The sequence below is a fragment of the Pristimantibacillus sp. Z349TD_6 genome (assembly GCF_056173205.1).
On the sequence record NZ_CM149662.1, the window covers coordinates 195,001 to 310,343 of the forward strand.

Annotated in this window: 98 protein-coding genes, 7 tRNA genes, 1 rRNA gene and 1 other RNA gene (2 of these 107 only partly in view); 85 read left to right on the forward strand and 22 right to left on the reverse strand. The window is 44.7% G+C overall.

The features are described 5' to 3' along the window. The 7 genes from AC0VYE_RS00945 to AC0VYE_RS00975 form a co-directional block, all read left to right on the forward strand. A 23S ribosomal RNA gene (locus AC0VYE_RS00945) occupies positions 1-2,313 on the forward strand (it extends 620 nt beyond the left edge of the window). A 152-nt stretch (positions 2,314-2,465) separates the two neighbouring features. Next, positions 2,466-2,542, forward strand: a tRNA-Met gene (locus AC0VYE_RS00950). A gap of 23 nt (positions 2,543-2,565) precedes the next feature. Continuing rightward, positions 2,566-2,641: transfer RNA gene (locus AC0VYE_RS00955), tRNA-Val, on the forward strand. Positions 2,642-2,676: 35 nt separating this feature from the next. Then, positions 2,677-2,753 (forward strand) — tRNA-Asp (locus AC0VYE_RS00960). Between the two features lie 16 nt (positions 2,754-2,769). Continuing rightward, positions 2,770-2,845 (forward strand) — tRNA-Phe (locus tag AC0VYE_RS00965). A gap of 38 nt (positions 2,846-2,883) precedes the next feature. Beyond that, positions 2,884-2,968, forward strand: a tRNA-Tyr gene (locus AC0VYE_RS00970). 15 nt (positions 2,969-2,983) lie between these two features. Next, positions 2,984-3,059, forward strand: a tRNA-Lys gene (locus tag AC0VYE_RS00975). A gap of 148 nt (positions 3,060-3,207) precedes the next feature. On the opposite strand, the gene ssuE is transcribed toward AC0VYE_RS00975, so the two are convergent. Further along, on the reverse strand, positions 3,208-3,762 hold the full coding sequence (gene ssuE, locus AC0VYE_RS00980; protein WP_076270767.1) for an NADPH-dependent FMN reductase: 555 nt from the start codon (positions 3,760-3,762) through the stop codon (positions 3,208-3,210). A gap of 189 nt (positions 3,763-3,951) precedes the next feature. On the opposite strand from ssuE, the gene AC0VYE_RS00985 reads away from it, so the two are divergent. The 25 genes from AC0VYE_RS00985 (at position 3,952) to AC0VYE_RS01105 (ending at position 28,849) form a co-directional block, all read left to right on the forward strand. Further along, positions 3,952-4,899 carry a glycosyltransferase family 4 protein gene (locus AC0VYE_RS00985; protein WP_475445464.1) on the forward strand — a complete coding sequence of 316 codons (948 nt, stop codon included), beginning with the start codon at positions 3,952-3,954 and terminating at the stop codon, positions 4,897-4,899. Between the two features lie 174 nt (positions 4,900-5,073). Continuing rightward, positions 5,074-6,216, forward strand: coding sequence for a PucR family transcriptional regulator (locus AC0VYE_RS00990; protein ID WP_076270774.1), 1,143 nt, complete (start codon positions 5,074-5,076; stop codon positions 6,214-6,216). 89 nt (positions 6,217-6,305) lie between these two features. Continuing rightward, entirely contained in the window at positions 6,306-7,427 is a 1,122-nt protein-coding gene (locus AC0VYE_RS00995; protein WP_076270765.1) for an ABC transporter ATP-binding protein, read from the forward strand. A gap of 202 nt (positions 7,428-7,629) precedes the next feature. Next, on the forward strand, positions 7,630-8,223 hold the full coding sequence (locus tag AC0VYE_RS01000) for a sigma-70 family RNA polymerase sigma factor (protein ID WP_475445467.1): 594 nt from the start codon (positions 7,630-7,632) through the stop codon (positions 8,221-8,223). Beyond that, positions 8,168-9,532 carry a DUF4179 domain-containing protein gene (locus AC0VYE_RS01005; RefSeq protein WP_475445469.1) on the forward strand — a complete coding sequence of 455 codons (1,365 nt, stop codon included), beginning with the start codon at positions 8,168-8,170 and terminating at the stop codon, positions 9,530-9,532. The genes AC0VYE_RS01000 and AC0VYE_RS01005 overlap by 56 nt, the downstream gene beginning before the upstream one ends. Before the next feature lie 121 nt (positions 9,533-9,653). After that, a complete protein-coding gene (gene hprK, locus AC0VYE_RS01010) occupies positions 9,654-10,592 on the forward strand; it encodes an HPr(Ser) kinase/phosphatase (protein WP_076270762.1) in 939 nt (312 codons plus the stop codon). Positions 10,593-10,613: 21 nt separating this feature from the next. Further along, positions 10,614-11,612 (forward strand): prolipoprotein diacylglyceryl transferase, encoded by a 999-nt coding sequence (lgt, locus tag AC0VYE_RS01015; protein WP_475445471.1) that lies wholly within the window; start codon positions 10,614-10,616, stop codon positions 11,610-11,612. Positions 11,613-11,635: 23 nt separating this feature from the next. Next, entirely contained in the window at positions 11,636-12,301 is a 666-nt protein-coding gene (gene ppaX, locus AC0VYE_RS01020; RefSeq protein WP_076270761.1) for a pyrophosphatase PpaX, read from the forward strand. Beyond that, a complete protein-coding gene (locus AC0VYE_RS01025) occupies positions 12,294-12,827 on the forward strand; it encodes an acyltransferase (protein WP_179089910.1) in 534 nt (177 codons plus the stop codon). The genes ppaX and AC0VYE_RS01025 overlap by 8 nt, the downstream gene beginning before the upstream one ends. Before the next feature lie 195 nt (positions 12,828-13,022). Continuing rightward, positions 13,023-14,255, forward strand: a complete 1,233-nt coding sequence (locus tag AC0VYE_RS01030; protein ID WP_475445474.1) for an ATP phosphoribosyltransferase regulatory subunit — start codon at positions 13,023-13,025, stop codon at positions 14,253-14,255. Beyond that, positions 14,252-14,896: an ATP phosphoribosyltransferase gene (gene hisG, locus AC0VYE_RS01035; RefSeq protein ID WP_076270758.1), complete on the forward strand. Its 645-nt coding sequence runs from the start codon at positions 14,252-14,254 to the stop codon at positions 14,894-14,896. The genes AC0VYE_RS01030 and hisG overlap by 4 nt, the downstream gene beginning before the upstream one ends. Before the next feature lie 238 nt (positions 14,897-15,134). Beyond that, positions 15,135-16,421 carry a histidinol dehydrogenase gene (gene hisD, locus AC0VYE_RS01040; protein WP_076270757.1) on the forward strand — a complete coding sequence of 429 codons (1,287 nt, stop codon included), beginning with the start codon at positions 15,135-15,137 and terminating at the stop codon, positions 16,419-16,421. Between the two features lie 165 nt (positions 16,422-16,586). Further along, positions 16,587-17,192, forward strand: a complete 606-nt coding sequence (gene hisB / locus AC0VYE_RS01045) for an imidazoleglycerol-phosphate dehydratase HisB (protein WP_076270756.1) — start codon at positions 16,587-16,589, stop codon at positions 17,190-17,192. 1 nt (position 17,193) lies between these two features. Next, positions 17,194-17,802, forward strand: coding sequence for an imidazole glycerol phosphate synthase subunit HisH (hisH, locus tag AC0VYE_RS01050; protein ID WP_475445477.1), 609 nt, complete (start codon positions 17,194-17,196; stop codon positions 17,800-17,802). 201 nt (positions 17,803-18,003) lie between these two features. Further along, the gene (gene hisF / locus AC0VYE_RS01055; RefSeq protein ID WP_475445479.1) at positions 18,004-18,762 is read left to right on the forward strand and encodes an imidazole glycerol phosphate synthase subunit HisF; all 759 of its coding nucleotides are present in this window, start codon (positions 18,004-18,006) and stop codon (positions 18,760-18,762) included. Further along, the gene (gene hisIE / locus AC0VYE_RS01060; RefSeq protein ID WP_076270753.1) at positions 18,759-19,451 is read left to right on the forward strand and encodes a bifunctional phosphoribosyl-AMP cyclohydrolase/phosphoribosyl-ATP diphosphatase HisIE; all 693 of its coding nucleotides are present in this window, start codon (positions 18,759-18,761) and stop codon (positions 19,449-19,451) included. Before hisF ends, hisIE begins: the two co-directional genes overlap by 4 nt. Before the next feature lie 43 nt (positions 19,452-19,494). Continuing rightward, positions 19,495-20,301 (forward strand): histidinol-phosphatase HisJ, encoded by an 807-nt coding sequence (gene hisJ / locus AC0VYE_RS01065; protein ID WP_475445482.1) that lies wholly within the window; start codon positions 19,495-19,497, stop codon positions 20,299-20,301. A gap of 115 nt (positions 20,302-20,416) precedes the next feature. After that, on the forward strand, positions 20,417-21,367 hold the full coding sequence (locus AC0VYE_RS01070; RefSeq protein WP_076270752.1) for a ribose-phosphate diphosphokinase: 951 nt from the start codon (positions 20,417-20,419) through the stop codon (positions 21,365-21,367). 165 nt (positions 21,368-21,532) lie between these two features. Further along, positions 21,533-23,284: a tetratricopeptide repeat protein gene (locus AC0VYE_RS01075; protein ID WP_076270751.1), complete on the forward strand. Its 1,752-nt coding sequence runs from the start codon at positions 21,533-21,535 to the stop codon at positions 23,282-23,284. Between the two features lie 20 nt (positions 23,285-23,304). After that, positions 23,305-24,252 (forward strand): thioredoxin-disulfide reductase, encoded by a 948-nt coding sequence (trxB, locus tag AC0VYE_RS01080; protein WP_076270750.1) that lies wholly within the window; start codon positions 23,305-23,307, stop codon positions 24,250-24,252. A 208-nt stretch (positions 24,253-24,460) separates the two neighbouring features. Beyond that, positions 24,461-25,411, forward strand: coding sequence for an ROK family glucokinase (locus AC0VYE_RS01085; RefSeq protein ID WP_076270749.1), 951 nt, complete (start codon positions 24,461-24,463; stop codon positions 25,409-25,411). Between the two features lie 140 nt (positions 25,412-25,551). Then, positions 25,552-26,439 carry an RNase adapter RapZ gene (gene rapZ, locus AC0VYE_RS01090; protein WP_076270748.1) on the forward strand — a complete coding sequence of 296 codons (888 nt, stop codon included), beginning with the start codon at positions 25,552-25,554 and terminating at the stop codon, positions 26,437-26,439. A gap of 33 nt (positions 26,440-26,472) precedes the next feature. Beyond that, positions 26,473-27,438, forward strand: a complete 966-nt coding sequence (locus AC0VYE_RS01095; RefSeq protein WP_339206022.1) for a gluconeogenesis factor YvcK family protein — start codon at positions 26,473-26,475, stop codon at positions 27,436-27,438. Positions 27,439-27,444: 6 nt separating this feature from the next. After that, entirely contained in the window at positions 27,445-28,374 is a 930-nt protein-coding gene (whiA, locus tag AC0VYE_RS01100; RefSeq protein ID WP_076270746.1) for a DNA-binding protein WhiA, read from the forward strand. 205 nt (positions 28,375-28,579) lie between these two features. Beyond that, the gene (locus tag AC0VYE_RS01105) at positions 28,580-28,849 is read left to right on the forward strand and encodes an HPr family phosphocarrier protein (protein ID WP_028609180.1); all 270 of its coding nucleotides are present in this window, start codon (positions 28,580-28,582) and stop codon (positions 28,847-28,849) included. A gap of 177 nt (positions 28,850-29,026) precedes the next feature. Here AC0VYE_RS01105 and clpP read toward each other — a convergent pair whose 3' ends face one another. Next, the gene (clpP, locus tag AC0VYE_RS01110) at positions 29,027-29,611 is read right to left on the reverse strand and encodes an ATP-dependent Clp endopeptidase proteolytic subunit ClpP (protein ID WP_169091151.1); all 585 of its coding nucleotides are present in this window, start codon (positions 29,609-29,611) and stop codon (positions 29,027-29,029) included. A 316-nt stretch (positions 29,612-29,927) separates the two neighbouring features. Beyond that, a tRNA-Arg gene (locus tag AC0VYE_RS01115) sits at positions 29,928-30,002 on the reverse strand. Positions 30,003-30,275: 273 nt separating this feature from the next. On the opposite strand from AC0VYE_RS01115, the gene AC0VYE_RS01120 reads away from it, so the two are divergent. From AC0VYE_RS01120 to AC0VYE_RS01165, 10 genes are all read left to right on the forward strand, one after another. Continuing rightward, the gene (locus AC0VYE_RS01120; protein ID WP_076270745.1) at positions 30,276-31,340 is read left to right on the forward strand and encodes a sugar-binding transcriptional regulator; all 1,065 of its coding nucleotides are present in this window, start codon (positions 30,276-30,278) and stop codon (positions 31,338-31,340) included. Between the two features lie 88 nt (positions 31,341-31,428). After that, a complete protein-coding gene (gene gap, locus AC0VYE_RS01125) occupies positions 31,429-32,433 on the forward strand; it encodes a type I glyceraldehyde-3-phosphate dehydrogenase (RefSeq protein WP_076270744.1) in 1,005 nt (334 codons plus the stop codon). A 175-nt stretch (positions 32,434-32,608) separates the two neighbouring features. After that, the gene (locus AC0VYE_RS01130) at positions 32,609-33,793 is read left to right on the forward strand and encodes a phosphoglycerate kinase (protein ID WP_076270743.1); all 1,185 of its coding nucleotides are present in this window, start codon (positions 32,609-32,611) and stop codon (positions 33,791-33,793) included. A gap of 39 nt (positions 33,794-33,832) precedes the next feature. Then, positions 33,833-34,591 carry a triose-phosphate isomerase gene (tpiA, locus tag AC0VYE_RS01135; RefSeq protein WP_076270742.1) on the forward strand — a complete coding sequence of 253 codons (759 nt, stop codon included), beginning with the start codon at positions 33,833-33,835 and terminating at the stop codon, positions 34,589-34,591. A gap of 1 nt (position 34,592) precedes the next feature. Next, positions 34,593-36,134 carry a 2,3-bisphosphoglycerate-independent phosphoglycerate mutase gene (gene gpmI / locus AC0VYE_RS01140; protein ID WP_475445489.1) on the forward strand — a complete coding sequence of 514 codons (1,542 nt, stop codon included), beginning with the start codon at positions 34,593-34,595 and terminating at the stop codon, positions 36,132-36,134. Between the two features lie 25 nt (positions 36,135-36,159). After that, the gene (gene eno, locus AC0VYE_RS01145) at positions 36,160-37,452 is read left to right on the forward strand and encodes a phosphopyruvate hydratase (RefSeq protein WP_076270740.1); all 1,293 of its coding nucleotides are present in this window, start codon (positions 36,160-36,162) and stop codon (positions 37,450-37,452) included. A gap of 117 nt (positions 37,453-37,569) precedes the next feature. Next, on the forward strand, positions 37,570-38,337 hold the full coding sequence (locus AC0VYE_RS01150) for a sugar phosphate isomerase/epimerase family protein (protein WP_475445491.1): 768 nt from the start codon (positions 37,570-37,572) through the stop codon (positions 38,335-38,337). A gap of 98 nt (positions 38,338-38,435) precedes the next feature. Further along, positions 38,436-38,672 (forward strand): preprotein translocase subunit SecG, encoded by a 237-nt coding sequence (gene secG / locus AC0VYE_RS01155; RefSeq protein ID WP_054025946.1) that lies wholly within the window; start codon positions 38,436-38,438, stop codon positions 38,670-38,672. Between the two features lie 170 nt (positions 38,673-38,842). Continuing rightward, positions 38,843-41,842 (forward strand): ribonuclease R, encoded by a 3,000-nt coding sequence (rnr, locus tag AC0VYE_RS01160; RefSeq protein WP_475445494.1) that lies wholly within the window; start codon positions 38,843-38,845, stop codon positions 41,840-41,842. 256 nt (positions 41,843-42,098) lie between these two features. Next, the gene (locus tag AC0VYE_RS01165) at positions 42,099-42,299 is read left to right on the forward strand and encodes a cold-shock protein (RefSeq protein WP_028609190.1); all 201 of its coding nucleotides are present in this window, start codon (positions 42,099-42,101) and stop codon (positions 42,297-42,299) included. Positions 42,300-42,387: 88 nt separating this feature from the next. On the opposite strand, the gene AC0VYE_RS01170 is transcribed toward AC0VYE_RS01165, so the two are convergent. Continuing rightward, positions 42,388-43,116, reverse strand: coding sequence for a copper homeostasis protein CutC (locus AC0VYE_RS01170; protein ID WP_475445496.1), 729 nt, complete (start codon positions 43,114-43,116; stop codon positions 42,388-42,390). Between the two features lie 137 nt (positions 43,117-43,253). On the opposite strand from AC0VYE_RS01170, the gene smpB reads away from it, so the two are divergent. Both smpB and ssrA read left to right on the forward strand, forming a co-directional pair. Next, entirely contained in the window at positions 43,254-43,733 is a 480-nt protein-coding gene (gene smpB, locus AC0VYE_RS01175) for an SsrA-binding protein SmpB (protein WP_076270736.1), read from the forward strand. 257 nt (positions 43,734-43,990) lie between these two features. Beyond that, positions 43,991-44,356: a transfer-messenger RNA gene (gene ssrA / locus AC0VYE_RS01180) on the forward strand. Positions 44,357-44,505: 149 nt separating this feature from the next. On the opposite strand, the gene AC0VYE_RS01185 is transcribed toward ssrA, so the two are convergent. After that, the gene (locus AC0VYE_RS01185; protein ID WP_076270772.1) at positions 44,506-44,901 is read right to left on the reverse strand and encodes a VOC family protein; all 396 of its coding nucleotides are present in this window, start codon (positions 44,899-44,901) and stop codon (positions 44,506-44,508) included. A gap of 222 nt (positions 44,902-45,123) precedes the next feature. Then, on the reverse strand, positions 45,124-45,348 hold the full coding sequence (locus AC0VYE_RS01190; protein WP_076270735.1) for an HTH-like domain-containing protein: 225 nt from the start codon (positions 45,346-45,348) through the stop codon (positions 45,124-45,126). Between the two features lie 200 nt (positions 45,349-45,548). On the opposite strand from AC0VYE_RS01190, the gene AC0VYE_RS01195 reads away from it, so the two are divergent. Together AC0VYE_RS01195 and AC0VYE_RS01200 are read left to right on the forward strand one after the other, a co-directional pair. Continuing rightward, positions 45,549-46,466, forward strand: a complete 918-nt coding sequence (locus AC0VYE_RS01195) for a DUF5655 domain-containing protein (protein ID WP_475445499.1) — start codon at positions 45,549-45,551, stop codon at positions 46,464-46,466. A gap of 231 nt (positions 46,467-46,697) precedes the next feature. After that, positions 46,698-47,654 carry a 5'-nucleotidase gene (locus AC0VYE_RS01200; RefSeq protein ID WP_475445501.1) on the forward strand — a complete coding sequence of 319 codons (957 nt, stop codon included), beginning with the start codon at positions 46,698-46,700 and terminating at the stop codon, positions 47,652-47,654. A 441-nt stretch (positions 47,655-48,095) separates the two neighbouring features. On the opposite strand, the gene map is transcribed toward AC0VYE_RS01200, so the two are convergent. Together map and AC0VYE_RS01210 are read right to left on the reverse strand one after the other, a co-directional pair. Then, complete coding sequence (gene map, locus AC0VYE_RS01205; RefSeq protein WP_076270732.1) at positions 48,096-48,842, reverse strand: type I methionyl aminopeptidase; 747 nt, start codon at positions 48,840-48,842, stop codon at positions 48,096-48,098. 7 nt (positions 48,843-48,849) lie between these two features. Then, complete coding sequence (locus AC0VYE_RS01210) at positions 48,850-49,434, reverse strand: TetR/AcrR family transcriptional regulator (protein WP_475445504.1); 585 nt, start codon at positions 49,432-49,434, stop codon at positions 48,850-48,852. A gap of 486 nt (positions 49,435-49,920) precedes the next feature. On the opposite strand from AC0VYE_RS01210, the gene AC0VYE_RS01215 reads away from it, so the two are divergent. Beyond that, entirely contained in the window at positions 49,921-50,544 is a 624-nt protein-coding gene (locus AC0VYE_RS01215; RefSeq protein WP_475445506.1) for a hypothetical protein, read from the forward strand. Between the two features lie 89 nt (positions 50,545-50,633). Then, the gene (gene catA / locus AC0VYE_RS01220) at positions 50,634-51,305 is read left to right on the forward strand and encodes a type A chloramphenicol O-acetyltransferase (protein WP_475445508.1); all 672 of its coding nucleotides are present in this window, start codon (positions 50,634-50,636) and stop codon (positions 51,303-51,305) included. Positions 51,306-51,479: 174 nt separating this feature from the next. Here the strand turns inward: catA and AC0VYE_RS01225 are convergent, their stop codons facing one another. After that, the gene (locus tag AC0VYE_RS01225) at positions 51,480-52,310 is read right to left on the reverse strand and encodes a DNA-primase RepB domain-containing protein (RefSeq protein ID WP_475445510.1); all 831 of its coding nucleotides are present in this window, start codon (positions 52,308-52,310) and stop codon (positions 51,480-51,482) included. 614 nt (positions 52,311-52,924) lie between these two features. Here AC0VYE_RS01225 and AC0VYE_RS01230 point away from each other — a divergent pair. The 4 genes from AC0VYE_RS01230 (at position 52,925) to AC0VYE_RS01245 (ending at position 59,343) form a co-directional block, all read left to right on the forward strand. After that, positions 52,925-53,284 (forward strand): DUF1304 domain-containing protein, encoded by a 360-nt coding sequence (locus AC0VYE_RS01230; protein ID WP_076270727.1) that lies wholly within the window; start codon positions 52,925-52,927, stop codon positions 53,282-53,284. Between the two features lie 220 nt (positions 53,285-53,504). Beyond that, on the forward strand, positions 53,505-55,301 hold the full coding sequence (locus AC0VYE_RS01235; protein WP_076270726.1) for a sensor histidine kinase: 1,797 nt from the start codon (positions 53,505-53,507) through the stop codon (positions 55,299-55,301). Beyond that, positions 55,298-56,437, forward strand: coding sequence for a response regulator (locus tag AC0VYE_RS01240; protein WP_076270725.1), 1,140 nt, complete (start codon positions 55,298-55,300; stop codon positions 56,435-56,437). The genes AC0VYE_RS01235 and AC0VYE_RS01240 overlap by 4 nt, the downstream gene beginning before the upstream one ends. Positions 56,438-56,565: 128 nt before the next feature. After that, positions 56,566-59,343, forward strand: coding sequence for an Ig-like domain-containing protein (locus AC0VYE_RS01245; protein WP_076270724.1), 2,778 nt, complete (start codon positions 56,566-56,568; stop codon positions 59,341-59,343). A 176-nt stretch (positions 59,344-59,519) separates the two neighbouring features. Here the strand turns inward: AC0VYE_RS01245 and AC0VYE_RS01250 are convergent, their stop codons facing one another. Continuing rightward, a complete protein-coding gene (locus AC0VYE_RS01250; protein WP_475445513.1) occupies positions 59,520-59,783 on the reverse strand; it encodes a DUF3626 domain-containing protein in 264 nt (87 codons plus the stop codon). Between AC0VYE_RS01250 and AC0VYE_RS01255 the strand changes: the two genes are divergently transcribed. From AC0VYE_RS01255 to AC0VYE_RS01285, 7 genes are all read left to right on the forward strand, one after another. Continuing rightward, on the forward strand, positions 59,716-59,928 hold the full coding sequence (locus tag AC0VYE_RS01255; RefSeq protein WP_076270723.1) for a TM2 domain-containing protein: 213 nt from the start codon (positions 59,716-59,718) through the stop codon (positions 59,926-59,928). The genes AC0VYE_RS01250 and AC0VYE_RS01255 overlap by 68 nt on opposite strands. A gap of 414 nt (positions 59,929-60,342) precedes the next feature. Beyond that, the gene (locus tag AC0VYE_RS01260) at positions 60,343-61,563 is read left to right on the forward strand and encodes an amidohydrolase (RefSeq protein ID WP_475445515.1); all 1,221 of its coding nucleotides are present in this window, start codon (positions 60,343-60,345) and stop codon (positions 61,561-61,563) included. Positions 61,564-61,769: 206 nt separating this feature from the next. After that, the gene (locus AC0VYE_RS01265; protein WP_475445517.1) at positions 61,770-63,554 is read left to right on the forward strand and encodes a sensor histidine kinase; all 1,785 of its coding nucleotides are present in this window, start codon (positions 61,770-61,772) and stop codon (positions 63,552-63,554) included. Beyond that, positions 63,551-64,615, forward strand: a complete 1,065-nt coding sequence (locus tag AC0VYE_RS01270) for a response regulator transcription factor (protein WP_475445519.1) — start codon at positions 63,551-63,553, stop codon at positions 64,613-64,615. The genes AC0VYE_RS01265 and AC0VYE_RS01270 overlap by 4 nt, the downstream gene beginning before the upstream one ends. A gap of 167 nt (positions 64,616-64,782) precedes the next feature. Beyond that, positions 64,783-66,501, forward strand: coding sequence for an extracellular solute-binding protein (locus AC0VYE_RS01275; RefSeq protein WP_475445521.1), 1,719 nt, complete (start codon positions 64,783-64,785; stop codon positions 66,499-66,501). A gap of 89 nt (positions 66,502-66,590) precedes the next feature. After that, on the forward strand, positions 66,591-67,481 hold the full coding sequence (locus AC0VYE_RS01280) for an ABC transporter permease (protein WP_076270718.1): 891 nt from the start codon (positions 66,591-66,593) through the stop codon (positions 67,479-67,481). Between the two features lie 14 nt (positions 67,482-67,495). Next, positions 67,496-68,383 (forward strand): carbohydrate ABC transporter permease, encoded by an 888-nt coding sequence (locus AC0VYE_RS01285; RefSeq protein ID WP_076270717.1) that lies wholly within the window; start codon positions 67,496-67,498, stop codon positions 68,381-68,383. Between the two features lie 182 nt (positions 68,384-68,565). Here the strand turns inward: AC0VYE_RS01285 and AC0VYE_RS01290 are convergent, their stop codons facing one another. From AC0VYE_RS01290 to AC0VYE_RS01300, 3 genes are all read right to left on the reverse strand, one after another. Further along, on the reverse strand, positions 68,566-69,264 hold the full coding sequence (locus tag AC0VYE_RS01290) for a DUF998 domain-containing protein (RefSeq protein WP_083682543.1): 699 nt from the start codon (positions 69,262-69,264) through the stop codon (positions 68,566-68,568). Continuing rightward, complete coding sequence (locus AC0VYE_RS01295) at positions 69,261-70,577, reverse strand: alpha/beta fold hydrolase (RefSeq protein WP_475445524.1); 1,317 nt, start codon at positions 70,575-70,577, stop codon at positions 69,261-69,263. The genes AC0VYE_RS01290 and AC0VYE_RS01295 overlap by 4 nt, the downstream gene beginning before the upstream one ends. Positions 70,578-70,685: 108 nt before the next feature. Further along, positions 70,686-71,018 (reverse strand): ArsR/SmtB family transcription factor, encoded by a 333-nt coding sequence (locus AC0VYE_RS01300; RefSeq protein WP_441957741.1) that lies wholly within the window; start codon positions 71,016-71,018, stop codon positions 70,686-70,688. A gap of 369 nt (positions 71,019-71,387) precedes the next feature. Between AC0VYE_RS01300 and AC0VYE_RS01305 the strand changes: the two genes are divergently transcribed. The 8 genes from AC0VYE_RS01305 (at position 71,388) to AC0VYE_RS01340 (ending at position 78,951) form a co-directional block, all read left to right on the forward strand. Further along, positions 71,388-71,648 carry a hypothetical protein gene (locus AC0VYE_RS01305; RefSeq protein ID WP_475445526.1) on the forward strand — a complete coding sequence of 87 codons (261 nt, stop codon included), beginning with the start codon at positions 71,388-71,390 and terminating at the stop codon, positions 71,646-71,648. A 73-nt stretch (positions 71,649-71,721) separates the two neighbouring features. Then, a complete protein-coding gene (locus tag AC0VYE_RS01310; protein ID WP_076270715.1) occupies positions 71,722-72,105 on the forward strand; it encodes a DUF3888 domain-containing protein in 384 nt (127 codons plus the stop codon). A 150-nt stretch (positions 72,106-72,255) separates the two neighbouring features. Then, on the forward strand, positions 72,256-72,615 hold the full coding sequence (locus AC0VYE_RS01315) for a hypothetical protein (protein WP_076270714.1): 360 nt from the start codon (positions 72,256-72,258) through the stop codon (positions 72,613-72,615). Between the two features lie 508 nt (positions 72,616-73,123). Continuing rightward, positions 73,124-74,062, forward strand: coding sequence for a GNAT family N-acetyltransferase (locus AC0VYE_RS01320; protein ID WP_475445528.1), 939 nt, complete (start codon positions 73,124-73,126; stop codon positions 74,060-74,062). Between the two features lie 110 nt (positions 74,063-74,172). After that, positions 74,173-74,820, forward strand: coding sequence for a 2OG-Fe(II) oxygenase (locus tag AC0VYE_RS01325; RefSeq protein ID WP_076270712.1), 648 nt, complete (start codon positions 74,173-74,175; stop codon positions 74,818-74,820). A gap of 520 nt (positions 74,821-75,340) precedes the next feature. Next, a complete protein-coding gene (locus AC0VYE_RS01330; protein WP_475445530.1) occupies positions 75,341-76,108 on the forward strand; it encodes a hypothetical protein in 768 nt (255 codons plus the stop codon). After that, positions 76,098-77,786, forward strand: coding sequence for a vWA domain-containing protein (locus AC0VYE_RS01335; protein WP_475445532.1), 1,689 nt, complete (start codon positions 76,098-76,100; stop codon positions 77,784-77,786). Before AC0VYE_RS01330 ends, AC0VYE_RS01335 begins: the two co-directional genes overlap by 11 nt. Positions 77,787-77,811: 25 nt before the next feature. Beyond that, complete coding sequence (locus tag AC0VYE_RS01340) at positions 77,812-78,951, forward strand: toxic anion resistance protein (RefSeq protein WP_076270709.1); 1,140 nt, start codon at positions 77,812-77,814, stop codon at positions 78,949-78,951. A gap of 128 nt (positions 78,952-79,079) precedes the next feature. On the opposite strand, the gene AC0VYE_RS01345 is transcribed toward AC0VYE_RS01340, so the two are convergent. The 5 genes from AC0VYE_RS01345 to AC0VYE_RS01365 all read right to left on the reverse strand — a co-directional run bounded on the left by AC0VYE_RS01345 (position 79,080) and on the right by AC0VYE_RS01365 (position 83,854). Then, positions 79,080-79,778 (reverse strand): MgtC/SapB family protein, encoded by a 699-nt coding sequence (locus tag AC0VYE_RS01345; protein ID WP_475445534.1) that lies wholly within the window; start codon positions 79,776-79,778, stop codon positions 79,080-79,082. Between the two features lie 5 nt (positions 79,779-79,783). Then, positions 79,784-80,581 (reverse strand): histidinol-phosphatase, encoded by a 798-nt coding sequence (locus tag AC0VYE_RS01350; RefSeq protein ID WP_475445536.1) that lies wholly within the window; start codon positions 80,579-80,581, stop codon positions 79,784-79,786. 40 nt (positions 80,582-80,621) lie between these two features. Then, positions 80,622-81,479, reverse strand: a complete 858-nt coding sequence (locus AC0VYE_RS01355) for a carbohydrate ABC transporter permease (RefSeq protein WP_076270706.1) — start codon at positions 81,477-81,479, stop codon at positions 80,622-80,624. A 16-nt stretch (positions 81,480-81,495) separates the two neighbouring features. Further along, positions 81,496-82,395 carry a carbohydrate ABC transporter permease gene (locus tag AC0VYE_RS01360; protein WP_076270705.1) on the reverse strand — a complete coding sequence of 300 codons (900 nt, stop codon included), beginning with the start codon at positions 82,393-82,395 and terminating at the stop codon, positions 81,496-81,498. Between the two features lie 79 nt (positions 82,396-82,474). After that, complete coding sequence (locus AC0VYE_RS01365) at positions 82,475-83,854, reverse strand: ABC transporter substrate-binding protein (protein WP_076270704.1); 1,380 nt, start codon at positions 83,852-83,854, stop codon at positions 82,475-82,477. A 248-nt stretch (positions 83,855-84,102) separates the two neighbouring features. On the opposite strand from AC0VYE_RS01365, the gene AC0VYE_RS01370 reads away from it, so the two are divergent. Then, positions 84,103-84,951: a helix-turn-helix transcriptional regulator gene (locus AC0VYE_RS01370; protein ID WP_076270768.1), complete on the forward strand. Its 849-nt coding sequence runs from the start codon at positions 84,103-84,105 to the stop codon at positions 84,949-84,951. A 78-nt stretch (positions 84,952-85,029) separates the two neighbouring features. On the opposite strand, the gene AC0VYE_RS01375 is transcribed toward AC0VYE_RS01370, so the two are convergent. Beyond that, entirely contained in the window at positions 85,030-86,958 is a 1,929-nt protein-coding gene (locus AC0VYE_RS01375; RefSeq protein ID WP_475445540.1) for an ABC transporter substrate-binding protein, read from the reverse strand. Between the two features lie 118 nt (positions 86,959-87,076). Between AC0VYE_RS01375 and AC0VYE_RS01380 the strand changes: the two genes are divergently transcribed. The 3 genes from AC0VYE_RS01380 (at position 87,077) to AC0VYE_RS01390 (ending at position 90,982) form a co-directional block, all read left to right on the forward strand. Continuing rightward, positions 87,077-88,996, forward strand: coding sequence for an AraC family transcriptional regulator (locus tag AC0VYE_RS01380; protein WP_475445542.1), 1,920 nt, complete (start codon positions 87,077-87,079; stop codon positions 88,994-88,996). A gap of 249 nt (positions 88,997-89,245) precedes the next feature. Continuing rightward, positions 89,246-89,764 carry a TetR/AcrR family transcriptional regulator gene (locus tag AC0VYE_RS01385; protein WP_475445543.1) on the forward strand — a complete coding sequence of 173 codons (519 nt, stop codon included), beginning with the start codon at positions 89,246-89,248 and terminating at the stop codon, positions 89,762-89,764. Positions 89,765-89,995: 231 nt separating this feature from the next. Next, complete coding sequence (locus tag AC0VYE_RS01390; RefSeq protein WP_475445545.1) at positions 89,996-90,982, forward strand: NAD(P)H-binding protein; 987 nt, start codon at positions 89,996-89,998, stop codon at positions 90,980-90,982. A 221-nt stretch (positions 90,983-91,203) separates the two neighbouring features. Here the strand turns inward: AC0VYE_RS01390 and AC0VYE_RS01395 are convergent, their stop codons facing one another. Then, entirely contained in the window at positions 91,204-91,833 is a 630-nt protein-coding gene (locus AC0VYE_RS01395; protein WP_475445547.1) for a YfbR-like 5'-deoxynucleotidase, read from the reverse strand. Positions 91,834-92,090: 257 nt separating this feature from the next. Here AC0VYE_RS01395 and AC0VYE_RS01400 point away from each other — a divergent pair, with 257 nt between their 5' ends. The 6 genes from AC0VYE_RS01400 to AC0VYE_RS01425 all read left to right on the forward strand — a co-directional run bounded on the left by AC0VYE_RS01400 (position 92,091) and on the right by AC0VYE_RS01425 (position 100,567). Further along, positions 92,091-93,305 (forward strand): MFS transporter, encoded by a 1,215-nt coding sequence (locus tag AC0VYE_RS01400; protein WP_475445549.1) that lies wholly within the window; start codon positions 92,091-92,093, stop codon positions 93,303-93,305. 252 nt (positions 93,306-93,557) lie between these two features. Beyond that, on the forward strand, positions 93,558-95,297 hold the full coding sequence (locus AC0VYE_RS01405; protein ID WP_475445551.1) for a sensor histidine kinase: 1,740 nt from the start codon (positions 93,558-93,560) through the stop codon (positions 95,295-95,297). Positions 95,298-95,325: 28 nt separating this feature from the next. Then, positions 95,326-96,900, forward strand: a complete 1,575-nt coding sequence (locus tag AC0VYE_RS01410; RefSeq protein WP_475445553.1) for a response regulator — start codon at positions 95,326-95,328, stop codon at positions 96,898-96,900. A 165-nt stretch (positions 96,901-97,065) separates the two neighbouring features. Continuing rightward, positions 97,066-97,986, forward strand: coding sequence for an ABC transporter permease (locus AC0VYE_RS01415; RefSeq protein ID WP_339206112.1), 921 nt, complete (start codon positions 97,066-97,068; stop codon positions 97,984-97,986). 14 nt (positions 97,987-98,000) lie between these two features. Next, positions 98,001-98,933, forward strand: a complete 933-nt coding sequence (locus AC0VYE_RS01420) for a carbohydrate ABC transporter permease (RefSeq protein ID WP_076270694.1) — start codon at positions 98,001-98,003, stop codon at positions 98,931-98,933. 47 nt (positions 98,934-98,980) lie between these two features. Beyond that, the gene (locus tag AC0VYE_RS01425; RefSeq protein ID WP_475445556.1) at positions 98,981-100,567 is read left to right on the forward strand and encodes an ABC transporter substrate-binding protein; all 1,587 of its coding nucleotides are present in this window, start codon (positions 98,981-98,983) and stop codon (positions 100,565-100,567) included. A 119-nt stretch (positions 100,568-100,686) separates the two neighbouring features. On the opposite strand, the gene AC0VYE_RS01430 is transcribed toward AC0VYE_RS01425, so the two are convergent. Further along, entirely contained in the window at positions 100,687-101,967 is a 1,281-nt protein-coding gene (locus AC0VYE_RS01430) for an MFS transporter (protein WP_475445558.1), read from the reverse strand. A 193-nt stretch (positions 101,968-102,160) separates the two neighbouring features. On the opposite strand from AC0VYE_RS01430, the gene AC0VYE_RS01435 reads away from it, so the two are divergent. Continuing rightward, positions 102,161-102,523 (forward strand): DUF423 domain-containing protein, encoded by a 363-nt coding sequence (locus AC0VYE_RS01435; RefSeq protein WP_475445560.1) that lies wholly within the window; start codon positions 102,161-102,163, stop codon positions 102,521-102,523. Between the two features lie 73 nt (positions 102,524-102,596). On the opposite strand, the gene AC0VYE_RS01440 is transcribed toward AC0VYE_RS01435, so the two are convergent. Then, positions 102,597-103,247 carry a GDSL-type esterase/lipase family protein gene (locus tag AC0VYE_RS01440; RefSeq protein WP_475445562.1) on the reverse strand — a complete coding sequence of 217 codons (651 nt, stop codon included), beginning with the start codon at positions 103,245-103,247 and terminating at the stop codon, positions 102,597-102,599. Between the two features lie 263 nt (positions 103,248-103,510). Between AC0VYE_RS01440 and AC0VYE_RS01445 the strand changes: the two genes are divergently transcribed. The 7 genes from AC0VYE_RS01445 to AC0VYE_RS01475 form a co-directional block, all read left to right on the forward strand. After that, positions 103,511-105,820 carry a PDC sensor domain-containing protein gene (locus AC0VYE_RS01445; RefSeq protein ID WP_475445564.1) on the forward strand — a complete coding sequence of 770 codons (2,310 nt, stop codon included), beginning with the start codon at positions 103,511-103,513 and terminating at the stop codon, positions 105,818-105,820. Between the two features lie 319 nt (positions 105,821-106,139). Beyond that, positions 106,140-107,129, forward strand: a complete 990-nt coding sequence (locus AC0VYE_RS01450) for an ABC transporter permease (protein WP_076270688.1) — start codon at positions 106,140-106,142, stop codon at positions 107,127-107,129. Continuing rightward, positions 107,129-108,010, forward strand: a complete 882-nt coding sequence (locus AC0VYE_RS01455; RefSeq protein ID WP_076270687.1) for a carbohydrate ABC transporter permease — start codon at positions 107,129-107,131, stop codon at positions 108,008-108,010. Before AC0VYE_RS01450 ends, AC0VYE_RS01455 begins: the two co-directional genes overlap by 1 nt. A 54-nt stretch (positions 108,011-108,064) precedes the next feature. Beyond that, entirely contained in the window at positions 108,065-109,579 is a 1,515-nt protein-coding gene (locus tag AC0VYE_RS01460; RefSeq protein WP_076270686.1) for an extracellular solute-binding protein, read from the forward strand. An 84-nt stretch (positions 109,580-109,663) separates the two neighbouring features. Further along, positions 109,664-111,334 carry a DUF4091 domain-containing protein gene (locus tag AC0VYE_RS01465; RefSeq protein ID WP_475445567.1) on the forward strand — a complete coding sequence of 557 codons (1,671 nt, stop codon included), beginning with the start codon at positions 109,664-109,666 and terminating at the stop codon, positions 111,332-111,334. A gap of 48 nt (positions 111,335-111,382) precedes the next feature. Further along, a complete protein-coding gene (locus AC0VYE_RS01470) occupies positions 111,383-113,146 on the forward strand; it encodes a glycoside hydrolase family 35 protein (RefSeq protein ID WP_475445569.1) in 1,764 nt (587 codons plus the stop codon). 56 nt (positions 113,147-113,202) lie between these two features. Then, positions 113,203-115,343, forward strand: the 5' portion of a protein-coding gene (locus tag AC0VYE_RS01475; RefSeq protein ID WP_475445571.1) for a polysaccharide lyase family 8 super-sandwich domain-containing protein. 3,148 nt of this gene lie beyond the right edge of the window; the window shows 2,141 of its 5,289 coding nt (coding positions 1-2,141); the start codon lies at positions 113,203-113,205; its stop codon lies beyond the right edge, outside the window.

The following is a 115,343-nucleotide window of genomic DNA, read 5'->3' on the forward strand; positions in this document are numbered from 1 at the left end:
ATGAACCGGCGAGTTACGATCACGTGCAAGGTTAAGTCGGGAAGACGGAGCCGTAGCGAAAGCGAGTCTGAATAGGGCGAATAAGTACGTGGTCGTAGACCCGAAACCGTGTGATCTACCCCTGTCCAGGGTGAAGGTGCGGTAACACGCACTGGAGGCCCGAACCCACGCATGTTGAAAAATGCGGGGATGAGGTGGGGGTAGCGGAGAAATTCCAATCGAACTCGGAGATAGCTGGTTCTCCCCGAAATAGCTTTAGGGCTAGCCTCGAGGAATGAGCGTCGTGGAGGTAGAGCACTGATTGGGTGCGGGGCCCGCCAAGGGTTACCAAGTCCAGTCAAACTCCGAATGCCATAGACGTGCTACTCGGGAGTCAGACAGTGAGTGCTAAGATCCATTGTCAAGAGGGAAACAGCCCAGATCATCAGCTAAGGTCCCCAAGTGTGTGTTAAGTGGGAAAGGATGTGGAGTTGCAAAGACAACCAGGATGTTGGCTTAGAAGCAGCCATCATTTAAAGAGTGCGTAATAGCTCACTGGTCGAGTGACTCTGCGCCGAAAATGTAACGGGGCTAAACACACCACCGAAGCTATGACATGTACCGTATGGTACTTGGGTAGGGGAGCGTTGAATACGGATTGAAGTTGGACCGTGAGGACTGGTGGACTGTATTCAAGTGAGAATGCCGGTATGAGTAACGAAAAGACAAGTGAGAATCTTGTCCGCCGAAAGCCTAAGGGTTCCTGAGGAAGGCTCGTCCTCTCAGGGTAAGTCGGGACCTAACGCGAGGCCGAAAGGCGTAGTGGATGGACAACAGGTTGAAATTCCTGTACCACCGAAGATCGTTTGAGCAATGGGGTGACACAGAAGGGCAGTGACGCGGACTGATGGAATAGTCCGTCCAAGCAGTGAGGCTGATCGATAGGCAAATCCGTCGATCATGAAGGCTGGGCTGTGATGGGGAGCGAAAATTGCAGTAGCGAAGGTCATGTACTCCGGCTGTCAAGAAAAGCCTCTAGTGAGATCTAGGTGCCCGTACCGCAAACCGACACAGGTAGGCGAGCAGAGCATGCTAAGGCGCGCGGAAGAACTCTCGTTAAGGAACTCGGCAAAATGACCCCGTAACTTCGGGAGAAGGGGTGCCTCGGTAGGGTGAATAGCCCGAGGGGGCCGCAGTGAAAAGGCCCAAGCGACTGTTTAGCAAAAACACAGGTCTGTGCGAAGCCGTAAGGCGAAGTATACGGGCTGACGCCTGCCCGGTGCTGGAAGGTTAAGGGGAGCGGTTAGGGGTAACCCGAAGCTGTGAACCGAAGCCCCAGTAAACGGCGGCCGTAACTATAACGGTCCTAAGGTAGCGAAATTCCTTGTCAGGTAAATTCTGACCCGCACGAATGGCGTAACGACTTGGGCGCTGTCTCAACGAGAGATCCGGTGAAATTTTAATACCTGTGAAGATGCAGGTTACCCGCGACAAGACGGAAAGACCCCATGGAGCTTTACTGTAACTTGATATTGAACTTTGGTACGATCTGTACAGGATAGGTGGGAGCCTTTGAAGCATGAGCGCCAGCTTGTGTGGAGGCAACGTTGGGATACCACCCTGATCGTATCGGAGTTCTAACCTAGAACCGTGAAACCGGTTCGGGGACCGTGTCAGGTGGACAGTTTGACTGGGGCGGTCGCCTCCTAAAATGTAACGGAGGCGCCCAAAGGTTCCCTCAGAATGGTTGGAAATCATTCGAAGAGTGCAAAGGCATAAGGGAGCTTGACTGCGAGACCTACAAGTCGAGCAGGTACGAAAGTAGGGCTTAGTGATCCGGTGGTACCGAATGGAAGGGCCATCGCTCAACGGATAAAAGCTACCCTGGGGATAACAGGCTTATCTCCCCCAAGAGTCCACATCGACGGGGAGGTTTGGCACCTCGATGTCGGCTCATCGCATCCTGGGGCTGAAGTAGGTCCCAAGGGTTGGGCTGTTCGCCCATTAAAGCGGTACGCGAGCTGGGTTCAGAACGTCGTGAGACAGTTCGGTCCCTATCTGTCGCGGGCGCAGGAAATTTGAGAGGAGCTGTCCTTAGTACGAGAGGACCGGGATGGACGTACCGCTGGTGTACCAGTTGTTCCGCCAGGAGCACCGCTGGGTAGCCAAGTACGGACGGGATAAGCGCTGAAAGCATCTAAGCGTGAAGCCCCCCTCAAGATGAGATTTCCCAGTATGTAAGACCCCTTGAAGACGACGAGGTTGATAGGTTCGGGGTGGAAGCACAGCAATGTGTGTAGCTGACGAATACTAATCGGTCGAGGGCTTATCCTAAACACGTTTACTGTGACCCATACATCCAGTAGACAGCAGCTAAAAAGGCTTCAGCAAGCCTAATCTTTCGTATCCAGTTTTCAGGGCGTAATGTTCTGACTTTGCAAGCGTCCCCGAACGCTGCAATCGACAACTATTCGGGGGACAAGCGTGGCGGTGTAGCTCAGCTGGCTAGAGCGTACGGTTCATACCCGTGAGGTCGGGGGTTCGATCCCCTTCGCCGCTACCATTACCTTTTTTATCGTAACATTTGGAGGATTAGCTCAGCTGGGAGAGCATCTGCCTTACAAGCAGAGGGTCGGCGGTTCGATCCCGTCATCCTCCACCATATGTACTTATTCGGTTTTATGACCGGATCCACTTGGAGCTGTGGTGTAGTGGCCCAACATGCCTGCCTGTCACGCAGGAGACCGCGGGTTCGAATCCCGTCAGCTCCGCCATTTTTCTTTAAAGTAAGGCTCGGTAGCTCAGTCGGTAGAGCAGAGGACTGAAAATCCTCGTGTCGGCGGTTCGATTCCGTCCCGAGCCACCACTTTATTTTTCGTTACGACGAGAAATAAGTAATAGTATGGAGGATTAGTGAAGTGGCTAAACACGGCAGACTGTAAATCTGCTCTCTCTGAGTTCGGTGGTTCGAATCCATCATCCTCCACCATTTCTTTTACAGCAAGAGCCATTAGCTCAGTTGGTAGAGCACCTGACTTTTAATCAGGGTGTCGTAGGTTCGAATCCTACATGGCTCACCATTTTTTCTAAACACACCTATACAACCGTAGATCTTAGGATCTACGGTTTTTTTGTTTGATTATAATTGAAGTGAAAAAGAGTTTGCTCATCTTAATGATGGGCAAACTCTTTTTTTTGTATAGTTAAAACCAGAATAATGAATGAATCTTAGTTTTTACTCCGTAGATTCAATTCATAAGCAAGCTCGTTTACGGTTTCGTTTAGTCGAAGTTTAAGTTCTTCATTTAATTCAAATACTGGAGCTTCATTTGGCTCTTGTGAACGCTCGATTTGGGAATCAACGGCGTACACTCCGCTTACATATAATTTCGCACCCATGGATGCGAGTACCGGCTTGAGGGAATAGTCAATAGAGAGTAGATGAGCGATGGTGCCGCCGATAAACAGAGGAGCAATGATTTTACCATCAAGTCCTTTTTGCGGCAGCAGATCTAGAAACGTTTTTAGAACGCCAGTATAAGATGCTTTGTAAACTGGGCTTGCAATAATAACAGCATCCGCATTCTCAACAAGCTGATTGGCTTCTATAATAGCAGGGCTGCCAAAACGAGCGTGAATTAGATCTTCGGCTGGCAAAGAAACCACGGTTATCGTATTAACCGAAAGACTTTTTGTTATCAATTGCTGCTCTACGTACTGTGTTATGCCGTTTAAACGAGATGATGCATTTGGACTGCCTGAAATAATTACAATCTTGGACATGGGTGCACTCCTCTTTTTCAAATAAATAGTATGAAATAAAATTACATTAATCCGATAAGTAAACTTTGAATAGATAGTACCATGGCAGATGTTATTTGGTCAAACAGGTTTGATTTGTTTCTTGTATTTTATCGATATAAGGGAACAATGTATACATATAGGAATGAAATAGAAAAAGGGGTAGTTGCAATGGTATACGGATTAGCGGTTTTAATTAGCTTCGCGATCGTATTTGCAAGCGTACCACCGCTTCGTGTATTTGCGCTGCGACTTGGTTTTGTCGATCGTCCTAATCAAAGAAAAATACATAACAAGCCGATCCCTCTCATGGGTGGCGCGGCTATTTTTGTTGGCTGCATCGTTACGATGTTTATTTATATCGGATTCACTCCGCTCACTTGGACCATAGTTACGGGTGGAACAGTGCTCGTAATTATTGGACTTCTTGATGATGCGTCAAAGGCAAAAGGGAAAGACTTTCCGATATGGCCGCGTGTCATTCTCTATATGGGAGCTGCGTCAATCCCAAGCTTATTTCACATCAAAATTGCGGGTATTACCAATCCGTTTACACATTTGTTTATTTCATTTCCCGATTGGGTGTCGTGGCTGACAACGATGCTATGGGTTTTCGCGCTAATCAATATGATCAACTTTATTGATGGCGTAGATGGGCTGGCTTCAGGGGTATGTACGCTTTCAGCACTTACGCTATTGACGGTGGCGCTCGTCAAAGGACAGCCAAGCACCGCTATTCTTGCCATTATTGTAGCCGGAGCATGCTTTGGTTTTTTGGTTCATAATTTCTATCCAGCTAGAATTTTTATGGGTGATGCAGGAGCGACCTTCCTAGGCTTTACGCTTGCTGTAATTGCTGTTGATGGAGCGTTTAAGAAAGCGACATTCATTACCTTGCTAGTTCCATTACTGGCGCTTGGATTGCCTATATTTGACACGGCTTATGTCATGCTGCGCAGGCTTATAAGCGGTAAAGGCTTGCATCATGCGGACAAGCTGCATACGCATCATCTTTTGATGAAATGGGGACTGAGTCAAGTTCAAACGGTTTCGTTTCTATATTTAATTGCTGCGTTATTCGCGCTCTTGTCAATCATTCTTTTACTGGTAATAGGCTGAATTAAGCAAGCTCTTGTGGTACAATGACGGGAAAAAGCGTTATTCCACATAAAGGTGCGAATAAACTTTTTTTACTTATTAATCCGCTTATATGGAGCTGCTAATCGCAATAGGTGTCCTCCCATAGGAGGAAGCACGCAGCCGCAAATGCTTGTGGAGATTGGAGATAGAGAAATGAGCACGACAGACTGGTTGAAGCCGCTGAAGCACATTTTGAACTGTCCGGTACATGCTGTTTCGAAATCTATAGCGGAGTGGAACGATTTAATTAGCAATGCTGATGTGGTGTGGTTAGGCGATCATATAGGATCTTCTCCTATAGAGGGCCAACGCGTAGAAAAAGACGAAAAAACGTGGATTGTCATTTCATCTGCGGAATATGAAGTGGATTTATTAGAAATCGATTGTCCATCGCTTCAGGCAACAGAGAAGGAACTGATAAGCTGGACATTGCAGCTTAATCGCGGACATTTAATGGAGAAAAAAAATGCGGCGCTCTCTGAATCAGAGAGGCAAGCGCTTAAGCTTGGTGATTGGATTCAGAAGCAGTTGGAATCGGATGAGCCCGCATATTCCTTACCTGATCATTTAACCGTTGGCAGTCGTTTATTTAATGAAATGATACCTTTCTTACTCGTTACAGAGCAGTCTGGCACGAAGCATGCAACCTATTCTGAATTAGAAAAACTTCTGCGTTCATTTATGTCCGACGATGTCTTGCTTATTCCGCTCAAGAGCCAGGAATGGCTCATATGGGGTTCGATGTCCTTGCTGAGAGATGAGGATTCCGATGCTTTCGATGAGCAGGAGGAAGAGACGATTGAGGATAGTCTAGCTTCGATTGGGCTTGGATTGCATGAGATGCTTGCCAGTGAGTGGATTGGTGAATGCCACATCGCAGTCGCTCATCCTTCATCACCAGCAAAAGGTATGATTGAGACGACAATGCTGCTGCGGGAGACGATTAATCTCGGCCGAAAATTCCATGTAGGAACGAATATTTATTTGCCGTGGATGCTTCAGTTGGAACGTTTGTTGAATGCAATTCCGGAGGTTCATCGTGCGAGATATTTGGAACAGTCGTTAAAAAGAGCGGATCTATTCGTTGAATCAGAAATGCTGAGTACATTGGAAACTTTTTTTACGCTTGATTGCAATGTTAGTGAGACAGCGAAGAAATTATACATTCATAGAAATACATTATTATATCGTTTGGACAAGCTTAAACAAGAGACTGGTTTAGATGTTCGTCAATTTAGGGATGCCGTACTAGTCAAAATTATATTACTATTGTACAAAGTTACGAAAAGAAATTAGTTTTTTTGTAAAGTATGTGCATAGTCACAAGCTCCATAGTGGGATAAGATATAGGCATAACGAAATTTCTTTCTAGGGGGAAAATTATCATGGCAGGCGTACGTTTAGAAGGCATTTACAAAAAATACCCGGGTACTGACAAAGCATCGGTTACTGACGTTAACTTAGATATTAAAGACAAAGAGTTTCTCGTATTGGTCGGACCATCTGGTTGCGGTAAATCGACAACTCTTCGTATGATTGCAGGCCTTGAAGAAATTTCCGAAGGCAAATTGTTCATCGGCGACCGCCTTGTGAACGATGTTGCTCCTAAAGACCGCGACATCGCGATGGTATTCCAATCCTACGCGTTGTACCCGCACATGAACGTTTACCAAAACATGGCTTTCGGCCTTAAACTTCGTAAATTCAAAAAAGCAGACATCGACAAACGCGTTCGTGAAGCTGCTAAAATTCTAGATATCGAGCATTTGCTTGACCGTAAACCAAAAGCACTTTCCGGTGGTCAACGTCAACGTGTCGCTCTAGGACGCGCAATCGTTCGTGAGCCACAAGTATTCTTGATGGATGAGCCGCTTTCCAACTTGGACGCGAAACTTCGTGGACAAATGCGCGCTGAAATCAGCAAGCTTACAAAACGTCTTGAAACAACAACTATCTATGTAACGCATGACCAAATCGAGGCAATGACAATGGGTGACCGTATCGTTGTTATGAAAGACGGTTTCATTCAACAAACAGCTTCACCAGAAGAACTGTATAACCACCCGGTTAACATCTTCGTAGCTGGCTTTATCGGCGCTCCATCGATGAACTTTATCAGCGGTTCGCTTACAGAGCAAGGCGGCGCGCTTCGCTTCAAAGCAAGCGGCGTTGATGTAGTAGTTCCTGAAGGCAAAGCAGCATCGCTTCGCTCGAAAGGTTACATCGGCAAAGAAGTGATTCTTGGCATTCGTCCAGAGGATCTTCACGAAGAGCCAGTATTCTTGGAAGCATCCCCACAAACAATCGTGAACGCAAATGTTGAGGTTGCTGAGAACCTTGGTCACGAGATGTACTTGTACCTGAACGGTATCGGCACTGACACAGTTATCGCTCGTGTTGACGGCCGCTCTGGTCTACGTGATGGCACAACTGTTAAGCTTGCGCTTGACATGAACAAAGTACACTTGTTCGACAAAACGACAGAACTTAACATTTTCGAAGCTTAATAAATAGTATGGAAGAAGAACGGTCGGATTATCCGATCGTTCTTTTTTTTATTTTAAACTAGAGGGCGTTTTTGTCGAAATGGCTGTTGCGATTAAATAAATAGAGTCAAACAAAACCGTTTCCATGCTTCGGCTGTCTAATACAAAACAAAAATAATAATGTATAAGAAATGAGAGGCAGCCTGGGCAGGAGGGAAGAGGCATGAATAAGGATGAGTGGGCTGAAGCGGCTATACGGGGCGATGAAACGGCGCTGCTGCAGCGTATTGATCTAGATAAGCATCAAATGTATGGGATTGCTTATTCATATATGCGAAATGAGTCGGACGCATTGGAGGCTATACAAGAAACGGTTTGCCGGATATGGACGAAAAAGCACACTTTAAGGGAGCCGAAATTTTTTACAACGTGGGCCATTCGTATTTTGATCCGTGTGTGTATGGATGCTAAGAAGAAGCAAACGAGGGAGCGTCCTACGGATTCGATAGCCGAGCAATATGATTTGAGGGAAAAGACAGTTGAGTACGATGAGACAGCAGCACGTCTTGATATGGCTGCGCAGATTCAACTGCTTCCGGTTAACTATCGTATGGTAATAACACTTAAATATTATCGAGATATGACGATTACTGAAATTGCCGTGCTATTGGAGAAGCCTGATGGGACCATTAGAACGTGGCTGAACAAAGCATTAAAAGGACTAAGAGCAGATATGGCATATATGAAGGAGGAGATACGAAATGAGCGAGGCCAAGGAGACGCCGTTCAGGCAAGCCAATCAGGCGCTGCGAAGTGACATAGACCATGTGAATCAGGAGCTTGTTGTGATGCCGGAGCTGGCGCTGGATGCAGCAATACGAAGTGGGATAGAGCAGGGGCGGAAGCGATCCATACGTAGAAACAGAAAAAGATGGAGTGTGAGCATGATTGCTGCAGGGCTAAGTGTAATCCTGCTTCTAACCGCGTTCGTTCGCGTATCTCCTGTGTTTGCTTCTATTGTGAAGGAAATTCCGGGTTTCAGCGGGTTTGTTGAGTTGATTCAGGGAGATAAGTCCTTGATTACAGCAATGGAAAATGATTTCATACAGCCTATAAAGCTCTCGGACGAGAAAAACGGCTATATCTTTACGGTTGATGGTATTATAGCCGATGATCAGCGTATGGCTATTCTGTATACGGTAGAGGGACCAGGAATTAACGGCAATACAGGATTTCTGGATTATAAATTAAAAACGAGTGATGGTAAGGATTTGGTCGCTTCCATTGGTTCATCGCATTATCCGAATGACGATGCCGAGGGTTCAAGCGTTCCTGTCCATCAATATTTAGATATACTAATGGGCGAAGGTTCTAAAATGCCGGAAAGCCTGCAATTCAGCTTATTGCTTGGCGGTCAGTGGCTAATGGTTGATTTTCCGATTGAGCATAAAAGATTCGAGGGAATGCGCGAAGAAATCTCGATCGAGCAGAAGGTTGAGGCCGGCGGACAACGCTTTACGGTGAAAAATGCTGTTATCACACCCCTTCAAATAGCTGTGACAATCGAAGCAGATGCAACTAATGACAAACACGCAAATGGTTTTATAAATATAGCGCTTGTCGATGAGAAAGGCAGGCGATATGAGTCGAATTCTGCGTTTGGCGATTCTAATACATCAATTACCCGTCACTTTAAGAGCAGCTATTTCGTTAAGCCCAAAAAGTTAACTTTAATTGCGGACGGCTTGTATATGTCGGAAAACAACTTAAGCATCACGGTGGATACGGATAAAATAGAAACTTTATCATCACCGCATAATAGGCTTCTATTAGCAAGCAAAGAGCTGCTAAATGGTGAGTATGAAGTGAAGTTTGATTTGCTAAATCAGGATGAAATCGATAAGAAGCCGGGGTATACATTATTTCCGCACGGCGGCACCTTCAAAGACGGTGCTGGTGCATCCTACCCTATTTCAGATAGCCGCGGGGTGCAGTGGAATTCGAATGAAGATAAAGTGACCTATGTTTATCGAATTCCAGCAGCAGATTACAAGCAGCCGTTAACATTCAGTATTGAGCAGTACCCTGGTTATGTATTAAAACCGATAAGTATACCGATTAAATAAGTCGAAGGCGCTGAGCAGCGGAGGAAACGTTGCGTTCAGCGCCTTTTTCCTTTACGATGAAGACATTGGAAAATATCATACATATACACAATAGCAGTTGTCATATGAGGGAGGCCCTACGATGCCGAAAAAAGTGAAAGTATCTGAGCTCGTTAAACAATTTCAGCTTGAGATTATTGCGGGCGAGGATGGAATGAAGCGTGCCATTACAGTAGATGATTTGTATCGGCCTGGACTCGAAATGGCTGGATATTTCCACTACCATCCAAGTGAGCGCGTACAGCTGCTTGGAAGAACGGAAATCTCGTTCCTAAATATGCTGGACGGTGAAGAGCGCAAGGATCGTATGGTTCGTTTATGCAACGAGGATACACCATGCATTATTTTGACAAGAGGGCTGGAAGCGCCTCAAGAGCTTGTAGATCAATGTAATGAGAAACAAATTCCGCTGCTCAGAAGCAATGTGGCTACAACCATTTTGTCCAGCAGAATTACGGACTTTTTGGAGAGAAAGCTAGCTCCGACAGCAACGATTCATGGCGTTCTTGTTGACGTATACGGCGTTGGAATGCTTATTACTGGAGGAAGCGGCATCGGTAAAAGCGAGACGGCGCTAGAGCTTGTCAAACGCGGACACCGGCTTGTTGCTGATGATGCAGTAGAAATTATGCAAACCTCCGATGCGCAGCTGCACGGCAGTGCTCCAGAGCTTATTCGTCACCTGCTCGAGATTAGAGGGCTGGGTATTATTAATGTCATGACACTTTTTGGCGCAGGGGCAGTTCGGACGCAGAAGCGTATCGGTCTTGTCATTAAGCTGGAAAACTGGCAGCAGGACAAGCAGTATGATCGCCTTGGATTGGATGAAGAAACGACCCGTATTATCGAGACGGACATTCCGCTCGTAACTGTGCCAGTAAGACCCGGTCGTAACTTAGCGGTCATCATCGAGGTGGCAGCAATGAATTTCCGCTTGAAACGAATGGGTTACAATGCGGCGCTGCAGTTTACGAATAAGCTTACGGAAACGATCGCTGACGATATGGACGAATACGATTGAACCTAAAGGGGATATAACTAAATGAAGACATTGATATTAAACCCAATTGCCTTCACATTAGGCTCTATTGAAGTGCATTGGTATGGCATTATTTTGGGAACGGCGGCATTAGTGGGGCTGCTTCTCGCAGTGCAGGAAGGAAAACGATTCGGCATTAAGCCGGATTTTTTCATGGATTTGCTGCTGCTCGGCGTCCCTTCCGCCATTATTGGAGCGCGAATTTATTATGTAGCGTTCAAATGGGAAGATTATAAAGGCAACTTTGTAGATGTGTTCAAAATATGGAATGGCGGTATCGCGATATATGGTGCGATAATCGGAGCTTTTATTTGCGGGTTCTTCTATTTCCGCTATAAAGGTTATAACTTCTGGCGTTTGGTAGACATTTGTGTACCTGGACTTCTTGCAGGTCAAATGATTGGCCGTTGGGGAAATTTCATGAACCAAGAGGCGTATGGCGGCGTGGTTAGCGAGTCTTTCCTTCGCAATACACTTCATTTACCATCGTTTATCGTGGATCAAATGCTTATTCAAGGTGAGTACCGTCACCCGGCTTTCTTGTATGAATCCGTATGGAGCTTGGTCGGTATTGCGATATTGTTCATCCTTCGCCGCCAGAAGTTTTTGCGCGCAGGCGAGCTGATGGCCAGCTACTTTATCTGGTATTCAATCGGCCGTTTCTTTATTGAAGCGCTTCGTACGGACAGTCTTGCATTTAGAGGACCATCGTGGCTGGCATCGTTTATTAATGGCCTCTGGACTCCAATGGAGGTATTGTTCAAACAAGGCTACTTAGATCCTGCGTACGGCAACATAAGGATTTCACAAGTACTGGCGCTGCTTTTAATCGTTGGTGCGGTTGTACTTATTATCGTGCGACGTAAAACGGGACTTGCATCCGCTCATTACCTTGATCCAATTACGACTAGCAAGCCAGAGCGTAATGTGGGATCGGATGAGAAAAAGGGCAAAGACCAACCTGCAGGTTCTAAAAAAGATGATGAGATTGGCAAGCGTTAAATGCAATTTAGGGAGGTTTATCGATGACGGGCAATATCAAAACGATGCTGTTCGATTTGGACGGCACGATTATCGACACCAATGAGCTTATCATTCGCTCGTTCATAGAGTCTTTACAAGGCGTAGCACCAGAAGGATTCGGAAGAGAGCATATTATTCCAAGCATGGGACAGCCGCTTACGGATCAAATGAAGCTATTCTCGGGATTGGATGAAGTAACACATCTTGTGGCAGCGTATCGCGAAGTGAATCTGCGTTTGCATGATGAATATGTAAAACCATTCGATTACGTCATAGAAGTTATTGAGCGAATGCATAAGCAAGGTATCCAAATTGGCGTCGTTACGACAAAAATGCGTCTGACAACGGAACGCGGCTTGAAATACGTTGGGCTGTTCGACTTCGTGGATACCATTGTAACGATTGATGATGTTGTTCATGCTAAGCCGCATCCAGAACCAGTGAGCAAAGCAATCGGACTGCTCGGCGCAGATCCGGCAACGACCATTATGGTTGGAGACAGCACAGTGGATATCGAGTCGGCGATTGCGGCAGGTGCGATAGCAGTTGGTGTCGCTTGGTCGCTAAAAGGCGAGCAAATCCTTAAGGATGCCGGAGCCCATCATGTCATTCACGACATGCGCGATCTCTATTCCTTTGTCGGAATGGAGCGGGAAACATTTGCGTAAAGTTGAACGATATCCGGTGGAAGGGCCAAACGCGCTGTGGCAAGTATATTCAACGGTCAGCCGATTCAAATCGGTTCGTAATTTCATTTGCATCCAGCTAGCGCGCTATTGTCCGATTCTTCCGTTAAAAAATTGGATTTACCGCCGTTTGCTCGGCATGAAGGTCGGAGAACATACCGCTTTTGCACTTATGGTGATGGTCGATGTCTTTTTTCCCGAGCGTATAACGGTAGGCAATAATACAATTATCGGATATAATACAACCATTCTAACTCATGAATATTTGATCAAGGAGTATCGTCTCGGCGACGTCGTGATAGGCTCTCATGTTATGATAGGAGCAAATACGACGATATTGCCAGGTGTAACAATCGGCGATCATGCCATTGTAGCTGCTGGATCAGTTGTCCATAAGGATGTGCCTGCTTATGCATTTGTAGGAGGCAATCCGATGCGGGAAATTAGACGAAGCGAAATGGTCGTGCCAAGCGAATTTGATGAGAATGTGCGCAACATTTTAAACTAATGGGCTATGGAAAGCTTCGTCCGTGCGAGTTCGTCTCGCAGCCGGTCGAGGCTTTCTTTTTTGACGTAAAACGGATCGATTTCAACTTGACGAAAATAAGCTTTTCATGCTAATATTACGACTAAACTCTTTAATTTGTTAGCATGGTAACATGGTATCGCTTTAAACCACTAAAGTAAACGAAGGTGATATTGGATGTCTAAACCAAAAGTATTTGAGAAGCCGATAGGCGTTAAAGATTATTTGCCAAGTGCAGTGGCTAAGCTGCGTCATATTGAACGTCAGGTTCTTGCCTGCATGCAGGGCTGGGGCTACGAACAAATTATAACTCCAACTATGGAATATTACGATACAGTAGGTGTAGCCAGCTCTACATCCGATCAGAAGTTATTCAAGCTGCTTAACAATCGTGGAACAACGCTGGTGCTGCGCTCTGATATGACGTCGCCAATCGCTCGTGTGGTGTCATCCTTATTGAAGCAAGCGGATTTTCCACAGCGTCTGTCGTATCACTCTAATGTGTTTCGGGCGATAGAGGAAGAGGCGGGCCGCGAGGCAGAATTTTTCCAAACGGGCGTAGAGCTAGTTGGTGATTCTTCAGCAGAAGCGGATGCAGAGGTTGTTGCTCTTGCAATCGCGTCGCTTAAAGCTGCCGGAGTAGAACGATTCAAGATCGCTATAGGGCATGTTGGGTTCCTAAACGGCTTGCTGGAGCAATCCTTGCCAGGTCGTGCAGAAGCGCAGGAGCAGTTGAAGAGCTGCTTGTTAGGCCGTGATTTTGTAGGTTACCGCGAGCAGCTTCGTGGATTATCCGTGGATGAATCCGTTCAGCAAGAGCTGGAAGGTGTTTTGCGTCTACGCGGCGGGCAAGAGATTTGTGATCAAGCGCTGCAGCTTAATGTGGACGATAAAGCACGGGCGTCCATTCAACATTTGTGCGAAATATGGGATGTGCTGAAGGCGTACGGGGTTTGTGAGCATGTGCTTATCGATCTGACGATGATTGGTGACTTCTCTTATTACACAGGGATGACTTTCGAGGGTTATGCAGCTGATCTAGGCTTCCCGGTTGTAAGTGGAGGCCGTTATGACAACCTGCTGGCCCAGTTCGGCAGACCGGCTCCTGCAACGGGATTTGCACTCAAGACGACGCGTATTCTGGAGCTGCTTGGCGATGGCGCTGAGAGTGAAACGGAACGCACACTGGTTATCTATGATACAACTGGACGCAATGAAGCGCTTGTTAAAGCACAGGAACTGCGCGGGCAGGGTGCGAGCGTTGTAACAGAGCGGGTAGATGCGAATAGCGTACTTCTTGATGAGATTAAAAATAAGGCACAGCAGCAATCGTTTACTTATAAAGGCGTAGCCTACACAGCATTGCTGACATTTGACGGAAGCGGAATTAAAGGAGGCAGCGCCACATGAGCGGAGCGACAAAAGATATATTGAAAGTGGCGATGCCGAAGGGCCGCATTTATAAGGTAGCTTCCAAGCTGTTCCGTGAAGCGGGGCTTCCGATTCCTAGCGACTTTGATGATACGCGCAAGCTGATCATTGAGCTTCCAGAGGTAGGGATGGAGTTCATTATGGCGAAGCCTGTTGACGTACCGACTTATGTGGAATACGGCGTAGCGGACATCGGGATCGTAGGCAAAGACGTGCTCATGGAGGAAAATAAAGATGTTTACGAGCTGCTAGATCTTGGCATTGCCAAATGCCGGATGTCTGTTATTGGCATGCCGGATTGGAAGCCGACTATGAATCCGCGTGTAGCGACCAAGTACCCGAATGTGGCTTCGGCGTATTTCCGTGAGCTCGGGCAGCAGGTAGAGGTTATTAAGCTGAACGGCTCCATCGAGCTTGCGCCAATGATCGGGTTAGCTGACCGTATCGTTGATATGGTGGAAACCGGCCAAACTCTTCGTGAGAATGGGCTTGTGGAGATGGAATCGATCTTTGGTATTACGAGCCGCTTGATCGCGAATCGAGTAAGCTACCGGATGAAGAATGAAGCGATTCAAGGACTGTGTGATCGCTTGCAGGAAGCGTTGGCTAAGCGGGGGTAGAAGAGAGATCAGAAATAGGTAAGTAAGAAGAGAGATCAGAGTTAGGTGAGTAAGAAGAGAGCATGAGCGGATAAAGCGAGTCCAGAAAGAGCGGAAAATGCATGGCGATTGTCACCGAAGCGGAACAAACGCAGTGCAGGGCTTGCGGCATTTCATGTATAGACGAGGCATGACAAGTGAATTACATGCTGGACTGAACGGATAGATAGCCTTGTGAGTATTGGAAGGAGTGGATGATATGCGTATTATGCGAGCGGAGCAATTTGGTTTGAAGCGTGAGGTGGAGTATGGGACACCTGAGCAAAATGAGTCTGCTTTGAAGATCGTCGCAGACGTAAAGTCTGAGGGGGATGCGGCGCTGCTGAGGTACACGGAGCAGCATGACCGCGTTAAGCTGGACGCTGCGTCGCTGCGTGTGACGCAGGAGGAAATACAGGCGGCGTATGAGCATGTTGACGCCGACTTTCTCACGGCTATTCGCGAAGCAGCCGTGAACATTCGGGTATTCCACGAGAAGCAAATGCGTACCTCGTGGATGGATTTGCAGCAGGACGGAACGCTGCTCGGGCAAATTATGCGACCGCTCAAGCGGGTCGGCGTATATGTGCCCGGAGGCAAGGCGGCTTATCCGTCGTCCGTGCTGATGAATGTTATACCGGCACAGGTAGCTGGCGTGCCGGAAATTGTTATGGTGACGCCGCCGGCAACTGGCGGCACGGAAGGCATCGACCCGTATATTCTCGTTGCCGCCGCGGAATCGGGCGTCAAGGAGATGTACCGGGTCGGCGGCGCACAGGCCATAGCCGCGCTTGCGTACGGCACGGCCACGATTGCTCCGGTCGATAAAATATGCGGACCGGGCAATATTTATGTGGCGCTTGCGAAGCGCGCCGTATTCGGTGCCGTCGATATCGACAGTATCGCCGGGCCAAGTGAAATCGTCGTGCTTGCTGACGATTCAGCCGATCCCGCGTATGTAGCCGCGGATCTGCTGTCTCAGGCGGAGCACGATGAGATGTCATCGGCGATCCTTGTAACGCCATCGCAGCAGCTTGCGGAAGCTGTAGCAGCGGAGGTGGAGCGTCAGCTGTCCACTCTGCCGCGCCAAGACATTGCACGCAGCTCCATCGACAACTATGGCGCTGTACTGCTGGTCGACTCGCTTGAAGCGGGTATCGACGTTATTAATCAGATCGCACCTGAACACTTAGAGGTGCTGACGGTTGACCCGATGCGTTTGCTGGGCTACATTCAGAACGCAGGCGCTATTTTCCTTGGGCCTTACAGCTCGGAGCCGGTCGGGGATTATTTTGCTGGGCCAAACCACATCATTCCGACAAACGGCACAGCACGGTTCTCATCGCCAGTTAACGTTGATGATTTCTTGAAGAAATCGAGCTTAATTTACTATAGTAAAGAAGCGTTGATGGCTAATGGCGATAAAATCATGACGCTGGCTCGTCACGAAGGTCTTGAAGGGCACGCTCGTGCAATCGAGGTTCGTCTTGAGAAGGAACGCGGGTAAACATTTTAACGTAAATAGATAAATTTGTTAGGCAAACAATTAAGTATAGGAGAGTTATTACCTAGGTAATAACTCTTATGCTCTTTAGCGGCATCTGCTGGAATTCCCTTATGCGGCAGGGCATTTGAGATGATGAAAACAAACATAATCATATAGGAAGAAGGAATGAAAGTGTCGGAAAATCGCGTACGTGAAGCATCGGTGGCACGCAAGACGAATGAAACGGATATTAAGCTTACTTTTGCAGTAGATGGAACAGGTGAAGCAAAGATTGATACAGATGTCCCTTTCTTTAACCATATGCTGGATCTATTTATTAAGCACGGCCAGTTTAATCTGGAATTAGAAGCACGCGGCGACATCGACATCGATGATCACCATACGGTAGAGGATATCGGAATTTGCATCGGTCAAACGCTTCGTGAAGCGCTGGGCGATAAACGCGGCATTAAGCGTTACGCTAGTGTATTTGTACCAATGGATGAGGCGCTGGCTCAGGTTATTATTGATGTGAGCAACCGCCCACACTTTGAATATCGTGCCGAATACCCATCCACACAAGTAGGCAGCTTCTCGACAGAGCTTGTTCATGAGTTTTTGTGGAAGCTTGCACTTGAGTCACGCATCACGCTTCACGTCATCGTACATTACGGCAAAAACACGCACCACATGATTGAAGCGGTGTTCAAAGCGCTTGGACGAGCGCTTGATGAAGCAACGAGCATTGATCCTCGCGTACAAGGAGTGCCTTCAACGAAAGGAGTGCTCTAGGATGATCGCGATTATTGATTATGGGATGGGCAACCTCCACAGCGTAAGCAAAGCGGTTGAGCGTCTTGGATACGAGACAGTTATCACAGACGATCCCGCGACGATTGCAGCTTCAGACGGAGCGATTCTTCCTGGCGTTGGCGCGTTTGGCGATGCCATGCAAAACCTGCGGGAAACGAAGATGGATGAAGTGACCAAAGCGTATGCAGCTTCTGGTAAGCCGCTGCTCGGCATTTGCCTTGGCATGCAGCTTCTCTTCACCGAAAGTGACGAATATGGAACGAATGAGGGATTGAATCTTCTTCCAGGCAAAGTTAGCCGTTTCACAGGGGATTACAAGATACCGCATATGGGCTGGAACAAGTTGAATTTCCTTCAAGAGCAGTCGCCTCTATTTAACGGTTTGACTGAAGGGCATGTTTATTTCGTACACTCGTTCCATGCAAGGCCGGAGGTAAGTTCCGACCTGCTCGCAACAACAGACTATTATCAGCAGGTAACAGCAATTGTTGGTCGCGGAAACGTATATGGCATGCAATTTCACCCCGAAAAAAGCGGAGAGCTTGGCATGCAGCTGCTGGGCAACTTTCTTGCACTAACTAAAAATTAAAGAAGCATAACAAGCTTCAATAGATATTCAAGCAGGTTACTTACTTAAGCAATTAAATCGTTTAAGACTCGCTGCTTGGTAAGTATGCTTCTTCCTTAATCCAAGCAGTTTTATCAAAGTGATTCCAAGTAATCCTAAGTAATACCAAGTGTTACCGAATAGATAATTAAGCTCGACTACGGGCATAAAGGAGAGTGCAATATGCTGGCGAAACGTATCATTCCTTGTCTTGACGTGAAGGATGGCCGCGTTGTGAAGGGTGTTAATTTTGTGAACCTGCGCGATGCGGGAGACCCAGTCGAGCTGGCGGCCACTTATGACCAAGAGGGCGCAGATGAGCTTGTATTTCTAGATATATCGGCTTCCGTTGAAGGGCGTGCGACGATGATTGAAGTCGTCAAGCGGACCGCTGGGGAAATTACGATTCCGTTTACGGTAGGCGGCGGCATTTCTCATGTCGATGATATGAAGCGGCTGCTGCGCGCCGGCGCGGACAAAATCGGCATAAATACAGCTGCAGTTTTAAACAAGGCACTCATTCAAGAGGGATCACGCAAGTTCGGATCACAGTGCATCGTGGTGGCGATTGACGCGAAGTTTAATGCTGAGTGGGGCGAATGGGAAGTTTACACGCACGGCGGACGCAAAACGACTGGCATTAAGGCGCTCGATTGGGCACGTGAAGTGGAGAAGCTAGGCGCGGGTGAAATTTTGCTGACCAGCATGGATGCCGACGGCACCAAAGATGGCTTCGACATCAAGCTTACGCAGGCCGTGTCAGATTCGCTTGGCATTCCCGTCATTGCTTCGGGCGGAGCGGGTAGAGTCGAGCATTTTAACGATGTATTCCAAATAGCACATGCGGATGCAGCTCTAGCTGCAACGATTTTTCACTATAAAGAGATGACGATTCGTGAAGTGAAGGACGACTTGCGCTTGAAGGGAGTAGAGGTACGATGACGGAAAACAATCATAATGAACTTATCTCAAAAATTAAATGGGACGATGCGGGACTAGTTCCAGCTATTGTACAAGATGTGCAAAGCAAAGAAGTGCTTATGATGGCTTATATGAATAAGGAATCACTTCAGCTATCCGTTGAATCCGGTGTGACTTGGTATTGGAGCCGCTCGCGTAATGAGCTTTGGAACAAAGGAGCGACAAGCGGCAATACACAGCGCATTGTCTCTTTGGCATATGATTGCGACGGTGATACATTGCTCGTTAAGGTGGAGCAAAAAGGTCCAGCTTGCCACACAGGGCGCTATAGCTGTTTCTTTAATTCGGTTGAAGTAGCAGGGAACACAGATGCTTCCTCAGAGGCTGCACAATCCGCTGCAGACCGCTTCGCTACGCTTGGACAGCTGGAGAGCGTGATTGCCGAGCGTTACGCAGAGCGTCCAGAGGGCTCTTACACCTCATACCTGTTCGATAAAGGTGTAGATAAGATTTTGAAAAAAGTTGGCGAAGAAGCATCCGAGGTTATTATAGCAGCGAAAAATAAAGACAACGACGAGCTTCGCAGCGAGGTTGGCGATCTTATTTTTCACCTGATGGTATTGCTTCGTGAACGCGGATTGCCGCTAGATGATGTAATCAGCGAAATTAACAATCGTCACGGCAAGCCAACAACAAATAAAATGAGATAATGGAAGCTGAATGATAAATGACAGCAGAAAGGCCGGTACGCACATGTTTATCGATTACCATACGCATCATGCTCGTTGTGGTCATGCCGTCGGAGAGCTAGAGGAATATGTAAAGAAGGGCATAGAGATCGGACTCGTGCAGCTCGGCCTTTCTGATCATATGCCACTGCTCCATGTTGACCCTGCAACTTATTATCCGGAAATGGCTATGCCGATGGATGAGCTTCCGCGTTATGTGGAGGAGTGTCTTGCGCTTAAGGAAAAGTATAAGGGACAAATCGACATACGTGTTGGACTTGAAGGCGATTATATTGAGGGCTGCGAGGAGCAGATCGCTGCGATCGTGAACGCGTACCCTTGGGACTATGTAATTGGTTCTGTTCATTTTCTTGAGGAGTGGGACATTACCGATTTCCGGCAAACGGGAGGCTGGGAAGGCCGCAATCGTATGGCTGTATATGAACAGTACTATGCAGCCGTGGGCAAAGCAGCCGCAAGCGGATTCTATGACTACATTGGACATATTGATGTCATCAAGCGTTTTGGCTTTCAGCCGGAGGAAAATGTTACCCATTTGGAGAACGCTGCACTAGAGGCAGTCAAGAAGCATGGACTTGCGATTGAGCTCAACGCATCGGGCCTTCGCACACCTGCATCAGAGATGTTTCCGAGCCGAAGAATGCTGGAATATGCACTGGAACTAGGCATTCCGCTGACGGTTGGTTCGGATGCTCACCAGCCTGAAAGATTGGGCCAATATTTGGATCAAGCGTACGATTTGCTCAAAGAAGTTGGCTTTAAGCAGCTTGCGACATTTAATTGTCGAAAATTAGTGATGATTGATTTTTGAAATATCGTAAATTCCATGTATAATATAGATGATCAAATAAGCTTTGTCGAATGATCCGGCAAAGACGAGTACTTGTTCCGTCAAATTAATTGGTTTTAACGCTCAGGAGGGTATCATGTTAAGCGACAAGGTGCGTATTTTTTCGGGTTCGTCTAATCCGGTATTGGCTCAGAAAATTAGTGCAGAGCTTGGTCTGACGCTAGGTGCGATCAAGATGTCCCGTTTTAAAAGCGGAGAGATTTACGTGCATTACGAGGAAACGATTCGGAATTGCGATGTATTTCTCGTACAATCATTCTCACATCCAATCAACGAGCATTTTGTCGAATTGCTTGTTATGATTGATGCGGCGAAGCGTGCTTCCGCAAGAACGGTCAACATCATCATGCCTTATTACGGTTATGCGCGTCAGGAGCGCAAAGCAGCACCTCGGGAGCCGATTTCAGCGAAAATGCTGGCGGATGTGCTCACGACAGTAGGAGCGAACCGAGTGATTACAATCGACCTACATGCTCCAGCTATTCAAGGCTTCTTCAACATTCCAGTCGATCATATGACTGCGCTAGATTTAATCAGCGATTATTTGAAGTCGAAAAACATCAAGAACCCGGTTGTTGTATCGCCGGATGCAGGACGTGCTTCAACTGCTGAGAAGCTAGCGAACTACTTGGATACATCGTTTGCGATTATGATCAAGAAACGCCCTGCGCATAATGAATCAGTGATCACACATGTTATCGGTGATGTCGAAGGTCAAACTCCGATTATTATCGAGGATCTCATCGATACGGGATCTACGATTGTTAACGTTGTGGAAAGCTTGAAGGAGCGCGGCGCTGAGGATGTATTTGTATGCGCAACGCATCCGTTATTCTCCGGCTCTGCCATTGAGCGTTTGGATCATCCAAATATTAGAGAAGTCATCGTAACAGACTCAATCAGCTTGCCGGAATCGACTCCTGAACGCTTCAAAGTGCTTTCCGTTGCGCCGTTGCTTGCAGAAGCAACACGCATTATTTTGGAGGGCGGCTCCATTAGCACATTGTTCAAAAGCAATGGTGTCTAAACGTTCAAATGGAATGCAGAACTAACGAAATGAATAGTAATGCCGCGGGAAATCGCGGGTGGTGTATTTGCCATCCGCGATTTTCCCACATATTCTTTCATGTTCTCAGGGGTATTGCTATGGTATAATCGTATAAAATCGGAAGTAACGGGAGGTGCCTTGCGGGTGAAAGAAAAGAAACGAGTTGCCGTAGATCAACAGACGAAAGTCATACCGGTTCAATGGGACGCTACGTTTTTTTTCGAACGTGCGGTTCGATCGCTTGATCGGCTCCATTATGACAAGGCACTTAAATATTTTCGTCGCGCCGTCGAATACGAGCCGGAGAATCCGGTAAACCATTGTAATATGGCCGGCATTCTTTCTGAAATGGGCAACTATGAGGAATCAAATAAAATCCTCGGTTGGATTGTAGATGAGCTTGATCCGACGATGACGGAGTGCCATTTCTATATGGCGAACAATTTTGCTAACTTAGAACAATATGAAGCAGCCGAGGGCTCGCTTATTCGATATTTGGAAGAGGACTCCGAAGGACAGTTTCTGGATGAAGCGGAAGATATGATGGATCTACTGCATTTTGAACTGGAGCGTCCTACTCGTCTAACCAACATCAAGTCTCGTGAAGGCATGGTCGAGCATGATTTGGCGCGCACGCTGCTGGAGGAAGGTAAATTCACTGAGGCTGTGCGCATTTTGGAGAAAATTATCGAAGGACAGCCAGATTTTTTAGCTGCTCGTAATAATTTGGCTTTGGCCTATTACTATATGGGCATGTTCGATAAAGCGATGGATACGATTCATGAAGTGCTTGATCTTGAAGCGGGCAACCTGCATGCGTTGTGCAACCTTGCTATCTTTTATCAGCACAAAAACGATGAAAAAAGCTTGAAGCCGCTGGTTGAGCTGCTTGCGAAGACGGTACCATTCCATCAAGAGCATGTGTTTAAACTGGCAACAACAATGGGCATCTTAGGAGAGCATGGTGCTGCTTATAAGCATTTCACCAGACTTCTCAAAGACTCAGAGCTCACTCAGGATCCAAGCCTGTATCATTACGCGGCTGTTGCAGCTTGCAATATCGGACGTTTGCAGGAAGCAGAGCGCCTATGGAGGCAGACAATCAAGCTCGATCCAAAATCAAGCATTCCACTTTATTATATGGAGCAGCTTGAGCTGGTACGAAGCGGGCAGCAGACGGCTGCCATCAGCTATCACTATCATTTGCCGTTCGAAGAGCAGTTTAAGCTATGGGAGAAATCTTCCGATGGCATTCCCGATCATCTGAAGCGCGATCCGCTAGTACGTTCGTCGTTCTTCTGGGCGCTCCGTCATGGTGATCAGGACACGAAGCTCCAGGTTATTCAGGCTCTAGGGATGATCGCCGACAGCGAAGTGAAGGATGTTCTTCAGACGTTTTTGCTCGAGAAGGAAGAGGATGATTATTTAAAACGGATTGCCATCTTTGTACTCCGAACGATGGGCGTACAAGAGCCTTTACATGTGGTGCTGGAAGGCAAAGAAACGGTCATTGAGCCGAACCGGGTCCCTTCAAGTCTGCCTGTATGGGAAGATAAATGGCAGGCTGTTGCAGATATCGCTCTTGATCGCATGAGCAAGCAGTATGATTTGGTTCAGCAGCATGATTTGATGACCTTATGGGTGGAATTTTTGACGCGAGTATATCCAGATGCTCCGAAGCTTACGAAGCCGGAGAGCTGGGCGGCCGCATTAGAATATTTGACTGCCAAAATGCATCGTCGTGCTATCTCCTATCACGAGGTTTCCACCAGATACGGTACATCTATTGCGACAGTCAGCAAGAACGTCAAGATTATTGATGAAGTTTGCGGCATCAAAGAAAAGATGAAGTCGATGAGTTCCGTCTTCTTTACGCAAGAATTACAGGACGAATAAACTTTTACGAGGTGAAGCTTATGTACAAATCAATTATTATCGGTACTGGTCCTGCGGGGCTTACAGCAGCTATTTATTTGGCTCGCGCTAACATGAGCCCACTCATTATTGAAGGTCCAGAACCTGGCGGTCAATTGACAACAACAACAGAGGTTGAGAATTTCCCTGGTTTCCCGGAAGGGATTATGGGTCCTGAGCTGATGGAAAACATGCGTAAGCAAGCGGAGCGCTTTGGCGCTAAGTTTATTACGGGTTGGGTTAATAGCGTGGATATGTCAGAGCGTCCATTCAAGCTTCAAGTGGAAGGCCACGGCGAGCTTGTTGGGGAGAGCATCATTATTTCTACTGGTGCATCGGCTAGATACCTCGGCATTCCAGGCGAGAAAGAAAACGTTGGCCGCGGCGTAAGCACATGCGCAACTTGCGATGGCTTCTTCTTCCGCGGTAAAAAAATTATCGTAGTGGGCGGCGGCGATTCTGCGATGGAGGAAGCAAACTTCCTTACTCGTTTTGCTTCAAACGTAGAGCTTGTTAACCGTCGTGATGAGCTTCGCGCATCAAAAATCATGCAGGATCGCGCTCGTGAGAACGAGAAAATCAGCTGGAGCTTAAACCGTACACCGGTTGAGGTAGTAGCAACTGGCATGGGTGTTACTGGACTTAAAGTTCGCGATAACGAGACAGGTGAAGAGGATGTTATTGAGACAGACGGAATCTTTATCGCTATTGGCCACACGCCAAACACGAAATTCCTTGCAGGTCAAATCGATACAGACGATCATGGTTACATTGTTGTAAAACCAGGTACATCTGAAACGAATGTACCGGGCGTGTTCGCTTGTGGAGATGTTCAAGACAGCAAATATCGTCAAGCAATTACAGCAGCAGGCAGCGGTTGTATGGCTGCACTGGATTGTGAAAGATATTTGGAGGGTGCAATTACGCACGACTGGAGCAAATCGCTTTAATACTTGACGAGTTGCAACATAAGATAAAGAAGAGGCTATACCAGCAGAGCGACATGCTTGAAGGTATAGCTTTTTCATTAAATGCTGAAGGCGTTTTTTCCAAGCCCAGAATGGTTGATTTGCCAGTATTCCTCTATCTTGACCAGAGGATGAAGGTCGCTTATAGTGTTACAAGAGAAGATTAACATATTGATGAGGTGGACTAGTGATGTCTGAGAAGATTTACGTTGGAGTCGATGTCGGCGGAACTGCTATTAAAGTAGGTATTTGTAATTCGGATGGGCAATTGCTCCAGACGTACGAGGGGCCGACGGAGGCGAGTAAAGGAACGGACACTATCCTTCAAAATATTGCGAAATATGCACAACAAATCGTAGTGGAATCGGACTATGATTGGGAGCAAGTTGACGGGGTAGGCGTTGGTATTGCTGGTTTCTTAGATATTCCAAACGGAATTGTGAAATTTGCACCAAACTTAAAAATCGAGAACGTCAATCTTAAGGCTTATTTGGAGCAAGAGCTGAATAAGACAGTTAAAGTTAATAATGATGCGAATGTTGCTGCACTAGGCGAAGCTTGGGGCGGAGCGGGCAAAGGCATCGCGCACTGCGTATGCTACACACTCGGCACAGGCGTAGGCGGCGGCATTATTATAGATGGTAAAATTGTTGAAGGTTCTATGGGTATGGCTGGCGAGCTTGGTCATATGGCTATCGTGCCTGATCTTGAAGCTATTGTATGCGGCTGCGGCAAAATCGGCTGCTTGGAAACGGTATCCTCTGCAACAGGTATTATCCGTATGGCAAAAGATGCAGTTGAACGCGGCGATCGTACATCGCTTTCACTTGTTGAGGATATTATGGCGAAGGATGTTCTTGATGCAGCTAAAGCAGGAGACGAAGTTGCAACTCGCATCGTAAACCGTGCTGCTTATTATTTAGGTAAATCAATGGCGATGATGGCTATTGTATTGAATCCGCAATATTTCATCATTGGCGGCGGCGTTTCGAAGGCTGGAGAATTTTTATTCGAGCAAATTCGTGAAGTATTCGACAAGTATACACAGGATCAAGCGAAAGAAAATGTGCAAATCGTAGCGGCAACACTAGGCAACAACGCTGGCGTTGTAGGCGCAGCAGGCCTTATTCTAAGAGGTTAATTTCATAGTTGTAAATGACGAAGAGACTTTGCATCTGCAAAGTCTTAGCCTATTCTAACGAAGTAGGTTTGCGTTCGCAAACCTCAAGCATATCCTTACGAAGTGACTTTGCATTCGCAAAGTCTTTAGGAGGTTTATTCATGGAAACGACAGCAGCAGTAGCAAAGCTTGTCATAATAACCGGGATGTCTGGCGCGGGCAAGACCATTGCTGTCCAAAGCCTGGAGGATCTCGGTTTCTTCTGCGTAGATAATCTGCCGCCCGTTCTTATTCCTAAATTTGCAGAGTTGATCGATCAGTCGAACGGTAAAATCGGCAACGTTGCGCTTGTTATCGATTTGCGCGGGCGTGAATTTTTCACGGCGCTTTCGGAGTCGTTGGCCTATATCAAGGAGCATTATACGATTAGCTGTGAAATCTTATTTTTGGATGCAACTGATTCTGTCTTGGTTCAGCGCTATAAGGAAAGTAGGCGGCGCCATCCGCTGGCGCCTGAGGGCATGCCGCTTGAGGGCATTCGCAACGAACGTCGCCTGCTTGAAGATTTAAAGGGCTGGGCATCACAGGTTATTGATACGAGTATTTTGAAACCAGCTCAATTGAAGGAACGTATTATTTCTCATTTTACACACCTAGAGCAAAACAGCTTGTCGATAAATGTAACTTCCTTTGGCTTTAAATATGGCATTCCTATCGATGCGGATTTGATCTATGATGTTCGTTTCTTGCCTAATCCGCATTATGTCGAGCATCTGCGCCCAAATACCGGTCAAAATCCCGATGTATATGAATACGTTATGAAATGGCCTGAAACTCAGCAATTTCTAACGAAGCTGCTGGATATGTTGCAATTCCTTATTCCGCTTTATCGTAAGGAAGGGAAAAGTCAGGTTGTTATCGGTATTGGCTGTACTGGCGGTAAGCATCGTTCCGTTGCTATAGCAGAATATTTGGGACGCATGCTCGGCAGCAGTGATACGGAACGTGTGCGTGTCAGCCATCGCGATGCCGAACGTGACAAGCATTGACGAGGTGAGAGAATGCAAAGTAGACACAAGATAATGAGACGGCCTAAAATCGTCGTAATTGGCGGCGGTACAGGTCTCTCTGTTATGCTGCGAGGTCTTAAGGAGAAGCCGCTCGATATTACCGCGATTGTTACGGTTGCCGATGATGGCGGGAGCTCAGGCATTTTACGCAATGAGCTGCAAATTCCGCCTCCGGGTGACATTCGGAACGTACTTATGGCATTAGCGGATGCTGAACCGCTGCTGACTGAGGTTCTTCAGTATCGTTTCAAAACGGTGCCGGGACTTGCAGGCCACAGCCTTGGCAATCTTATGCTGGCAGCAATGACCGATATATCCGGCGACTTTGTAACGGGGATTCGTGAGCTGAGCCGTGTGTTAGCCGTTCGAGGACGGGTTCTGCCCGCAGCGAATCAGGCTATCGTACTTAAAGCGGAAATGGCTGATGGCAGCATTGTCACAGGGGAATCCATGATTCCGAAAGCTGGCAAGGTCATTAAACGAGTATTTTTGGAACCAGCTGATGTCGAACCGCTGCGAGAGGCGGTCGAGGCCATCGAACAGGCCGATGCTATTTTGATTGGACCGGGCAGCTTATATACAAGTATTATTCCAAACTTGCTAGTTCCTAAACTGGCAACTGCCATCGTGGAATCAGAAGCCGTAAAATTATTTGTATGTAATGTAATGACGCAGCCTGGGGAGACTGATAATTATTCGGTAGGCGATCACCTTGATGCCATTCATGCTCATATCGGTCAACATCTATTCGATTATGTCATTGTAAATGACGGCGAAATTCCGCCGCAAATCGAAAGCAGATATGCTGAGCTTGGTGCAAAGGCCGTCCATTTGGATTTAGATGCAGTTACGCAAAAGGGTTATGAAGTCATTGCGGATCGGCTAGTATTGTTTCGCACTTTTCTTCGGCATGATGCCGAACGCTTAAGCCATCATATTTATAAGCTGGTTGAGAACTGGATGTTACGAAAGAGGTGATACACAATGTCATTTGCGGCCCAAACAAAGAAAGAGCTGACATTAATTGAAGCGGACAGCTGCTGTGAGATAGCGGAGCTATCTGCACTCATACGGATGAATGGTTCGGTTAGCGTATCTAGCCGCAAAGTCGTTTTGGACATCTCAACGGAAAATGCCGCGATTGCCAGAAGGATTTATTCCCTGCTCAAAAAACATTATGATGTGCATGTAGAACTGCTTGTCCGTAAAAAGATGAGATTGAAAAAAAATAACGTGTATATTGTCCGTATACCGGCTAGAGTTCAGGAAATATTAAGCGAGCTCAAAATTGTATCGGAAGGTTTTATGTTCAATTTAGGCATCGATAAGGAAATCATTCGCAAGCCTTGCTGCAAACGCTCCTATCTACGGGGTGCGTTTCTTGCTGGCGGATCGGTTAACAATCCAGAGGGTTCATCTTATCATTTGGAAATCTCTTCGATGTACCAAGAGCATTGTGAGTCGTTAGTTGACCTCGCGAACAAATTTGATCTTAACGCGAGATGCATTGAACGAAAAAAGGGATTTATCTTCTACATCAAAGAGGGCGAGAAAATAATCGAGCTCCTCAATATTATTGGTGCGCACCAAGCTCTGTTCAAGTTTGAAGATGTTCGAATCATGCGCGACATGCGCAATTCAGTAAACCGGATCGTAAACTGCGAAACGGCCAATCTAAATAAAACGATTGGTGCAGCTGTTCGTCAGATCGAGAACATTAAGCTGCTTCAACGTGAAGTAGGACTGGATAGCTTGCCTGATAAGCTGAAGGAAGTAGCTGAGATAAGGCTTCAGCATCCGGATATGAATTTGACAGAGGTCGGCGAAATGCTCGGAGGAAAGGTCAGTAAGTCAGGCGTAAACCATCGTTTGCGCAAAATCGACGCACTTGCGGAAAAAATCCGTGGTGTCTGAACTTTTATCCTAGTGCATCAGCTGGTATAATGATATAATAATTTAAAATGACGCAAATTTTAAAGATAAGAATAAGCAGCATTGATACTTACACATCTTATCTTTGTCCGGAAACGAGCTTTTGCAGCCAGAAGACGGCAAACAGAGCCGTATAAGCTTTTGCCGCATGCTAATGATTGAGAAAAATATAGGGGGTATGGTTTCCATGACAAGGCTTCCGGTTGTTGTTCGTCTTAAGACTGGACTACATGCAAGACCAGCAGCATTATTCGTACAAGAAGCGAACAAATTTTCCTCCGAAGTATTTGTAGAGAAAGACGACAAAAAAGTAAATGCTAAATCCATAATGGGTATTATGAGTTTGGCTATCAGTTCTGGCACTGAAGTATCCATTAGTGCTGAGGGTTCGGACGCAGAACAGGCTGTAAACGCTTTAGTCGCTTTGGTAAGCAAAGAAGAGCTGGAGAACCAATAATGAAGAAGGAGAGAAGTCACGCAGGTTCATTATGAACTTGCGGCGGCAGCTCTTTTTTTATATGGAATGTACAATAATCTTACGAATGTGTTTGCAATAAAAAAAGAGCAGGCTCGGATGAATCCGAACTTGCTCTTTTTTGCGTTCAAACCTATTACCTAGCGGAATCGGAATGAATTATGCGAGTTTCTCAATTACTTTATCAACCAAGCCATATTCTTTGGCTTCTGCTGCACTCATGAAGTAATCGCGGTCTGTATCTTTCTCGATACGTTCAAGCGATTGTCCACTGCGCTCTGCCAAAATACCGTTCAGCTTGTCGCGCATGCCGATAATGCGTTTCGCTCGAATGGCGATATCGCTTGCTTGACCTTCTGCACCGCCAAGTGGCTGATGGATCATGACTTCACTGTTCGGAAGCGCGTAACGTTTGCCGATTGCACCTGCAGTAAGCAAGAAAGCACCCATAGAAGCAGCCATACCTACACAAATCGTAGATACATCAGGTTTAATATATTGCATCGTATCGTAAATAGCCATGCCTGCCGTAATTGAGCCGCCCGGGCTGTTAATATAAAGAGAAATGTCCTTCTCAGGGTCGTCTGCCGCCAGGAATAACAATTGAGCGATGATGGAGTTGGCCACCACGTCATTTACACCTGATCCTAGAAAAATAATGCGATCTTTCAGTAGGCGAGAGTAAATGTCATACGCACGCTCACCCCGATTGTTTTGCTCAATAACCATAGGAACGAAATTCATATCCAACGTAAGCCCCCTCCTAAAAAACAATGAATGGTTAAATCGTATTCTCATAATAACGGATGAAAAGTCAAAAGTCAAAGATAGTCAAACAGTTCTGCATTTCCCTTGCTGCGTATACGAAAAAAATGGGATTGAAGTGGATTGGATGAAATAAACAAGCGTAATTTGGAGTGTTTTCCATGAGGCATAGGTTGGATGTTATAGCGGGAGATTAATTACTTGGCCGTTGCTTAAAATAAAAAAAACGTTCCAGCGTATAGGAACGGTTCGTGTGTATCAATATAGAGTTTGAACTTGCGATAATAAAAAGTATTGGCGCGCCCGCAAGGAATCGAACCTAGATCTCAGCCTTCGGAGGGCTGCGTCATATCCATTGGACCACGGGCGCATAAGGAAAAGCTGCTGTTGCTACTATCTGCTTTTGTAAGAAAATAGTCGCAAAAATGATTATATGATATTAAAGATTTTAAAGCAAGCGATGTTCAAAAATTAAATTTGTTAAAAATGCGTTGGAAACCGTTTCCAATTGATAATCGGCTATTGCTACAATCGGTTATTTCCGATAAACTAAAGGTGGGACTTGAAATGATACCGCGGGACATATTGAGTCCAACGTATTTGAAGCGAATACGCTATAGGCCGATGGAGTGAAGGATGAGAAATGCGTCAGATCATTGAACTGCAGCAGCAGCTTGTGCCTGATCTGCTAGAGGTCATGAAGAAACGATATTCGATTTTGCATCAAGTAATGGTATCGGATTTAATCGGACGTCGAACGTTGGCTTCTGTATTATCAATGACGGAGCGTATGCTTCGGGCAGAGACCGATTTCCTAAAGACGCAGGGGCTGCTCGAGATTCATTCGGGAGGCATGCGGATTAGCGATTCAGGCAAGCTTCTATTAGAGCAGCTTGAGCCATTCTACAAGACAATGTTCGGACTATCCGAACTGGAGGAAACGATTCGCAGCCACTACGGCCTATCGCAGGTCATTATAGTTGCTGGCGATTCGGAAGTCTCTGCCCAAACAAAGCGAGAGCTTGGTCGTGCGGGATGTCAGGTGCTTATCAAGGTAATGCAGCCTAACGACGTTGTAGCTGTAACAGGCGGAACGACGATTGCACAGCTGTCGAATCAACTGATTAGTTCTTCTCAGCTGAATACGAACTTGTTCGTACCGGCTAGAGGCGGTCTAGGGGAGAGCTTGGATTATCAAGCGAATACGATTGCTTCCATGATGGCTAAGCGTACAGGAGCGCAGTACAGACTTCTGCATGTGCCGGATCATCTGGGAGAGGAAGCTTTTGCATCTATTATGCAGGAGCCGAACATTCGAGAAATTGTGGATGTCATCCGCAGTGCTCGCATCGTTGTACATGGTATCGGAGATGCTATGGTTATGGCAAGACGCAGGCGGCTAGAGCGTGAAGTTATTGATGCTATGGAAGCTGAGGGTGCTTTGGCGGAGTCGTTCGGGTTTTATTTTGACCGAAAAGGCGCTGTCGTGCACAAAATGCAAACGGTGGGGTTACGGCTCGAGGATATTGTTAAAACTGAAGTTGTTATAGGTGTTGCCGGCGGCAAGAGCAAAGGCGAGGCTATAGCGGCAGTGATGCGCTTTGGACACAATGATGTACTCGTAACGGATGAAGCAGCAGCGCTCGAAATCGTAGCTTTGATCGAACAAGAGAAGCATAGTCAAGAAGAAGGCAATAAGGAATCATGACGCTTTGCAAATTGCTGTTAAGGCATACCTGCAAAATGTCTTGAAATATATTCATAAATCTTTTAAAAACGCTTAGGAGGAAACAAAAATGGTTAAAGTTGGTATTAATGGTTTTGGTCGCATCGGCCGTAACGTATTCCGCGCAGCACTGAACAACCCTGATGTTCAAATCGTGGCAGTAAATGATCTTACGGATACTGCAACACTGGCACATCTTCTGAAATACGATACAACACACGGTCAACTTGACGGTACTGTTGAAGCTAAAGAAGGCGCGCTTATCGTAAATGGCCGCGAAATCAAAGTATTCGCAGAGCGCAACCCTGCAGACCTTCCTTGGGGTTCAGTAGGCGTTGAAATCGTAGTTGAATCAACTGGTATTTTCACAGCGAAAGAAAAAGCTGAGCTTCACTTGCAAGGCGGCGCTAAAAAAGTTATCATCTCCGCACCTGCAACGAACGAAGATATTACAGTAGTTATCGGCGTTAACGAAGATAAATACGACGCTGCGGCACACACCATTATTTCCAACGCTTCTTGCACAACGAACTGCCTAGCACCTTTCGCAAAAGTATTGAACGACAAATTCGGAATCGTAAAAGGTATGATGACTACAATTCACTCATACACAAATGACCAATCCGTTCTTGACGTTCCTCACAAAGACTTGCGTCGTGCTCGCGCAGCTGCTGAGAACATCATTCCTTCTTCAACTGGCGCAGCAAAAGCTGTTGCACTTGTTCTTCCTGAGCTTAAAGGTAAACTAAACGGTATGGCAATGCGCGTTCCTACGCCTAACGTATCTGTAACTGACCTTGTAGCTGAGCTTAAAGTTAACGTTACTGTAGAAGAAGTTAACGCAGCATTGAAAGAAGCTGCTGACGGTCCTCTTAAAGGCATCTTGAACTACAACGAATTGCCGCTTGTATCAAGCGACTACAATAGCGACCCTGCTTCTTCCACAATCGATGGTCTTTCGACTATGGTTGTTGAAGGCAACATGGTTAAAGTTATCTCATGGTACGACAACGAGTGGGGCTACTCGAACCGCGTAGTTGATCTTGCTGCTTACATTGCTAGCAAAGGTCTGTAAGCAAAGAAGACGGACTAAAGACCGCAGCATACCGCGCATGCGGAGCTAAGGTTTTTGATTTGCGGCTTCTAGAGTCGTAAGTCATGGGGGCGTTTCTTCTTTGAAGGAACGCCCTTCTTTTTTTTGTATTCTACCGCTATACCTTTCCATAACACATTTTCGGGAGGCTTCATAGATGAATAAGAAAAGTGTACGTGATGTTGCAGAACTAGCTGGTAAACGAGTATTTGTTCGCGTTGATTTTAACGTGCCGCTTGAAGATGGAAAAATTACGGATGACAAACGTATTCGTGAAACGCTTCCTACAATCAACTTTTTGATCGAAAAAGGCGCAAAAGTTATTCTTGCAAGTCATCTTGGACGTCCGAACGGTCAAGTAGTAGAAGAGCTTCGCCACACAGCTTCCGCAGTACGTCTATCTGAGCTGCTAGGCAAGCAAGTAACGAAAGCGAACGAAGCTATCGGTGAAGCTGTCGAAGCGCAAGTTGCTGCACTAAACAACGGTGATGTGCTATTGCTTGAAAACGTACGTTTCTATGAAGGCGAAGAGAAAAACGATCCAGAACTAGCGAAAGCTTTTGCAAAACTTGCTGACCTGTTCGTAAACGATGCATTCGGCGCTGCTCATCGCGCTCACGCTTCGACAGAAGGCATTGCACACATTTTGCCAGCTGTATCAGGCCTTCTTATGGAGAGAGAGCTTGAAGTACTAGGCAAAGCGCTTAACAACCCAGAGCGTCCTTTCACAGCAATCGTTGGCGGTTCGAAAGTTAAAGACAAAATCGCTGTAATCGATAAAATGCTTGAAATTGCTGACAATGTCATCATTGGCGGCGGCTTGTCTTATACATTCTTCAAAGCACAAGGTCATGAAATCGGCAAATCGCTTGTAGACAACAGCAAGCTTGATTTGGCTCTTGAGTTCATGGAAAAAGCGAAAAAACTAGGCAAAAACTTCTTGATCCCAGTTGATATCGTTGTAACTGACGATTTCAGCGCTAACGCTAACACACAAATCGTTGACGTTGACAGCATCCCTGCTGATTGGGAAGGTATCGACATCGGTCCTAAAACACGTGAACTTTATGCTGATGTAATCAAAAACTCCAAGCTGGTTGTATGGAACGGACCTATGGGCGTATTCGAAATCGAGCCATTCTCCCATGGTACACAAGCCGTTGCTCGCGCTTGCGCAGAAACAGCTGGCTATACTGTAATTGGCGGCGGCGATTCCGCAGCAGCAGCTGAGAAATTCCACCTAGCTGACAAAATGGACTTCATCTCGACAGGCGGCGGCGCTTCCCTAGAGTTTATGGAAGGCAAAGTGCTTCCAGGCGTAGTTGCTCTTAACGATAAATAATACATTTACCCAACTATATAGATTTGAGGAGGATTACGCATGAGCAACAGAACACCGATTATTGCAGGTAACTGGAAAATGTTCAAAACGGTATCCGAGGCTGTAACATTTTTCTCCGAAATTAAAGGTAAAGCTGAAGTTGCAGGTGTAGAGAGCGTGATCTGCGCGCCATACACAACACTTCCGGCACTTGTTGAAGCTGCAAAAGGTACGTCGATTGCTATTGGAGCACAAAACGTACATTTTGAAGACAACGGTGCATTCACAGGTGAAATCAGCGGCGTTATGCTGAAGGATCTTGGTGTGAAATACGTAATTATCGGTCACTCCGAGCGCCGCGCTTATTTCGCGGAATCAGATGAGATCGTAAACAAGAAGGTTCATGCTTCCTTCAAAAATGGCTTGCTTCCTATCGTTTGTGTAGGCGAGAAGCTGGAAGAGCGCGAAGCTGGACAAACAAAAGAAGTATGCAAAGTGCAAACAGAAGCGGCTTTTGTTGGCCTATCTGCAGCACAAGCGGCTGAGGTTGTTATCGCTTATGAGCCAATCTGGGCTATCGGTACAGGCAAATCTTCTACTTCCGAGGATGCACAAGATGTTATCGGTTATATCCGCAGCGTTGTTGCTGGTCTTTACGATCAAGCGACTGCTGATGCGGTTCGCATTCAATACGGCGGCAGCGTGAAGCCTAATAACGTAGCGGAGTACATGGGTCAAGCTGATATTGACGGTGCACTTGTTGGAGGCGCGAGCTTGGAGCCTGCATCCTACATCGCACTGGTCGAGGGGGCCAAGTAATATGGCTGCTCCGAAACCTGTAGCGCTTATTATTCTCGACGGCTTCGGTTTGCGCGATGATGTAACGGGCAACGCGGTTGCACAAGCAAACAAACCAAACTATGACCGTTATTGGTCAACTTATCCGCATACGACATTGACAGCATGCGGCGAAGCGGTTGGACTTCCTGAAGGTCAAATGGGCAACTCTGAGGTTGGCCACTTGAACATCGGCGCAGGCCGCATCGTTTATCAGGATTTGACTCGTATTAGTAAATCGATCCGCGATGGTGAATTTTACGACAATGAGACGATCCTTGGTGCTGTTCGCCATGTAAAAACAAATAGCAAAAAGCTTCATCTATACGGCTTGCTGTCGGATGGAGGCGTTCATAGCCACATTGAGCATTTGTTCGCATTGCTCGATCTAGCGAAGAAGGAAGAGCTTGAAGAAGTGTACATTCATGCTTTCCTTGATGGCCGCGACGTGTCCCCGGACAGTGCAAAGGGCTATTTAGAGCGTCTTCAAGCCAAAATCGAAGAGGTTGGCGTAGGCCGCATTGCGACGGTTCAAGGCCGTTACTATGCAATGGACCGCGACAAGCGTTGGGAGCGTACGGAGAAATCCTACCGCGCTATGGTATATGGCGAGGGTCCTCAATATTTCGATCCGATTCAAGCGGTAGTTGAATCCTACGAGAAATCGGTTTATGATGAATTCGTTATGCCAACGGTTATTGTAGACGGTGAAAACAAGCCAGTTGGCCTTGTTGAATCCGAGGACGCAGTGATTTTCTTCAACTTCCGTCCTGACCGTGCGATTCAATTGTCGCAAGTATTCACGAACGAGGACTTCCGCGGCTTTGACCGTGGCGAGAAGCGCCCTGTTAATCTGTATTTCGTCTGCTTGACGCTATTCAGTGAAACCGTTGGCGGATTCGTTGCGTATTCACCAAAGAACCTTGATAATACGCTTGGCGAAGTGCTCGTGCAAAACAACAAGACTCAATTACGTACTGCAGAAACAGAAAAATATCCGCACGTTACATTTTTCTTCAGCGGCGGACGCGATCATGAGCTTCCTGGCGAAACTCGTGTGCTTATTAACTCCCCTAAGGTCGCAACGTACGATCTCAAGCCGGAAATGAGCGCATATGAGCTAGCTGAGTCCACGGTACGCGAGATTGAATCTGACAAGCATGACGCAATCATTCTGAATTTCGCCAACCCTGATATGGTAGGGCACTCCGGCATGCTGGAGCCTACGATCAAAGCGGTTGAAGCGACGGATGAGTGCCTTGGCAAAGTAGTGGAAGCAGTACTAGCCAAAGGCGGCGTCTGCATCATCACGGCTGACCATGGTAATGCTGACATGGTGTTCGACGAGAATGGCCGTCCGTTTACGGCACATACAACGAACCCGGTTCCGCTTATCGTAACGAAAGCAGGCGAGACTCTTCGCGAAGGCGGTATTCTTGCAGATATCGCACCAACAGTTCTTGATCTGCTTGAGCTTGCAAAACCAGCTGAAATGACAGGCATTACATTAATCAACAAAAAATAAAACTTTAAAAGGAGTGTTTTCTCTCATGTCAATTATCGTTGATGTATACGCACGCGAAGTGCTTGATTCCCGCGGGAATCCAACTGTAGAAGTAGAGGTTTCCCTTGAGTCTGGCGGCAAAGGCCGTGCAATCGTTCCATCCGGCGCTTCTACTGGCGCATACGAAGCTGTTGAGCTTCGTGACGGCGACAAATCCCGTTACCTTGGTAAAGGCGTTTTGAAAGCTGTTGAAAATGTTAACACTGAAATCGCTCCTGAAATCATTGGCCTTGACGCTCTTGATCAAGTAGCTATCGACCGCAAAATGATCGAGCTTGATGGTACGCCAAACAAAGCTAAGCTAGGCGCTAACGCAATTCTAGCTGTATCGATGGCAGTAGCTCGCGCAGCTGCTGACGCTCTTGATGTACCTCTTTACACTTACCTTGGCGGATTCAACGCTAAGACGCTTCCAGTTCCAATGATGAACATCATCAACGGCGGCGAGCACGCTGACAACAACATCGACGTTCAAGAATTTATGGTTCTTCCTGTTGGTGCTGAAAGCTTCAAAGAAGCGCTTCGTATCGGCGCTGAAATTTTCCACAACCTAAAAGCAGTATTGCATGATAAAGGCCTAAACACAGCTGTTGGCGACGAAGGCGGCTTTGCTCCTAACCTTGGTTCAAACGAAGAAGCAATTACTACAATTATCTCGGCTATCGAGCGCGCAGGCTACAAGCCAGGCGTTGACGTATTCCTAGGTATGGACGTTGCTTCCACTGAGTTCTTCAAAGACGGCAAATACGTGCTTGCAGGCGAAGGCAAATCGTTTACACCTGCTGAGTTCGTTGACCTACTTGCTTCATGGGCTGACAAATACCCAATCCTTACAATCGAAGACGGCTGTTCTGAAGACGATTGGGATGGTTGGAAATTGCTTACTGAGAAGCTTGGCAAAAAAGTTCAACTCGTTGGTGACGATCTGTTCGTTACGAACACTGAGCGTCTATCCGATGGTATCGACAAAGGCGTAGGTAACTCTATCCTTGTAAAAGTTAACCAAATCGGTACGCTTACTGAAACTTTTGATGCAATCGAAATGGCTAAACGCGCTGGTTACACAGCAGTTATCTCTCACCGTTCAGGCGAGAGCGAAGACAGCACAATCGCTGACATCGCTGTAGCTACAAACGCTGGCCAAATCAAAACAGGCGCTCCTTCCCGTACGGACCGCGTTGCGAAATACAACCAATTGCTTCGCATTGAGGACCAACTTGGTTCGACAGCTCAATACGCTGGCAAATCAGCTTTCTACAACTTGAAACACGTAAAATAAGACGCATTTAGCGGCTTATATAGAAGGGTATGCCTCATCAGGCATACCCTTCTTTTTTTTTCGCTCGTACAGGACATAATAAGAGGGTAAAGCATCAACGATTAGGCGGTGTGTTGATTGGCGAAACCTGTTATAGGCATTCAAATGTATTCTCTTCGTGATCAAACGGAGATTGATTTTTTGTCCACGCTGGAGAAGGTAGCCAAGATCGGCTATAAAGCGGTAGAATTCACAGGGTATTTCAAAATGCCGGCCAAAGAGTTGAAAAGCAAAATGGATGAACTCGGATTAATTGCCCCCTCTGTTCATGTACCTTTGAATTTTAGCGACACCAAGCAAATGGAGTCTGATTTTGAAGGGCAAATTGAATATGCCATGGAGCTTGATGTCACTTATATTATTACGCCTTGGTCGCCGCTTCCTGAACTTCCGACAAAGGATAATGTGCAGTATTTAGTTGATGTTTTCACAAAATGCGCAAAGCAGGTGAAGGCAACAGGAATGCAATACGGCTACCATAATCATGATTTTGAATTTAAGCTGGTGGAGAAGAAGCCAATTATCGATCATATTTTGTCGGATGTTCCAGAGGAGCACTTGCAGATGGAGTTTGATCTGGGCTGGATTTATATTGCGGGTTATAAACCGGCTGATTATTTGAAAAAATATAAGGGACGCGTTCCTTGCGTACATTTGAAAGACTTTTTGAAAGGGCGAAAGGATGCTGAAATCGGCAAAGGCGAGGTAGGTTATGATGAGCTGTTAAAAGAGCTTGAGCCTGCAGGCGTTAAGTATATGTTCGTGGAGCAGGAGCAATTCAGCTCAAGCTCTCTTGATAGCGCAGCAAATAATTTCAACTATTTAAAAGAGCATGGCTTTGCGTGAACAGCGAGAATAAGGCCTGTCCTATTGTAATTTACGCCCATCTATGGTACACTCGATTTATGTGTTTCTACGGAGCTCCTATGCTGGAGGTGGAATGAATGGATATCATATTGAAAATCGTGCTTGTTATATTTTCTGTCGGCCTTATTGCTGTCGTATTGTTGCAAAAAGGTAAGAGTGCAGGCTTGTCCGGAGCGATTACGGGTGGCGCTGAGCACCTTTTCGGAAAACAGAAAGCGCGCGGTTTGGATTTGTTCTTGCAACGTTTGACAGTTGCTCTAGCAGCTGGTTTCTTCATATTGGCGCTTGTTGTATCTTACTTCGTAAAACAATAACGGACACACACGCAGAAAGCGAGGATATTCCTCGCTTTTTTTGTATTTTCATCATATTCACGGATGCGGGGCTTCCATTTCGTGTATACTACAAGTTATATGATAATCTATCAACCTGCTGCAAATGGCGCTAGAGCAATATGGCAGGTTTATGAGGAGAAAAACTAATAATGATTAATTACGAGCAGGAACTGCTTGATTTTATGAGAGAGACGGCGTATAAGCCGATGACGTACCAAGAGCTTGAGAAACATTTTGGTATCGTAGATGCAGTGGAGTTTAAGGAGTTCCTTAAGCTGCTGAATAAATTAGAGGATGAAGGCAAAATCATTCGTACGCCAAATGATCATTACGGCGTGCCGGAACGAATGAACTTATTGCGCGGCAAGCTGCAATCGCATGCGAAGGGCTTCGGTTTTCTAATCCCGGATGAGAAGGATCATGGAGATGTGTATTTGCACGCCAATGATTTGAAGAGCGCAATGAACGGAGACATCATTCTGGTTCGTGTCACTTCGAGAAGTGAGCATGGGGGCCGGATGGAGGGCGAAGTCGTCCGTATTGTAGAACGTGCCGTTACGCAAATTGTAGGAACGTTCGAGGATCACGAGGTTTATGCTTTTGTCGTGCCGGATGATAAACGGATCAATCGGGATATCTTTATACCAAAAGGCGGCTATCAAGGAGCTGTCTCCGGACAGAAGGTCGTCGTTAAAATTGTTTCCTATCCAGAAGGCCGTTCTGCAGCTGAAGGGGAAATTGTCGAAATTTTGGGACATAAAAATGATCCCGGTGTCGACATCCTGTCGATTATTCGCAAGCATCAGCTGCCAGAAGGCTTTCCTGATGAAGTAATGAGAGAAGCCGAAGCGGCACCTGACTCTATTACAGACGATGAAATTGTTCAGCAAGGCAGACGAGATCTTCGCGATGAGGTCATCGTGACAATAGACGGCGAGGACGCAAAAGATCTAGATGACGCGGTGCATGTGAAGCGTCTGGAGAACGGCAATTATTTGTTAGGTGTACATATTGCCGATGTCGGCTACTACGTAAAAGAAAATTCAGAGCTCGATCAAGAAGCATACCTTAGAGGCTGCAGCGTATATTTGGTGGATCGCGTTATTCCGATGCTGCCGCATCGTTTGTCGAATGGCATATGTTCGCTCAATCCACAGGTTGATCGTCTGACGCTTTCATGTGAGATGGAATTTGATGCGGCGACGCTTAAGCGTGTACGTCATGATGTGTTTACGAGTGTGATTCGCACGAAAGAGCGTATGACCTATACGAATGTGAAAAAAATACTGACTGCAACGGAAGAAGAGCCGCAAACCGAGCTGAAAGAGCGTTACGCCAGCTTGCTTGATATGTTCGGTTTAATGGAGGATCTAGCGATGCGTCTTCGTTCAAAACGAATGAAGCGCGGTGCGATTGACTTCGACTTCCAAGAGTCTAAAGTTATCGTGGATGAGAACGGCAAAGCGGTTGATATTGTGAAACGTGAGCGTTCGGTAGCGGAGCAAATCATCGAGGAATTTATGCTCGTGGCAAATGAAACGGTTGCTGAGCATTTTCACTGGCTGCGCGTTCCGTTCCTTTACCGGATCCATGAAGATCCGACACAAGAGAAATTGCTTAACTTCGTTCAGTTTGCAGCAAACTTCGGTTATGTCGTGAAAGGCAAAGGCAATTCCATTCATCCAAAAGCATTGCAGACGCTGCTTGAGGACATTCGCGGCACGAAGGAAGCGACTGTTATTTCCACGGTGATGCTTCGTTCGATGAAGCAGGCGAAATACGATGCGGAGAGCTTGGGGCATTTTGGCCTTGCAGCTGAGTTTTATTCACACTTTACATCGCCAATTCGTCGCTATCCTGATTTGGTCATTCACCGTATCATTCGCGAGGTGCTTGATGGCAAGGGCCAATTGACGGAAGCAAGACATGAATCGCTAACGGCAAGGATGCCGGAAATTGCGCAGCATTCCTCGGAACGCGAGCGTGTAGCGGTTGATGCAGAGCGTGACACAGAGCAGTTGAAAAAATGTGAATTCATGCTCGATAAAGTGGGCGAAGAGTTCGAAGGCATTATTAGCAGCGTAACGAGCTTCGGCATGTTTATCGAATTGGACAATTCGGTCGAAGGTTTGATTCGTTTGAGCGATATGTCTGATGATTACTATAACTTCCATGAGCAGCATATGATATTGGTCGGCGAGCGTACGTCCAAGGTGTACCGAATTGGCGATGAAGTTAAAATTCGCGTTACTCGGGTAAGTATGACGGAGCACACGATTGATTTCGAGCTCGTAGATATGAAGCCGCGCAGCGGCTATAAAGGCATACCAAGCAGCGGTTTTGGCGGCGGCGAACGCGGCGGCAAAAAACGCGGTGGTTTCGGTGATCGCAATCGCGGCGGCAGAGGCGAGCGCACAGGAAGTGCGGGCGGCAAAGGTCAAGGCGGTGCTGGCAAAGGCCAAGGTGGCGCAAGCGAAGTTTACCGTGGCAAAAACGAGCGTGGAGCAAGCGCGGCTGGCAAAGGCCAAGGCGGTGCAGCCGAAGGTTATCGTGGTAAAACGGATCGCGGTGCAAACTCGGGAGGTAAAGGTCAAGGCGGTGCAGCCGAGGGCGGCCGCGGCAAAGGTCGCGGAGGCAAAGGCGGACGCGGCGGATTTGGCGGCGGCGTCGACCGCAGCGTAGTTGGTATTGTCGAGCAGGCCAATCCATGGCGCATCGATGCACCTGATAGCGGGCGCGGCGGCAAGCGGCGCGGACGTGGCGGCGAAGGCGCAGCCGGAGCTGGCGTGAACGACGGTGGAAATCCGGCGGAGCGTGGGCCGGGGCAAGAGGCGGATACGTCGCCGGGCAACGGTAGAGATTCATCGCGCGGGAACAATGCGCGTACGGATATGTGGGGCCTGCCCATCCGCAATAGCGGCGGGCCAGGCGGAAATGGTCGTGGAGCCGGGCAGCGGCGGAGCGATGGAAGTGGCGGCGGCGCGAAGCGGCGGCATACGCCGCAGGGCGGCGTGGTCGGTAGTGAGCGAGGCGCGGAATTGCCGAGCGTGGAAGGCAGCGGCGGCGATGCAGTGAAGAGCAAGCGGAAGAAAAAAAGCGGAGGCGGCGGCAACGCCACAGCTGCTTTTGTCCGGAAAAATCGCAAATAAATAAGGGCGGCGACTTCCGTTCTATGGCATAATTGGAAGTCGCCGCGATCTGGGCAATTTGGGAAAATATATTTAAGCTCGTCACTTGCATTTTAATTCTGGGTATAGTACACTCAAATCAATCGATAATATGAACCTGAATTCACATATTGAAAAGGGTATCATTATAGTCATGAAACCCTTTCCAATGTGTGAATTTTTTGTTTAAAGACAAACCAGGCGCATATTAATATTATTTTTTTGGAGGTTTTTACACATGCAACAAGGTACAGTTAAATGGTTTAACGCAGAAAAAGGTTTCGGCTTTATCGAAGTTGAAGGCGGCAACGATGTATTCGTACATTTCTCCGCAATCACTGGCGAAGGCTTCAAAACTCTTGAAGAAGGACAACGCGTAGAATTTAACGTTGTTCAAGGCAACCGTGGACCACAAGCAGAAAACGTTGTAAAGCTGTAGTAGCTTACGAACGTTGATAAAACCGCCTTTGACCTTTTAGGTTGAGGGCGGTTTTTTTGTGCATAAAAGGAGCTTCTGTTTTGTTTCTTTATAGGAATTCGTTAAGTAATTGACGGGCATGACGAACGAGCATTCCATCGATAGGAGAATCTGTTCCACCGGTTCTAACACCAGTTCCGAGATGAACGGCTTGTGCTCCGGTAGATTTTATGAAGGTAGGCAATGAAGGAACCGATAGACCGCTTCCTGGGAGTATGGTAACAGTATGTCCAATACTTTGTTTAACCAACCTATTAATTTCATCTGTTGCTTCAAGAACGCTCGGTTTACCGCCTGAGGTAAGTATCCATTTGATTTGAGGGTATTTTAGGAGTGTGGTTAACGCCTCTTCTTGGTCAGGTACCTCATCAAATGCTCGGTGGAAGGTAACAGGACGATCGCCGGCAGCTTCCAATAAACTTTCTAAAGCATCTGTATTAATAGTCCCATCAAGCTGAAGCGTGCCTAAGACGAACGCATGAACGCCTAATGTACGCATTCTGATCATTTGAGCCGTCATTTCACTAAGATCTGCCTTATCGTAAACAAAGGACTTGCTATGAGGCCTAACCATCGCATGTACGGGATATACTTTAGTTATAGGTGTGTGATTAGCTTGCTCGAGCCGTTTTAACGCCTCAAGCACCGAAACCGTAACGTCCTCTTGTGGAGTTAGTCCACCTTCTTCAAAGGCGGATATAAGCTCTACACGGTCCGCACCGTGCACTACAGCTGTAACCGCTTCATCTGCAGTCGTAGCAATGATTTCAAGCAGCATGGGAAATCTCCTTTTTGGGCTGAGCGACAGAGTGTGATGCTCCATGGCCGCCTTGATTTTCGTTGTTAAAGTTGTTACAATGAACACCAGTATATATGCAACCATTATTTTAGCTTAATTAAGTCGAGGTGACTAGCATGGGTAAGAAAAGTGACGGCAAGCAGCTCGCCCAGAATAAGAAAGCTTCCCATGACTATTTCATTGAGGAAACGTTTGAAGCTGGCATGGTGCTTTTGGGTACAGAAATTAAATCGCTGCGAACAGGTCGTGCAAATATTAGTGATGCATTTGCTACCATTCGTAACGGCGAAATTTTCATACACAATATGCACATTAGTCCGTTCGAGCAAGGGAATATTCACAACCCTACCGATCCAACGCGTGCTCGCAAGCTGTTGATGCACAAGATGCAAATTCATAAGCTTCTAGGCTTATCCAAGCAAGAAGGTTATGCTATTGTACCCTTGAAGATTTATGTGCGCAATGGTTACGCGAAGTTATTGATTGGTCTCGGTAAAGGTAAGAAGCAATACGACAAGCGCGATAGTGCAGCTAAACGTGATGCTCAGCGTGACATTCAGCGCGTACTGCGTGAGAAACAGAAGGTTTCTAACTAAGGTGTAGATTTCCATGGCAGCAAGCGACCATGATTGCCAATAACAATTGTGCACGGAAGCAGCTGATTCGTGGTATACTAAGACAGTAGCAACGGCAAGACAATCAATAAATGCAAGTGCAATTGTGCTAGACAATCGGAACAGCCTGCTTGGTCAGATGCTGATCCTTAATCCTAAAGCTTCAATCGAGCTAAACGTTAGTGTAGATCTACTTTTCGGAGTAGTGTTAATCTGCAGCTAACCGTTTATGCAAAATTGGGGGCGTTTATGGATTCGACGGGGATTGTACGAGCGCGGGTTGCGGGTAGCGGGGAGTCGTCCGCTTCATCAACGCTAAAGCCTATTAAACGGCAAACAACAAACAAACTACGCTTTCGCAGCCTAAGAAACTGTGTGCGTGCTTCTACCCAGCATCGTCCATGTGACTGGATTAGGGGCTAACAAGTAGTGGAATACGCTGTCTCATCTCCGCCTGCGGTGAGCTGAAGAAGACAATCAGGCTGACCTTAGCGAAAGCCGGTTACGGGGCGTTTGCTTGGGTGACATCAAAACTGTGACTACACCCGTAGAAGCCTGTGTGGCGTGATCTTCGGACAGGGGTTCAAATCCCCTCGCCTCCACCAAACCATGAGAAACCCGACCGTATTAGGTCGGGTTTTTGCTATTTATCAGCTATATTTCAATTATGAAAATGCGCAAAAACACTTAGTTCCACCATGAAAAGCCCAACCGTGAGGCCGGGCAGTTGTAAATATGCGGAAAAGGCAAAATGCTATTTTGCATTCTCATCTGGCTGATGGATTCCAAATAAATTACCTTCAGTGTCAATATAATAACCTTGCCACGCCATCCCAGGCAGTGCATACTTTGGCAATGCGAGCTTGCCTCCAAGATTAAGAATTTTTGCTGCAGTAGTATCGTAGTCTTCCACTCCCATTGTGCATGCATAACCATTCATGGCTTGGCCAGGTTGTGGAGAGGCACCTTGACGCTGCATCAAAGCTCCGTTGATTCCAAGTTCATTTGTATTTCCCGTCACAGCTCCAAAGTAGGGCATTCCTGCATAACTGCTCCAATCCTCAAATGTCCATCCAAATACCTCTCCATAAAACTTCTTAGCACGCTCCATATTATCTACATGAATCTCGAAATGAACTAATCTTCCCATGGCTTCCTCCTTTGTTTTGACTTCCATAATTTCTTCTATTATTATTGTTTCCCTCCTACCTATAAATAATAAAATTATTGAAAATTTTTTATGTGTGAAAATCATAGATGACAAGTGTGGCGTGATCTTCGGACAGGAGTTCAAATCCCCTCGGAAAGATGAACCCTTGTCCAGACAAAACCACAATGGTTAATATTAGACAGGGGTTCTTATTATAGAAGATTAATTTTTAGGTACGACATATTCTGATAATTTTATTCCTTTACTAACTTCGGTTAATGAAATGTTTAAACCAGAAGCAGTTACGATATCCTTTATGCTGTAATGTTTTTTTTGTATAACATCGGCATACTTAATACCGAATAAATGAATTTTAACAACTTGTTTTCCTTGGGGTGCCTTATGATACATTTCACTAAGAACTCTTCCTAAATCTTGAACATTCATTTGAAGTCTCCTCATTTCGACTATATTGTAGACTACTCACTCCAATCTACCCAAATATGACGAATAATGAATATATGTTTCAGAATAACTCCCTGTACTGACGCTTTTTTTATATAGTTTGGAGTGAGCATGTTGCAGGAAATTGCTGTCTGGTGTTGAAAGGTATAGACAAATCTCTAGTTTAAAAGGAGCGTCGACATTTGGGGGATATCAAGTTATTTAATATAAATGGTGGAGAAGTTACAGAACTTGAAGGGAAATCAGTAGCGGTTGAAAAATCACTTCAGGCTTTGATGGAGCGACACTTAGAAGCAATTCTCGGAATCCGATTTTTAGCAACTGAATATTCGACTGGAAAGACACATGGCGGGCGGATTGATACGCTGGGTATAGATGAAAATAATGCTCCTGTGATTATTGAATATAAAAGATCTACTAACGAAAATGTTATCAATCAGGGATTATATTATCTGGATTGGTTACTCGACCATAAAGCAGAGTTTACTCTCCTGGTCATGAAAAAGTACGGAAATGATGTTGCTGAACTCATTGATTGGTCAACTACACGTCTAGTCTGTATAGCTGGCGGCTTCACCAAATATGACGGACACGCAGTACAGCAAATCAATCGTAATATTGAATTATATAGTTATAAGCAGTTTGGTGATGAACTCTTAATGCTTGACCTTGTCAATGCAACAACAGCTCAAGATGTAGAATTCGATAAAGTGAAGCAAGTACCGGCATCGAATAAAACTTCTGAGAAGACGGTAACAGAATACCTTGCACAATCAGATGCGGTTCTAAAAAATCGTTATGAGGCCATTAGGGCTTTTCTGGTAGCCCTAGGTGATGATGTACAAGAAAAAACTCTGAAGCATTACATCGCTTTTAGAAGAATTAAGAACTTTGCATGTATTGAAGTACATCCCCAAATGGGTAGAATCACCATTTATATAAAGGTAAATCCAGAATCCATCGACATTGAACCAGGCTTCACAAGGGATGTAAGAAAAATCGGGCATTATGGAACTGGTGAACTCGAAATCACTATTAACAACGATGAACAGTTAGAAAAGGCCAAATCTTTATTACTAAAGAGTTACGAATTAAGTTAAGATTCAGGGTTAATAATACTGGACAGGGGTTCAACGTGCTTGTGACTAATAGAAGTACCCGACTTACGTCAATGAGACGTTGATTGGGTACTTTTTTATTTGTAGGTGGAGGGGTCTGGAAGATTTAGTCGAATATTGTTATAAGATTATTTGAGATGATAATCGGCGAGAAGGGACTGGCTCTACCCCACTGGAATTTACTATCTCACATATAACGGTAAGGAGGAGACCATGCCTTTTCCCATAGAAGAGAAGTTTGTAGTAGCTGTCGCCTCAAGCGCCCTTTTCAACTTGGAGGAGTCCGACAAGGTATTTAAGGATAAGGGAGAGGAAGAATATCGCCAATATCAACATAATCATGAACAGGATGTGCTAGAACCGGGAGTCGCCTTCCCGTTGATCAAACGTCTACTCATGATCAACGGTGATGATCCGGCCGACCAACCGGTTGAGGTCGTGTTACTGTCGAGGAACGATCCCGATACGGGGCTTCGTGTTTTCAAATCTATTCAACACTATGGACTTTCGATAACTCGTGCTGCATTCGTTGCAGGTTCGAATCCATTCATTTACATGAATGCATTTAACGCTTCATTATTTCTTTCGGCAAATCCTAACGATGTGCGATCTGCCATCGAAATGGGTTTGCCAGCCGCCCAGGTGTTTCCTACTGGATTTGTTGATGATGAGAAAGAGTTGGAACTTCGGATTGCGTTTGACTTTGATGGTATTATCGCCGACGATTCAGCGGAAGGGATCTATCAGGCTCTTGGAATGGAAGGCTTTCATGAGAATGAGAGACAAAAGGCAAGCGAAGCTCTGCCGCCCGGGCCGCTTTTCAAATTTTTTGGTGAAGTAGCCACTCTTCAGCGCCGTGAGTGGAAGAAAAAGCAGAAGGATAATTCGTATTCCCCGCGTGTCCGGATAGCTATAGTAACGGCTAGAAATGCACCTGCACATGAACGCGTAGTAACGACGCTGAGAACTCTTGGCATACTGGTTGACGAAGCTTTCTTCCTTGGCGGAATAGAGAAGGGGAGAGTGTTAAAGGTATTTCGTCCTCATATCTTTTTCGATGATCAGGTAGGTCATATTGAGGGAGTATCGAGTGTTTCTCCAACTGCACATGTTCCTTTTGGGGTTGCCAATAAGGTTAATTCGTTGACGCCACCTCCCCAAACATCCTAATTAATACTCTGCGGCGAATTGTGGATTTGCTCATCCACGGTTCGCCTCCACCAATACCATGAAGAAACCCGACCTCGTGAGGTCGGTTTTTTTTGATTTTTTAGTTATGTTAAGAGCACGTCTTTTATTAAAATAACGGGTAGAATAACGCAATGTTACGCAGTCGCAATAAAGGACAAAAATGCTCTATTAACGACACCAATGGCCATCAAGTGGGAGACCTTGCATTGCATCATCTGGCCCAGTTATAGTCCGATTCAGTCGGCGTTTCCGATTTTTTCTTTCGGTTCGCCGGAGATGAATTCATCGTATCGGCATGTGATTGTGCCGAGGCTAGCAGTCTCATCACGATCCTGCTTCGGTTTGAATTGGATGAAGAAAGACGCTAAACCGAATATGTAAAAAAGAGGTCGACCATCTCGTGGTCGACCTCTAATTATTTTATTGCGCGGTCAGGATTTGCGGACCTTCAGCCGTGATGGCGATCGTATGCTCGTATTGGGCGGCGAGCTTGCGGTCCAGCGTCCGTGCGGTCCAGTTGTCCGAATCGATTGTCATGTGGTAGGTGCCTTCGGTGATCATTGGCTCGATCGTGAACACCATGCCTTCCTTGATGCGGAGGCCTTTGCCGGGCTTGCCGACATGCATATAGTTCGGCTCCTCGTGCAGATCCCGGCCAATGCCATGCGCAAGAAGGTCGCGCACGACGCCGAAGCCGTTCGATTCGGCATGCCGCTGGATGGCGCTCGTCACGTCGCCTAGCCGATTGCCGGGCTGCGCCTGCGAGATGCCGATGTCAAGGCATTCCTTCGTGACACGCATCAGCTTCTCGGCCGTCGGCGATATGTTCCCGACTGCATAGCTCCAGGCCGAATCGCCGAGCCAGCCGTCAAGCTCTGCGACCGTGTCGATCGTCACGATATCGCCCTCCTCAAGAGGCTTATTGCTAGGGAAGCCATGCGCGATCACGTCGTTGACGGATGCACAGGTCGCATATTGATATCCCTTGTAGCCCTTTGTGTAGGGCTTGGCGCCATGCTTCAAGATAATGTCCTCGAAGATGCGCTCAATCTCGTTCGTTGTGATTCCCGGTTTGATCAGTGAGGCGATCGTGCGATGGCATTCGGCCACCACTTGGCATGCCTTGCGGATGGCCTCGATTTCATGTTTGCTTTTTAAAATGACCATATTCGTATCAGGACTCCTTCGTAATAGCTTGTATCGCGAGCTTGGCGATTCGATCGACGTCCAGCTCGGATGTGCCCGCATAATAGTGCAGCCCACAGCAGCCGACCAGCACGGCAAGCATATGGTCGACGCTGTCGTCTTCGCGCTGTACGATCGATTGGAGCGGAACATACAGCCGTTCCATGAATCGTTTCTTTGTGGGGTGCTGATCCTTCGCAGGCAAGCCTGTATAATGTTCCGCCGCCATTTTGTAGACAAGATATGCGCGAGCGTCCGACTGCCACAGACGGAGCAGTGCCTTGCAATAAGTCAACAGCTGCCTATTATCCGGGCTGTCGACGCAGGTGTTTGCCCATTCTGTCAGGGCTTGCTCACATCGCTCGAAGCCGCTGTCCAACACATCTTCTATTAATAAATGACGGTTGGGGTAATAATGGTATACCGTGCCGTAACCGAGCTCGGCTTCGCGGGCGACGTCGCGAATATCAAAGCTACCACCCGTGTGGAAGTAGGTGCGCGCGGCGGCGTCCAGGATCTGTTCCTTGCGCTGCATGCGGATGAGCTCGTTTTGTTCTTTGGTGCGGGGGCACATGGATGCGTGAACCTCCTTATATAGACCTGCAAATTTGTCGATATAAACATAGTAACGCATGAGGCGGGGATATGCAAATTATCTGATGGGGAAAGAAAATAAAGGCTAAGTTTCAGACTTTATTTAGTGAAGGAAAGCGGTCAACTGCCACGAAGGAATTATTTGAGGAACTTAAGAAAATCAATTCAGCAGGCGCAGAATACAAAAGCTATACCGTCATCGCACTACAGAATGGTGAATAAGATGAAGTAACCTGACCTCGTGAGTTCGGTTTTTTTGATTTTTTAGTCATGTTAAGGGCACGTCTTTTATTAAACTAATGGGAAGGTTAGCGCAACAAAAGAGATTTACAAGCCTATACTTAGTGAGTCAGCGAAATGAGATTAAGAGGAAAGAATGAAATATTTAACTAAAGAGTTGTACGAAGAAATGCAGATATGGAGTATTATACAAGGATAAGGTGTGATGCGGATGACTGATTTTACAATGATTAAACAGTTGTTTCATATTACGAAACGAAATGGGTTTAGTCATGACGAGATACAAATTATTAAAAATAATTTTGGTGCATTGCCTCAGGTGTTTATTGATTATTATTTGGAACTCGGTAAAGACGAGAGGCTAAATCATACGCAAGATCATTTGATCAAACCCGAGCAAATTCAATACTTCAAACATAGCGAATATTTAATTTTTTATTGCGAGAATCAACGTGTCTGTGTTTGGGGAATCCATAAGAACGATTTATTCAAGTCCAATCCCCCTGTTTATATGAGTTACGATGAAAAGGTATGGGAAAAGGATTTTGAAACATTGACCGATTTTTTTCATGCGATGGCCTATTTGCAAAGCGTATTCGCTCTTGAATATGGCTGTGAATCGTTCTATTCTATTGAACAAACCGACTTGGATTTTATTCGTGAAAATTTTAATAATAAAGGTATTTCCTTTCAGCATTGGATTGGCATCGAATTTTACGGGAATTACAATGACAGCATAATAACAGTGTTGAAAAATAACGATAGTTTTGATTTGATCTATGCTTCAAGCGATAGAGAACATTTTGATGAAATGGATCGGGTTCTCTCAAAACTGGCAGTAGAAAAATAATTTGTTGGGATTGTGATGAGGATATGGTTAAAGCAGTGGATCAAACCTCCTAAAACGAAAAAAGTAATCATTTTAGGAGGTTATAATAAATGAAATTCAATCCGATTATCATTGATAACTGGAGTAGAAAACCCTATTTTGAGCATTATTTAAACAATGTCAGATGCACTTTTAGCATGACGGCAAATATCGACATTTCCCGGCTGCTGAAAGAACTTAAGAGTCGGAGGATAAAGCTGTATCCAGCACTAATCCACATGATAACTACGGTGGTAAACCGCCACGATGAATTTCGCACATGTTTTCATGCAGACGGGACATTAGGTTATTGGGATAGTTTATCTCCTAGCTTTACAATTTTCCATGATGATGATAAGACTTTTTCAAGCTTATGGACGTTGTACAGTGAAGATTTTAATGATTTCTACAGTCGCTATCTTGATGATATGAAAAAGTACGGAAGTGTTAAACAATTTGCCGCTAAAACAAATGAACCACCGGGCACTGTCCCTATTTCCAGCATTCCTTGGGTCAGCTTCACTGGATTTAACCTGAACATCTATAATGAGGGAAACTATTTACTGCCCATCTTTACCATGGGGAAATATTTTCACTATGACGAAAAAATACTGTTGCCATTATCAGGACAATTCCACCATGCCGTTTGTGATGGTTACCATGCCGGGATGCTGTATAATGAGCTGCAATTACGTGCGGATGCTTGCACGGAATGGTTACCAAACTATACCGCGTTTAGCTAACGGGGAACTATAGTTTATTTTTTCACATGTATGTGATGGTGGAAATATTCTGTATAAGAGGTATCCATTCCCCTCGCCTCCACCATGTAAACCCCGACCGCAAGAGGTCGGGGTTTTTGCTATCTCTTGATATGCTATCGACTGTTCTAAGCTTGATTGGTTTATATAAGTTGATTAAAAGGACTCTAATGCGAGTGAATGAATAATTTCCTCTTGGGAAAAAGGTTTTTTCCTACCCAATTGTCTGATCTTTACCATAAAGGGGTTTTTAGGATTTTTCATATGGTAAAAGCCAGGTATACGCATGACTCTTGATAGATTTGTTATCATGGGATCAGAACTGAATTTTTTGGCCAATGCTTTTTGTATAGGAACGAATTTGTTTACGGATCCGCTTTGAAGGACCCAATAGATGTGATATCCGTTTTTCGTTTCGATTATCATCGAATCTTTAATTTGACTCCTGAATTTTTTTATAAACGCATTCTTCAATTTTGCTACTCTCTGTTTTTTTCGCAGTGCCAGTAGATGATATTGACCTTGCTTATTTCTTTTAACTGTAATAGATTGAAGCAGTTCTGCAGGGTCGGACTGAATGGATTTAATCATCTGCTTGACTTGTTCTTTTGTGTCTAAATGTACTGATATCTTATTTAGATCTACATCGATGAACTGTGCTCTGATTTTTTTGAAATCACTAGCCCTTGTTTCTCGGTAATTGATCTCCATAAATACGGCATAGCCTCTTTTATTTTGGCTGAGTACATGTATGAGTTTATTTCTCTTGGAAAAGAGTGTAATTTGAGGAGTAAGCCTTTCAAGTAGATTTAGAGGTTTATGGAGTGTCATCGCAGGGTGATTAGATGAAGAACTGAATCTCTTGTTTTTGTTTTTAGCGTCATGGACTAAAATAAAATGCAGTTGTTCGTTCTGCTTGCAGCCTAGTTTTTTAATGAAATGGCGTGTGTGGCTGGAGAACCGTTGCGAATTTCTGGAATATCTCATTGAACCACATCTCCTTTAAAGCATGCGTTACATTTTCGGTTCTTTTCTAAACAATCATATTCTGGAAAGAGTACACAAGTGTAAGTGGCAGTACCCATTTTTCAACATTAGATATGCTAATAAAATTGTCTGGGGCGTTTGCTCGAGTGACATCAGAACTGTGACTAACCCCTTAGTAGCCTAAGTGGCGTGATTTTCGGACAGGGGTTCAAATCCCCTCGCTTCCACCAAACCATGAACAAAGAGCGTCGTGTTAGCCAATGTCATTAAGTTAATCTTAAAGACAAGACTGGGAGTAAAACGGAAATAGAAACGGCATGGGGAAAAGCCCTATGCCGTTTGTTTTTCTCGGTGTAGTGAAGGGAAAAATCGTACAGTAAACAAAACGGATGAAATATCCGTTTAGTAAATGTTCATGTGAACCGAATTAAGCTATTTTGTAGACGAAGCTAACAGCTGATTAATAGCGTACTTTGCGCGTATTCTTCTGCTCTGGGCAGCATGAAATCCATTACCGTTCATTTCTATATAAAGCGATGTGATCTTGCAGGTAGACTTTTGAATATTATGTTAGAATCAATGGAAGAATAGAATACAAATCATCCAAGGAGGTAGTGACTATTATTGCTTCCCTATTAGTCGGAATTGTAGCGCTTGAGCACATCTATATTCTCATACTAGAAATGTTTCTATGGACGACCCCGCGCGGGATGAAAACGTTCGGCACGACGAAGGAAGAGGCAGCAGTCACAAAATCACTGGCCGCTAACCAAGGACTATACAATGGCTTTCTGGCGGCCGGGATTATCTGGGGTTTGGTGCATCCCAATGCTCAAACAGGCGAGTCTATTGTAATCTTCTTCTTGATTTGCGTTCTAATTGCGGCATTGTACGGAGGAGCGACAGCGAAACGGTCTATTTGGTTGGTCCAAGGCCTACCTGCTTTGATTGCATTGATTAGCGTACTTCTATAAGAAACCTTAAAATCGTTGAGGTAATCATAATCAACTACAGCGAGCTAAAAGCCCATTAGGTGAAATTTACCTAGTGGGCTTTTTAGGGTTCGAATTTTTAATAATAAAAAATAGTGTTTTATGCAATTTTTTGCTGCGGCAATATATGTTTTTACAACTTCATCTGCTAACATAAGAGAAACATAACGAGAGAGTACATAAAGCACGGGGGCTAACATCTATGAGCTACAATTTATATTTATCAGCATTGCTGATGGCGGCTACCTGCTGCTCGCTAATGCTGTGTTATCTCTCTTGGAAAAGAAAAGAGCTGCCTATTGCGATTAGTTATGGACTAGGCATGTTGACGGGTTCATTGTACACTTTCGGATATGCTTTTGAAATTGTTAGCACCGATTTAGAGCATATACGCTTCTGGCTTCGAATTGAATATCTAGGCATCCCATTCGGCACTATTTTATGGATTATAATGGTGCTGCAATATACGGGAAGGCAAGCGCTCGTTCGAAAATGGGTAGTAGCGCTGCTGATGATTGTTCCTTCCATTACATTTGTAGCTCATTATACGAACGATTGGCATCATTTATTTTATAAAAGCATGACTTTGAATTACTCAGAGGGCTTTCCGCTGGTAACGACGGAGAAAGGACCTTTATACAAGCTGCATGTCTACTATTCGTATTCCTTCTTTGTAGTAGGCATGGGATTAATGGTTGAAATGTTTCTAAAAGCGACATCTCGCATGAAGAAACAAATCGCTTTTATGATCATTGGATCATGGGGGCCTTTTGGATTTACGCTTATTTATTTAAGCAATGTCATTTATATGCCAATTGATATCTCCCCATTTGGTTTTATTTTCTCAGGAATCTTCTACATGTGGGGGATTTATCAATTTAACATGCTTAGACTAGCGCCCTTAGCGCTACAAAAGGTGTTTGCATCCATGCAGGATGCGGTAATTATTTTTGATTTGGAAAATACGCTAACTAGCTTCAACCAATCTAGCAAGCAGGTTATTAAAGGGATAAATAATAAGTGGATCGGTTTGCCGGCTGCGCAAGTCTTTTTGCAATATCCATTGCTGTTGGAGAAAATCATGCAAGGGCCTTCTTTGAACAGCAAGGTTCAAATTTCGGGTCGAGCGGATGAACCCTATTATAATGTGCATATGTCCTTGATTAGTGATAAGAACCAGAAGCCTGTCGGCAAAATGTTTTTGTTAAGCGATGTTACGGAAATGGTGCGTTCAGAGGAGCGGCTGCTTGATAATGCCCGTCAGCTAAGCGAACTAAACATGTTCAAGGATCGAATGTTTAGCGTAGTCGCTCATGATATTCGTGATCCGCTTGCGGTGCTCATCAATTTGATGGAGCTCATGGAGGACGAGTTGCAAGGATCCGGCGGAGAGCATGAGGAAATCGTCCATGAAATGGGACAGCAAATTGAAAATACTTTTGCACTGGTAGAGAGCTTGTTGGAATGGTTCCGAAGCCAACGCGAAGGCATGGTATTTAACCCAGTGGAGAGAGACATAAACCATACCGTACAGGTCTGCATCCGGTTATTGGCGGTTCGTTGCGAGAGTAAAAAAATCCAATTGATATCGGAAATACCGAAGGATACATTTGTGCTAGCCGACAAAGAAATGCTGGATTTGATCGTCCGAAATTTATTGTCCAATGCCGTTAAATTTACCAACATCGGCGGCACGATCCGGTTAAAAGCAGAACATCAAGCCGATAAACTAATTATTTCTGTAAGTGATTCTGGAGACGGCATATCGCCACAACAGGCCAGCTCACTGCTACTAGAAGGTTATCCGGTGTCATCAACAGGAACAGCAGGAGAACGGGGCGTCGGTTTGGGACTTACGTTATGCAGGGAATTTGTTCGTTTAAATGGTGGAGACATTTGGTTCGATAGTTCTGAGCAAGGAAGTACCTTCTACTTCTCCGTTCCTACGCCATCTGCACATGCATTCAGACGAAGCAGCTTGGAGGCGAGCGCAGGTTGAAGGTTATCCTTATTGATGACGAGAAGGCGATGCATTTAATTATGAAACGGATGCTTGCGAAGACGTCTGTGGAAATAGAAATTGCAGGCAGCTTCACGGAGACAGAAACAGCATTTTCTTATCTGATGAATCATGATGTAGACTTGGTGTTTCTGGATATAAGCATGCCGAGGGAAACTGGGCTCGAGCTTGCCGAACGGTTAAGAGAGGTCGGAAGAGAGATAAAGATCGTGTTCCTGACCTCCCACAAAGAATATGCTTTGCCTGCCTTTGATGTTTATGCCTTCGACTATATCGTAAAGCCGGTTGTGCTGGAAAGACTTGAAAAAACGCTGCAAAGAGCGTTTGCTGAGTTGCGTAAAGAGCACTTGCGGCAAGGGGAGTTGGCGGCGCCTTTAAATGAGACGAGGTTTAACTGCTTAGGTGTTATAGATATTCAAAGCACGCAGGGTATAAGGGCGAAATGGAAATCAAGCAAAAGCGCGGAACTGTTTGGCTATTTGCTTATGCATAAAGGAAGGCTGATATCCAGAGCAAGACTGATCGAAGAGCTGTTTGGCGACATGCCACAAAAGAATGCTGAGGTTTACTTGAATACGACCGTCTATCAGCTGCGGAAGGTATTAGATCCATTTGGCCTGAGAGAGAATTTGCATTCTGACAGCAACCACTACGCCCTTAGTCTGAGTGAGGTGAGTGTAGACCTTGTAAGCTTTGAAGAAGGCTGTAGAAAAATGTCAGTCGTGGATGAGACGAATCTGGAAGAGGCGATTGCACTAGAGCAGTTGTACGCAGGGGACTTATTTGGGGATCACGCTTTTGCATGGGCTTGGAACGAGATTGAGCGTCTTTCGTTGCTGTACACCTCCTTTACTCAGCGATTATGCATGGCTTTGTTAAATAAAAGCGAGACGAATGCTGCCATTAGGTTGTTAATGAAGCTCGTGTCGCGCAATGAACTAGACGAACAATCCTTTTTGCTGCTTATGAAAGCTTTGGCTTTGCAAGAGAACAAGGAAGCGTTGACCCGGCAATATAAGCAATACGAAGACACGCTGCATAGAGAGATCGGTATAAAACCTTCCCGCGAGGTTGCTGATTTATATTTCAGTCTGCTGTCCGAGCTGGATAAATAAGAATGAGTAGATATGAAAGGCTCCTAAAATAATAGGGGCTTTTTTTGCTTTTGTCGAAGTTTGTCATTTTGCCGTCATTGGGCTTGGATATAATGGATCTAACTATAGAGATGAGGAGATAAGTTAACATGAAACGATTTTCAATACGCAATTTATTTTTAGTTTCGGTTTTAATTCTGAGTTTGTTAAGCGGATGTGTGATCAAAACAAGCGAAGTCACCATTAATTTTAACTCGGAAAGGTTAAGTGAGGCAGAGTATGCATATATCAGATATTCGAATGGCGAAATCGTTCAGGCACCCAACCTATTGCCGAACCAAAACAGCGTTACTTTTCCTACGAATAACACGCAGCCCATTGTAGGCGGATACGTAAGCGACGGTGTGGTGAGCTGGGTTCCAAACATGAGTTATGGCGGAGGAGGTTATGTTACTGTTAGTGGTATTTCGGCAAGTAAACCCAAGCTTCCCGTAGGCTATGTCAAGTTAAATAATTCACCAGTAGTTGTTCAGAGTCAACCCGAGTATATAAGCGTAACCTTTGCTGTTTATGATACCGATGGCAAGCCTGTGGATGATCGTACGGAAATTTTTGCACATTCCGCAGATACTGCTTTAACCTTCTATAACATAGACCCAAGCGACCAGAATAATGGTAATTTTTATACGAGGACGAATACGGTAGACGAGGGTTACTCTTGGTACACCGTTAACGGATTGGTCACTTTCCAAATTAAATCGGGCATTAGTGAAATTTATAATGCACCTCTTTCTTTATATTCAGGTTCTCAATTCATAACGAATGATCCTTTTCACAAAAAATCTACACCTGTGGCAGCAATCAATGTAGGCAGCGTAGGGGATGCATCTTCCTTACTTATTGGCAATACTTTAGCTATGCGTGCGGATATATTGCCGGTAGACGCCTCTTACAAAAAGGTGAAATGGTCCGTTGAGAACGGAACAGGCTCAGCGACAATCAGCACTAGCGGTGTATTGGCGGGTATTTCGGCAGGTACGGTTACCGTTAAAGCTACGGCTATTGACGGCAACACCGTTTATGGAACAAAAACGATTAAAATCCATGGACCTGTCATACCTGTTCAAAACATATCTGTAACAGCGGAAGATGAGGTTTCTACAATCGAATCAGGCAAGACACTTCAAATGTATGCTGTTGTAGCCCCAAGCGATGCAACATACCGAGAGGTTGCTTGGTCTGTTATTGATGGGACGGGTACAGCTGTTATTGACGAAGAAACGGGAGAGCTTACTGCAGGCAATCCAGGTACAGTAACTGTCCAAGCAACGGCTACCGATGAAAGCGAAGTTGTTGGCAGCACGATTCTTACGATAACAGCCGCCCAAGTCCCTGTATCCTCGATTACATTAACAGGGAATTCTAGCTTGCTAGTTGGCCAGACGTTAACCGTTGACGCGACCGTTGCTCCTGAAAATGCAACGGACAAATCGATCGAGTGGTCTGTTGAGAACGGAACAGGCACTGCGACAATCAGTACAAGCGGTGAATTGACCGGAACTTCAGCAGGTGTGGTAACCGTTATAGCAACGGCTATTGACGGCAGCGCTGTTTTTGGAACCAAAACGATCGAAATTAAGGAGCCCACCATACCTGTTCAAACGATTACCGTAACGGCGGATGGTGAAGTTACTACAATCGAATCAGGTAAGAAGCTGCAAATGAATGCTGTGGCTGCTCCTAGCAACGCAACAAACAAAGCGGTCGCTTGGTCCGTAATAGATGGAACAGGTACGGCTGTTATTGATAAAACAACGGGTGAGCTTACTGCCGGCAATCCAGGTACAGTAACAGTCCAAGCAACAGCTGCCGATGAAAGCGGAGTTGTAGGCAGCACGATCCTTACGATTACGGCTGTCCAAGTCCCTGTTGCCTCGATTATGTTGACAAGTGATTCCAGCGTGCTGGTTGGGCAGACGTTAACCGTTGACGCGACCATTGCTCCTACTAATGCGACGGACAAATCAATCGAGTGGTCTGTTGAAAACGGAACAGGCACAGCAACAATCAGCAAAAGCGGAGTATTGACGGGTGTTTCAGCAGGAACGGTTACCGTTAAAGCAACGGCTGCTGACGGCAGTACCGTTTTTGGAACAAAAATAGTTGAGGTTAAAGTAAACTCTGGCAGCGGTGGCGATCATGGAAATCCGACACCTACTCCAGCGCCAACAACAAAGCCTGAAAAAACACCTGAACCAAAACCGACAGCAACGCCTGAAGTGAAATTTGATCAAAATGTGATTCAAGTGGAAAAAGTGATATCCAGCTTAAACAAGAAAGTAGAGGAAGCGAAAGCTAATCCTACTGATGTTGAGTTCAAAGACACAAAATCTCACTGGGCTGGGGCAACTGTTCATATTTTCGTGAAATTGGGGATTGTAAACGGATATGAGGATGGTTCCTTCCATCCTAACGCAAGTATTACCCGCGCAGAATTTGCTACCATTATTGCAAAGGTATTTGACCTCTCTGCGATGGGTGATAAAAATAAGCTAAGTGACGTTTCTGATCACTGGGCTTCAGCATCAATTGCTGCTTTAACTGAAAGCGGCATTATCTCAGGGTACGAAGATGGCACATTTAAACCAAACAAAGAAATCAGCCGTGCCGAAATTATTTCCATTATTTCTAAAATCATTGACCTTAAAGCTGTAAACACAGCTTCAGCGCCTGCTTTCACAGATATTGATGGAGCGTGGAACAAAGAGCAAATCAAGCAAGCAGCAGTGGCAGGAATTATTAACGGAGCGGGTAATGGACAATTTGCGCCAAACAAGCCATCATCTCGCGCTGAAGCGTTAACGATTATTTTACACACGCTTCAAACCAATGCGGACCTAAAAGCAATATTGGAAGCATTAAAATAATTAACGCATAGTGCTTTCATACAAAAAGCCTGCCATATGGCAGGCTCAAGCTGTCGAGAAAGTCTCGACAGCTCTTTTTATGTTGAGTTAGTTTAACACGACACCGGCCTCGTTAAGTTAGTGACTGAAAGAAGGGTACAGAATTGCTTTATCTTCACGGAAAATTATCCACTTTTTCATTGGCTTTCCATAGCTGCAGATCCAATCATATTTACATCAATTAAATCACTTTGCGCAATTCTTTTGGCTAGTGAACGCATCAAAGGACCCCTAAAATTTATAGAAACCTCATCAACTAGAAAAATTAACATTTGATGGGTTTTCTGTCGATAGAATAGGAGGGTATTATATAATAATATGGAGGAATGTATCATGGATAAAAGTCCTAAATCATTTGTAGCTGCATTACTATTTTGTTTTTTCTTGGGAGGGTTTTCCATCCATCGGTTTTATGTCGGGAAAATTGGCACAGCTATCTTACAAATTATTACTTTAGGTGGATTAGGAATTTGGTTGCTGATTGACCTAATTACGATTATTGTAGGAAAGTTTACGGATAGTGAAGGTAGAAGAATCTCGGCATAATTTAATTACATAACAAAACTAGAGGGCTCCACCATTTAAGGTAGAGCCTTTTTTTTCACTCAGTCGTTTGGGTTAAATTGAATATAAGAGGTATCCATTCCCCTCGCCTCCGCCATCATTAACGCCATCCGCATGAGGATGGCGTTTTTTTACATACATAAATAAAACATCGCAGCTGTATTTTGTTAATTTTGATATGAGCTTCGCAATACATTACTGCAAATTCTTTCTCCCTATTCACTTTACTCAAATACGATGCGGTCATAATATATGTATTGGAGTTTCAATTGCAAGCTAAGCGGGGATGCTAACGCTATTGAAATTATCGTAAATTAGTGGTTAGTTATACCATAGAGGTAGATTGGGAATAAAGAGGACGCGAATATAATAGGGGTAAAGACAGGAGATGATCGGTTGAACGCTTCATATTGGTTGACGAATGTAAGATTAGAACAGGGTTATGATATGGAAGATGGACAGGTCTCTGGTACGAAAACGAAAATTTGCCATATACGAATTGAGAAGGGTATTATTGCTGAAATTATAGGGAAAGAACGGGATATTCAATGTGATGCTGTTAAATATGATTGTAAAGAGTTATTGATGCTGCCTTCGTTCGAAGAGGCTCATATTCATTTGGATAAAACGTATTTCAATGGACCGTGGAAAGCGGTAAAGCCTGTATCGAGCATCTTCGAGAGAATTGAGGAAGAGAAAGTATTATTGCCTAAGCTCCTTCCAATGGCAAGACAACAAGCCGAAAGCATCTTAACTCTTATACAGGGATATGGCGCTACTCATGTTCGTACCCATTGTAATATTGAGCCTACCAGTGGATTGCAACGGTTAGAGGCGACTAAGCAGGCGCTAGATACATTCTCAGGTAAAATTTCATCGGAAATTGTCGCTTTCCCTCAGCATGGGCTTCTGCTATCGGATTCTGTTCAACTCGTAAAGCAATCTTTGGCAGAGGGGGCAACTCATGTTGGCGGAGTAGATCCATTCTCAGTGGATGGAGATATAGAGAAGTCACTGCAGACCATCGTAGAACTAGCGGTTTTGAATAATGCCGGTATCGATATTCACTTACATGATAGAAACGAAGCGGGCAAGCAAACGCTGATTCGTTTAGTTGATTTGACCGAAGAGGCTGGTTTGCAAGGAAAAGTAACGGTTAGTCATGCATTCTGGTTTGCAGGCGCGCAGCCACAAGAGGCGGAGGAAGTTGCTAAACGGATGGGATCGCTTGGCATGTCCGTTGCTTCGACGGTTCCGATTGGCAAGATGACGATGCCGCTCCCGATGTTAACTAAAAATGGAGTAGCGGTAAAATTGGCAACGGATAGCCTTACAGATCACTGGTCTCCCTTCGGAAATGGAGATCAATTAGATAAAGCAGGTCGGTTCGCAGAATTGTATGGATATAACGATGAATTATCACTATCCCAAGCTATCAGTTTCATTACTGGGGGGATAACGCCACTTGATTCAAATGGTCAGCAGGTGTGGCCTAAGATCGGGGACGACGCAAGCTTTGTACTGTTGCACGCAAGCTGCACGGCTGAAGCGATAGCGCGAAGAGCGGCGCGTCAAGCGGTATGGTACCAAGGGCGGCTTGTGAGTGGATCGTTGTAGGCATATTGTAGAGATTACGTCGGCGAATTGTGGTTTTGTATAACCACGGTTCACCTCCCCATGTAAACCCACAATCGCAACAGGTTGTGGGTTTTTGCTTTTTCTCAGATCGTTATGTGTCTGTGCAACACAGCGCTCTCCCTACAAGGAAGGATAAACCTGTAAAACAGCGAATATTGATTCATACTTGTTGTGAGGTGATGGAGGTGGACGGTAATCGCTCTATGAAGTCTACAAGCAGGAAAATAAGCTTCGTGTCTATGCTGCGTAATCGGTTTGTTTTCACCTCTCTTCGCAAACGAATCATGGTGTTTCTGACCGTTGGATTTGTAGGATATGCCATCTTAATGGCGTCTGTTTCCTATAATGCGATCTACACGATGCAGCGCGATAAAATCAAGACCTCTATGGCTTTTGATCTATACCAGCAAACGACAAAGTTGAATCAGATGTACAGTAACTTGCTTCAGGTTACACAGCAGATGACACCGGAAGGTACCGTGGGCAACCTGATGGAGACGTATATCTCCACCGCGGACACGTATAGTCAGCGCCTTCTTTCACGCGATATCGCCTATAACATTGGATTAATTACTTTTTCGAATCCGGCTATGGAGCTGGTGATGTATTATAATCCCGCAAGCGGAAATGCTTCTTATTCGAATTTGCCGCTGCGCGGTGACTTTACGCTACAATCTTTGCCGAGTGTCGCCGGTACCGGAGAACTGAAATACCAGTCCCCTCATAAATCGCTATGCCGATTCAGCGATGACCTGGTTATGTCGGTGACAAGGGAGGTTGAATTTTCAGACGGAACAAAATTAGTTGTTTATGTTGAAGCCAAGTCGGATATCTCCACCGTTATGAATTCGCTTACAGAAAGCTTGAGTATGCCCTATATGCTTGTTTTCACTGATACGGCGGGCTTGGTGACTTATAGCAGCAATTCAACTGCTTTTAGTGCTGGCGAGCGTCTCAGTCAAAGCGGGCAATCGGGTGTGACGGGCGGTTATGTATGGAACCGAATGACAGGTGATTACGGCTACGGCATCACGCTGCTGCTTCCCGTCTCCTTTTACAATCACGAGCTCTACACGTGGAAAAATCATATGTACTGGATTCTCGCCATTGCTCTTCTAATGATGTTTATGCTCACACTATTATTGCGGAGGATCATTAACAAGCCATTTCGACTAATCGAGAAGGAAATGAGGACGTTTGGCAAGGGATATATGGGTACCAGCCAATATCATACGGGGATCGATGAATTCGATCGGCTACTCGATCAATTCAATATTATGAAGCGACAAATTCAGCAGCTGATTATGGACGTGGAGCAAAAGGAAAAGCGCCGTCATCAGCTGGAGATAGAGAAGCTAGCCTACCAAATCAACCCGCATTTTCTGATGAATACGCTCAATTCGGTACGGTGGCTGGCGGTTATGCATAAGCAGGCGGAGATTGAGAAGTTCGTTTCCTCGTTAATTTTTTTGCTGAACTATAACTTGGGAAAATCAGAGGATACGGCTACCTTCAGATCGGAAATAGAGGTCATGCGAACCTATCTGGAATTGCAGCAGATGAGGCATGATTTTGAGGTGAAGCTGGATATTGCGGAAGGGGTTTATCTCGATAGTCCTGTCGCGAGGTTCATTCTACAGCCCATTGTGGAAAATGCCGTCTGTCATGGCCTTGACGATAACGGCAAGCTGGAGATCAACATATCGGCTGATGAAAAGGCACAGATGGTGCGCATTATAATCCGTGATGATGGCAAAGGGCTCAGTCTTGAGACGCTTGCTTTGCTGCAGCGCGACACGCCGGATCAGCAGCAGACGGGTTGGGGAATTGGACTTCGTTATGTCAGGTCTATGCTGGAATCATCTTATGGCTATAAAGCTCGTATGAGTATAGAAAGCACTCCAAATCAAGGCACAACGGTTACTTTAACCCTTCCTTTTCTCCATCATAGAAAGGAGAGAGCGATTTGATTCGTGTATTAATTGTTGACGATGACAAGCTAGCGCGCAAAGGTTTGATTTCGATTATGCCTTGGTCCAATCACGATATGGTTGTTGTTGGAGAAGCGGCGAACGGCGCGAAGGCGCTGGAGTTTATGGAAAGTTATGAGGTGGACCTCATATTCGTAGATCTCTCGATGCCTGTCATGTCAGGTATGGAGCTGCTTCAAGTCACACGGCAAAGATTTCCGGATCTGCGTTCTGTTATTTTATCTTTTCACGAAGAGTTTGAGATTGTGCAAACGGCTTATCGCATGGGTGTGCTCGATTATATTTCCAAGGTACGCCTGGAATCAGAGGATGACGAGCAAATATTGAAACGAATCCAGCAGAAGATGACAGGAGAAATGATACCTCTTTCTGCCAAGACTCCAGCGCAATCAGCGCCTACGCATGGCCCTGAGCAAAACCTGGAGGAAGAAGAGTGGTGCAGGCTGGAGCAGGAGTGGCGCTCACACTACTGGCTCTATAATGAATCGGTTTTTCAGCGGTTATGTAAACATACCATAGAAGCTAAGGTTTCTTTTCGCCGTCTGGAAGGGTTATTTATGCGTGTGCTGTCACAAATTGAGCCCGTAATTCTACTCGCTGCAGAGCTCCGGTCTGATGCCGACGATGTCCGGTCTGCGGTTGAATGGATGCGCGATTACAGGAAACGTGTTTATGCGCAGGTTGCTTCATCCTCCGATTTTACCAATACGACAACCAGCATCCTAAAGGCTGTGTTATTCATTTGCGAGAAGGCTTCAAATACACTGCATGCCGAGGACGTCGCTGATCATGTGCACATGAGCCGAAGTTATTTTAGCCAATGCTTTAAGAAGCTGACGGGCTCAACGTTTAATGAATACTTAAGACAAGAGCGGATAAGAGCGGCCGAACGTCTGCTGTGCGAAACCAATCAGTCGATCGCCTGGGTTGCTCATGCCGTAGGCTATAACGACTCCAAATATTTCTCCCAGCTGTTCCATGAACAGACCCGTCTTTTACCCTCCGAATTTCGGGCCCAGTTCCACAAGGGGGAGGAATGACTACAACGGATCGAACAAATATCTACCTTGGCCTTGTATCTGGCGCAAAACACGGCACATCTGTCTGACTTTTTTTCCTAACTTCCAATGTACAATGAGAAGGCAAGAAACTAAGCAGTTGCTTACGAAGTAAGAATTGCTTGGCCATTCTTTTGAGGAGGGATTAGATGAAAAAGAATATGGCATTGATGCTTTCCGTCGTATTACTTGGTCTAAGTTTGACAGCGTGTTCTTCTTCCAACAACTCATCAAATAATTTGAAAGCGTCTTCAAATCCAGACTCAAACACTGAAAGCCCGGCACTATCGGGAGATGACCTGGCCTTCTCCAAATTTCCGAACCCTGTTGATGTCCACATCGGCATGGTGGTGGATCCGACAGACAAAACGCTGCCGGAAGGCGACAGTGTAAGCAACAACCAGTACACGCGTTACCTTAAGGAAAAGTACAACATCAACGTGATTGTAGATTGGACCGCGGCCACCGGCAACGATTTTAAGCAGAAGGTCAGCTTGACGATCGCATCGGGCAAACTGCCAGACGGTATGGTCGTTGACGATCGCTCCTTCATGACCAAAGCGGCGAACTCGGGACTGTTGTATGATATCACCGACATCTTCCAGCAATATCAGTCTTCACAGGTCAAGGATATCATGGCAAGCACCGAAGGCCGTGCATTGGAAAATGCCAGCTACAAGGGCAAGATGGTTTCGCTCCCGAACATTACGGTGGATACCGACGGCGTTCATGTCTTATGGATTCGCAAGGACTGGCTTGATAAGCTGCAGCTGCCGGTGCCGAAGACGGTGTCCGATGTCGAAAAGACGGCGAAAGCGTTTGTTGATAGCAAGCTTGGCGGAGACAAAATGATCGGTATTGCCGGTCCTTCCAAAAATACGTTCCCTTATTCTACCTTCCTCGTCTCCTCTAACAATATGGGAGGATTTGATCCGATTTTTGGCGCGATGGATGCATATCCGGGCTATTGGCTTGACAATGGCGACGGATCGGTAACATACGGAACGACGACGGACAATACGAAAAAAACGTTGGCTTTGCTGGCTGACTGGTACAAAAAAGGGCTTATTGATCCTGAAGTAGGTACCCGTGACAACGTAGGGGATCCGATTAATGCCAATCAGGCGGGAATTTTCTTCGGCCCATGGTGGAATGGCGGCTATGGCAACGGGGATTCCTTCAAAAACGATCCGACGGCTAACTGGCAGGCCTATCCGGTCTATTCTGACGATAACAAATGGAATGTGCATATGAAAACGACGGGCAGCACCTACACTGTGATTAGCAAAAATGCCAAACCGGACGTCGTCAAAGCCATTATGATCATGAATAATGCGCTTGTACGTGATGAAGCGACCTTTGATTTGTCGGTTAATGTGGCTTGGTATCCGCTTCGCAACGTTATGGCCGCGGCCAATGAGACGGAATACGAGTATGCCGAGCTTCTGAAAGTACTGAAAGGCGAGACTAATCCGGAGGATTATAATAAGCCGAACAGCCTGTACAAGCTGATGTATGCGGATGCGAAAAAGGTAAAAGACGTCATTAAGCCTCCGTACGACGATCTAAATGTCAGCAACTTCAGTACAGCTAACTTCGGAGACTTCCAGCGCTTGTACTCCATCATGATTGGTGATCGTCCGTTCACAACAATTCCAATCGATAAGAAGGTCTTTAGCGTAACCTATAACCAAACCTCAACGATGGAAACGAAATGGGCTAACCTGAAGAAGATGGAGGATGAGACCGTTATGAAAATCATCCTTGGTCAAGCGACCATCGACTCTTTCGATAAATTCGTGAAGGACTGGAAGTCTCAAGGCGGAGATGAGATCACAGCGGAAGTCGCCGAGCTCTTGAAGAAGTAACCGAGCATACTCTTGCAGAAGGCGCTGGCGGTTTTAAGTGCCTTTTGCAAGCTTTGTTATCCTGATAGGGAGACGGGAGGCTAGCCTTAGTGAGAAAATTAGGCCATCAGAAACACTATTATTTGATGCTGTTGCCGGGTATGGTCTGGCTTGTGATGTTCAGTATTGTGCCTATGTTTGGAATTCTGATGGCCTTTCAGGATTTCAATCCGGGAGCGGGGCTGCTTAAATCCGAGTGGGTGGGGCTCGAAAACTTCAAGTATATGTTTCAGCTTAATGACAGCAAGACGGTTATCGTTAATACCTTTATCATCGCAATCGGCAAAATCGTGCTTAATCTGCTCATTCCGCTCATCTTTGCCATATTGCTGAACGAGCTTCGCAGCATGCGCTACAAAAAGCTGGTGCAGACTGTCGTTTACCTGCCGCACTTTCTATCGTGGGTTATTATGTCAACGATTGTTATCGGAATTTTTGGCTATTATGGCGTTGTTAATACGGTTTTTGGAATGTTCGGCTTCGATCCTAAACTATTTATGGCGGATGCGGGGATATTCCGGCAGCTCATCATCGGTACGGATGTGTGGAAAGAATTTGGTTTCAACGCAATTATATATCTTGCGGCGTTAACGGGCATTAATCTTAATCTATATGAGGCGGCCGCCATTGACGGTGCCAATCGCTGGCAGTTGATTAGGCACGTCACGCTGCCTGCACTGTCAACCACGGTTGTCTTGCTGGGCGTCTTAAGTCTAGGCAACGTGCTGAATGCCGGATTCGATCAAGTGTATAACCTTTATAACCCGCTTGTGTATTCAACTGGAGATATTTTGGATACATGGGTGTACCGACTGGGCTTGCAAAATCTTCAATTCTCGCTCGCGACGGCGGCAGGTTTGTTCAAGTCGGTCATTAGCTTTGTGCTGATATTCATATCCTATCGTCTGGCGTATCGCTATGCCGATTACACGGTATTCTGAGGGAGGGCGCTGCATTGGTCAGAAATACAACGTTAGGCTCACGGACGTTTGAAATTGCCAATATCGTCGTCCTCGGCCTTTTGCTTATTAGCTGTATTTACCCGCTTTGGTACACCTTCTGTGTATCGATTTCCGAGAAATCCGCTGCTAATGCAGGCTTGGTTACGCTTTATCCCATTGGCTTCTCCTTGACGCCGTATAAGGAAATTATTAATGACGCCCTCTTCTTTAACGCGTTCTGGATTTCCATTCAGCGCACCGTGCTCGGTACAGGTTTTGCCTTGCTGATGACGGTGTTAATGGCTTACCCACTCGCAAGGCCCAAGAGGGATTTTAAAATGCGCAATACCTTCATGTGGATTCTTGTCTTTTGCATGCTGTTTAACGGAGGACTGATTCCATGGTATCTCACTATTCAAAACTATCATTTGATCGATTCGATTTGGGCGTTAGTACTTGGCGGAGGAGTGCCGGTATTCGACGTGATCCTGATTATGAACTTCTTCCGCAATTTGCCGAAGGAGCTGAATGAGGCGGCGGTAGTCGACGGTGCTGGTCCTTGGTCAGTGTTGTTTCGGGTGTATATTCCTTGCTCTTTTCCTGTGCTTGCTGCAGTGGCGTTGTTCCTTAGCGTTTATCATTGGAACGAGTTTTTTAACGGGTTAGTGCTAATGAATACTGCGGCTAAATATCCGCTTCAAACCTATATTCAGCAGCTTGTCGTAAACATTCCGGTTGGCACTAATCTGACCCCTGAACAATATAAGAAGCTGTCCGAGCTGTCTAATCGAACGCTGAATGCGGCCAAGGTTTTCATAGCTATGGTTCCAATGCTGATCGTATATCCTTTCTTGCAAAAGTACTTTGTTTCCGGTATTATGCTAGGCGCGGTGAAAGAGTAAGGCTGTGCCTGTGAGGAGGACGTGCCACTGGTCATTCCACACATCAAACCGTTTGAGCATCACACTTCGGCGAATTATGGCTTTGCACAGCCATGGTTCGCCACCAATACCATGAAAAAATCCGACCTCGTGAGGTCGGATTTTTTGGTTTTTTTGTTCATGCTAGTAGGGCAAATCTGTTTTTATAAGCTCTGCTTGCGAAGCTTGAGCACGTGGAACCCGACGACCAAAAGCCAACCAAGGTAGGATACGATTAAGAATCGTCCGAATAAACCTGCAAGTACGTCGGGAGTGAACTGTCCATCTTGAGGAATTTGAATTATAAATAGCGCCATTAACACAAACATAATTCCGCTGCTGATTAACAGTCGTCCGCGAATGGGCCTCCAAGCTTCATTGCGTACCAATGCAAAGCTGATCAAGAGGGCAGCGACAGGCGAATAGTCGAGCGTGGCGCCGATGGCATGCATTTTACCGCTGAACGTTGCAGCATCCGGGCTCACCGATATAGGGTCGGTCACAAAAATGCCTGCTATTATGATACCTGAGACACTTAGTCCAAGAATAACGAGCCCGATATATCCCAAGACGATACGAATCTGTGAGAAGATTGAAACTCCGGCACTTATAAGACTTACAGCGAGCAATAAAAATGCAAAATGCATCATCCAGCCGAAGTTACCTAATGCGTACTCGCTGATAAAACGCCAAGTCGGATCGAATTCAGGCTCTAAGAGGTGTAGGCAACCCAGGATCAAGATGAAGAGTAATCCAGAGACAATAGAAAATCGTGCGGCATTAGATGACATCGAGGAAATAGGTTTTGCAATCAATAGTGGTTTAGCTGATTTCGTATTCTCTAATGGCAATAATCTCGTCATTTTTCTTCTCGGACAATGTCATAATCGAAAATCGTCTTCACTAGAATGCTCGGAGCCATCACGACTGCCGAATGATCCTGTCCGGGCAGCGTTTGGGATTCAACAAAAGGCAGCAGTTCGGTAAGTGCTTTGGCTGACTCGTGAAAGAGCGGTTCGCTGTTCTCGCCTGTCATAATTAACGTGGGAACATTTACTTTCCATCGGTCGGTTGGAAGCGGTTTGCCGGATTGCGTGTCACCCATAATCATGCCATCATAGGCGATTGTGTGAGACATGCTTTCCATCGCTTGCCAAGAAGGATCGGCTTTCATGTAGCCAATATATTCTTCCGGAATACCGAGAGCCTCGTACATGAAGTATTCGACCGCTTCGCTGCGTCTGCCTGCTTGGTTTAGCGCGTTTAAATGGTGAACATATTCTGTAGGCAAGGGTTTACGGCTGTCATTAATAATGAATGGTGGTTCGTAAAGATACAGCTTCGAAACCTGGTCTCCTAATCGACTTGCTGCTTCAAGGGCTAACACAGCGCCGGACGAGCTTCCGAACAAGCAAGCGTTACCGCCGGCTTTATGGATTAGAGCCTCAATATCCTCGACTTCACGTTGGACGGAGTAAGGCGCGACATCAGAGCTTTGACCGCGGCCACGGCGATCATAGTTGTAAACGGTGTAATGAGTTGCAAGCAGCTGGGCAAGCTGGGCTGCATCGCTATGGTCGGCCACGGCCGATGATATTAGGATAACTGCAGGACCATTTCCTAGCTTTTCATATGCGATCTTTGTTCCATCCTTGGAAGTAACGGTATCCATATGTCCTCCCGTTGACGTTTCTAAGTACACTTCAAGTCGGTCAAATGCATCATTGAAGCCTTCAATCATACCCATTGCTTCGGCATTTTCCAATTCCTCGGCACTTGCGAATCGTGTAACGATACTAAGCTTTGTGCCATTTGTTGTTTCCTCGAATAGAACAGTCGTTAGCATCTCGCTGTTCTCTACGACATTCCAGTCTTTGTCGGTAAACGAGTCGGTGTATACTAGTGTAAAAGGTTCAGTAACCTCTTGATAAACAGCTTTGCAGAATGCCTCTTCCCCGATAATGTCATCTGATTTGAGACTATAACGCCAAATACCGCCGGGTCTTACATCCATTTCATAGACGGTGGTTGTCCATAATTTAGGGCCCCACCAACGCGCAATATGTTCCGGGTTTGTCCAACCTTCCCAAGCAAGCTTGGGAGGCAATTCTAATATCCGTTCGATGGTAAGCTCACGAAGTTCCCGGTTTTTATGGATTTTTGTTTTTGATCGCATCTTCATTCATCCTTTTTAGATCATTTTCTAGTGCGTCAAATCGATTATTCCAAATGGCTTGGTGATTTCGAACATTTCTGCGATAACGCTTGAGACAAAAGGATAGCATTAATCCTCCTTTTTATTGTAGTCGAGCATATAATCCTCAAAATGATCGAGACGCTCTTCCCAAAGGATACTAAATGAGTCAAACCACGCATCCAGATCCTGAAAGGGCTTTGCTTCGAGGCTATATATTCGCTGTTGTGCTTTGTTGCGGGAGCGCACCAACCCAGCCTCGCTCAAAATACGTAGATGGCGAGACACCTGCGGCTGACCAATATTGAGCGCTTGGACGATCTCGCTCACCGATCGTGGTGCTTTTTTTAATAACTCAACAATGTTAAAACGGTTCGGCTCGGCGAGTGTAAGTAATGTTAATTGCATAGTTGTTGTGTTCATACGCTTAATATACACATAAGTGTATATACGTGTCAATGTATATTAAAAATTAAAAAACTCATACATTGGTTGGTAAGTCGTAATGAATGTTGAATAATTCAATCCACCGTTGCGCTATTGGAGATTTATATTGGAGGGGATAGCATCTTAACTGGAAGGATATTGAAGTTGCCAAAGCGAATTATTTAACGTTGCATGTTTTGAATTGGGGTTTAAAAACAAGGTATATACTCGTGCTAGGAGATATGAGTTTGCACCGCCTATCCCATCTGCGATTTCAAATTAGCGACTGGGATTGACGCAACAGATGAGTAATTTTGTTGTTGTTAATCTAACGAACAGGTTAGTCCAAATGAGGGGTACTGGAGAATGGATGAAGTAATAAGAGAAATAAAATCTCCAAGCGGGTTTTACAAGGTCCAGTTAATTAAACGGTCTAAGGATGGTTTATATACATCAAAAACTTTCATGTGGTTAGAACATGATATTGAAATAAGCGAAATTTTAGGAGAGGACGGGTATTGGGGAATTCTATACTCATCAACTTCTATATCAGATTCAGTAAATCGCTGTCTAATTATAGCTGTTGAACAGCTTTATGTCGCTTCAGGTGAGAAGATCACCTTGTAACTATTGAGCTAACAGGCGGGATAGTTCGATAACCTTTTGAGCAAAATAACCCAAAAAGTGGAGGTTATTTCTCATGTGGTGGAAAGGTATAATTTTGATTTGGGTAATTGGGGTAACCAACTTCACAGTAATGGATCGTGTTGAAGCTTACAGTGAAGAACTACCAACTAAATATAATGCCGACATTCGACATAAGAGCTATGAAGAGGTTCTTATTTTCGAACTTGGTCCTAAGATTATGAATGTACTTAAAAAAGAGTATGATAACTATCTTTTTGGCGGCGCTCATATTATACCGATGAGGAAATCCGATTCTTTTCCTCAACAAGAGTTCATACTTGAAGGGAGAGTTACGAAACAAGATTCTAGCTCTGATATAGTTCGAATTACTTTCAAAGCTAGTACAAACGGATACAAAGTGAGTGATTTTCATGTTATCCAAAATGTAAATATCTAAAATTCAACCTCCCATTTAGTAAACAGGTAACATTTTTCTCGGGCAGCTGCTCTATGTTATAAATCAATCGAAACAAAAGCTAAAAATTGTATTCGTTCGTAACATATCACTTGCATTTTCGTCTAAAGGTTATACTGAATAGGGGTGAAAATGTTGAAAAAGTTAGTATTAGGAGTAGCCTTATTAATTTTCGTATGTGTATTTGCTGGTTGCAGTTCCTCGTCAGACGATAAAAAGGGGAATTACATTATTGCAAAGGAAGAGCAAAAAATCTTAGTAGCGAAGGACATCTCTTGGAAAGATGCAGAAAATATGGACTTTGAAACATTTAAAAAGAATGATATTGAGTTAATAAATTATATTGTTGAAGATACTCTGCTCTACAACGAGCTGGCGATAGGTGAATCAGTTACTATAACTCCCAAAACGAATGATAATGGTGAATATGTTGTAATGCAATCTTATCCTCCACAAATTGTAGCTGGTAAAATAGAAAGGCAGAAGCAATAGGCAGATTGTAGGTCGTTAAGTTTTTGCTATCTGTAGGATAAAATACGGGTAGAGATCTTTTATAATTATTTAGTAAATTGAAAATAGGCAATCTCGTTGGTAATATAGTCAAATAAGCATGCGATAGGAGTGAATGGTGTCGTGATTATTGTTGTTCTTAATCAGTTGAAAAAATAACTGAATATATGAGGTTTGGCTCAATTGGATGTGATCGCAGTTATGATCTGCATATCTGCTATTTAGCTGAACTCGTACATTAAGAATAACAGCAATATCATACGCCCTTACTCTAACGCCACTTATGTGCGCGGTAATTGTATACTTATGTCAGGTATGAAGAAATTCATTCCTGTGAATAGGGATCACTTAGGAGATTAGAGGCTGCAGATGAAGCTATGTTCATCTGTAGTCTTTTTGTCGTTCTCGAATGTCTTCTAGAGAGGTATCAACCGGTAGTAATTTGTGTCTTCATTCTATTATTTTGTGAATTTACAAGGAGGTATGGAGGATGCAATTAAACAATTGGTCTATGGATACCATTACTTATGATTTGTCGAAGGAATATTCTATTCGGATGGCGGAGCCAGAAGAATGGGGATTGTATTGTTCTGTATATTATAATATGCAATATAATGGTTTTTTTAGAGAAGAAAGCTATGCAGCATCGCGAAGAAATTCATTTTGGATTTATAAGGGAGAGAATAGAATCGGTGGTGTAAGAATGGCGCCCAACGTAATCTACCATTTATTTTTTATTCCTCCTTTTAATGATGCATTCAATATATTGAAGCTGCTTAAAAAAATAGTAATGCAATGGTCTGACAGATCGCAGCCAATTAAGACTTTTGAGGTTCTTCCTGATCAAGTTCAATTATTTGCGAGGGCAGGCTTCTGGGCGGATGAATTCAGATGCCGATGGATGCAGCGTCCTACAGATCATTTCGAAGTGATCTGGGATGATAATCTAATTATTAAAAGTCCCCAAATTGAAGAGAACGAAATGGGAGCTAAGCGATTCATCAATGAAGATGAAATTGCTCATTGTGACTATGAAAGCTTTAAAGGCGGATTTGAAGCAGCAAGGAGGAAAAAGTTTTCTTTAGAAGATTTTATTCCAAATGAAGATCCTAATTATTCGAATGACATATTAGTTCAGGCTTCAACACTAATCTATGATAAAAACTCTGGTCAGCTCATTGCCAATTGTCGTCTTTGTCTACAAGATAACATGGCAGCAGTATATAGTATCGGTGTAATACCTGCTCATAGAGGGAGAGGGCTGGCGACGCTGATGTTGCAAAAGGCCTTGAGTATGCTGAAAAATAAATATTCAATTTTACGATTGTATGTGATGGAAGGTAATGATGCTGAATCTGTTTATTTTAATCTCGGATTTGTGCCCGGAGTACAGGAGATACAAAATATGTATATACCTGCGCAGCAATAAAGTGGTGGACCGTTTGATTGTTTCGATTTTTCTGATTTTTTAAAGTAAATACTTGAAATGTATGGTATGGTATTTTGTGGTGAATGTCATACCATAGGGGCTGTGTAAGAATGATAGGGGATACGACGGAGAAAGAGCGGACGATATTTGATCATGCTGGAAATACAATTAAGACAGAAGATCGAGAGATTCGTATTCTTGCCAAGTATGAGGAGCCATTGGTTGTCGTACTAGGAAATGTGCTTAGCGATGAGGAATGCGATGAGCTAATTAGACATTCTAGGGAACAATTGCAACGTTCAAAAATAAGTGGAGATCGTGCAGAGAACCAAATTAGAACGAGCAGTGGAGTATTTTGTGAGGAGAATGAGACGATTGCAAAAATCGAAAAACGATTCTCTCAAATTATGAATATCCCCATTGAGCATGGCGACGGCTTGCAAGTTTTGCTATATACCCCTGGCCAAGAGTATCAGCCACATTATGATTTCTTCGCAGAAACAAATCGAGCAAGTGCTAACAATCGAATTAGTACGCTTATAATGTATTTGAATGATGTGGAGGAAGGCGGAGAAACGGCGTTCCCTCTGCTTAATATTTCAGTTTTTCCTAACAAAGGCATGGCTGTTTACTTTGAATATTTCTATAACAATAATGAAATAAATGATTTCACCTTGCATGCAGGTACACCGGTGATTAAAGGTGAAAAGTGGGTCGCGACGATGTGGATGAGAAGACAGGCGCTGCGCATTTCATAAAGAGTGATTTGGAAGCAATGAATATAAGGAATCATACTACTCCCAGCAATCTAATCATTGCGCTGAGGCGAATTGTCGCTTTACTTTGGCGTAGTTTGCCTCCACCATGTGAAACCCCGACCACAAGAGGTCGGGGTTTTTTCTTGTTCACTTATTAAGCAGCTATTTTAATTTTAAATTTATAGGTTGATTACATCATTTACCCTTCGTAAGTCCACGTAAGGTACTTAAACAGACGGTATTACAGCTTCAGCTTTCTAATGCCTCTAGGCAGCAGATCATTACCTTCCCCTACTTATAAATCCAATAAAAAAGAGACCCTCAGGCGTCTCTTTTTTCCATTTATAAATTCAAACGGATAAATTAGTAAGATTTAGGAGCTTGTTCGGTTATTCTCTGATAAAATTAAGCATAAGGAGTTTAATATCTATATTTTAACGATGTAGCTGTGTTGATAACGATGCTTCTTAAAAAGTTGAATTGGAGTAAGTTACTGTAATAGCAGGGGGAAGTGTGAACGTTGGATAACGGGAGATTTGTGAAGCTGTTTGGGCTTATTGGCGGAGTTGCGATCCTGAATATTGTCGTGTTGTCACCTGGGCTTCTAGGTGTGGAAATAGGAGGTGAAAGTGTACTTGAAACGGCTTCAGGCGTAACGTTATTGGTTGTAAGCCTTCTTGTTATGTTATATGGGAGTTACAGTTTGCTTTTTAAACCGCCAGTTACGCTGCCTGTAAAAAACATTTCAACGCGTGAGGATTATATCGCAGCGCTTCAACCGTATCGACATGCAAAAGATCTTAAAAATGATATGGCTCTTGCTTTGGATCAGCTGGAACGCATAGATAAGAAGAAGACAGCCTTGACCGAGGTTCTTAGTCAGCGATTTGATCAGACGGAATTAAGCTATAAGAAGTTCGATTCGGTTATTTATGAGGTTGAGAAGCTGTTCTATCTTAATATTAGAGGTATTCTCAATAAGCTTAGTGTATTCAATGCCTCTGGATACTCCAACTTTGCAGGCCAACAACAACCCGCGGGGCTATCTAACAAGCTAGTACAGGAAAAAACAAATTTATACAAGGAGTACTTATCCTACGTGACGGGTTATCTTCGTGCGAATGAGGAAATTTTGCTTAAGCTAGATAAATTATTATTGGAAATATCGCTGTTGAACAGCACCGATTATAGAGATGTTGAGGAAATGTCATGCATGAAGGAAATCGATATATTAATCAAGCAGACAAAATTATATAAGCATGGAGAGGGAGACGGATATGGCAGGTAAGGGGAAAGCTTTTGTAGTGATAGGAGCTATTGCAGTGTCTGTTTTTTTGCTTGTTTATTTGGGCATAAGCTTAACTTCAAATTTAGGTAAAACAAAGACGCAGATCACGACGGAAGATGCAGCGAAAAAGCTTGATAAATTATATAAAGATGTGTCTGTGAAAACGATAGAGCCAATCAAGGGTCAAATCGATCTCGATCCCGCGTCAATCGGGGATTCCTTACCTGATATCTCGAAGTTTCCGGTTTCAGTAACGAATACAACGGACAGCTTTGTAGAGATTTTCTCTTCCACAGAGAAATCAGGAACGGGTGTTGATGGCTGGTTAAACGAGGTGGCTGAGGAATTCAATAAATCCAATACGACGCTAAATGGAAAGCCGGTTTCGGTCATGATCCGTAATATTGCTTCGGGAACTGCTACCGATTATATCAGATCAGGCAAATATATACCGGATGCTTTTACTCCTTCCAACGAGCTGTGGGGAGAAATGGTGAAAGCGGATGGCATCCAAGCTGAGCTGGTCTCTAAGCGTCTTATTGGCAATGTTACTGGCATTGTAGCAACGAAGGCGAAATATGATGAGCTGGTCGATAAATACGGTTCTCTGAATTTGAAAACAGTAACCGACGCTATCGCGGATAATGAGCTGGCTATGGGGTATACAGATCCATTTGCCAGTTCTACAGGGCTAAACTTTCTGGTGACTGCCCTCGGAACCTTTGACAGCTCCAATCTGCTTGGGGAGAAAGCGGTTCAAGGCTTTGAGAAGTTCCAGGCCAATGTACCGTTTATTGCTTCTACCACGTTGCAAATGCGTGAGGCTGCCAAGACGGGTATGCTTGATGCTTTTGTTCTTGAGTATCAAACCTTTGTGAACGCAACAGATTTCAAAGCGGGTTACGTGTTCACCCCATTCGGTGTCAGGCATGACAGCCCGCTTTATGCTTTAGGTGATTTGCCAAAGGATAAGCTGGACATTATTCAGAAGTTTGCCGATTTTGTGGAACAAGAAAAATATCAGAAATTAGCAGAGCAAAAGGGCTTTAATGGCCTCAATGACTATAAGTCTGAGCTTGAAGCGGTAGATGGCAGTATTTTGTCTGCTGCGCAGAAGCTGTGGAAGGAAAAGAAGAACGGGAGTAAACCGATTGCGGCTGTGTTTGTAGCAGATGTATCAGGGAGTATGGGTGGTGAGCCATTAAACCGATTGAAGGAATCGCTCCTGAAAGGACAAAAGTTTTTGGGACGGGACAACAGTATTGGATTTGTTTCTTATTCCAGTGACGTAGCCATTAATCTTCCTATAGGGAAGTATGACACGAATCAGCAGTCCATGTTCGTTGGGGCCATAGACAGCCTTCAAGCCAGTGGAGGAACAGCTACTTTTGACGGTATTGTGGTGGCAATGAAAATGCTTCAGGATGAGATGACCTTAAATCCAGATGTGAAACCGCTAATCTTTGTGCTCAGCGACGGGGAAACGAATGAAGGGCATTCGCTTAAGGATATTAGAGGGCTGATTGAAACGTACAAAATCCCGATCTACACGATAGGCTACAATGCGAACATCAAGGCGCTTCAAAGTATTTCGAGCATCAACGAGGCGGCCAGCATTAATGCAGATACAGAGGATGTTGTTTATAAAATCAGCAATTTGCTCAACGTTCAAATGTAAGGATTATCAATGAGGAGGGGCTTCAATGTCATTTTCTATGGAAGTGATTAGTGAGGAAAAACTGAAATCAGCAATGGAGGAGCAGGTTAAGCCCGAGCCAGAGGAATTAACGCAGCTGAAGGAGCTGGCTTTAAATAATGTTTCTACGATTTTGGCATTGGATATCGAGTCATTGGAGAAACGGAAGGCGGTCTTGCAATCCATCGATAGCTTCGGGATGAGCTCCATGCGGTCATCCTCGGAGAAAAATGCTCTATTGCAGGTTTCCGTAGGGAACTTATCCAAAACAGGGGATGAAGGCGGGCAGGTAGCCAAGGGTTTGGCGGAGCTGCATCTTCAGTTAAAAGACCTAGATCCCAGCGTCATAGATTTTGCGAAAAGTGGCGTTTTAGGCATGTTGTTTAACCCGTTACGGCGTTATTTTGTAAAGTACCAGAAAGCAGATGCTGTCATTTCGGACATCATAATATCTTTGGATAAAGGAAAAACGGTATTGAAAAATGATAATACAACCTTGGAAATTGAGCAGCATGCTCTCAGGGAGCTCACTAAAAAGCTTCAAAAGGAAATCCAACTGGGTGTGTTAATGGATTCGGAAATTGAATCGCAGATCGAAGCAGCTAAACTGCGTCAAGAATCTGAAGACAAAATCCTGTTCATCACAGAGGAAGTCTTGTTTCCTTTGCGCCAGCGACTCATGGATTTGCAGCAAATGATGGTCGTCAATCAACAGGGGATAATGGCGATTGAAGTTGTGATGAGAAATAATAAGGAGCTTATGAGAGGGGTAGACAGAGCGAGGAATGTTACCGTTTCTGCCCTGAAAATTTCAGTCACAGTGGCCAGCGCACTCTACAATCAAAGGATTGTACTAAAAAAGATTGAGCTTCTCAATCAAACCACGGACACTCTCATCAGCGGCACTTCAAAAATGCTGAAAGATCAAGGCGCAGCGATCCATAAGCAATCACTTGAAACAAATATTTCAGTCGACACGATGAAACAGGCTTTTGTTGATGTGCTATCGGCGCTAGATTCAATTAGCACCTATAAGCAGGAGGCGCTTCCTCGTATGCGTGAAACCATTAGTCAGTTTAGAGAGCTGGCGAATGAGGGAGAGAGCAGAATTTTGCGGCTGGAGAAGGGGCAAAAGTTAGGCTTGTAGATTGCACGATGAGGAGGGGTGACGCCCCTCTAATTAAAAGAGTTGATATACTAGTAAGCGCATCATTTCAGTGCATATATGAACAAACACCCCCGGCGATAAACGCCGGGGGTGTTTAGCTATTTATTCTATTCAAAACTAACAGCAACGACTCCGCCAATTTGTTTCATTTCGGCTACGATTTCCTTCGGCTCCATGGTTCTTGGAACGACGATATCAAGCTGTACTTCCCAGCATAGCGGCATATCAAGCGATGGGCGTATCCGCTGCAGCATCATTTTTTGCGTCATAATCGAGCGGCTGGCAAGCCTCTGGGTGACGATGTCCAGCAGCTCCTCTTCTGTCTCCGCCTGGATGGTTAACTTTCTAACCTTCTTGCTTTTCAGAAAACGGTGCTCCACTTTATTGAAAACCCATAATGTGATGAACACAAGAATCGTTCCTGCCGCTGCGCTAAAATAAAAGCCCGCACCGATCTGCAGCCCAATGGCTGCGACGACCCATAAGGAAGCGGCTGTTGTCAGTCCTGTAATAGACTTGCCTGTGAATAGAATCGTGCCGGCTCCGAGAAAGCCGACGCCGGTAATGACAGCCGTTGCTAACCGCGCCGGGTCAATCCGTACGTTGGGCTCTCCCGCAAACTCAGCAAAGCCGTAAATCGACAGCAGCATGATCATCGAAGAGCCGAGACAGACCAGAATATGCGTGCGAAGCCCAGCCGGATGATTTTGCTGCTCCCGTTCGAAGCCGATGAGACCGCCAAGAAATACGGCCAGAGACAACCGGATTAGGATGGTGGCATGGTCAATAACCCACGGGTTATCCAAGGCGATCACCGACTAATTGGAACCATCAACCGTTCGCGTTTGCGGAATATGGCCCATTCTCGATACCCAATTTCATATAAATGGCTGCCGATGGCCGAGAAATGCTCGCCTACACGTTCGGGCTGGTGCGCATCGGAGCCGAAGGTCACCTTAACCCCATAATGGAGCGCGCGTTCTAGGAAATAGCCATCCGGCACCCAATTGTTGTCGGAAGAATTGATTTCAATGACGACGTCGCTAGCAGCGATTGTTTTCAACGTGACGTCGGCAGCTTCTGTGCGGAGCTCTGGATAACCGTAGAAGTAACGGTTCAATGAATCTACATGACCTAAAATATCATATAATCCACATTTGGCGGACTGAGCGATATAATCATAAAATAAATTTTTCACTTCCAATTTACGTGCTGCAGTCAAGCCTTCCCAATACTCTGAATCGTATATGCCGATACCGGCGAATTCATGCACAGAGCCAATAACATAATCAAAAGGATAAGAAGCGATAACCGAGCGATATAAATCCAGATGTTCAGGTAAAAAATCAGCTTCGATGCCGAGCAGCACCTCTATTTTTTCTTCATAGTCTTTCTTTAGCTCCAAGACCTCTCTAATATAAGCTGGAAACTCGCTTTTTGCCATGCTGCCAGTTAAGGAAGGACGATCTTCAGCAATTGCGAAAAATGGCGTATGATCCGAGATGCCGATAATATCTAATCCCTGTGTTATTGCTGCTTCGATATATTCCTTGACCGAACCTACTGCGTGTCCGCAGCGTTCATGATGCGTATGATAGTCAAACTTCATGTAGTACCTCCGATGAATGCGTGATGAATACTAGATACATTTAGCCTTTAGAGCCGGATACAACGATTCCTTGAATGAAATACTTTTGAGCAAAAAAGAAAATGAACAGCAGCGGCAAAATCGCGACCAGAGAAGCTGCCATCAACAGATGCCACGGTGTTGCTCCGTATGCAGCTGTAAAGTTAGCGAGCCCGAGTGAAATCGGGTATTTCGTCATATCGTTCAAATAAATGAGCGGTCCGAATAGATCATTCCATCTCGATATCAGCTCCAAAATAGCCGCAGTTGCGAACGCAGGCATGGAGAGAGGAATTAGGATGCGGAAATACATCGTGAAATGGCTTCCTCCGTCGATTTTGACGGCTTCATCCAATTCTTTGGTAATGCCCAAATAAAATTGGCGCATTAGAAAAATGGTGAAGGAGCTTGCTGTAAAAGCTGGGATCACGAGCGGCAGATACGTGCCAGTCCAGTGCAGCTTTGTAAACAGCAAATATTGCGGAATCAAGGTGACTTGGGACGGAATCATCATCGTACTGAGGACAAGCCCGAATAAAAGCATACTTCCGCGCGCCCGCAATCTTGCAAAAGCGAATGCGGCCATCGACGAGGAGAATACGACTGCACCTACCGTCACGGCTGAGTACCATACCGAGTTCCATAGGAAACGAGCCATAGGGGCATCGATGAAAATCTGCTTAAAGTTGATCCACTGCAAATGGGCTGGAAACCACGTCATCGGAACGCGATGAATTTCGCCGATGGTCTTAAGCGAAGTGGAGAGCATCCAAAACAGCGGAAATGCGAATAATAGAACGCCTCCGTATAGAAGGATGTAGATGATTGTTTTGTCCATCAGACGCAGATCGCCGTGATTGTACGATTTTTTTCGCTTCATAATAAAGGAACCTCCTTTACTTCGAGTCATATTCATAGTGGACGAATTTTTTGGAGCCCCACAGCGATACGAGAGTCAGCGCAAAAATAAGCAGGAATAATATCCATGCCTGAGCGGAGGCATACCCCATCCGGAACTGCTTGAATGCAGTATCAAATAAATAATACACGTAGAAATAGGAGTTCCAGTCCGGCCCTCCCTTCGTGATAACGTAGGCTTCCGTAAAGATTTGCAGCGATCCGATCATGCTAATAATGGTATTGAATAAAATGACAGGTGAAATAAGCGGAATCGTAATTTTACGGAACTTCGCGAAACCGCTCGCCCCTTCCATAGATGCGGCTTCAAACAGATCTGCCGGCAGCGATTGCAGCGCGGCAAGAAAGATCACCATCGTGCTGCCTGATGCCGTCAATTGCATGAGTACCATGGATGGAACGACCGTACCCGGGCTTGTAAACCAACCTGGTCCTTGAATGCCGAACCAATCATAAAGGACAGAGTTCACGACACCGAACTGCGGGTTAAGCAGCCATGACCACAAAAAGGAGACGGCTACACCAGATATGATGCTTGGTGCGTAATACAGTGTGCGAAGGAGCGATTGCCCCTTGATTTTTTGATTAAGCAGAACGGCAACAATTAAAGATGTCAGTATCGTAAACGGTACGGCCATAACGCTGTAATAGAGAGTCACGGACAATGACTTGTAAAACAGCCGGTCTCCGAACAGCGTGCTGTAATTGCTTGTTCCTGCAAATGTCGGGGACGAGATGACATTGTAATCAGTGAAGCTGAGCAGCAGCGAGACGAGAATCGGTCCCCCGGTGAAGCATATAAAACCGATAAACCAAGGGGCTATGAAAAACCAAAACGACCGTTCCTCGCGCTTCATGGCCAGCGAAAGCTTTCTCATGGGCTACCTCCGTTGGGCCGGCGGACGCCTTCTAATGAAGGGCATCCGCTCGGCTGAAATTTACTTAAAGCTCTGGCTGCTATTGGTTCAAATTCAACGATAGGAGGTTATCATTCAACACTTTCAAACCGTCGGCTATGCTCTTTTTGCCTCCCCATACCAGATAGAGCGATTGGTTCATCGTTTCTAGAACCGTATTGAATTTGACGATCAAATGGTTTTCAGCTTCCCGGCCATACTTGATCGAGCCTTCGTGAACCTGCTTGAATGCCTCAGGGTCCATGCCGATTTCTGCACCCATTTTGTCATACCAAAGCTTGAATAAGCTCGCGTCTGCCGGCGTTCTTCCTACTTCATTCATGTAACGGTAGGCGCCGCCGCCTTCAGCTGGATTAGCTAAATGCCGGACAAATTCCCATGCCTCGTCGGGATGCTTGCTTGTTGCCGAGATGCTCCAAGGATCAACATAAAGGGTAACCTTGCGTCCTTCATGATAGGGAACAGCCGCAACACCCCATTTGAAATCCGCTTGCTTGTAGGAGCCGAGTCCCCAGCCGCCGGAAATGTACATTCCGACTTTGCCGGTAAGGAAAGGATCGCCCAGCTGCGCGGATGCGGCTACTGTCTCTGCGTCTGGCGCTACTTTGTATTTATTGATTAAATCCACATTGAATTGCAGTGCTTCGACGTTAATCGGCTTCATTAGATCAGGCTCACCCATTACGCCAGATGTATAAGCTTCGGGCTTGAATAGATCTCCTCCGAATAGCCAAGTCATTGCGTTTGCGCTTAATGCGCTGGAGAAACCAAAAACCTGCTTGCGAGCGTCACCTACGTCATGAGACAGCTTTTGTGCGGTTTCGAGCATCGCATCGAAATTCCAAGACTTATCATCCCAGTCGGTCGTTGGGTAAGAAAGGCCAGCAGCATCGAATAAGTCCTTGTTGTAATAAAGATAAGTAGCGTTGCTTACGAGCGGAACGCCGTAATTTTTACCGTTGATTTTATAAATATCGAGCAGGTTAGGGTCCATGGTATCGAGCTCGGGAGCCCCTTTCTCAATATAAGGAGTAAGGTCCTTCAATGCGCCCATCTTCATATAAGTAGCAAATCCGCTATCCGCCTGATTGGGATTCCAAACATCCGGTGCATTGCCGCTGGCAATCAAGGTCGTCAGCTTTTGATCGAATTGATCGTACGGGATATTCTCAAGCCGCACTTTTACATTCGGATGGCTTTCTTCGAAGGTCGAAACCATCGCGTCCTGCCATGCCTTTTTGTCCGGGTCTGCTGCCATTACCCAAACGATCTCAACCTTATCCTTGCCGTTGTTCTTTACTCCTCCGTTGCTGTTATTTTTTGACCCGGCTTCACCGCCGCAAGCAGACAACGTGGTAGAAAGGGAAAACAAAAGAAGTGCACTCATCACTAAACGATTTTTCGTTATTAGATTTTTCATGACAACCCCCGCGATCGTTTTTTTTGAACCCACTTTTACAAAATGTTAATAAAACTAACTCGAATTATTGTTATTTCATTCCAAAAGCATGTTCTACTATGCATCACCCACTGTTGTTATGCCTTATTGCTAACCAATATAGCATATGATAATATGAATTATAAGCACATATCTTATCTAATTTATCATTTTTCTACGTATATTACTTTGAATATAAACTCATTACTTTACATGGTGGTGTGATGTTTGTGGAGTCGAATTTTTATGAAGCTGCGAAGTTTGATATTAGTCGTGAGAGGAAAACTGACACAAGTATGCCATCGCGTCATTATCATAATGGCTATGAAATCTTCTATCTCGTCTCTGGTGATATCAGCTACTTTATCGAGGATAAAAGCTATCAGGTGGTTGGCGGCGCGTTATTGATCATCAATGTGAATGAGATTCATAAGCTGGTCAATTCAAGCAAAGAATCATTTGAGCGGATTACGCTGCTGTTTCAGGAGGAATTCCTTGAGGATATGTTTCCTTACAATGACAGCTTTCATGTGCTATCCAGCTTTTCAAGCGGCAAAAATTTCATGCCCTTAAACGGCCAAGAACAAAGCATGATCGAGAAGCTTTTCGATAAAATGATTGCGGAATTTATTAAGCAGCCTCCCGGCTATGAATATTATTTAAAAACACTGCTGTTCGAGCTGCTTATTTTTCTTTACCGCAAGACGTCAACGCTGCCTGCAGCTGAACATGACGGAAGCAATCCGATCAATAAAAAGATTTTTGAAATTGTCGATTATTTGAACCAGCATTATCATGAAAACCAAACGATTCAGGGCATATCCAGCAGGTTTTTCATCAGCTCCTCATATTTTTGCAAAATGTTTCGGGAGAACACAGGCTTCACCTTCACAGAGTACTTGAACAATGTTCGAATCAAGGAGGCGCGCCAGCTCTTAACGGGGAGCACTTTGAAAATAGCTGATATTGCTGAAAAGGTCGGCTTTGAGAGCATGACGCATTTTGGACGCATTTTCAAAGATATTACCGGCCATTCACCGCTTAAATACCGACAAGCCTATAAGTTTGAATTGAATTAACCTAATAAAAAAGCCAACTCCGACGCAAATCATGCGCGGTTGTTGGCTTTTTTAGATTAAGCTAGTTATAGTTCAACCTTATTTCTGCGACTGTTCTACCTGTGCGATTAACGCATCTACCGCTTCATCCACGAGGTCAGGACCATAATTCCATTTATTACGGGTTATGTTTAATACACGATTATTTTTTACTGCGGGAATGGCTTTATAGAGAGGCTCTTGAAATAGCTTTGTCATCTCTTCCAGCTCATCATCCTTCATTTGTGTGAAGAAATAGTCTGCAGGCCGATCAGCCAAAGATTCCATCGACAACGCAGCGCCGCCGTCTGCAAATTTCTCAAATTGCTCTGGCATTTGGAAGCCTAAATCCTCATAGATCAGCTTGCCCAAAGTACCGCCTTTGCCTCCCAATAGAACCTCACCCTTATAAAGAATGAACGTGATGGCAGTTGTGCCTTCTTTAATATTAATATTGATCTCATCTCGGATACGCTCAAGCTTCTCCTCGAATTTAGAAATCCATGCTTCAGCCTCTGGCTTTCGGTTCATGACATCGCCCATCGCTCGGAGCGTATTGATGACATCTGGATCGCCGCCCCATGCTACGGCAACCGTTGGAGCTATTTTCTGATAAGTTTCGTAGATTTCAGCGCTATGATAGTCTGGCAGTATAATGATGTCTGGTTGCAGGGCAGATATAGCCTCTGCATTGCCAAGCCCATCACCAATGCTTTCAGCCTCTGTCATGGTGTCTGGATATTGTTCAAGTGTACCTTGATCGACCCCAACTGGCTCTAGTCCTAGCGGCAGCAAATAACCACCGTATGTAATGACGACAGCCTTGCTCGGCTTAACGGGGATAGTCACTTCTCGCCCTAATGCATCCTTATAGACCCTAGTCTCTGCCGGCAATGTATCTGTACTTTCATTTTGCTGCTTATTATTGCCCTCCGTAGACTGCTGCACATTTGAATCTGAACCACCACAAGCAGCAAGCAGCAACGATAGGCTAAACAATAGCGTTACAGCAAAAGAAGGCTTAAAACCAAAACTCATTTCATCCACTCTCCAAGTATTTTGTTGATAATGATTATCACTGTTAACAATATAACCTTCTTCCAGGGAGGGAGCAATGAACGATTCGGGCATAAAATTTGTGCGAACTGAACTTTTTAAACCGAGGTTATGCATTTTGAACTGAGCTGGTGTCTCGCCAGTTTGCTTTTTGAAAAGGCGGCTAAAATAATACATATCTGCATATCCGACACTGTAGGCGATATCACGAATGGTCACCTCTGTTTCATTTAGTAAAAACTTAGCTTGATTCATACGTGTCTGAACGAGATACTCCATAGGGCTGCATCCATATTTTCGTTTAAACACTCTGGAGAGGTAGTGTGTACTGTAATGAAATAGATTCGCGATCATCTCCATGGAGATCGTTTCGTGATAATGCGCATGAATATAATTAGCGATCTGTACAGCCAGATCAGGCGAGGCAGCTTCCGTATCAGCGATACGCAGCTGGCGGAACTGCTCATGCACAAATTGGTAGAAGAGGCCTGTCACCTGCAGCCGGTCCAGCTCTTCACTCAGCTTCCAATGCTGCTGCATAGACTCTAGCAGAGCAAGCAGAGATAAGGGGTGTTTCGCTTTAAATGTATATTGCTGCCCCAATGGAGCATGCTGCTCAGCTTGTCTATGCGTAGATTGAGCAGATAAGCCGCGCATAGGTTTATATAAAATAAGATAGTAGTCAAAAGGACGGCTCAGACAGCTGATATTCATCGTAGCGCCTTTGCCGCCGTGCAGCAGCTGGGAATTAGCGGATTCGACAGCCATTCCATCAAGACTTATTTTAGCCTCACCTTGGTTAGTGAAGATAAAAGCATTGGCCGGAAGGCGGTAAGCTTGCAATTCCTCACCTGTCTTCATTGCCAAATGCCGAATATCAAGCACTTTAACCGGCGTTTGGCTCCATATTGTGATGGTCTCATGCCATTCCATAACCACACCCCGTGACGGATTACATAGAATTATTTTACTAGTGAGAATACATATCATTTATAATATATAATCATATCGTACCCCATTAAGCGCGTATAGAGAAAGCAGGTTTCTGAAAATGGAATTGCATGATCATTTGGTGTTATGGAATCATGCTTTTTGCACCATTTTTGATGTCCGTCGCATCAATATGAAAGCCGAAGAATCGTTATCTGCCTACTCCGTACCTGCCAGCATATTTGTGATGTCTATTCAAGGAAGTGCGCAAGTTTGTCTGAATGGTGTGGATCACTATGCTAAACGATTTAAAATATTTCATACTGGCAAAGGATCAGTTTTGAATATTCGCGCTGGTGCCGAGGGGTTTGAATATTATGTGATTTATTATAAAGCACGTATTCCATCGCCTGTTCGGCAGGAAATGATCGATCTGGTAGAGCGCGCCCAACCTTTTCATGCCCAATACGGCTTTGTGCCTGCTTTTCCGGTAGCATTATATCGCAGCATGACAGACATGCATAAGGAATGGGGAAGGGCAGAACCGCTGGGGAGATTGCGTGTGAGAGCTTTGCTCCATCAATTTGTATATGATTTATTAACTCAAATGCAGGTACAGGGTGTGCGACCGGAAAAACGCGATTTGGCAGCTCAAATCATTTCGATTATTCATGAACGTTATGCAGAGTCCATTACTTTGGAATCTTTATCTGAAACTTTGAATTACAGCGTTCCCCATTTGTCTACTTATTTCAAAAGCCGGACAGGCCTCAGTCCGATCGATTATTTGATCAAGGTACGCATCGATAAGGCAGCAGAGCTGCTGCTCAGTACCGATGCCACGCTAAGAGAAATCGCTATCGGTGTTGGTTATCAGGACCCTTATTATTTAGGCAGAATGTTCAAAAAAAATAAAGGCATGTCACCGACACAATATAAATTGAAGTACTCGTCCAAGCACAAGGTAGAAGATTATCCTTCCATAAGCATGAGATCGTCCATTGTCTCCCCCCATCTCCTCGGCTATACTGATTTAAATGATAATCATTATCAACGTAGTGGAGAGGGAGAAATACCAATGATTAAACCATTCAAACCGTCCATGGTGGCGGGATTGCTATTAAGTTTTATTTTATTATTGAGTGCCTGTGGGGTAGAAAATGCGGCGGAGACGACTAATCCATCAACGGCGACAGCGTCGCCCTCTGCCGAGGAATCCCAGACCAAAACCATCTCTACAATTGCTGGAGACATAGAAGTTCCTACGCATCCGAAACGAATCGTAGCAGGTGAATATTTAGGAAGCCTCATTGCGCTTGGTGTTGTCCCTATCGGAACTTCTAACCATCACATTAAAAACCCATATTTCGGTGATGCTTTAAAGGGCGTTGAAGATATAGGAGACGGGAATGGCAATATCGAGAAAATTTTGGAGATGGAACCTGATCTTATAATTATGGATGATACCTATGCTGAAATGAATGAACAGCTGCCAAAAATCGCACCTACGGTTATCATACCTTATGCATCGTTGAAAACCGTTCATGAGGAAATTACCTATTTCGGCAAGCTGCTCGGTAAGGAACAGGAAGCAGAGAAGTGGCTCAATGATTATGATCGAAGAATAGCCGAAGCCAAGCAAAAAGTATTGCAAGTCGTTCCGGCTGACAGTACCTTCTCCATTCTAGAAATAATGGATAAAAACATTTCCGCGGTAGGCGCAAACTTTGGCAAGGGTGGGCAAGCCGTTTACGGAGGATTTGGCTTCAAGCCGCCAGCTGCCGTTGTTGATGAGATGAAAGATCCGGGATGGGCATCGATATCCAATGAGGTATTGCCGAAATATGTGGGGGACTATATAATACTGACTTCCGATTCGCATACCCTTGCTGATCTCAAGGCTGATCCGATTTGGAATACGCTTGATGCGGTCAAGAACGATAGGGTATACATATGGGGAAGCGACCGGTCATGGTACTGGGACCCCATAGCGATCCTGCTCCAGACTGAAGAAATTGCAGAATGGTTAGTTGGTAAGTGATTGTAGTTAATGTGGGTTGCCTGTGGCCTGTGGAATAAGGTACAGCAATAATGGGTTATTCTAAAACGAAGATAACAGTGGATATGCAGCTGTTGTCTTCGTTTTTTCGATTTCAATTGATTGAACTCATGTGTTTAAATTGCAGCCTGGCTAAAAAGTTATTGCATTCCTTCAAGCGATAAGTTATGATCAATTCAGTTAGTGATTGATCAATTACTAACAAGTAGGTTCTTAAAGGTGGAAGATACGATGGAAAAAAATACAGCAGCGTCCGTTAATCGCCGTACAGATATTATTGCTGCTGCGATTGAAGTTTTCGCTGAAATTGGATATTATCGCGCGACAACAGCAAAGGTTGCTGAACGTGCTCAAATCTCACAGCCGTATGTTTTTCGTTTTTTTGCAACGAAGGAAATTCTATTGAAGGAAGCTTTGGAGGTTTCATGGACACGCATCGTAGATGCATTTGGCAGCGTGATTGAGACAGCGGGACCTGATCAGCTCGAGAAGGAGCTTGTTGAAGCCTATATAGAAGTCATGAAATCGTATCAGAATGAAACGCTGCTGTTAATGCAGGCTCAGACGATAAAAGACGAAGCGATTGTCGAGGTTATGCGAAATGGATACCGTGTAGTGCAGCAGTTAGTGTTAAACGCATTCCAGCAAGCTGGCCTTGAGAATCCGAAGGATAAAACGGTTATATTTTTGGCTAGAGGCATGCTGTGTAATGTCTCGATGGCGCTATCCTTGCCGGAGTTAATGTATTAGAGCTGATTTTTGGCTCTTTAATATATCGATGTAATTGATCAATCAATAAATGACTTACATCAACAAAATTACTTTTAAAATACTTGGCATATTAGGGGCTGCCATGGCTAGCTAAATACAGACCGTGTTAGAAGTTAGCCAAGACAATTAAATTGTTATTGAAGTCAATGCATTGTCCGCACGCCATATTGTTAGTGATTGATCAATTACAAATTTGAGGAGTGAATAATAATGAAAAAAGCTATTGTATTAGGTGCTGCCGGAGGTACTGGTGCTCCCATTGTTGAGGAGCTTCTAAAGAGGGGAATCGAGACTACGGCATTCGGGCGGTCTCATCAAAAGCTAAAACAGCTTGCGATGGATTTGGGTAATCCTAAGCATTTATCGCTTAAAGTTGGAGATGTGCTTAATCCAAAGGAACTGATATTAGCTTGCGAAGGTCATGAAGTTATTTTTAGCTGCGCGAATGTGCCGTACAATGACATGCATACGATGCTGATCCCTATGGGAGAGGCAGTTATGGAAGCGGCTAATCAGCTTGGTGCAAAAATCGTCGTTGTGGATGGCATTTATCCCTATGGGAGAAAAACGACTAATCAGGCAACAGAGGATCACCCTAAAAATCCGCATACCAAAAAAGGAAAGGTTCGACTGCAGTACGAGCAAATGGTGTTTAGTTCACGGTGGAATAAGGCGCATAAAATGATTGTTCGTTTACCTGACTATTATGGCCCATCTGCTAACCAAGCATCCTATTTGGGATCCACTTTAGTTGGAATTGCAGGTGGCAAACCTTCCGTATTTATTGGAACGATGAAGGTTGCCCGTGAGTTTGTTTATTTGCCGGATGCGGCAATTATGATCGTGGAGCTGGCCATTAGGGAGGATGCTTATGAGCAGAACTGGCATATTCCAGCGTCAGGCGTTATCTCTGGCCGCGATTTTGTAAAGATAGCCCAGAGGGCAGCAGGTACGTCAAAACCAGTCATACCGCTTGGCAAAATGGGCTTATCATTTCTCGGTCTATTTTCCCCAGTTATGAAAGAGGTCGTTGAGATGCTGTATTTAACGGAGGAACCATTCGTATTAAGCGGTGAAAAATATAAGCGGCTTGTCGGACCGATTCCTGCTACTCCATACGAGATAGGGATTAAGGCTACAATTAATACACTTATGAAACGGAATGAAGTAAAAGAGGCAATATCGCGTAGAGGCTAAAAAATTAGAGAATGAAATACTGCGAATTGTGGTTTTATACAACCACAGTTCGCGGCATTTAGTTAAAAAACAGAAGGGATAGTGGGTTTGATTTAAAAAAAGAGGGAAGATTAGTGGTAAATGAGGCGTGTTGCCATTTTGCGATTTTTGACTACAGGCTTATAAAAGGTGGTGTATTTGCTGAGGTTTATTACGGGATTTAACAGGAGTCGAAGTTAAAGCTACAGCTCTAAGGCTTCCTTTGTAATCTTTTGAATATCGACAGGACAATTGGAGCTCTCTTTCACAATGTCTGGTAAAATGTGCTCTAAAAAATAATCTACACAATGCAGCTTTATTTTTTTAATTTTGACGAGCGCTTCACGGTACATAACGACAAATTCCTTTTCGGTGTTGCCTCTTTGCAATTCCGTAAGCGCCTCGTAAACTTGATCAAGCTTATCGGCTACTTCAAGAATAAGGCCTTCGACGGATTCATCCTTTCCCTCGCGCAGTTGCCTGCGGAAAATAGGCTTAAATTCCTCAGGAATATTTTCCTCGATAAAAAGAGCAATCATGCCTTCCTCAACCTTTTGCAGCATGCCACGCAGTTCTAAGGAGTAATGTTTCACTGGTGTTTTAATGTCTCCAATAAATATTTCCCCATAATCATGGCTGCTCGTAATTTCGTAAAGCTTCTTCCAATTTATTGTGACGCCGTTCGTTTCTTCAATATCTGCTAATGTTTTGGCGTATTGAACAACCTTCCAAGAATGAGCGGATACGCTGTGCTCTTCAAACTTAAATTTACCTGGACAACGAATGATACGTTCAAGATCGTTAAGCGATTGAAAGTACGTATGAATTCCCATAGCATGCAATTCCTTTCTTTTTCCCAAAGATGTTTTACAATGCGAGGCATTAGAGTTAGTATAAAGCTCATTTGTTAATGGACGATAAAATGAATCAGGTAATATATGTAATAACTAATAGGGCAAGCATTGATTTATTCTCTTGTCAGTACGACGTAATCCTGCTATTATCATAATGACTTATTAAAGATCTTTAATAAGTCGGAATGAACCTTCTTAAACAAATGGATGACGAACACCAAGGAGATCAGATAACGATGGCAACGTTCTTTTTAATTATTATTTATTTGGCTTTTATTAGTTTAGGTTTGCCGGATTCCTTGCTCGGATCGGCATGGCCTGTGATGAGAATGGATATGAATGCTTCATTAGGAACGGCTGGTAGCATTTCCATGGTTATTGCAGCAAGCACGATCATCTCGAGCTTGATAAGTGGTACTGTACTGCACCGTTTTGGCACAGGGAAGGTAACGCTTGTGAGCTGCATCCTGACAGCAGGAGCTTTACTTGGTTTTGCATGGTCTCCTTCAATTATTTGGCTAATTATTTTTGCAATTCCGTTAGGTATTGGCGCGGGCAGTGTAGATGCTGGATTAAACAACTATGTGGCAACCCATTACAAAGCTCATCATATGAGCTGGCTGCACTGTTTTTGGGGAGTAGGAGCTACGCTAGGTCCAATTATTATGGCTTCGTCTATTTCAGGTCAAAACCTTTGGAGAGATGGTTATCTCACGGTCGCAGCGATTCAGTTTATTCTAGTCGTCATTTTATTTATTTCTCTTCCTTTATGGGATAAAGTTGCAAAAAGCAGTCATGTTATAAATGCTGAAGCTCACCATGAACTGCATGATCAGAAGTTGGAGCAGGCCGCTGAAAATAAGAAGCCATGGCAAATAAAAGGGGTTAAATTAGCGATGCTAACCTTTTTATTTTACTGCGGCATTGAAGCGAGCATGGGATTATGGGGAAGCAGCTTTCTTGTAAATATTAAAGATTTGCCTGCAGCGACAGCCGCGCAATGGGTGTCATGGTTCTTTGTCGGAATTACAGTTGGTCGAATGATTACTGGATTTATAACATTTAAATTGAGCAGCCGCATGCTGATTAGGTATGGCCAGCTAATTGCATTAATCGGAACAGTAGTGCTAGTGCTGCCGTTACCATCTATCGTCTCGCTTATCGGATTTATGATTGTAGGTCTTGGATTAGCTCCGATATTTCCGTGTATGCTGCATGAAACACCTGCGCGATTCGGGAAAAAGAACGCACAGTCTATTATGGGTTTTCAGATGGCTGCTGCCTATACGGGCAGTACGCTAGTTCCCCCTTTTCTAGGATTGCTTGCAACCAATACAACGATTAGTATTTTCCCATGGTTTATTATTATATTTGCGATTGCTATGCTCTTGTGTACGGAAAAATTAAACAACTTTTTGAAAAGATTGCATGTAGGAATAGCGGCGAAATAAGTCCTTGCATTAGGTGAGGCTTAATGAAAGAAAAAAATGAAGAATGAACTTAAAAACCACAACCGTATCGTGTTGTGGTTTTTTTGGCATTATGCGATATTAGCCTGTATTTTTCTATTATGATCGTTCTGCAACCGATTGTATTTAATGAAGCCATACTGTAATATCTTTATTAATTATATGGATTTTTATTACAATAATATGAGGCTATCATTTTAATTTATGGGTAGAACGGGCTAAAGGCGGGAGAAAATGAAGAGATTCATTCCGAATAAAATGTATATTCCGTTTACGTACAAAATGATGATTCCGTATCTAATTCTTGTGCTGCTGACCGACGCTGTCATTGGATACATCTCCTATACGATGCTCATTGAGTCGAGAACAGAGATGGCGGAAACGAATATCCGTACGGCTATGAAGCAGACGAGGAGCAATATTGAGTATCAGCTGGATGAGATTCAGCGAATGTCGAGTACACTTTTCAGCAGCATTACTTTTCAGAACGCTCTTCAGTTTGAAGGGGACCAGCTCGATATGATGCTCAAAATGAGGGATGATATTATTCCGCAAATGAAGGCGCCTCTCCTGCTGTATGGAAACAATATTAGACTGGCACTCTATACCGTTAACGAAAATATGCTTGAAGTTTCGGGCGATGATATGGCGACCCCGATTGGCAGGCGTGACTATTATGTGTTATCTCATCACAGTATAGAGAATACGGATTGGTTTAAATCCATTTCCTCTACATTCCAAGACCATCTATGGATTCAGGTCGATTCGGACCAGAAACTAAACAACATCTCTCATTTCCGTAGATTAGTCACATCCAGCGGCATTTCGTCTACGATCGGCTATTTGCGCGTTACGGCTCGCTTCGATGAATTGTTAGGCAATTTCGATACATTCCCAATCGAAGAGGGCATCAGCCTGCGATTAATTGATATGGCTTCTGGACTTAATCTATATGAACGAGGAAGCATAGATGAGAAGGCTAGCATGAAATCATATTTGAGTGTGAAGGAAGAGATTCCAGGAACAAATTTTGTGATCGAGACGTTGGTTCCTCATTCCTATCTAAATAAAGATGCGACCAGAATGAAAAAAGCGATAAGTACCGTTTGCTTCATTAGTTTCTTGGTTATGGCGTTTATCGGAGTGATAGTTGCCCGTCTGTCAGGGAAAAAGATGAAGCGTATTGTAACGCTCGTGCAATCGTTCCAAGAAGGGAATTTTTATAAGCGGATTGGTTTTACAGGGAATGATGAATTTGTTCATATTGCAGATTCTTTTAATCAGATGGCAACCAGCATTCAGGACCTCATCAAAAATGTATATGTGCAGGGCATTCAGAAAAAACAGGCAGAGCTTGATGTGCTCCAAGCGCAAATTAGCCCTCATTTTTTATACAATACACTTTCGACAATCGGCAGCCTGGCTAACTTAGGGGAAGTAGATAAAGTAACAAAGATGGTGCAGGCGCTGTCCAAGTTTTATCGGCTTACGCTAAACGGAGGCAATGTCTATATTACGCTTGAGAAAGAGCTTGAACAGGTGGAATCCTATCTAGACATACAAAGAGTAAAGTATGCAGATACCTTTAAGGTGTATTTCGATATGGAGCCTGAAATTGCACATATTCCGGTAATTAAGCTGATTCTCCAGCCGTTCGTTGAAAATATTTTCAAACATGCTTGGTTTGGGGAAACGATCGCTATTCGTATTACAGGGAAACGTCTCGGGGGCCATATTGAGCTGAAAATTATTGATAATGGGATCGGTATGAGACCGGAAACGTTGAAAAGAATGCTGGCAAGCACGATCCATTCAGACCGATACGGTCTGAAAAATGTGGAGGAACGTATAAAACTAAGATACGGTAAGGACTTCGGCATTCATATCGGCAGCATATATGGAGCAGGAACGACGGTGCAAATTATTCTTCCGATCGATGAAGAAATCATTGAAGATTTGGAACCGCTGTCATAATGACGCGCCAGAGGAGGAGAGTACCGACATGGATATCAGCATCCTATTGGTAGATGATGAAGCAATAGATTTGGAGTGGTTAAGGCGCCGGGTAGCGGGCAATGAACAGCTATCCCTCCAAGATGTAGGAACGGCTATCAGCGGATTTGCAGCTTTGAAGATAATGGAACAGAAGCGCATCGATCTTATTTTGTCTGACATTCGAATGCCGATCATGTCTGGAATAGAGTTTGCTCGCAAAGCAAAGGAAATTAATCCTCAAGTTCATATTATTTTTATAAGCGGACACCAGGATTTCAGTTATGCCAAAGAGGCCATTCAACTGAATGCCAGCGGTTATTTGCTTAAGCCTGTAGATGATAGTGAGCTCAATGACATGCTCGTTCTCATTTGCTCTAAGATAGAGAACGAACGACAGCAGAATATGGCCTTGTCTGAAACCTTATCGCTAGTCAATCAGGAGCTGCTGCTTCGCTGGTTCAATGAAGCAACGCCAGGTCAGGTTGAAGCACATATTCATACGATTTTATCGCCTTTGTTACAGCAGGGAGCTTCTGTCTCGATTATTGAGATTGATGATCTTGCATGGAAGCTTAAGGAGAAAAGTGAGGAAGAGCGGCGATTGTTTATGAATCAGATCACCCTCTTTATTCGCAATTTTGCAGCGGACAACAACTTGGGCAGTATGATGACAAGCTATGATTACCATTATGTTCTGCTGGCTGCTGTTCAAGAAGAATACATGACGGCGCTGCTGGAACAACTTGTTCGGCAATTTAATGAGACGTTCTCTTGCTCCATTACGATTGGAATGGGCATGTACACCAATGATATCGCTAAGCTTCATGACTCCTATCGGCAGGCGAAAGCAGGATTAAGCATCAAATGGATCATGGGGAAAAATCGGATCATTCAAGGCGCTTTCCAGTGGAGCCCTAAACAATCAGCTGCATCAAATTTTGAAGAGGTTGTTGATGTTATGCTTCGAGCGATGCTGGAGTATGACCTGACGACCATTGACGACTGTTTGCTTCAGCTCTTAAACGGTGAAAAACCGTTGACCCAGAAAAACGATATTTATGATCTCATTATTCGTATTACCTCCAAGCTCCATGCTGATTTGCAGCAAATGAATGAACATATGTACGAAATGCTGAAATGGGAATCTCATCATCCGATTATTTTGTTTGAATTTGAAACGGTGCATGATATCCTCTCTTGGCTGAGGAGACGGTTCTTTGAACTATCTGAACTGCTGTATTTAAAGAAGCAGCGGCAGAAGCGCAAGCTCATTGATCAAATTACAGCCTATATCGAGCAGCGATTGGAACAGAAAATAACGCTCAATGAGGTTGCCGCCCACTTTGACTTCACACCAAATTATTTGGGACAGCTATTTAAAACAGAGACAAACATACTATTCAGCGATTATCTCAATCAATTGCGAATGGAGCGGGTGTGCGAGCTATTAAAGGACCCGGCAAAGAAGGTTTATGAAATTGCCGAGCAGGTCGGCTATAAAAATATTATTTATTTCAATAGACAATTCAAACAAGCGATGGGGCTGTCACCTGGAGAATATCGAAAAAAGCATAAAATTTAGAGAAAATAATTTAAGGCTCAAGTCGAAAGCAGGCGTTGGGCTATTTTTTTTGCAAAAGATATTCAAATCGTTGATTTAGTATTGGTTTTAGTTGTTTCCCATAATTAATTTATTTACCGCTGCTTTTTATAATATGTGTACATAGAGAAGAGAGGGGCAGTGTTGATGATTCGACATCGATTTTGGAATGATCTGAACAAGTATAAAGTAATCCTTTTCATGCTGGCGCCTGCCGTTCTATTTTATCTCCTGTTTGCCTACATTCCGATGGTCGGCATCATTCTTGCTTTTAAGCATTATGATTATGCGGGCGGTGTGTTTGGAAGTCCGTGGAATGGCCTCGACAACATTCGCTTTTTCTTCGAATCGGGTGATGCTTGGCGGGTAACAAGAAACACGGCGTTGTACAACATAGCTTTTATCGTCGTAAACAACTTACTGCAAATGTTCGCAGCCATATTTTTGTTTGAGGTTGGCGGCAAATGGTTCCGTAAAATTACGCAAACGGTTATTTTTCTCCCATACTTCATCTCTTGGGTCGTAGTTGGAGCGATTGCCTACAATTTATTGAATAGTGACATTGGTACGGTGAACGTCCTGCTGAAGAGCTTTGGGATGGAGCCGGTCGACATTTATAATACACCTGAATATTGGCCGTTTATACTTGTATTTGTCTCCGCTTGGAAGATGCTTGGTTATGGAACGGTAATGTATTTGGCCGCCATTACGAGCATAGACACGGAAATGTATGAAGCTGCTGAAATTGATGGCGCTAATATTTTCCAAAGAATGATGCGAGTCACGATTCCGAATCTGTATCCGACCATTATTATTTTAGTCTTATTGGCAGTCGGCAACATCTTCCGCGGTGATTTCGGCATGTTCTATAACATGGTTGGCAATAACGGGGTGTTGTTCTCCTCCACAGATGTCATCGATACCTTCGTATTTAGGTCACTTATCACAACCAACGAGATCGGAATGTCAGCGGCGGCAGGCGTGTATCAGTCCATTCTTGGCTTCACGACAATCATGCTGGTCAACTATGCTGTTCGTAAATATGATAAGGATCGCGCTTTATTCTGAATGGGGGTTAAGACATGAATGCATCCGGCTTAAGTTTAAATAAGAAAGCAGTCAAGGCTGCTAAAATAAAAAAAGTGGATCAACGGTTATTTTATGCTATTGGCTATACCGCGCTCGTGATGCTGGCCTTGTTATGTATCGTTCCATTTATATTGATTTTATCGTCATCCCTAACGGATGAGAGCAAAATTGTTGTGGACGGGTTTCAGCTTTTCCCAAGCGAGTTTTCTTTGGAAGCTTACAAGATACTTTTCAAATACCCGGATCAAATGATTAATGCTTACATCGTAACAATAGCAGTTACCGCGATTGGCACGATAGCTGGTTTGTTTCTAACGTCGATGACTGCTTATTGTCTAAGTAGAAAGGATTTCAAATGGCGTAATCACTTTTCGTTTTATTTCTTCTTCACCACGTTGTTCAGCGGCGGACTTGTTCCTTGGTATCTGCTCATCGTCAACTATCTCCATATGAAGGATACCGCGCTAGCTTTAATAGTCCCGCTGTTGTTCAATGTTTTCTACATTATCGTGATGAAGTCATTCATGAGCGGTATACCGGAAGCGATTACGGAGTCAGCAAAAATAGATGGCGCAGGCGATTTTCTAATCTTTATGCGACTTATTCTTCCACTATCCAAGCCAGCTTTGGCTACAATAGGTTTGTTCTTGGCACTTGGATACTGGAATGATTGGTATAATGCGCTGTTATTTATTTCGAATGAGAAATTAATGCCGCTTCAGTACTATTTGTACAAAATGTTAGGCAATATGGACGGCATGCGCAAGGCAATGATGGGATCAGGCGCGGTTGTTACGACAAGCCTTCCGACAGAGGGTTTAAAGATGGCGATGACGATTGTAGCAAGCGGACCCATTCTCATTGCTTATCCATTCGTTCAGAAATATTTTGTAAGAGGATTAACGATTGGCGCTGTAAAAGGATAGTTCCAGGCAATCCTGGTTTATCAATATATGAATTGGGGGTCTCCAGCATGTTTAAGAAAAAATCGCTTTGGCTGGCATTTGTACTAACATTCGTTTTCATTTTAAGTGCATGCTCAGGCAACAGCAACAAAGAAGCCACATCTCCGAAACCAGCGAACGAAGGAACCGAGACCGCTACGGAACAGCCGGCTACTGAGCAGCCTGCCGCTGCAGAAGAGGGGATCGATACTTCCAAGGAAGTTAAGCTTAAAATGATTTTTGTAGGTCCGAAGCCGGTAGATTATGATACTGTTTTTGCTGAAATTAATAAGAAGCTGAAGGAAAAAATTAATGCGACAATTGAGGGCGAATTTCTAGATTGGTCCGATTGGGCTCAAAAGTATCCACTGAAACTAGCAGCCAACGAAGAATTTGACTTAATTTATTCCGCAAACTGGGCTGGATATAATGATCAGGCGTTGAAGGGCGGATTTTTAGAGCTAACGGAAGAGATGTTGTCTAAATACATGCCGGAAACTTGGGAAATCATGCCGAAATCCAGCTGGGATCAAGCAAAGGTAGACGGCAAGCTGTACATGGTTCCTCAGAACAGCGGGGAGTCCGTTGAGAAGCTCGTCTTGTACCGGGAAGATTTGCGTGTAAAATATAATCTTCCTGCGATCGACAGTCCTGAAGCTTACGCGAATTACTTAAAGGCGGTTTCTGAAAATGAGAAGGGGATTGTACCCTTTACTCCAGAAACAGGGGATTGGAAGCTGCACAATTTAGATCGTATTTTGCTTAAGCAGCAAAGTGAGTGGAATATGCTTGATTTTGATCTTCCGATCGGATTTAAGCTGACAGACGAGACGGGCAAAATTTTCAATGTGTATGAAACAGAAGAGTTCAAGCAGCTGCTCTACTACTATAAGGATCTTGCAGACCATAATGCATGGTCAAAAAACGTATTGAACAACAAAAACGATCACCAGCAGGATTTTAAAGAAGGCAAAACGGCGTCAATTACTCATAATATGGGTACGCTCGGTTCCTTGAAGGCAGCGATGGAAAGAGAAAACTCTCCATATAAAGCTGCACTTGCCGATATTACGCCTGCTAAGAAAAAGTCTCAAGCCGTTGCTACGCAAAATGGCACATCGGTTCATGCGACTTCGAAAAATCCAGAACGTGCGCTCATGTTCATTAACTTGATGCAAAATGATAAAGAACTTCATAATCTCATGATGTACGGTATTGATGGCGTGAACTATGAAGCTGATGGCGACGATAAACTTAAGTCGACAGACAAGACTGCCAACTATACAGGCTTCTCCAACTGGAGCTTTAACTCGCCGCTCAATCGTACGGATGCGGCATTCCCAGAAGAGGCATCTGCCATGAGCAAAGCGTGGGAAGCAACGGTATATCACTACCCGCTTGAAACCTTTGTATTCGACAACAGTAAAGTGAAAACAGAAGTGGCTAATGTGAGCAACGTCATGCTTCGTTATGCGATTCCACTCGAATACGGTGCGATTAAGGATGTAGATAAAGGCTTGGAAGATTTGCAGAAAAAAATCAAGGCCGCTGGAATCGATAAGATCATTGCAGAGGTACAAAGCCAAGTTGATGCATTCCTTGCAGCGCGGAAATAATTGAAAAAAAATCAGCCCCCAGATTGTATCTGAGGGCTGATTTTCTGTTTGAAATATAAGAATGTATAAGTTTTCATCTTATAAGTCACTTATAATTAACGGTCAAAGCTGCTTTAGCGTCAAATAGATGCCGAAGGCGTTTTTACTGCGGCTACCGTTTTTTTCTCCCGAAACAACATAAAAAATAGCATAGATGCCGTGACATACAGTGCTCCAGTTATGCTGAACGTGATGGCGTACCCCCAGTAGTAGCCATAGGTAGCAATAAGATGTGAATGAATGGGTCCCATCGTAGCCCATCCAAGCATAAAAGCTGTCTGCATACAGGAGTTAGCCAGGCTTTGCTTTTTTGCAGAAACCCGGTCGATCAAAATAGCCGATTGCAGCGGATTAGCTGCATTCATAAGCGCTTGTCTGAATAGAAAGCTTATAGAAGCGACGAGTAACAGGTTTGTAAAACCTGTTAATAGCAGGAATGGCAGCGATAAGGTTTGAAAAATAACGATCGCTTTCACTTGTCCAACTCGATTGGCGAGCGACGGGCCAATGAGCATAGAGATGATGGTCATGACTTGACCTAATGAAAGCAATAAGCTCATCGCACTAAGCGATATCGAGAACCGATTGGTGAAATACAAATTCAAATAAGGAACAACAAGGCCCGATCCGATACCAATCAAAAGCTGTATGGAGGCGAACTTAATAATAAATGACATTTCTTTATTAGGATGAGCTGTTTGGCTCGAAGCTGGCTGCTCGTTAGTTGCTTCAACACTTTCCTTCTGGCTGCGCGCAGATTCCCTAATGGCTTGCAAAGGTAGAAATGCTGCAATTGTCGCTATACTGCCTGCTAGTAAAACGATTTTGAAGGAGAGCAGCTTACTTAGTCCTGCCGCCTGCATAATATCTGCAATGACGCCTCCGCCAAGGCTGCCGCCGACCTGAGAGGCGAGAACAAATGCTGAAAAAATACTGAAAATGCGCAGTCGATCCGCTTTAGCTACGTTTGTGGCGAGAAAGGGAATGGCAAGCACCTGAAAGATGGCAGCAAATAAGCCGGTCAGAACGGCCATTGTAAGTAAGCTGCTTTCTGTTTCAAATAATGAGCGTCCAGCGAGTACCACACCGCTGCAAAGAGCGCCAATGACGAGCAAGCGCTTGCGGCTGGCGCGATCGCCGAATAAGCCAATGGGAATGAAACATAATGCGGTTGCGAGTGATTGCATACTGACGATTTTTCCGCTCATGGCATCGGGGTAACCGAGCTCGTGAATGTACAAATTGTAGAGTACCGAGAACATGCCCGTACCGATTTGATATAACATGTTTGCTAGAAAAAATAAACGAATATTGCGGGACCAGCCCTGCCACTCTGTGGCGGTAGATTGAAAGAATTTCACGTAGATGCCTCCTGATGCTATACCAAACTACATTACTCCTCTGGCAACAGTAAATCAATCGGAAATTATTATGTAAGGAAAAATAAATAGAGTGCTGTTGTCTAATAGGATGAAACCTAGGAGAGCAATTCCCTCCCTCGATCAATCATGATATGCTAAATGTACGACTTGAAAGATGAGGTGGGATATTTTTATGCAAACATTTGTAATACTCGGCAGTATTTTGATGGTGCTGGCGGTTGCTATTGGTGCGTTCGGCGCACACGCGCTGAAAAGTAAAGTAACAGCGGATAAGCTAAAGGTATATGAGGTAGGCGTGCAGTACCATATTGCGCATGCATTAGGCTTGATATTAATTGGACTGCTGGTAGGACAGTATCCAGATGTTCAGCTTATCGTTACCGGAGGCTGGTTTTTGGTAGCGGGAATTATTTTATTCTCAGGTAGCCTATATGTGCTGAGTGTTGCCAAAGCCCGGTTTCTTGGTCCAATTACACCGCTAGGCGGACTTTCATTTATGATTGGCTGGGTGCTTGTCGTTGTGGGTGTTCTTTAGGAGCATCTCAAACGAATTTCAAAAAATGACACCAACCCATTAGAGGGAAGGTGTCATTTTTTTATTTCTAAAACTAACTGCGAGAAGCAAGATAGGGGATTAATCCGTTTGCGATCACTTGATGACCCCGATCATTGGGATGGATAGGCAGAGTACCGCTCAATGCATCTTCTAATCTCCCATTACGATAGCCATAGATTAGTGAGGCTTGTTTTCCTTCAAACCATCTATGAGCGGGAGCGATTTGTGCATGATAGCTTTGGGCAACCTCTATCGTCGTGTAATTTAATTGGTCGATAGCAGCAGCTGCTAGAGAACTATTCGGAAACGGATTATATTGCGTGCAGCAAATAATACGGGCGTTACTCACGCTTTTTATATGAGCGAGAATGGCTCGTAAATTTTGCCTGTAGGGAGTTAAGATCGGTTTTATAGCTATTTGCTGTTGGTTCTTAATCGAAGACAATGCAGCGTTTGCTAAATCTACCCCTCCAATCCAGACAGAAACAACATCGGATTTGCTAATAGCTGAGGAACCCTTCCAGATGACTGCGTTTAATAGATCATGACTGGTCCAGCCCGGACGAGCTAATACATATCCAGTTGCCCTGCGGGAACGGGAGCGTGAATTTAAAGCGGCAACGGCTAGTTGGGGATATGCTTTTGCGAGTGAGGAGGCATTCTCCCCATAGGTAATAGAATCTCCAAGAGCTGTATAGAGCATAACGATATCACCCACCCTATTCTTAATCATATAGACAATGCAAATAGGCTAGTAAAGGTTTGACACTGACAATAACAGTCGTTTATTCTTCTATTTCACTAGTGCATCTCTATAGTTATAGTATTGCAATGCTATGCTGTTTGCGTGGACATTTGTTCAGCAGCATGCAAATTGGATAAATTCATTAATAATTATTGACTTCATTTCAAATGATTTGTACGCTGTGCTGAGGAGCAAAGTCTATCAACATAGGAGTCGACAGAATGAAGCTTATAGAGGGTAACCGAATAATTAATCGTAAAAGCTTTCTGAAGTATCCATCATTTTATCGCAAAATGATTGTTTTTACGTTATTATCATCAATCATTCCTATCATTATCCTTGGGATCACCAGCTATATTTTAACTTCCAAAACGGCTAAAGATAATGCCAGCCAAGACATTACCCAGGTCTTAAGCTACGCTTCAGAGACCATCGATAATGGGCTTGAAAGAGTAGAGAATAACTTAATTCAGCTGGAGATGAGTTCGTTCTTCACTTCAGACTTGAAGGAAATGAAACGTACCAATTATTCTGGATTTTATTCGAATATCTATCAGAACATGTTGGCTTTTATGAACGGAAACCCACTTGTTAAGGATATTTCGTTATATACATTGGACGAGAATTACTTAATTTCGTCTACTTACGGTGGCAAAAAAATGGAGTCGGCAGTGGAACGGGAAAAGTATGAGAAGCTGCTGGAAAACAAACAGCAATTAGTTTGGCAGGCTGGTTATTCCCAAGGCGGTCAAGTGTACGATTCTGGTATTACCTTAACGAGTACAATTCCTTTACATACAAAAGATCCAATCGGTCTTATTCAAGTCATTATTGATAATAAAGCGTTTGAATCTCTAACTGCAAAATTTGTGAAATACAAGAACCAGCATATGTTTGTAATCGATGAAGGCGGCCAGCTCATATTCCATATGAATGGATCTGAAGTGCCTAAAGATTTGTTTGAGTTGATAACGGTTGCACATGAGGGCAAGCAAGAGTTTTTATATCAATGGCAGGGCCGGGAGTACTTAGTTACTTCTATGGTATCCCCAATCAAGAAGCTGCTGTTTGTGGATATGATTCCAACAGCGGAGCTTTACAGCAGCGCAAGGAAGATTGCGGGTATAACGATTGGCATCGTGCTTGTTGTTCTTGCTGCGGGAATTGCGCTCGCGATGATCGGCACGAAAAGGGTATATAGTCCGATTCGGAAGCTGGTCTCTCATATTAGTGATAATCAACAAGCGGATATGGGGACAGACGAATTTAATTATGTGCAGCAGCGGTGGAAGGAAATTAACAGTAAGGCGAGTCAGCTGGAAGGCCAAATCAATCAGCAGTTTCCGCTTATTCGGGAGTTGTTTGCTTTAAGGCTATTGGAAGGGCAATTTAGTCATGAACGACGTGAACATTTGCATGAGCTTCTGCGCAGATACGCTATTCCAGAGACACAATGCGCAGCTGTCTTTATTATTTCATATGATCACCTATCGGACGCAGGCAAGTTTCAAGAGTCGGATAAAGATTTAATTTTGTTTATTATAAAAAATATGACGACAGAATTGCTGGAGCAGCAGCAGCTAGAAGGCTTGGTCATTAATGGATTAAATGATCAAGTAGTGGTTTGGCTGTGGACAGAAGATGAAGAAATGAATGCATGGTCAAACAATTTGAAGTCTGGCATTGAAAAAATACGACAGCAGATCACTCATTTTCTGCAATCTCCAGCAACGATTGGGTTAAGCCGTGCAGCCTCGCAGGTAGAGGAACTGCCCGATTTATATCGTGAAGCGCAGCTTGCTATTTATTCGCGGATGATTAATGGCGGCAATCAGATTATTGAGAGCAAAGGGCTTGCGGTTTCAATGATGTATCGTTATCCAGCAGAGATCGAGAACCATCTTATCGATTCATTGCAGGTCGGTGATCTCACTGAAACGAAGCGTTTGCTTGATGCTTTTTCCGATAAAGTGCAATCTGCTGTGCATAATCCCGAGCTTATTAGGATGTCGTACGATCAATTGTTGTCTACGACTCTACGAACCGTCTACTTAATGAACATGAGTCCAGAGCAGCTGTTTGGAAGAACCGCTAGTGAGCTCAATTTCGATATGAGATCATGTGCAACGATTCATTCCATTAATGAGTGGCTGATAGATCGTATATTTGAACCGATTATGATGTCCTTGAGCGGCAAGCGGAATCAAGAGTATGAGCAGCTTATTGAAAAAGTTACAGACTATATTGCGGCAAATTATAATCTTGATATTTCTCTGGATCAGTGCGCACAGATTTGCAATCTGACTCCTCAATATTTAAGCAAGCTGTTTAAGCGAACGATGGACATCTCCTTTATTGAGTACCTCACACAAGTTCGTGTAGAGAAGGCTAAGGAGCTGCTGGAAGCAACAGATTTGATGGTGAATGAAATAGCAGAGCAGGTAGGCTACAACCCTAAAAATTTCATTCGTGTATTTAAGAAGCAGGTTGGATTGCCTCCGGGACAATACCGAGAAATGCATCGCAAGTAAATTGCCATACAAAATCGAATAGGCTTATTTCAAAAAGGCTTTGCTAAGAGTGAGAGAATTGTAACCTCTCCATCTTGCAAGCCTTTTTTTGATTTTATGGGGTGCGAATTTATAATCTGGCAGGGGTTAAAGAGATTAATTAATGAGACTCGAAGCAGCCACAAACCCAGCAGCAGCAAGGGATTCTCAATTATTGCTCAGATATTCTGAGCGAATAAGAATTGGTCATTGCCCGGCGGAAGCTTCGGCTTGTAAGATGCAGACATGAAACCATATGAGCAGCCAAGTTTAAACAAAATTGTTGGAGGTGGTGAAACCCTTGCCGCAATCTAATCCTGAATTAGCGAACGCAAGTTTATCACAAGGACATGAACCTAAGTGGCAAAAAACGAGAGATTCAAAGTGGTCTCAATTTAAAGTCATTTTAGGCCGAGAAAAATATTTGTACGTATTAGCACTTCCGGGTATTCTCTTCTTTCTTATTTTCAAGTACTTGCCCATATGGGGGCTGGCGTTAGCCTTTAAAAACTATTCCCCATACTTAGGCTTCTGGCAAAGCGAGTGGGTCGGATTCAAATATTTTAATGAGTTTTTCACGAATCCAGACTTCCTGCTTTTATTTAGAAATACGATGGCGATTAGCTTGCTGAACATCGTTTTCTTTTTCCCGATTCCCATTGTTCTCGCTATTCTCATTAATGAGGTTCACAATCGGGCATTTAAGAAAACGATTCAAACGATTATTTATTTACCGCACTTTTTGTCTTGGGTCATTATTGCAGGGATTTGCTTTATAATTCTCGGACAAAGCGATGGTATTATTAACAAGATTATTGTCGAATTAGGCGGCAAGCCGATCGGTTTCTTGACGGAGCCGAATTACTTCTGGGGTTTGTTGACTGCACAGAGCATTTGGAAAGAAGCAGGCTGGGGCACAATTATTTTCCTCGCTGCCATTGCGGGTATTAATCAAGACTTGTATGAGGCGGCGCAAATTGATGGTGCAAACCGTTGGAAGCAAATCGTGAATGTTACGCTGCCGTGCATTAAGAGCACAATTATTGTATTGCTCATTTTGCGGCTTGGACAAGTAATGGAGGTAGGGTTTGAACAAATTTACTTGATGATGAGTTCTCCCGTTTCACATGTGGCTGATGTATTCGATACGTATGTATACCGAACAGGCATTCAAAATGGTCGTTTCAGTTATGCGACGGTCGTGGGCATATTTAAATCGGTGGTTGGTCTTATCCTTGTCGTTACAGCCAATCGTTTAGCGAAAAAATTCGGTGAGGAGGGTCTTTACTAATGCATAAGTCCCTCGGTTATAAAGTGACAAACGGCATTATTTATACGGCGCTTGGTCTAATTGGACTCATCACGCTGCTGCCTTTTCTGTATGTCATTGTTGTTTCCTTTACAGACCCTTCGGAGTATTTGAGAAAGTCGTTAATTATAATTCCAGAGAAGTGGAGCCTTTCCTCTTATAAGTACATTTTATCGACTCCAATGTTTATGCGTTCATTAGGGGTCAGCGGCTTCTTGGCTGTTGTGGGTTCGGCAATCGGTATTATCGTTACAAGCGCTTTGGCTTATGCCTTGTCGCGGAGACGGTTTTTCGGTAAAAAGTTTTTCCTCGTTGCGATTCTAATGACGATGCTGTTCAACCCGGGTATGATTCCGAACTTTCTTTTGGTTGAAAGCTTGGGGCTAATCGATACCGTGTGGGCATTGATTTTGCCAGCTATTACGAGCGCTTGGTACGTATTTTTGATGAGAAATTTCTATCAGGAATTGCCGGAGGAGCTGGAGGAAGCAGCGAAGATCGATGGATGCAATGATATTGGGGTTTTCTTTCGAATTATGTTTCCGATTTCGATGCCAGCAGTCGCTGCGTTCGGGCTATTCTTTGCAGTAGGCTTCTGGAATACGTACTTCAACGGCGTATTGTACATTAACTCGGATGAACTTCGTCCGATGCAGGTTGTGCTGCAAATGATGCTGATTCAAGCTTCAACCAATATAGCGGATCCATCCGTAGCGGCAATGCTGCAGAGTGAGCAAATGCTCCCTCCAGAGACGATCAAGATGGCAGCGGTAGTTGTTGCGTCTCTGCCTATCATTATGGTGTATCCGTTCCTGCAAAAGTATTTTGTAAAAGGTATGCTGGTTGGTTCCGTAAAGGGTTAACGGATAAACGACCATTATATAGGGGTTTACTACAAATAAGGGAGGGTTTTAAAAATGAAAAAAAGTAGCTTTGGCATAACGCTTTTGACGCTCGTTCTTACGACAAGTTTAATTGGCTGTTCGAATGGTGGCGAAGCTAAATCGGCCGGCAATAAAGAGGGTAAACAAAAGCCGGTTGATATTAATATCGGCACGATGACTTATGGTGAATCTCCAAGCAGTGATCTCGAAAGTGTCCAGCAGCTCAACGAAAAACTAAATGTAAAGCTGAGCATCGATTTTTATCCGATTAATAGCTATAAAGAGAAGCTGAATGCTTTGCTTGCTTCCAAGAGCTTGCCTGATGTCATTCTTATTGAGGATATCAATGATCCTGCATTCTCAACCGCAATTGAGCAGGGTGCATTCTGGGATTTGACTCCGTTCTTGCAGGATTATCCGAACCTGGCAGGATATCCGGAGAATGCCATTGAGAACATTAAGTTCAAGGGGAAATCCTACGGTATTCCGCGTGTCCGCCCATTGGATGGACATGAATCTCTCATTATTCGTCAAGATTGGCTTGATAAAGTGGGATTGAAAGCACCAACGACGATGGATGAGCTCTACAAAGTGTTAGAAGCTTTTACAAAAAATGATCCGGACGGCAACGGTAAAAACGATACCTTTGGTATGGTGCAAGCGAGTGTCAGCCCTTATATGATGACGATGTTTGGCGCAGGTACAGCGTGGAAGGAAACGGCTGAAGGCGGTCTTGAGCCATACTGGCTGACAGCTGAAGCAAGAGAAGCGCTTGAATTCTGGAGCAAGGCGTATGGCGATGGTCTTATTACGCCGGACTTGCCCGTAATGAAGCCAAGCCAAGTGAAAGAAATGATGATTCAAGGCAAAGCGGGCATCTCCTTCGGCAATATTAACGAAGCATTTATTTTCGGACAAGAGCTGCAAAAAATTAAGCCTGAAGCAGAATTGAAGGCGTATGAAATTCCAGCTGCCACAGACGGCAAAAAGTACAATGAACAAGCATATGGCTACTATGGGTTGTTCCTAGTCAGCAAAAAGGTTAGTGAAGACAAGCTGAAGAAAATTCTTGAGGTTTATAACGAAACGGCGACTGAAGAAGGCTACAATCTCGTTACCTATGGTATTAAAGACAAGGATTATACCGTATCGGAAGATGGTTCAATCGTTCAAACCGATGAAGGCAAGAAAAAAGCATATGGTACAGCGACGACTGCGCAATGGATTTCCGGTTATTTCAACAAATATCAACGTGCTGAAGGACCTGGCATGCCAGCAGAAGTTAGAGATTACAACCGCCAGCTGGTAGATACCATCTCAGCATCTTCAATTAAGAATCCTGCTGCAGGGCTGCCAACGACTGAAGTATGGATGGAAAAAGGCGGCGATTGGCAGAAGAAGTTTGTTGATATGTACACAAACGTTGTCATTCGCAAAGCAAGCATGGAGGACTGGGACAAGTTTATTAGCGGGCTTAAAGCCGACGCCAGCTTCCAGCAGCATCTGAAAGAAACAAGTGATTCTTACAAAGCGTTAGCAAGCAAGTAAGTAAATAAGCCCGGTAAGTTCGAATAGGTCAGTCGAGTTTACCGGGCTTATCTTTTTTATTAGATCATGTAGGAGGAATATGAAGTGGAAAAGTTAAATGGAGCTTTGCAGCTGGAAACGAGATGTATCAGTTCATTGATCAAAGTATTTGCCGATGAAGAACTGCTTGCAGCTGCGGTAACTAGAGGCTCGGCACTGCTTGGTGAATCCTATTCGTTCCAGGTTGCATATCGGGCAGATGTACTTATGCGGCAGCTGCAGGTTCGGGTGGAGTCCGAGCTTGAGCAAGCATTGACCGTACGAACGGTAGAGCTGGTACCCGCCAATATGGTGAGCTATCACGATGCGGATGAATATGTGCTGAGAAGCACGCCCGGCTTGTATCCAGATGCGTTAATCCCATTTGATGCAAGCCGTGGTTTAACCGGTTATCCCAGCCAATGGCGTTCTCTATGGATAACTGTCGAGGTGCCGATGGATGCGAAAGCAGGTTTATTTGATATTCGTATCTATCTCATCAATGATAGCGGCGAGCAAGTAGGCGAGGAAACATTTACGCTGGAGGTAATTGCGGCAGCACTGCCCGAGCAGTCACTTATCCATACCGAATGGTTCCATGTTGACTGCTTGGCTACCTACTACAAGACGGACGTATTTAGCGAGTACCATTGGCATTTGATTGAGCAATACATCCAAACCGCTGTGAAACATGGAATGAATATGATTTTGACCCCTTTGTTTACCCCTCCGTTAGACACGGAAATTGGGGGTGACCGCCCAACCGTGCAGCTCGTTCAAGTTGAATGCGTGGGGGATGATTACCGATTTACTTTTGAAAAATTAAAGCGCTGGATTGCACTATGTGACCGCAGCGGCGTGAAATATTTTGAGTTCTCTCATCTCTTTACACAATGGGGTGCCAAGCATGCACCGAAGGTAGTCGCCACAGTTGATGGTCAGGAGAAGCAGCTGTTTGGCTGGGATACGGATTCCAAGGATTCAGAGTACACCGAATTTCTTACGTTATTTTTGCACGAGTTAGTGTCATTTATAAAAGAAAATGGTTTTGAGAAGCGGGTTTATTTCCATCTGTCGGATGAGCCAAACCTTGCGGACATGGACACCTATCGCGCAGCGAGTGAGCTTATTGGACCGATTTTGGAAGGATTTCCGATCATTGATGCACTCTCAGAGTATGAATTTTATGAAAGTGGTCTAATTAAGCATCCCATTCCGGCTAGCAATGCGATTCAGCCGTTTCTTGAACACGGGGTAGAGGGATTATGGTCGTATTATTGCTGTGCCCAATATAAGCTCGTGTCTAATCGCTTTCTCCATATGCCGTCTTCGCGCAATCGTGTATTAGGCATGCAGTTGTACAAGCTGAAGCTTGCAGGTTTCTTGCATTGGGGCTACAACTTCTGGTATGCGCAGTTCTCGAAGTATCCAATTAATCCGTTTCAAGTGACGGATGCTGGGGGCGGTTTTCCAGCGGGGGATGCATTTCTCGTATATCCAGGTGCTGAAGGGCCAATTGAGTCAATCAGGCTGGAGGTGCTTACAGAAGCATTGCAGGATCTGCGAGCGCTTGAACTTCTAGAGAGGAGTACCTCACGAGAAGCGGTAATTGCTTTGCTCGAAGATGGCTTAGAGCAGGAACTATCCTTTGAAGCATATCCGCGTGAGACGGAATGGTATATCCGCAAGCGGGAGGAAATTAACCGTCTAATTGGCGAGCATGAAAATTCGAAGTAGACATGGCAAGTTAAATACACCAAGTTCATGAGCAGAGGAGTAAGTGACATGGCATCATTCAAAGTGCAAGGTAATCAATTTCTTTATGAGGATAAACCGATAACGATTTTGTCGGGGGCGATTCATTATTTCCGTGTTATTCCGGGGTATTGGAAGGATCGATTGCTCAAGCTGAAAGCCTGCGGTTTTAATACAGTTGAAACGTATGTCGCATGGAATATGCACGAGCCGCAGGAAGGTAAGTTCTGTTTCACGGGAATGGCGGATATTGTAGCGTTTATCGAGATAGCAGCAGAGCTGGAATTGCATGTCATTGTACGTCCAAGCCCTTACATTTGTGCGGAGTGGGAGTTCGGCGGCATGCCGGCTTGGCTGCTTGCTGAGGATGGAATGCGCTTACGCTGCTATGACGAGTTATTTTTATCAAAAGTAGATGCTTATTATGATGTGCTGCTGCCGATGCTAAAGCCTTTGTTATGTACAAACGGCGGTCCAATTATTGCAATGCAAATTGAGAATGAGTACGGCAGCTATGGCAATGATCTAAAGTATCTTGAGCATATCAAGGAAAGCATGATTTCGCGCGGAATGGACGTTCTGCTGTTTACCTCAGATGGCCCGGAAGATTTTATGCTGCAGGGCGGGATGATTCCTGGTGTTCTTGAAACCGTAAACTTTGGTTCGAGAACAGAGGAAGCTTTTAATAGCTTAAAGCAAGTCCAGCCGGACAAGCCGCTTATGTGCATGGAGTATTGGAATGGTTGGTTCGATCACTGGAACAAGCCGCATCATACGCGGGATGCACAGGAAGCGGTGCAAGTATTTGAGGATATGCTGAATGCTGGCGGATCGGTTAACTTCTATATGTTCCATGGAGGTACGAATTTCGGATTCTATAATGGAGCCAACAACCATGGGAAATATGAGCCGACGGTAACGAGCTACGACTATGATAGTCCACTAACGGAGTGGGGGGATATTACGGAGAAATACGTCCTGTTAAGGGAGCTAATTGCAAAACATTTTGGCACGGCGTTAATGCCGCTTCCGGAGCCTGTTCGCAAAATGGCATATGGCCATGTTCAAATGAAGCCGGTTGCGCCGTTGTTCGATGTGCTGCCGTTGCTGTCGACACCGGTGCAGCGCGCTTGCCCTGAACCGATGGAGAAGCTCGGACAAGATTATGGATTTATTTTATATACAACAAAAGTTTCGGGCCCAAGACTAAATTGTTCACTTGTTTTGCAGGAGGTTCACGATCGCGCGCTCATATTTTTAGACGGAGAATATAAGGGTGTTATAGAGCGCTGGGACCCACAGCCAATCGAGTTTGATGTGCCGGAGGGCGGGGCAGAGCTTCGTATTCTAGTCGAGAATATGGGCAGAACCAACTATGGACCGTATTTGCGAGATTATAAAGGGATTACTGAAGGGGTGAGATTAGGCTTCCAATTTCTATTTGATTGGACAATGCATTCGCTGCCGCTTCATAATATTGCTCAACTTGAGCAAGCGCCTGCTTTTGAAGAGCGAGTACAAGACATAAATGGACCAACCTTCTACCAAGGCTCCTTCCACATCGAGCAGGAGTCGGATATTGCAGATACCTTCCTGGCACTTGAAGGCTGGACCAAAGGAATTGTATTCGTAAATGGTTTCAACCTTGGACGTTACTGGGAAGCAGGACCGCAGAAGACGCTTTATGTTCCAGGTCCGCTGCTTCGTACCGGTTCAAATGAAATTGTAGTGTTCGAGCTGCATGGAGCGAAGACGCTGCAAGTGACGCTTCAAGATACACCTGATTTGGGGTAGTACAAAGTATTGCAAAGTAATACCATTATGAACTGGAGATTGGAGAGGGTTCATTCATGAATATCAGGAAGAGGTCTATTTCAATTGTAGTGGTATGCTGTATGGCATTTCAGCTTTTGTTTGCGGGGCTGCCTATACTTGGCGAACAAGCGGTTGCGAGTCCGAATACGATGGTCAATTTGATTGCTAATGGCGGCTTTGAAGAAGGCAACTTAATTCCGGATAAAGGTTGGCAGGATGGAGGAAGACCAGCGGGCTGGGGCGTATGGCGCGCAATGGAAGGCAATCAGAATGTATCCGTTACAGAGGCTGTTTATCACACGGGAGCACGTTCAGTGCAAGTAAAGCACGACAAGCTTGCTAGAACAGACATCGTTCCTGATCCGCTTGTTCCGATTACACCAGGGCAGACCTATAAGCTGCAGGCTTGGATGAAGACGGATCAAGTGCTGCCGGAAAATGTGAGTAAAGGCGTATATATTCGTACGCAGTATTGCGGTGCTGATGGGAAAAAGATTGAGGACGGTCCTTATCTTCCTTATGTAAGAGGGACAACGGATTGGACACCTTATGAACTGCTGCTGCAGGTTCCAGATACGCCGCAAATTGCTAGCTTTAAGGTTGAAATATTTTTTGAGACGGGTACAGGAACGCTTTGGATTGACGATGTAACGCTCTCTCCATTCAAAGATATTACGTCCATCGAGCTTAATCCAAAAAACGTGAACATGGATAAGGAGCAAAAAGTCCAGCTGGTTCCTACTGTGGCACCTGCGAATGCGCCGATGGACGACCTGATTTGGAGCTCCTCCAATTCGCTAGTAGCAACGGTTCAAAACGGTGAAGTAACAGCTCATGATTATGGTACGGCGGTGATTACGGCTGCGACGAGCGATCGTAGAGTATCCGCACAAAGCTTCATTACGGTACAATCGGAAGCGCAGAAAAAAGCGTATGAAACGCTTCGCAAAAAATGGGCGGCAAAGCTGGTTGGCGGAGAAGGGATCGATATGAATGATCCTGAGCTTGCTGCAAATGTTGAAGCCTTAGTAAACCGAATGACGAATAAAGAAGGTACCGGAAGATGGGACAAGCTGAATAAAGCTGCTGATGCGGATGTATTATGGGAAGACGTCATCAGCAAAACACAGAATGATTCGTGGCGAATTTCCTGGGCGTACGGCATTATTCGAGATCTCTCGCTGGCTTATTCAATGAAAGGCTCCTCTCTTTTTGAAAATGAAGACTTGAAAAACGATATTATTCAGGCGATGGAATGGATGCTGAAATATCAATACAATTCCAGCAAGAAGATTACAGGCAACTGGTGGGATTGGGAGATCGGAACACCGCAGGAAATTATGAATATCCTGTCGCTCATGTATGATGCAATTCCGCCAGATTTAATTGCAAAATATATTGAAGCAATTGATAAGTTCGTGCCCGACCCCAAAAAACGTGTAGCGAATTCAGCGACGATTGAGACAGGAGCAAACCTGCTTGATAAAGCACTCGTTGTGACGCTGCGTGGGATTGTAGGTCAACATGCCGCTAAAGTCATGCAGGGTCGTGATTCGATTGCGGATGAGTTCTTGTATGTGAAGAAGGGGGATGGGCTTTATGAGGATGGTTCCCTCGTTCAACATACAAGCATAGCGTATACTGGCGGTTATGGTGCGGTATTGCTCGGACGTATGGCTGATTTATTTTATATTTTTGCAGATTCAGAGTGGGCGGTTTCAGACCCGAGTGCAAGCAATGTTTATAACTGGGTAAAAGATTCTTTTGAACCGCTTTTATATAAAGGTGCGATTCTGGACTCGGTCAAAGGTCGCAGCATTTCTCGTGCTGCCGATTCTGATCATATTACAGGGCGCTCCATTATAATGACGCTTCTGCGACTGGCTCAGTCTGCCCCGCCAGCCATAGCAGAGGAAACCAAAAGTATGGTGAAGGAATGGGTACGTTCTGACACGACATTCGAAAATTATTACGAAGGATTGCCATTATATGAACTTCATTTATTAAAGCAATTAATGCAGGATGACAGCGTTGCTCCTCGCGGCGAGCTGGTGCATACGCAAATGTTCGCAGGTATGGATCGTGCGGTTCAGCTTCGTCCTGACTTCGGGCTTTCTATCAGTATGTTCTCGGATCGCATTGCAGCGTTTGAATATGGCAATGGCGAGAATAAGAA

Excerpts from the sequence above, each read along its gene's own strand:
- hprK (WP_076270762.1), top strand. The coding sequence starts at position 9,654 with ATGCCGAAAAAAGTGAAAGTATCTGAGCTCGTTAAACAATTTCAGCTT.
- hisJ (WP_475445482.1), top strand. The coding sequence starts at position 19,495 with ATGTTTATCGATTACCATACGCATCATGCTCGTTGTGGTCATGCCGTC.
- AC0VYE_RS01275 (WP_475445521.1), top strand. The coding sequence starts at position 64,783 with ATGAAAAAGAATATGGCATTGATGCTTTCCGTCGTATTACTTGGTCTA.
- AC0VYE_RS01070 (WP_076270752.1), top strand. The coding sequence starts at position 20,417 with ATGTTAAGCGACAAGGTGCGTATTTTTTCGGGTTCGTCTAATCCGGTA.
- AC0VYE_RS01435 (WP_475445560.1), top strand. The coding sequence starts at position 102,161 with ATGCAAACATTTGTAATACTCGGCAGTATTTTGATGGTGCTGGCGGTT.
- AC0VYE_RS01310 (WP_076270715.1), top strand. The coding sequence starts at position 71,722 with ATGTGGTGGAAAGGTATAATTTTGATTTGGGTAATTGGGGTAACCAAC.
- rapZ (WP_076270748.1), top strand. The coding sequence starts at position 25,552 with ATGGAAACGACAGCAGCAGTAGCAAAGCTTGTCATAATAACCGGGATG.
- AC0VYE_RS01360 (WP_076270705.1), bottom strand. The coding sequence starts at position 82,395 with ATGAGAAAGCTTTCGCTGGCCATGAAGCGCGAGGAACGGTCGTTTTGG.
- AC0VYE_RS00985 (WP_475445464.1), top strand. The coding sequence starts at position 3,952 with ATGGTATACGGATTAGCGGTTTTAATTAGCTTCGCGATCGTATTTGCA.
- AC0VYE_RS00990 (WP_076270774.1), top strand. The coding sequence starts at position 5,074 with ATGAGCACGACAGACTGGTTGAAGCCGCTGAAGCACATTTTGAACTGT.
- AC0VYE_RS01320 (WP_475445528.1), top strand. The coding sequence starts at position 73,124 with ATGCAATTAAACAATTGGTCTATGGATACCATTACTTATGATTTGTCG.
- AC0VYE_RS01400 (WP_475445549.1), top strand. The coding sequence starts at position 92,091 with ATGGCAACGTTCTTTTTAATTATTATTTATTTGGCTTTTATTAGTTTA.
- AC0VYE_RS01410 (WP_475445553.1), top strand. The coding sequence starts at position 95,326 with ATGGATATCAGCATCCTATTGGTAGATGATGAAGCAATAGATTTGGAG.
- AC0VYE_RS01365 (WP_076270704.1), bottom strand. The coding sequence starts at position 83,854 with ATGAAAAATCTAATAACGAAAAATCGTTTAGTGATGAGTGCACTTCTT.
- ppaX (WP_076270761.1), top strand. The coding sequence starts at position 11,636 with ATGACGGGCAATATCAAAACGATGCTGTTCGATTTGGACGGCACGATT.
- AC0VYE_RS01340 (WP_076270709.1), top strand. The coding sequence starts at position 77,812 with ATGTCATTTTCTATGGAAGTGATTAGTGAGGAAAAACTGAAATCAGCA.
- AC0VYE_RS01445 (WP_475445564.1), top strand. The coding sequence starts at position 103,511 with ATGAAGCTTATAGAGGGTAACCGAATAATTAATCGTAAAAGCTTTCTG.
- AC0VYE_RS01290 (WP_083682543.1), bottom strand. The coding sequence starts at position 69,264 with ATGACGAGATTATTGCCATTAGAGAATACGAAATCAGCTAAACCACTA.
- AC0VYE_RS01470 (WP_475445569.1), top strand. The coding sequence starts at position 111,383 with ATGGCATCATTCAAAGTGCAAGGTAATCAATTTCTTTATGAGGATAAA.
- map (WP_076270732.1), bottom strand. The coding sequence starts at position 48,842 with ATGGTCATTTTAAAAAGCAAACATGAAATCGAGGCCATCCGCAAGGCA.
- AC0VYE_RS01185 (WP_076270772.1), bottom strand. The coding sequence starts at position 44,901 with ATGGGAAGATTAGTTCATTTCGAGATTCATGTAGATAATATGGAGCGT.
- AC0VYE_RS01200 (WP_475445501.1), top strand. The coding sequence starts at position 46,698 with ATGCCTTTTCCCATAGAAGAGAAGTTTGTAGTAGCTGTCGCCTCAAGC.
- catA (WP_475445508.1), top strand. The coding sequence starts at position 50,634 with ATGAAATTCAATCCGATTATCATTGATAACTGGAGTAGAAAACCCTAT.
- AC0VYE_RS01210 (WP_475445504.1), bottom strand. The coding sequence starts at position 49,434 with ATGTGCCCCCGCACCAAAGAACAAAACGAGCTCATCCGCATGCAGCGC.
- AC0VYE_RS01425 (WP_475445556.1), top strand. The coding sequence starts at position 98,981 with ATGTTTAAGAAAAAATCGCTTTGGCTGGCATTTGTACTAACATTCGTT.
- AC0VYE_RS01380 (WP_475445542.1), top strand. The coding sequence starts at position 87,077 with ATGGAATTGCATGATCATTTGGTGTTATGGAATCATGCTTTTTGCACC.
- ssuE (WP_076270767.1), bottom strand. The coding sequence starts at position 3,762 with ATGTCCAAGATTGTAATTATTTCAGGCAGTCCAAATGCATCATCTCGT.
- rnr (WP_475445494.1), top strand. The coding sequence starts at position 38,843 with ATGATTAATTACGAGCAGGAACTGCTTGATTTTATGAGAGAGACGGCG.
- AC0VYE_RS01005 (WP_475445469.1), top strand. The coding sequence starts at position 8,168 with ATGAGCGAGGCCAAGGAGACGCCGTTCAGGCAAGCCAATCAGGCGCTG.
- AC0VYE_RS01105 (WP_028609180.1), top strand. The coding sequence starts at position 28,580 with ATGACAAGGCTTCCGGTTGTTGTTCGTCTTAAGACTGGACTACATGCA.
- AC0VYE_RS01395 (WP_475445547.1), bottom strand. The coding sequence starts at position 91,833 with ATGGGAATTCATACGTACTTTCAATCGCTTAACGATCTTGAACGTATC.
- AC0VYE_RS01030 (WP_475445474.1), top strand. The coding sequence starts at position 13,023 with ATGTCTAAACCAAAAGTATTTGAGAAGCCGATAGGCGTTAAAGATTAT.
- AC0VYE_RS01190 (WP_076270735.1), bottom strand. The coding sequence starts at position 45,348 with ATGAATGTTCAAGATTTAGGAAGAGTTCTTAGTGAAATGTATCATAAG.
- AC0VYE_RS01385 (WP_475445543.1), top strand. The coding sequence starts at position 89,246 with ATGGAAAAAAATACAGCAGCGTCCGTTAATCGCCGTACAGATATTATT.
- AC0VYE_RS00995 (WP_076270765.1), top strand. The coding sequence starts at position 6,306 with ATGGCAGGCGTACGTTTAGAAGGCATTTACAAAAAATACCCGGGTACT.
- gap (WP_076270744.1), top strand. The coding sequence starts at position 31,429 with ATGGTTAAAGTTGGTATTAATGGTTTTGGTCGCATCGGCCGTAACGTA.
- AC0VYE_RS01215 (WP_475445506.1), top strand. The coding sequence starts at position 49,921 with ATGATTAAACAGTTGTTTCATATTACGAAACGAAATGGGTTTAGTCAT.
- hisG (WP_076270758.1), top strand. The coding sequence starts at position 14,252 with ATGAGCGGAGCGACAAAAGATATATTGAAAGTGGCGATGCCGAAGGGC.
- AC0VYE_RS01095 (WP_339206022.1), top strand. The coding sequence starts at position 26,473 with ATGAGACGGCCTAAAATCGTCGTAATTGGCGGCGGTACAGGTCTCTCT.
- AC0VYE_RS01390 (WP_475445545.1), top strand. The coding sequence starts at position 89,996 with ATGAAAAAAGCTATTGTATTAGGTGCTGCCGGAGGTACTGGTGCTCCC.
- whiA (WP_076270746.1), top strand. The coding sequence starts at position 27,445 with ATGTCATTTGCGGCCCAAACAAAGAAAGAGCTGACATTAATTGAAGCG.
- AC0VYE_RS01085 (WP_076270749.1), top strand. The coding sequence starts at position 24,461 with ATGTCTGAGAAGATTTACGTTGGAGTCGATGTCGGCGGAACTGCTATT.
- AC0VYE_RS01165 (WP_028609190.1), top strand. The coding sequence starts at position 42,099 with ATGCAACAAGGTACAGTTAAATGGTTTAACGCAGAAAAAGGTTTCGGC.
- hisH (WP_475445477.1), top strand. The coding sequence starts at position 17,194 with ATGATCGCGATTATTGATTATGGGATGGGCAACCTCCACAGCGTAAGC.
- AC0VYE_RS01420 (WP_076270694.1), top strand. The coding sequence starts at position 98,001 with ATGAATGCATCCGGCTTAAGTTTAAATAAGAAAGCAGTCAAGGCTGCT.
- AC0VYE_RS01300 (WP_441957741.1), bottom strand. The coding sequence starts at position 71,018 with ATGAACACAACAACTATGCAATTAACATTACTTACACTCGCCGAGCCG.
- trxB (WP_076270750.1), top strand. The coding sequence starts at position 23,305 with ATGTACAAATCAATTATTATCGGTACTGGTCCTGCGGGGCTTACAGCA.
- hisB (WP_076270756.1), top strand. The coding sequence starts at position 16,587 with ATGAAAGTGTCGGAAAATCGCGTACGTGAAGCATCGGTGGCACGCAAG.
- lgt (WP_475445471.1), top strand. The coding sequence starts at position 10,614 with ATGAAGACATTGATATTAAACCCAATTGCCTTCACATTAGGCTCTATT.
- AC0VYE_RS01335 (WP_475445532.1), top strand. The coding sequence starts at position 76,098 with ATGGCAGGTAAGGGGAAAGCTTTTGTAGTGATAGGAGCTATTGCAGTG.
- tpiA (WP_076270742.1), top strand. The coding sequence starts at position 33,833 with ATGAGCAACAGAACACCGATTATTGCAGGTAACTGGAAAATGTTCAAA.
- AC0VYE_RS01315 (WP_076270714.1), top strand. The coding sequence starts at position 72,256 with ATGTTGAAAAAGTTAGTATTAGGAGTAGCCTTATTAATTTTCGTATGT.
- AC0VYE_RS01325 (WP_076270712.1), top strand. The coding sequence starts at position 74,173 with ATGATAGGGGATACGACGGAGAAAGAGCGGACGATATTTGATCATGCT.
- AC0VYE_RS01250 (WP_475445513.1), bottom strand. The coding sequence starts at position 59,783 with ATGGAAAACCCTCCCAAGAAAAAACAAAATAGTAATGCAGCTACAAAT.
- AC0VYE_RS01295 (WP_475445524.1), bottom strand. The coding sequence starts at position 70,577 with ATGCGATCAAAAACAAAAATCCATAAAAACCGGGAACTTCGTGAGCTT.
- AC0VYE_RS01405 (WP_475445551.1), top strand. The coding sequence starts at position 93,558 with ATGAAGAGATTCATTCCGAATAAAATGTATATTCCGTTTACGTACAAA.
- AC0VYE_RS01235 (WP_076270726.1), top strand. The coding sequence starts at position 53,505 with ATGAGCTACAATTTATATTTATCAGCATTGCTGATGGCGGCTACCTGC.
- AC0VYE_RS01000 (WP_475445467.1), top strand. The coding sequence starts at position 7,630 with ATGAATAAGGATGAGTGGGCTGAAGCGGCTATACGGGGCGATGAAACG.
- AC0VYE_RS01440 (WP_475445562.1), bottom strand. The coding sequence starts at position 103,247 with ATGCTCTATACAGCTCTTGGAGATTCTATTACCTATGGGGAGAATGCC.
- secG (WP_054025946.1), top strand. The coding sequence starts at position 38,436 with ATGGATATCATATTGAAAATCGTGCTTGTTATATTTTCTGTCGGCCTT.
- AC0VYE_RS01170 (WP_475445496.1), bottom strand. The coding sequence starts at position 43,116 with ATGCTGCTTGAAATCATTGCTACGACTGCAGATGAAGCGGTTACAGCT.
- hisIE (WP_076270753.1), top strand. The coding sequence starts at position 18,759 with ATGACGGAAAACAATCATAATGAACTTATCTCAAAAATTAAATGGGAC.
- AC0VYE_RS01225 (WP_475445510.1), bottom strand. The coding sequence starts at position 52,310 with ATGAGATATTCCAGAAATTCGCAACGGTTCTCCAGCCACACACGCCAT.
- gpmI (WP_475445489.1), top strand. The coding sequence starts at position 34,593 with ATGGCTGCTCCGAAACCTGTAGCGCTTATTATTCTCGACGGCTTCGGT.
- AC0VYE_RS01305 (WP_475445526.1), top strand. The coding sequence starts at position 71,388 with ATGGATGAAGTAATAAGAGAAATAAAATCTCCAAGCGGGTTTTACAAG.
- AC0VYE_RS01415 (WP_339206112.1), top strand. The coding sequence starts at position 97,066 with ATGATTCGACATCGATTTTGGAATGATCTGAACAAGTATAAAGTAATC.
- AC0VYE_RS01455 (WP_076270687.1), top strand. The coding sequence starts at position 107,129 with ATGCATAAGTCCCTCGGTTATAAAGTGACAAACGGCATTATTTATACG.
- AC0VYE_RS01355 (WP_076270706.1), bottom strand. The coding sequence starts at position 81,479 with ATGAAGCGAAAAAAATCGTACAATCACGGCGATCTGCGTCTGATGGAC.
- AC0VYE_RS01350 (WP_475445536.1), bottom strand. The coding sequence starts at position 80,581 with ATGAAGTTTGACTATCATACGCATCATGAACGCTGCGGACACGCAGTA.
- eno (WP_076270740.1), top strand. The coding sequence starts at position 36,160 with ATGTCAATTATCGTTGATGTATACGCACGCGAAGTGCTTGATTCCCGC.
- AC0VYE_RS01375 (WP_475445540.1), bottom strand. The coding sequence starts at position 86,958 with ATGGAATGGCATGAGACCATCACAATATGGAGCCAAACGCCGGTTAAA.
- AC0VYE_RS01460 (WP_076270686.1), top strand. The coding sequence starts at position 108,065 with ATGAAAAAAAGTAGCTTTGGCATAACGCTTTTGACGCTCGTTCTTACG.
- clpP (WP_169091151.1), bottom strand. The coding sequence starts at position 29,611 with ATGAATTTCGTTCCTATGGTTATTGAGCAAAACAATCGGGGTGAGCGT.
- AC0VYE_RS01120 (WP_076270745.1), top strand. The coding sequence starts at position 30,276 with ATGCGTCAGATCATTGAACTGCAGCAGCAGCTTGTGCCTGATCTGCTA.
- AC0VYE_RS01255 (WP_076270723.1), top strand. The coding sequence starts at position 59,716 with ATGGATAAAAGTCCTAAATCATTTGTAGCTGCATTACTATTTTGTTTT.
- AC0VYE_RS01245 (WP_076270724.1), top strand. The coding sequence starts at position 56,566 with ATGAAACGATTTTCAATACGCAATTTATTTTTAGTTTCGGTTTTAATT.
- AC0VYE_RS01130 (WP_076270743.1), top strand. The coding sequence starts at position 32,609 with ATGAATAAGAAAAGTGTACGTGATGTTGCAGAACTAGCTGGTAAACGA.
- hisD (WP_076270757.1), top strand. The coding sequence starts at position 15,135 with ATGCGTATTATGCGAGCGGAGCAATTTGGTTTGAAGCGTGAGGTGGAG.
- hisF (WP_475445479.1), top strand. The coding sequence starts at position 18,004 with ATGCTGGCGAAACGTATCATTCCTTGTCTTGACGTGAAGGATGGCCGC.
- smpB (WP_076270736.1), top strand. The coding sequence starts at position 43,254 with ATGGGTAAGAAAAGTGACGGCAAGCAGCTCGCCCAGAATAAGAAAGCT.